Source organism: Candidatus Methylomirabilota bacterium (assembly GCA_035764725.1).
Lineage (GTDB): Bacteria > Methylomirabilota > Methylomirabilia > Rokubacteriales > CSP1-6 > DASRWT01.
In genome coordinates this window covers 1-101,726 of sequence record DASTYT010000149.1, presented here as the reverse complement: position 1 = coordinate 101,726, position 101,726 = coordinate 1, and the positions used below count along the sequence as shown (strand labels likewise).

Here is a 101,726-nt window from a genome sequence, read left to right as displayed (position 1 = left end):
GGTCTGGAGCGTGTCGAAGCGGCCCGACTCCACCGCCCAGCGCGCGGCGCCGCCGTCGCCGCTGTAGCCGATGTAGCGCGTCCAGCCCCGGCTCCGCGCCGTCTCGAGGGCGGTGATGGCGTCCCCGCGCCTCAGCACGTCCAGCGAGCAGGAGTGGAGCTGGACCAGGTCCACCCGGTCCGTCCGCAGGCGCTTGAGGCTCCGCTCGATGCTCCGGAGCAGCGCGTCCGGCCGCCAATCCGAGCGCCACTCCGCGCGGGCGTGGCCGCACTTCGTGAAGAGGTGGAAGTCGACGCGCCGGTGCCCCACCGCCCGCCCGATCAGCTCCTCGCTGTCCTCGTAGCACTCGGCGGTGTCGATCACGTTGAGGCCGGCGTCGAGCGCGCTCCCGAGCAGGCGCTCCACCGACTTGAGGCTCGCCTTCTGGTAGCCGATCTCGGAGCCCCCGAAGCCCAGCACGCTCGTGTCCATGTCGGTGCGCCCGAGCCGCCGCCGTTCCATCGCGCGCGCCATGCTAAGATTTTGCTCCGTGAGCTCGTCGCACGTGGAGATCGGCGTTCTTCTGCCCACGCGGGACGCCGTGATGGCGGGACGCCACGAAACGGGTCCGATGCTCGCGCTGGCCGAGCGCATCGAGGCCGCGGGCTATGACTCGATCTGGGCGGGCGACTCGATCCTGGCGCGCCCGCGCTTCGAGCCGCTCACGCTCCTCGCCGCAGTGGCCGCGCGCACGCGCCGCGCGCGGCTCGGCACCGCGGTGCTGCTCCCCGCGCTCCGCCATCCGCTCGTGCTCGCGCATCTCGTGGCCACGGTGGACCGCGTCGCGGAAGGCCGGCTGCTCCTCGGCGTGGGGATCGCGCCGGACTCGCCCGCGGTGCGGAAGGAGTTCGAGGCGTGCGGCATGCCCTTCGCGCAGCGCGTGGGCCGCCTCGAGGAATCGCTCGCGATCTGTCGCGCGCTGTGGACGGACGCCGACGGCCGCGGCGTGACCTACGCCGGCCGGTACTGGCAGCTCACCGGCGCGCGCCTGCTCCCAACCCCGCATCGCCCAGGCGGACCGCCGATCTGGATGGGCGGCGAGGTGGAGGCGGCCACGCGCCGCGCCGGGCGCCTCGCCCAGGCGTGGCTGCCGAACAGCGTCACCCCCGAGGCGTGGGCAGAGGGCTGGGCGCGTGTGCAGGCGGCCGCGAAGGCCGAGCACGGGCGCGCCGATCATCTCGTCCCCGCGCTCTACACCACGCTCCACATCGGGCGCGACACGAAGAGCGCAGAGGCGGAGCTCCGGAGCTTCGTGGAATCCTACTACGCCGCGCCCTACGAGACCATCGCGCGCATCCAGGGCTTTCACGCGGGCGACGCGGCCTCGTGCCTGGAGCGGCTCCAACGCTTCGTGGCGGCGGGCGCGCGGCACATCGTGATCCGCTTCGGCGGCGGCGATCAGGCGGAACAGCTCGAGAGGGCTACCCGCGAGCTGCTGCCGCGCCTCAAGGGCTGAGCGGCGCACCGCTCACCGCCCCGCGCGGGCGGCCTGCATCGCGCTCCACACCCGCTCGCTCGTCGCCGGCATATCGAGCGCGCGCACGCCCAGGGGCGCGAGGGCATCGAGCACCGCGTTCATCACCGCGGGCAGCGCGCCGACCGTCCCCGCCTCACCCGCGCCCTTGGCCCCGAGGGGATTCAGCTTGGTCGGGACGGGGTGACTTTCGATGTGCATGTCGGGGAAGTCGTCGGCGCGCGGCATGCCGTATTCCATGAACGACGCGGTGAGAAGCTGCCCCGACTCGCGGTCGTAGACGACCTGCTCCATCAGCGCCTGCCCCACGCCCTGGGCCACGCCGCCGTGGATCTGCCCCTTCAGCGTGAGCGGATTGATCACCGTACCCACGTCGTCGACGATAGTGTAGCTCACCAGCGCCGCCGCGCCGATCTCCTCGTCGATCTCGACCTCGCACACGTGGCAGCCGTTGGGCCAGGTGTCGGCGGGCGGCGAGAAGGTCCCCGTCTCGTAGAGGCCGGGTTCGATGCCGGGCGGCAGCGACGACGGCGTGAACGCGGCGCGCGCCACGTCCTTCAGGGCGAGCGCCTTGTCCGTCCCCTTCACCGCGAAGCGCCCATCCGCAAACGTGATGTCGGTCTCCGCGGCCTCCAGCAGCTTGGCCGCGATGCGCCGCCCCTTGGCGATCACCTTGTCGGCGGCCATGGTGAGCGCGGTGCCCCCGATCACCGTGGAGCGCGAGCCCATGCTGCCCATGCCGAAGGCCACGCGGTCGGTGTCGCCGTCGATGTAGCGCACGTCTTCCGGCGCGATACCCAGGCGCTCGTGGAGGATCTGCTTGAACGTGGTCTCGTGGCCCTGCCCCTGATTCTTGGTCCCCATGAAGATGGTGGCGGTGCCGCTGGGGCTGAAGCGCACCTCGGCGAACTCTGGCTGGGGGGATGCCGCGCGCTCGATGGCATTGACGACCGCGAGCCCGCGGAGCTTCCCCCGGCGCCGCGCCTCGGCGCGCCGCGCCTCGAAGCCGGCCACGTCGGCCGCCGCCAGCGCCTCTTCCATGCTCTTGTCGAACTCGCCGCAGTCGTAGGTCATGCCCAGCGCTGTCTTGTACGGCATGGCGGAGGCGGGAATGATGTTCCTCCGCCGCAGCTCCACGCGGTCCACGCCCAGCTCGCGCGCCGCCTCATCGATCAGCCGCTCGATGACGTAGGTCGCCTCGGGGCGTCCCGCACCGCGATAGGGCGCGGTGGAGTTGGTGTTCGAGAACACGCACGACACGTGCACGTGGGCAGCGGGGAAGGTGTAGACGCCCACCAGCGTGGCCACGTTGCTGAACGTGGCGAGGAGGTTCCGGTCGGAGGACACGTAGGCGCCCACGTTGGCGAGCGTGCGCACACGCAGGCCGAGAAAGCGGCCCTCGGCGTCGAGTCCGAGCTCGGCCTCGGTGACGTTATCGCGCGCGTGCTCGTCGGCCAGGATGGCCTCACTGCGCTCGCACGCCCACTTCACCGGCCGGCCGAGCTTGCGCGCGGCCCACAGCACGAGACGGTGCTCGGGATACTGCCAGCCCTTGGTGCCGAAGCCGCCGCCCACGTCCCCGGCGACGACGCGGATACTGTGCTCGGGGACCCTGAGGATGTTGCTGGCCAGCGCGGTACGCACGCGGTGGGGGTACTGCACGTCGGCGTAGAGCGTGTAGCGCTCCTCGCCCGGGTCCCAGACGCCCAGTGCGCCGCGCGGCTCCATGTATTGGGCGTGCACCCGCGTGATGTCGAAGCGGCGGCGGACGATACGGACTGCGCCTGCCATCGCGGCGTCCGCCGCGGCCTTGTTGCCGGCCTCGTACACGCTCGAGATGTTGTCCGGGCACTCGTCCCACACCGGCGGCGCCCCGGGCTTCACCGCATCGGCGGTCCCCGTCACCGCGGGCAAGGGCTCGTAGTTCACGTCTACCAGCTCGGCGGCGTCCTTCGCCTGAGCGAGGGTCTCGGCGATGACGAGGGCAACCGGATCGCCGATGTAGCGCACGCGCTCCGGGGAGAGCCCGAGATGCGGCGAGGTGAACATGGGCGAGCCGTCGGGGCGCTTGCGCTTGAGCGTCATGCGCATGGTGCCCAGCTTGTCCTTGGCGAGATCGGCGCCGGTGAGGACGGCGACGATGCCGGGCGCGGCGAGGGCCGCGCGGGCGTCGATGCCGCGGATCCGCGCGTGCGGGTGCGGTGAGCGCAGCACCACCATGTGGGCCTGGCCGGGGAGGTTGACGTCGCCCTGATAGCGGCCGCGGCCGGTCAGGAGGCGCGCGTCCTCGAAGCGCTTGACGGACTGGCCGATCCCGAATTCGCCCATGGGGGCGGAGAAGGCGCGCGGCTACCGGGCCACGGGCTGCGCGCTGACCGGGAGCGCGGCCTCCACCTGGGGCTTGTGCCCCCAGAGGGTCCCGCGATCGTGGCGCTGCACGACCCACGTGCTGTCGTCCACGAGCCGGCCGCCCCAGCCGTACTCCACCTCGAACCCCGACGGCGTCATCACGTAGAACGACACCATCTGGTCGTTCGAGTGCCGGCCCAGCGTGGTGGCGAGGGTCGCGCCCGATCGCGCCGCGATGTCCATGGCGGCGCCGACGTCGTCCAGCGAGTTGGTCTCGAGCATGAAGTGCCACATGCGCTTGTCCCGGCTGCGCGGCAGGTCCTTGGCGGCCGGCTGGAAGGCAATGGAGTGGTGTCGCGGGTTGCAGTGCAGGAACACCATGGTGCCGATGTAGTCCGAGATGCGGAAGCCGAGCGTCTCGGTGAGCAGGCGCACGCTGTCGTCCCGCGTGGTCGAGCGCAGGACGATGTGGCCGAAGCCGAGCGCGCCGGTCTTGAACCCGGACATCGAGCGCCCCGGCCGGAACGGGGGATCCCACCGCGTGTGCAATCCCACGCAGAGCTCGAAGGGCACCTCGCCCGTCTCGAACTTCACGAAGTCGAGCACGCGGCGCTGGGTGATCTCGGCGGCGGTGCCCTGGGCGAGAAGCACGCCGGCGGCGCGAAGAGCTTCCTTGCTCTGCTCGTACTCGGCGTGGGTGGCCGCCTGGAGACCCACGTAGAGGACGTCGTCCTCACCCGAGGGATGGAGGACCACACGGTGATGGCACTCGTCCATGCGGAGATAGACGCCCCCGTCGGAGGCGCCCTCGACCACCTGCATGCCGAGCACGTCCGAGGCGAAGCTCCGCCAGCGCGCCAGATCGCTCACCCCGATGCCCAGATACGCGAGCTGTGACACCGCCATGTCGTGTCCCCTTTCGCCCCGTCGCGGGGCGTGCCTGATGAATGCTAGCATGTCGGCAGGAGGATCACCCATGGCCTATACCCTCGAGCAGTTCGCGTCGACGTGTCGCGCCATTCTCGAAGCCGATCCAGGGCCGGAGGGGCGCAAGAAGGTGTGCGCCGTCGTCCAGGACGTGCTCAAGGACAAGGCCTTCGTCGCCAAGCACCTCGGCGACGACGTGCCCGAGCGGAAGGTCCTCTACGAAGACCCCACGCTGGGTTTCTGCATCCTCGCCCACGTGAACCGCGGCGCGAAGGAGTCGAACCCTCACGATCACGGCACGACCTGGGCGATCTACGGTCAGGCCGAGGGCTCGACGGTGATGAGCGACTGGGACGTGCTGAGCCGGCCCACCCCCGACAAGCCGGGCAAGGTGCGGCTCAAGGGAAGCTACCCGCTCGAGCCCGGCATGGCCCACGTCTACAACGAGGGGGACGTCCACTCGCCGCGCCGCGACGGGCCGACGCGCCTCATCCGCATCGAGGGCCAGAACACGGACCGGATCAAGCGCTACCCCTACGAGAAGGCGTGAGCCGGCGCGCATGATCAAGAGCGTCACCCTCCTCACGCGCAAGCCGGGGCTCACCCACGAACAGTTCATGCGCCACTGGGTGGAGATTCACGCGCCGCTCGCGCTGAGGGTGCCGGGCATCCGGCGCTACGTGCAGACCCATCTGCTCGAGGAGCGGACGCGGCCCGACATCCCCTCGTCGGACTTCGAGATCGACGGCGTCGCGGAGCTCTGGTACGACGACCACGACTCGATGCGGAGGGCGCTGGCCTCGCCCGAGGGCAAGGCGCTCTACGCGGACGGGGCGCTCTTCATCGGCCAGGTGAAGACCTACACCACCCAGGAGCTGGTCGTCATCGGCTGAGCGCGCCGAAGCGGTCTAACCTACTTTCTCGGCTCATACCGCATCGCCACCGCCCCCGAGCCGAACTCCAGCCGGCTCACGAGCTTCAAGTCGATCCGCTTCGATAGCCCCGCGAACAACGTCGGCCCATGGCCCACTAGCCTGGGATGCACCACGAATTCGTACTCATCGATCAATCCCAGCTCCGCTAACGCCAGGGGGAGCTTCACGCCTCCCACGAACAGTCCCTTACCCGACTCCCGCTTGAGCTGCTGAACGGCCTTCCCCAGATCCCCGCGTACGAGCTCCGCGTTCCAATCGACCCGATCCAGCGTGCTCGACACGACGTACTTCTTTGCCGCGTCGATCGTCCGGGCGAAGGGTTCCATCCAACCAGGCCTCGCTCCCGTCCGCGCCGGCGGCCGGAACGCTGCTTCCATCATTTCGTAAGTCACCCGGCCAAAGAGGAGGGCATCGGCTCGGTCGAGGTTCTCGACCGCGTGACGATGCAAATCTTCGTCCACGATCCCCACACGATGATCGCAGCACCCGTCCAATGTGACGTTGATGGAATACCGGAGTGGTCGCATTTCGTGGTCAACCAGCGCGGCTTAGAGCCACGGTTCAAGATCGAGAATCGCTACATCCATCGATTTGGCCGCCCGCGTCGGGTCAAAATATTCTCGGAGGTATGCGATCTTATCGCCAGCAGCACGCAGGAACACGACGTACTCTTGGCGGTAGATACGGCCGGTGGGCTTGATCAAAGCTTCGGCTTTGACTTGTGCCACCGCGGCTTGCGGGTCTGTAAACTCATAGACCTTTGGATCGATGAAGCGAAAGTTTCCGCCCGCCCCCAGGAACCATCTAACGTGGTGAAGCACCTCGTCGCGGCCCGAGAGCTTTGCCGGATGGCCGAGGGCGGGCGCGTAAGCTAGTTCCCACAAAATGTCGTCGGCGATCAGCCTTTGCCACTGCTGGTGATCGTCGACCAGTGTCTGAATGTGTCGTTGCAAGAGCTCAGTTGCGATACTCATCCGAATCCTCCTGAGCGAGATGCCCGTTGCGGCGAGCGGCCAATGCCGCGGCTGAGCGGCCGGCCGCCTGCGCCGTACGCGACGACGTATTGTCTGTTCGTCGGGCCCGATCTAGCCCCTCTTTAGACCGAATCCTCGGTCTCGCCTGGTCGCAGACTGTAGCGACTCCTGGTCGCGTGAAAGGACTGATAGCACGCGAAGGTGGCAGCACCTAGAGCTCCAGAGTGAGATGGAGCACGACCAATAAGATTGGGTCGACAGGGTCTTACTTCAGATGCACTAGCTCGGCGGCAAGCTTGGGAAGCCGGTACTCAATAGCGATACTCCGACCTTCCACATACCCTTGCTCGCTGAGCCCTTGCCGGAAGGCGTTGAGATAGATCCGATTCTGAGCTTCAGAGCCCGCCGATAGAAACCGCTATTCCCGACGCTGTATCCGCCTCCATCAAGCATCGTGGCGACGACACCGTCGGGCTGTCCGATGTCATGCCTGCCCTCTGCCGATCAACATTTCCACACTTAGAACCAGCTTACCGGCCACTTCGAACCGTGAAAGTCGCCGCTTGACCTCTTCGCGCACCGCACGGCGATCCGCTTCGGGAAGGGTCAAATACATTTGTGGTATGGAGCCCACCCCGCTCTCTATCGGCTCCCAATATGCGTCAAAGCCCTCCACCGCGTCGTGTCGCTCCACGCGCTCTACACCGATATCGCGGAAGCCGGCGCTGGCGAACAAGGCGTGTAGCCGGCTCTGATCGGCGAGAGCGAACGACAAGTTGAGCACGGGTCGCTGCGCGGGAAGCCGCCGCCCTAGTTCCTCAGCAAGGATTCCCCACATCGGAGCCTTATCAGGCGTCGAGATAACGCATACTCCGACGTTGGCGCCGGGGCGGAGGACACGTCGGAACTCGGTCAACCCGCGCGCGGGATCGGGGAAGAATTGTAGGCCAAGCTGGCACACGACGGCGTCGAAGCTGGCGTCGTCGAACGGCAATGCCTGACCATCAGCGGCGACTGGCCAGAATGCTGGATCGTTCAATCGCTCTCGCGCGCCTGTCAGCATCGCCGGGGCGATGTCCACACCGACTACCCTGCCCGATGAGCCAATGGCTTGCAGCGCGACAACGGCTGCCTCTCCAGTTCCGGTGGAGACGTCCAGGATCCGATCACCCGGTACCACCTGGGCGGCAGCGATCACCATCGGTACGAACATGCGCGACCAGCGGCCGACCCAACGCTCGTAAGCCAGACTGTCTACTGGTTTTCCGGCAGACGCATGGAACCCCGGGCCAAGGCTGGTGCTCATGCAAAGCTCCTTTGGGGAAGACTGCTCGGAGCGGGCGCTGCGGGGGCTCGCGGCTGATCACGTCGGGTGCCAGTCCAGCCGCTCGACGCTCTGGAGAATCTGCCGAAAGAGCGCCCCGGTCAAGTAGCTTTCGGCCAGCTGCAGGGTGAAGTACCGGGCGTGCCGTAGTCGCTTCATTGGTGCGTACTCGGGGTCGTTGTAGCAGGCGCGCGCATGCGCCATCGACGGAAACTCGATCATGGTGATGCCAGTGATGTCTGGAGCGGCGCCCTCAAGCACCTCCCACGGATTGGTCGTGCGCGCGACGTAACGTCCGCCGTGCTTCGCGACCAGCCTGTCAACGACCTCTCGATAGGCTGGGCGCCATGAAGCATCCCGGATGCGGTAAAGCCCGAACGCAAACGCTGGCATTAGACCCTCCTCATCCGGAACAACCTCATGGTGAAGCGGCTTTGTTCGGCGACCCAAGCATCAACCGGACAGGGTCTTTACCCCTTGTCAATCACGATATCCCAAACCACGAGACGCGAATCGGACTCAACATCCGACGTTGGGGGTAGTACTTTTGCGATCAGGCCTTCCTTGTTGCCACGGATGTTTTGTAGCAGGAGATCCTTGTCGTTCAAGGGTTCGCCCGGAAAATACATCTGTGTGATCAGGCGATTGATCTTCCCGGTCACTTCGAAATGAAGGTGAGGGGGCCTCATCCAAGTAGGATTGGCCGGATACGCGCCGGGCTTGATCGTCTTGAACCGAAACCGGCCCTCGGCATCAGTGTCCTGAATCGCGAATCCCTCGAAGTTGGGATCCAACCGCGCCGGGTTGGTATCGCTCGGATGGACGTACCGCCCGTGCGTATTGGCCTGCCAGAGCTCGACCCGCGCCCCGTTCACCGGCTGTCCCTGGGCGTTCAGGACGCGGCCCATGACGTAGATCACCTGGCCTTCCGCTCGTCCGGGCTTACCGGGCAACATCGTGAGATCCCCACTCTTTTCGACCGTTCTGAGAACGGGGTAAAAGGGACCGAGAATCTCACCTGGAGTCCGTTTGAGCGCTTGGGCGAACGTGCAGGGTGACGTACCGAACAGAGTGAGGCCTCCTGCCGCAACCGCCATTCCTAAGAGCTGGCGTCTCGAAAGTCCTTGAAGGTCATTCATGCTGGTGCCTCCTCAATCTTTGTTGCGTCCCAGTGATCCTAATCGATGCGTGATCACCTCCCTTGATTGCGTGGTGGTTCGCCGCCGAACGCCGGTATCAGCCGCGGCCATAGGCCGACGGCTGCATACCGAAGTTATCCCGCTGCAGAGTTCCCTCAGCCACGGCGTCGAGCGGTCCGCAGTCGTGAGAATGACGCATTCCCGTCCGCGCAGCCTGAACCTATGTGTCGGCCCGCCTCCTATATCGGTTCAGGCCTTGCGCCTTCAGAGCGCCTCCACCTCCACGAGGGTGTCACAGAAGGTGGGTCCATTGCCGAGATCACCCAAGCGATCGCTGGTGAGGCTGTTCACACTCGCTCCGCCGCGCATCCACGGTCCGAAGGGCGCCGCCACCGTCCCGGGTCTCAGCTTGTCGGTCAGATGCGCGCGGTAGGAGACGCTGCCGCGGTCATTCCATACCCGAACGGTTTGGCCCTCGGCGATTCCGCGCGCCCGCGCGTCATCCACATGCAGTTCGAGTTGCGGCTCCGGCTCCGCGCGGATGAGCACCGGGAGAGCTCCGTATGACGAATTGATGGAGTAGTGGCGCTTGAGGGTAAGGAGCCGCAGGGGATAGCGCCCCGCCACGGTAGGGTTCGTTTCGGGACTCTCAGCCGGTGGCACGTAGAGGGGCACGGGACCGAGCCCAGCGCGCGCGAGGCTATCGGAGGCGAACTCAAACCTTCCGCTCGGCGTGGGGAACTGCCCCTCAGCGAAGATGGCTGCGCCCCGCACGGGTCCGACTCGGACGAACCCCTCGGCCGCGAGGCGCTCGAGCGACGCGCCCTCCTGCTCGGCCCGAGAACCTTGCAGCGCGAGGGCGATCAGCTCACGGTCCGCCAGGCGAAAGATCTCGTTGTTGAGCTTGAGCCGAGCGGCCAGGAGCCGGCCGACTTCAGCGGTGCTGCGCGCTTCGCCGACGGGCTCGATCGCACGCTCGTTCAGCGCCACATAGTTGAACCCCCATGACCCGACCAGGTCTTCTTGCTCGAGCATGGTGGTGGCCGGCAAGACAATGTCGGCGTGACGGGCGGTATCCGTCATGAATTGCTCGTGGACCACCGTGAAGAGGTCTTTGCGGCGAAGCCCCTCGAGGACCTTCTGCTGGTCCGGCGCAATTACCGCCGGGTTGGCGTTCCACACGAACAGTGCGCGAATCGGGGGGCGCAGGTCGGGGTCGGTGAGATGGCGCCCGAGCTGGATCATGTTGAGGGTGCGCGGCGGCGGCGGACCAAAATCTGGGCGCATGAGCTTGCCGATGTCAGGCGAGCGGACCGAGCGGGCGTCTGCGATACCGCCGGCCGGGTATCTCCATTGGCCGGTGGCTACAGCGAGGCAGTGGATGGCCCGCAGGGCCATCCCGGCACCCGCTGCCCGCTGCATGCCGACCCCGTGGCGGATCGCTGCCGGATGCATGGTCGCGTACTCGCGTGCAAGGGCCACGATGGAGCCGGGATCCAACCCGGTCGCACGCGCGGCTATGTCGGGTGTCCACGGCGCGATCAGGCGCTCGAGCGACTCCACGCCGGTCGTAAAGCGCTCGATGTAGTCGCGATCTTCCAATCCCTCGCGGAAGATCACGTGAAGCATTCCGAGAGCGAGGGCGCCATCGGTACCTGGATGGATCGGCAGATGCAGGTCGGCGCGCTCGGCCGTCCGGCTCCGGTAGGGATCGATCACGACGAGGCGCGCGCCCTGTCGGCGGGAGCGCTGGACGATGTCCCACGTGTGAATGCTCGTGCTCACGAGGTCGATCCCCCAGGCAAGGATCAGTCGCGCGTCTTCAATGTTCTCGGGATCTGTCCACGTGGCCCCGACTAGCGCCGTCAGACCCTGGTTCTGGCCGCCGCAGATCGTGCGCTCGAGCCGTGTGGCCCCTAGCCAGTGGAAAAACGCGTGCATGGTCCCGAACGCCGTCAGACTCCCCATGCTCCCGAGATAGGAGTAAGGAAGGAGTGCCGCGGCGCCGTCGATCGCGATGATCTCCCGCCAACGACTCACGATGACGTCGAGCGCGTCGTCCCAGGACATGGGCTCGAAGGTCCCGCTGCCCTTGGGGCCCGTGCGGCGCAGTGGCGTCAGCAGGCGGTCAGGATGATAGACGCGCTCCAGATACCGGTCCACCTTGACGCAGAGGTGACGGCCGGTCACGGGGTGCGCGGCGTTCGGCGACACGTCCACCGCTCGCCCATCGCGCACGGTGACGAGCATCGCGCAAGCGTCCGGGCAGTCGTGCGTACAGGTGACTCGGGCGATTCGGTCCTCTGTAGCCATGATGGACTCCTCTCTCTGTCCGGATAACTAGAAGTATCTTGGGCTTTGTAGCACTGGGGACCCGGCGCGAACGGACTGGATAGCAATATGCGGACCCGTCTAGCCCCGCGACGCTAGCAGGTGGGACGGTCAGCCGTGGAAGCTCCGCCGGCCCTCGTCGCGATTCCAGAGCCGGATGAGATGGCGCTTCTGATCCGGCGCCGCGCCGTCCATGAACGGCGTGCGCGCGTGGGCGAAGCGGCGGTTGTCGAGATACTGGAGCTGGCCGCGCGCGATCGTCAGCTCCACCCACCGAGCGGGCGCCTCCACCAGCTCCCGCATCGCGTCCAGCGCCTCGCACCCGTCCGGATCCAGCGTCTCCTGGGCCAGCCCCGCGCCGGTCTCGATGAGCGCGCGGTTGTAGCGGCAGAGTGGCCTGTCTCCGCTTCCGGCGAAGACGGGCTGCCACGTCACCTTCGCGTCCTCCGGCGCGTGCTCGGCCTGCCGGTCGAACGGGAACGGATGATAGAGCCGCTTGAGCAGATCGGGCGAGCGCCGGCCCAGCGTGTCGTGCGCGTCGGTCAGGCTCACGAAGCGGCTCACCCCGCCCTCCGGCGCCTGATTCAGGCAGAGCAGACCCACGTACTCGGGCGGCAGCGCGAGCCACGGCGCGTCGGTGTGGAACTGCAGCTCGAGGTTCGTGACCGAGCGGCGCACCCCGTACTCCAGGCGCTTGCCGGTGTCGCGGACGTCGTACAGCATGGCCCCCTCCCACTTCTGGGCGACCAGCCGGCCCAGCAGGGAGCCGAGCACCCAGCCGATGGCGCGATTCTCGTCCTCGGCGTAGCGCTCGACCTGCACCCGGTCGACCACGGCAAGCCCGAGCGGCCCCCGCAGCCGCTCGCCGACCTCGGCCATCACCGCGCGGCAGGCGATGAATCCCTCCGTCGGCGGGGTGAGCAGCACGGTCGGGAGCGGATCGCGCCGAAGGCCCGCGACGAATCCCTCCAGCTCCGCGGCCGCCCGTTCGGGAAAGGGAACCACCCAGTCCGGCGACGGCATGACGTCCTCCTACGCGCAGGCGACCGTGTAGGCGTCCGCGGTGCCCTCGGGCAACGGATATTCCTCCCAGCGTTGCCCGCCGTCCTGCGTGCCGAACACCTGCCCGCAGCGCGACACGCAGTACACCTGGTCGGGATCCTTGGCGTGCAGCGCCACGCTCATCATGGTGGCCTTGGCCTTGACCCCGCGATCGATGCGCCGCCACGAGCCGCCCAGATCGTCGCTGCGATAGAGCGAGCCATCCTCGCTCCGCGCGGCGGGGCTCAGCGCCGTGAACAGCGTGCGGGGACTGTGCGCCGACACGCAGATGTCCCGGGAATAGGTGAGCGGCGAGAAGCGGCCAATCTCCATGTCCTCCCAGTTGACGCCGCGGTCGGTGCTGCGGAACACGCCCATGCGCACGGCGAGGAAGACCGTGCCGGGGGCGGCGCTCGAGACGCAGAGGGCGTGCGTGTCCATCATGCCCTCGATCTCGGTGTCGCTCACGATGCGGCTCTTGAGATGCGGCTGGTCGGCGAGCTTGATGAGCGGCTGGCTCATGTCCTCCCAGGTCTCGCCCCCGTCGCGGGAGCGCAGCACGCCGTCGACCTCGAGCCCGGCGTAGAGATCGCGCGGCTGGCTGGGATCGGCGGCCATGCGGGTGACGCGGCAGTCGAAGCTCATCTTCACGTGGCCCGGAGTGCGCAGGCCGAGCTTGCGCCAGGTGTCGCCGCCGTTCTCGCTCTTGTAGATCGCGGCGGGCGAGGTGCCCGCGTACATCACGCGGGCGTCGCGCGGGTCGAAGAGGAAGGACCAGACCTCCTTGCCCCCGTCGGGGAATGGGATGGCCGTCCAGTGATCCCCGCCGTCGGTGCTGCGGTACGGCCCCTCCTGTGTGCCCGCGTACACCACCTTGGGATCGCCGGGGTGCACGGCGATGGCGTGGATCTCGCTCTCCGCGGGAAGCCCGCCGCCCAGCTTCTCCCACCGCGCGTCACCGAGGGCCCGGCGGAAGAGCCCGCCGTGCGCCGTCGCCGACCCGCCGAATCCCCGCGCCGCGCCCGCATAGATCTTCGTGACCATGTCGGCCTCCCTTGTCTCTCGTCAGGTGACCCGCTGTGATGTCCCCGACTCTACGCCTTGTCGACCACCCCGCGCACCTGCTCCGGCGGCACCGCGATCTTCACGCCCGCGCGCTCCTCCTGCAGCAGCATGGCCACGCGCGAGTCGCGCCCGCCCCAGCCGCGATTGAGCGCCTCCGTCAGCTCCTCCAGCGCCAGATTCGCCACTCTCATGGGCACGCCGAACTCGCGACCCACCGCGGTGGCCAGCGAGACGTCCTTGTGCGCGAGCTTGAGCGCGAAGGCCGGCGGGTCGAACGTGCCGGGCAGGAACTGGTCGATCAACCCGTCGAACGTGCGGCGCCGGCCCTGCGCGCCCTGCCGCACCGCCTGGAACAGCGTGAGCGGGTCCACGCCCGCCTTCACGCCCATCGTGAACACCTCGGCGAGGGCGGTCTGGATAGCGTAGCCCGCGCAGTTGTGGACGAGCTTGGCCACCGAGCCCGCGCCGATCGGCCCCACGTAGTACGCCTGATCGCCGATGGCGTCGAGCACGAGCTTCCACTTGTCGAACTGGGCGCGCTCGCCGCCGATCCAGAGGGCGAGCTTGCGCGTCTTGGCGCCTCGCGGGCCGCCGCTCACCGGCGCGTCGAGGAGATGGAAGCCCTTCTCGGCGAACGCGGCGTGGAGCCGCCGCACGAGGTTGGGCGAGTTGGTGCTGAGATCGAAGTACGCGGCGCCGCGCTGCATGCCGCTGATGAGCCCATCCGGGCCGAGCGCGACCGCCTCGACCTCCGGCGGACCGGGCAGCGAGGTGAAGATGACCTCCGCGTCCTTCGCGACTTCCCGCGGCGTGGCCGCCCAGACGGCGCCGGCGGCCAGATGCGGACCCGCGGCTTCCTTCCGCACATCGTTCACGATGAGGGCGTGGCCTGCCGCCTGCAGATTGGACGCCATGAAGGCGCCCATGGTGCCGACCCCGATGAATCCGACTTTCATGCCGGCGTCTCCTCGTTGACCCTGCGTGATCACTCCCCGGACCTCGTGACGGGTGGCGTAGAATCCTCGCACGAGAAAGGAGCCTTGACCATGCCCCCTGCCCCCTATCGGATCCACGCGGTGCGCTACGCCCACCGGAAGTGCACGACGTCGGAGGCCTTCTACGGCGACCACCACAACGGCCCCATGACCATGGACTACTTCGTGTGGGCGCTGACCAATGGCTCGGAGACGGTGGTGGTGGACCTGGGCTTCACCGAGGCGGTGGGCACCGCGCGCGGGCGGCAGTTCCTGCGTCCCATCGACCGCGGCCTCGCCGAGGTGGGCGTGGATTGTCGCCAGGTCCAGCACGTGATCCTCAGCCACTTCCACTACGACCACGTGGGGAACTACGCCCTCTTCCCGAACGCGACGTTCTACGTGCAGGACGCGGAGATGGCGTTCTACACGGGGCGCAACGCCGCCCAGGGCGCGTTTCGCCGCTCGGTCGAGGTGGAGGACATCTGCGCGCTGATCCGTCTGAACTACGATCGCCGCCTCGTCTTCGTGGACGGCGGCATGGAGGTCGTGCCGGGCGTGCGGGTGCAGAAGGTGGGCGGGCACACCGCGGGCATGCAGATCGTCACGGTGGCCCACGCCAAGGGGCAGGCAGTCGTGGCCTCGGATGCCTCGCACTACTACCGGAACTTCGAGGAGCGCATCCCCTTCAACACGCTGCACGACCTGCCGGGCATGTACCGCGCCTTCGACACGATTCGCGAGCTAGCGTCCAACCCCGAGCTCGTGATCCCCGGCCACGACCCCCTCGTGCTCGAGCGGCTCAAGAAGGTGGGCAACGGCATTGTCGAGCTGTGATGCCCCACGTGGTCAGGCGGATATGACCGGCGACAGGGCCCACAGCGCCGCCGCGCCCGTGGTCAATCGGGCAATGAACTGGCGGCCGCTCACTCGCGCGACGGCCTCGAGACGGCTGTGCACGCCGAGCTTGCCGAGTATGCTCTGTACGTGATTGCGAATCGTCGCCCGGCTTACCTGCAGGCGGTCCGCCATCTCGCGGGTGCCCATTCCCCGGGCAAGGAGCCCGATCACCTGTAGCTCTCGTGGGGTCAGACTCGAGTCCGGCGGCTCGCCCGGGACCTTTGCCGGCTCGGGCTCAACCGGCTCCCGTAGTTCCCGCGTCGCGGTGACATTGCGGAACAGATGGGCCACAAAGGTTCGGCCAGCGCAGCGCGCGGTGAGCGTGCTCACGTTGAGCCAGACGGGACGCCGAGCCTTCGTGAGCGCCCGCATGTCGAAGCTCTCGGCGGCCCGACCTCCGTGCGCCATGAGCATCACCCGGCAGTCCGGCTCGCAGATCCGGCCGCCGCCGGCGTCCCGCCCCGCGAGGACCTCGCAGCACGGACGCCCGATGACCTCGCCAGCCCGATAGCCCAAGATTCGCTCGGCGGCCCGATTCCAGGCGAGGATACGTCCCTCCCGGCCGACGACGATGGCCCCGTCGGCGGCACCGGCGAGCGCACCCGTCAGATCCAACCCCAGCTGCTCCATCGCCCGCCCTCCGCAACAGGCATCCTGCCACACAATGGTCTTATGGGAGGCACAATAGAAAGGTGGGCCCCGCTTCGTCTATGCGACCTTGGGCCTACGGAGACGCCCGGACGCGACCCTAGAACCGGTAGCCGAGGGTGAACGTGACGATGTGCGCGGTGTAGTCCTTGAAGTCGTTCCCCTGCCAGATGGAGGTCACGCCGGGGAGGAAGGGGTTCAGCTGGTTGGTCTGCCAGTTGTCCTTGTGGAACATCTCGAACGCATAGCCGACGGTGGCCGTCCAGTGCTTCAGGAAGTGATAGCGCGCGGCCACGTCGAGGCGGAACATGCTGTCGTCGGTGGCCGGAAAGTGCTGGGCCGTCGCCGTGTTTCGCTGGGCGAGCGAGCCGCTCGTGACCGCACCCGGGTTGCGGTTCGCCGCGTCGCTCAGGGCGTACTCGAACCGGGCCCCGAACAAGAGGTCGAGCGTTCGGGGGATGAGCGCCGCGCGCAGCCCGACATAGAACGTCTCGATGGTGTCGGTGGTGGTCGTGATCCAGTCGAAGTCGGGGAAGTCGAGGGCGAACCCGCCGCTGACCGGCCGGCTGCGCGAGCGCTGCCGCTGCAAGATCGACTCGTGATTGTAGCCGGCGGTCAGCGAGATCCGGTCCGACGGCGTCCAGGTCAGATCGACGCCGGCCGTCCACGCGGTGGCGTCCTGTAGCCCGAGCGTCGAGTTGTAGTAGTTGTCGTTCCGGAAGCTGGTGCTGAATGATGTGGTGAAGTTCTCGATCGGCATGAGCTCGATCATGAGGTCCACACGCTGCCGGTCACGGTCCGACTCGTCCAGCTTGCGGAGGAGGGGCGACTGGGCGGTCGAGATCGCGTCGGCGGTCACATCCTCCACGGTGGTCCGTTCGAGCTGCGCGGCGGGGTCGTATCTCCCGATGCGACGGAACGAGGGCCGGTAGGTCAGGCGCGCGAGCAGCCACTCCAACGGCGTGACGTCCAGGACCGCGCGGGCGAAGTACTCGTCGCTGTTGTCGACCTCGCGGTTCTTGGAGCGATTGATGTACTCCCACCCGCCGCCGAGGCCCACGGCCGCCATCGTGCCGAAGCGCCAGCGGGCCTCGCCGTCCACGTTCTGCCGGGTCTGCTCGAAGCGGGCGGCCCGCTGCGCCTCCGCGGTGATGCTCCGATCGTTGACCACGTTGGCCGCGAAGATGTGCTCGTCGGTCATGTCGTTGAAATCGAAGAGCCGGTACCGGAGCGTCAGGCTCAGCGGCGGCAGCGGCCGGCTCGTCGCGTTGAAGTTCACGGTCGTGATCCCGACCGTCCCGTCGAGACTCTTGGCGGGCAGCCCGAGGAGGGGCGAGGAGGTCAGCGCCGGATTGATCGTCTGGGGCTGGAACGCCTGATCCTGCAGGCGCAAGCTGTAGGACACGTTGCCGCTCAGGTGCGTCCGCCACCAGGGCAGGCTGACGCCGCCGCCGAGCGCGAACGTGTGCGCGGTGTTGTTGGGCGTCAGCGCGGTCTGGCCGCGCTCGGGGGCGCCAGTGGCGTCACCACCGCACCCCGGCGAGGCCGCGGTCACCGCCGCCGTCAACCCGAAGCAGGGGTTGTCCGCCCTCACCACGTCCAGGTCGTTGCGGAAGGCGGAAAAGCCGTATGAGAACTGCAGCTGCCACGTCTCCCGCGCGATCACCGCCTTGACGCGGAAATCGTGGGTGGTCTGCTGGATGGGCTCGAGGATCTCGTAGAAGTTGTTGCCGGGGGACCCGAACGCCATGCCGAACGGCCGCTCGCCGTCCTTGCGGATTTTCGTGTACTCGGCGGTGAGGTCGAGCCAGGGCGTCGGCGTCAGCTTGAAGAAGAACCGCGCGTCTTTCCGGAGGAGCGAGATGTCGTCCGGCTCCCCCGCCGAGTTGTGCGCGTTGAGCGGCGTGCGTGGGGTGGGCAGCACGAAGAACCCGGGCGGGTTCTCGCCGGCCATGAAGCGCGCATTGGTCGAGAAGGTGTGCGGGATCTGGTTCCACTCGAACCCGCCTTCCCACAAACCCAGGCGTCCGACCCCGAGCAAGTACTCCTGGTCCTTCAGGCCCCACGCGCGCCCTCCGAGCTCGATGAAGTGCTTCTCGTCGTCGGTACGGAGCCGGAGCCTCAGCGACTCGAGGAAGAGGCCCTCCTGGATGTCCCGATACTCCTGGAACTTGGCCTGCTCGTTCTTCGACGGCTCATCCGGGAGGAAGCGGACGCCCGCCTCCAATCCCCCCTCAAGCACCCAGCCGCCGAGCGGGGTCTGCGCCCAGGCCGGGGCCGCCACCAGCGGCGCCACCAGCACCACGAGGATCAGACCGGTCCGTCCGATCGCTCTCATCATGCGCTCCTAACGGGTAAAGGCGTGGCCCGATGGGTGGTTGGAGCCGTGGATCTGGACGTGACAGTCCGAGCAGGCTCGCCCCATCACGAACTTGAGGGAACCGGTATCACGGCCGTACGGCGAGGTCGGATGTCGGCTCTCGATGTGGCATTGCTGACAGAGCCGCGGCCGGGAAAGCTTGAGCATCTTTTCGTGGTTGGAGCCGTGCGGGTCGTGGCAGTTCGCGCAGCTCTCGACGACAGGCGCGTGCCCCCACAGGAACGGCCCGCGCTTCTCGGCGTGGCAGTTGAAGCACGTGTCGTTCAGTGAGGGCTCCTTGAGGAGCGCGGGGGTGATCGACCCGTGGGGGTTGTGGCAGGAGGTGCACCCCATCTTGCCCTCGAGCATCGGATGGCGAGAGAATTTCGCGGCGGCCGCCCGCTTGTCGATGTGGCAGGTGCCGCAGGTCTCGATGTCGGTCGGGCGCGCAAGCTGGTGGCGGGGCGAGATGTCCTCCATGATTTTGTGGCAATTCGTGCACGCCACGTCGCGGGCCTCGTGGGCGCTGCCCCGCCAGAACATGTGACTGCCCTTGTTGTGGCAGGTCAGGCACATCTGGTTGCGCTTGTCGACGGGCGTCTTGTCGTTCTTGGCGAAGCTGATCATGCCGCCCACGCCCTTGCCGCCCCCCTTGGCCACGTGCTCGCCACCGGGGCCGTGGCAGCTCTCGCAGGCCAGGCCCTCCTGCGAGTTGCGAGGCTGCCTGAGGAAGAGGCGGCCCATCTTGGTGCGCGAGAACTTCTCGAACTGCTCCCCGTGGCAGGCCCTGCAGGTCTCGGCACCCACGTACCCCTCGGGCAGCGCAGCCGGGGCGGGTGGCGCTCCCGCGGGTGGCGTCGTCCCGGTTTGCGTCGTCGCGGGTGGCGCTTCCGCCGGCGTCTTCTGGGCGGGCGCGGAAGCAGGCAACAGCAGGGCGCCCGTGATCACGCCGACCGCGATCAGGATCGCGCCGGCGGCGCCGAGGACGCTCACGCGTCGCGCAGCGATCCTATCCATCGGCCGTCCGCCTGCACTGTCTCCATCTGCTCACGCAGTGGATGAGGGGCCTCTCTTCCCAGCCGCGGATGAAGAGCAAACGCCTAGCGGAACGGAAATTAGCATCTGGCTGGTGCCGACCGCATGATGCATTTGCACTACCGGCGAAGAATTGCCGGACCTAGTGGAAGACGAGGCCGCCGTCGACCACCAAGACCTGGCCGGTCACGCTGTCGGCACGGCAAAACGTCTCCACCTGCGCGGCGATGTCCTTGACGTCCGCGCCGCGGCCCAGCACGACGGACTTGCGCACGCTCTCCGCCACCGCGGGCGGGATGCGCTGGGCCATGCGCGTGCCCTCGATCAAGCCGGGCGACACGCAGTTCACCGTGATGGCAGGGGCCAGCGCCACTGCGAGACAGCGCGTGAGGTGCACGAGCGCGGCCTTGCTGGTCGCGTAGCCGATGGAGCTACCCATCGGCCGGTGTCCGGCGATGCTCGCGATGTTCACGATGCGCCCGGCGCCCTGCTTCTTCATGTGTGGCGCCGCCGCCTTGGCGAGGAGAAAGGGGCCGCGCAGGTTCGTGTGCTGCAGCTGGTCCCACACCTCCGCCGTGAGCTTGTCGAGCTCGGGAAACGGGATGCCGATGTTCCAGCCGGCGTTGTTCACGAGGATGTCGAGGCGGCCCAGCCCGGTGGCCGCGGTGTTCACTGCGGGCTCGCACGCGGCGGCGTCCGCCTGATCCAACTGCATCATGGTCGCCTTGCGCCCGAGGCCCTTCACCACGTCGGCGACCCTGTCCGCGCCATCCTTGTTGCTCAGATAGCCCACCGCCACGTCGCAGCCTGCGCGCGCCAGCCGCTCGCAGATGGCCGCGCCCAGATCGCCCGAGCCGCCGGTGACGAAGGCCGCGCGCCCCTGAAGGTCCATCAGCTCTCCACGATGAAGCGCCACGAGTCACCGTGACGCCGGATATGGCCGGCGGTGGGGTGGTGGAAGTGCGTGCCGAGGACTCGCACCCTCCCGTCCGCATAGCGCTCGCAGAAGGCCCGCCGCGTCTTCCGCGCCTCTTCCATGTCGGAGTCGAAGTGGCTGCCCCATCCCGGCTCGGCCACCTGCACGGGGCAGTGCATCAGATCACCAGTGATAACCGCTTGCTCGTCGCCCGAGTGCAGCCGCACGCTCACGTGGCCCGGGGTGTGTCCTGGTGTGGGCTCGAGCCAGAGCTCGTCGGACACGCGGTGATCCATCTCGACGAGGGTCGCCAGCCCGGCGTCCAGCACCGGCTGCACGCTGTCGGCGAGGATACGCCGCGTGTCCTCGTCCTTCTCGCTCGCCCAGTGCTCGAACTCGCGCCGCGCGAAGAGGTGGCGGGCGCGCGGGAACGTCGGGACCCAGCGGCCGTTGTCCAGGCGCGTGTTCCAGCCCACGTGGTCCACGTGCAGATGCGTGCAGATCACGAGGTCCACCGACTCCGGCGGCACGCCCGCCGCGGTCCTTGTCGTTCCCCACGCAGGTATCGATCAGCGCGGTCAGGCCCGGCGCGCGCACCACGAAGGCGTGGATGCTCTGGAGGAACCGGCCTTTCTCATCCAGGAAGTGGGGCGCCAGCCATTCGCGATGGCGCTCGACCGCTTCGGGGGTGGCGTCGGGGAGGAGCCATGTGGGACGCGTGGGCCCCGCGCGCTCGATCACGGCGGAGACGCGGAGACGGCCGAGGGTGAGGTCGCGCACGGCGGGGACGATTATCGCCCCGCGGGCGCGCCGCGCAAGCCCCGTCCTTGACACCCCCGCCGCCCCCGGCCTAGTGTCCGTGCGTGGCCGCCATTGATTCTGCGCTCCGCGCCACGCCGGCCCTGCCCCAGCGCGCGGCCTGGAGCCGTCCGCTGCGGCGGCTCAGCCGCAGCGCGGTCGTCGTGGTCGGCGCGATCGGCGCTGCCCTCATCGTGGGCATGGCGCTCTTCGCCAACGTGATCGCCCCCTCGCCGCCCGACGTGCAGAACTTCGACCTGATCGAGGCCCGGCCGAGCGCGCAGGCCTGGTTCGGGACGGACCGCTTCGGGCGAGACGTGCTCAGCCGGGTCATCTACGGCTCGCGCATCTCGCTCTACGTCGCGGCGACGTCCATCTCGGTCGCCATGCTGGCGGGCGGCGTGCTCGGCCTCGCCGCGGGCTATCTCGGCGGCGCGTGGGACAACGTGATCAACCGCGTGCTCGACGTGTTCTTCAGCGTGCCCGGGCTGCTCCTCTCCGTGGGCATCGCGGCCATGCGCGGGCCCGGCGTCAACAGCGCGGTCATCGCCATCGCCATCGTCTACATCCCGATCTTCGCGCGCGTGATGCGGGCGCCCGTGCTCGCCGAGCGCGAGAAGGAATACGTGGAGGCGGTGCGTGCGCTCGGCGCCTCGCGCTGGGTGGTGGCGCTCAAGCACGTCCTGCCCAACGTCATCTCGCCCTTCGTCGTACAGGGCACCGTCGCCTTCTCCCAGGCCATCCTGATCGAAGCCTCGCTCAGCTATCTCGGGCTCTCCGCCCAGCCACCCACGCCGTCGTGGGGGAACATGCTCAACGAGGGGCGCACGTATCTCGAGACCGCGCCCTGGATCTCCGTCTTCCCCGGCCTCGCGATCATGGCCGCCGTCCTCGCCTTCAACCTCTTGGGCGACGGCCTGCGCGACGTCCTCGACCCCAACGAGCAGTGACAGGAGACCATCCCATGTGCACTCCGGACTCCGCGTCCCGCGACCCCCGCCGCCTCAGCCGCCGCCAGCTCCTGCAGGCGGGCGGCCTCACCCTCGGGGCCCTCGCCGTCGGCCGCCACGCCTACGGCCAGACCCCGAAGGAGGGTGGCACCTTCATCTCCGCCCGCACCACCGAGGCCACCGGGCTCGATCCCCAGCTCGTGCCCGCCTTCTCGCGCAGCGCGCGCTCGCCGCTCACCTACAACCAGCTCGTGCGCCTCGAGCCCGACATGACGCCGGTGCCCGAGCTCGCTGAGTCCTGGGAGACGAGCAAGGACGGCCTCACCTGGACCTTCAAGCTCCGCCAGGGGGTGAAATTCCACGACGGGCAGGAGCTCACCTCGGCCGACGTGAAGTTCACCTTCGACCGCCTGTTCGAGAAGTCACCGGGCAAGTCCGACTTCATCGCGGTCGACAAGGTCGAGCCGGCGGGCAAGCACGTGGTGAAGTTCGTCACCAAGGAGCCGTTCGCGGGGCTGCTCGCCGCGCTGGGCGGCTTCTGGGGCTTCATCCTCAGCGAGGCGGGGATCAAGAAACACGGCGACCTCAACAAGGCGGCGCTCGGCACCGGCCCCTACGTCCTCGACGACTGGAAGGTCGAGCAGCAGATGGTGCTGAAGAAGAACCCGAGCTACTTCAAGAAGGGCCTGCCCCACGTGGACCAGGTGGTGCTGCGGGTGATCCCCGACGAGGCCAACATCGTGGCCGCCCTCCGCACCGGCCAGATCCACCATGCCTTCATCGAGGACAACAAGAACTACAACCTGCTCAAGGACGAGAAGGCGCTCACTGGCTACCGCTCCTCGCGCCTCGGCTACGACTTCCTCAACATCAATGCCTCGCGCGGGCCGCTGAAGGACGTTCGCGTGCGCCAGGCCATCTCCTGGGCGGTGGACCGCGCCCAGGTCATGCGCGTCGCGACCTCCGGCTTCGGCCGCCTCACCGCTCCCGCCACCGCCCCCATGAAGCAGTGGCAGCTCCCTGAAGAGCAGTGGATGCGCTACTACAAGCCGGACGTGGAGAAGGCCAAGAAGCTCATGGCCGACGCCGGGCAGGCCGCGGGCTTCACCGTGAAGCTCGGCGTGATCCCCACCTTCCCCACCATGGTGTCGGGCGCGCCCGTCATCGCCGCCCAGCTCAAGCGCATCGGCATCAACGCCGAGATCGAGAACGTGGAGTACGCGGTGTGGATCAAGCGCTGGCAGGCAAAGGACTTCGACCTGACCATGAACACCACGCCCGGTTACGCCGATCCCGACACCGCGTTCTTCCGGGCCCTGCACTCCACCAAGGGCCAGAACTGGAACTCCTGGAGCGTGCCCGACCTCGACGCGATGCTCGAGGAGGGCCGGCGCACCCTGGACCAGAAAAAGCGCAAGGAGATCTACGACCGGGCGCAGATCATGATCCTGGAGAACGTGCCGCACCTCTGGCTCTTCTCCGCCGACACCATCGACTTCACCCAGTCGAGCGTGAAGGGCTTCCGCCAGCATCCCACCACGCTGCTCTACGGCTTCGAGGGGGTCTGGTTCGACAAGGCCTGAGCCCGCGTGACCCGTTACCTCGTCGTCCGCCTGTACTCGATGGCCCTGTCCCTGGCGGGGCTGACGGCGCTGATCTTTCTCATGCTGCGGCTCATCCCTGGCACCGTGGTGGAGCAGATGATCGGCGCGGACGCCGCATACAGCCCCGACATGGTGGCGCAGCTCAAGGCCTTCTTCGGCCTCGACCAGCCATGGTACGTCCAGTACAGCCGCTGGATCGGTCAGCTCCTGCAGGGTGACCTCGGTACCTCGTGGCGCACGGGCAAGTCGGTATGGTCGCTCATCCTCGAGCGGCTGCCGGTGACGCTCGAACTCACGGTGTTCGCGGTCGCCTTCGCGCTCCTGCTCGGCATCGCCGCGGGCGTGGTCTCGGCGGTGCGCCGCGACGCCGCCTTGGACCACGTGACGCGGGTGGGCACGCTGCTTGGCCTGTCCGTGCCCGTGTTCTGGCAGGGCACCATGCTCATCCTCTTCTTCTCGCTCTACCTGCGCTGGATGCCCCCGGTGATGTGGGTGGACTTCTGGACCGACTGGAGGCGGAACCTCACCATCATGCTGCTGCCCGCGCTGTGCCTGGGCACGGCCAGTGCCGCCAACATCGCCCGCACCACCCGCGCCTGCATGCTCGACGTGCTGCGCTCGGAATACATCCGCACCGCCGCCGCCAAGGGCCTCGCGAGCCGCATGGTGATCCTCAAGCACGCCCTTCGGAACGCCCTGATCCCCATCGTGACGGTGGCGGGGCTTCAACTCGGCATCCTCCTCGGCGGCACCGTGGTCGTCGAGGAGGTGTTCACCCTGCCGGGCGTGGGCCGGCTCGTGCTCTGGTCCATCTATCAGCGCGACTATCCGCTCACCCAGAGCACCATCCTCTTCATCGCAGTCCTCTTCATGACCCTCAACCTCCTGGTCGACCTCCTCTACGGATACCTGGACCCGCGGGTCCGCTATAGCCGCTGACCTCGGCGGCCGGAGACTCCCTCATGCGTGCATCGGTGCTGTTCGAGCAGGGCAAGCCGCTGGCCGTCGAGGAGCTGGAGCTCGAGCCGCCGAAGACGGGCGAGGTGGCCGTGCGCATGGCGGCGAGCGGGGTGTGCCACTCCTGCCTGCACGCCGCCGACGGCTCCTGGAAGGGCGTGCCCGTGCCCATGGTGCTGGGCGACGAGGGCGCCGGAGTGGTCACCGCGGTGGGCGCGGGCGTGAGCGACCTCGCGGTGGGCGATCATGTGATCCTCTCATGGGCGCCCACGTGCGGCCGCTGCCACTACTGCGTGATCGGCCGGCCGAACCTCTGCGAGAAGCGCATGCCCGGCCGCGGCGTCTTGCCGGACGGCACCAGCCGCATGTCGTTGCGTGGCCGCACCGTGTACCAGTACGGCCACGTCGCGACCTACGCGTCCAGCACCGTCGTGCATGAATCCTGCGCCATCCGCATCGATCCCGCCATGCCGCTGGACCGCGCCGCTCTGATCGGCTGCTCGGTGATGACGGGCGTGGGCTCCGTCCTCAACACCGCCCGGGTGCCAGCCGGCGCCTCGATGGCGGTGTGGGGGGTGGGCGGCGTCGGGCTCAACGTCGTGCAGGGCGGTGCCCTGGTCGCCGCGCATCCGATCATCGCCGTGGACACGGTGGCGGCGAAGCTCGACCACGCCGCCGCCATGGGTGCCTCGCATGCCATCGACGCCTCGAAGGAGGACCCCGTGGCGGCCATTCGGCGACTTACCGGCCGCGGGGCCGACTACACATTCGTGGCCGTCGGAGCCACGCGGCCCGTCACTCAGGCGCTCGAGGCCCTCGCGCCGGGCGGCGTCTGCGTGCTCATCGGCGTGCCCGAGACCGGCGCCATCGTCCAGCTGGACGTGCGCCCGGTGGTGACAGCGGAGCGCGAGATCCGCGGCTCTTCTTACGGGAGCGCCCGCACCCGCGAGGACCTGCCGATGCTGGCGCGCCTCTACCTCGCGGGCCGGCTCCGCATCGACCAGCTCATCAATCGCCGCTACGGCCTCGAGGAGGCCAACGAGGCCTTCCGTGCCCTCGCCGCGGGCGAGCTGGCGCGCGGCCTCATCGTGTTCTGAGATCGTGCGCGAGCTGGTCTTCGCCCTCGAGTTTCGTGGCCGCGCGGGCCCCGTTCCTGGCCTACCATCTCAGCGCCGCGCGCGGACCACCGCGCCGAGCCAGAGCCTCCGGGCGATTCTCACGGCCGGCGGGGTCGAGGCGAGCATGGAGCCATTGCCGGGCGACACTGCGGAGCTCGACTCGCGGGTCGAGCGCCTTCCCGACGGCTCCTTTGTCGAGGACGGCAGGATCTCCTACGGCCGCGCCGGCTCGGTAACTTTCGGTACGATCGGGCGCGGCATCGTAGGCCCCAGCCCCATCGCCGGCTGGACCTATGGCGCGGCAATCTGGAATGTAACTGGGGGCGATGGTTACTTCATAGCCGCGCGTGGAATCATCACCTCTTCGTTCGAAGTAAGTCCTGATGGTGATGTAATCGACCACCATGTCGCCCGAATTTACATCCAGGATTTACACTAGCCTACTAAACTTTCCCTATTCATTGCGTCTCGCTATTTCTCACGAACCTCCTTACAACCTATAGGCTATAGTTATGTACTGTTACGTGTGTGACACGCAGGTGTCACCTAGACGAATTTCGCGGAGTGGGGTGTGTCCGAAGCGTCACGGAAGCCATGAGTATCCTTGATATCCTCGGTAAGAATTACTGGCCCGGTGATTGCTACTACCCCTGCGATGCCCGACACGTGGATTTCCCTGCACGAGGCGGTGAGCGCGTTCAAGCGGAGGTTCATCCTTGACGTCCTCGCTCACTTCGACGGCAACCGCAGCCGCACCGCGGCGGCCCTTGGCATCGAACGCACCTCCTTGCTCCGGCTCCTACGCGATCTCAGTATCGCCCCTGTGCCGCGTCCTCAGCGGGGCCGACCGGCCGCATCAACGGGCGATCACGAATTCATGAAGGTTTGCCCCAGATGTCACGTGGACCTGCTCAGAAGCAGAGTTCTGGAGTCCTTCACAACCCAAGACCACGGGAGGGCTTCGTGACGACAACCGGCGGGTCGCTATGAACGAGCGGGACCAGGTTCCGTTCCTCGCTGCGGAGGACATGCCGGCAGCGCCGCCGGTGGTCAAGGTGCTGTCGCCGCAGTATCTCCGGCACTACGTGGCCTGCCCGGTGGCCGTCGAGGGCGCCACCTTCACGGTGGCGGCGGCCGATCCCACAAACCCGCTGCTCCTCGACGACCTCCGCCAATTCCTGGGGCCTGACGTCCGGCTCTGCCGTGCGCCGGCGGACGCCATCCTCGAGGCGATCGGCCGCGCCTACGAGAGCGGCACTCCCCTGCAGAAGATCGTGGACGGCATTGATCAGAACGAAGCGGGCGCCGAGCCCGCCGCTGAGACGGACGACGTCACCGTTCTGCGCGACATGGCCTTCGAGGCGCCGGTGGTCCGCCTCGTCAACCTCCTGATCGACGAAGCGGTGGCTGCCGATGCCTCCGACATCCACGTAGAGCCGTTCGAGGAAAACCTGCGGGTGCGTTATCGGATCGACGGGCTCCTCTACGACCAGGAGGCCCCGCCGCGCCGGCTCCAGGCGGCGGTGACGTCGCGCATCAAGATCATGGCGGAAATGAACATCGCCGAGCGCCGGCTGCCGCAGGACGGCCGCATCCGGCTGAGCGCGCGGGGCCGGCGCGTGGACATCCGCGTCTCCACCGTACCCACCATCCACGGCGAGTCCATCGTGATGCGGCTGCTCGACCGCTCGTCCATGTTCCTTCCCTTCGACCGGCTGGGCATCGCCGAGGGGCCTGCCGCTGCGTTCGAGTCGCTCGTGCGCCGGCCCCACGGCATGGTGCTGGTCACCGGCCCCACCGGCGCTGGCAAGACCACCACGCTCTACGCGGCGCTCGACAAGATTAACGCTCCCGAGCAGAAGATCATCACGATCGAGGATCCCGTCGAGTATCAGCTCAAGGGCGTCAATCAGATCCCGGTCCGCCCGGCGATCGGGCTGACCTTTGCGAGCGGGCTCCGTCACATCGTCCGGCAAGATCCCGACGTAATCCTGGTGGGCGAGATTCGCGACCGCGAGACGGCGGAGATCGCCATTCAGGCCGCCCTCACCGGCCATCTCGTGCTGTCCACGCTCCACACCAATGACGCCGCGGGGGCGGTGACACGGCTCCAGGACATGGGGTGCGAGCCGTATCTCGTATGCTCGGCGCTTATCGGCGTGCTGGCCCAGCGACTGGTCCGGCGCATCTGCGAGGCCTGCCGCGTCCACGACCGGCCGGATCCCGCTGATCTCCTCGCCCTCGGTGTGGGTGTCATCTCCGAAACGCCGCTCTGGCGCGGGCAGGGCTGCGACGCCTGCCGCGGCACCGGCTATCGCGGACGCATCGGCATCTACGAGCTGCTCCGGCTCACCGAGGACGCGCGCGAGCTGGTGCTCTCCAAGGCGCCCGCGGGCGCCCTTCGCCGCCACGCGGTGGGGCGCGGCATGGTCACGCTCCGCGAGGACGGGTGGGCGAAGGCGTGCGCGGGCCTCACCACCGTCGACGAGATCATGCGCATCACCCAGGAGGACGCCGCAACATGACCACCTTCGCGTACCGCGCGGCCGACCGCAACGGACGCACCCTCGACGGGGTCATGGAGGCGCCGGACGCGCGCACCGTGGTGGAGAAGCTGCGCGAGGACGCCTGCTTCCCGATCCGCGTCGCGCCGCGGGAAGAGCGGGAACGCTTCACTCTCAGCCTCGACGCCCTCGCACCGCGCAGCGTGCGCGGCCGCGACCTCGTCGCCTTCACCCAGGAGCTGGCCACCCTCGTCGAGGCGGGTCTGCCCCTGGACCGTGCGCTCGCGATACTCGGCGAGCTGACGCCCTCGGCGCGGCTGCGCGCGGTGACCGGCGCCCTGCTCGCGGCGGTGCGCGGCGGGACCTCGCTGGGCGACGCGCTGGCCCAGCATTCGCCACGTCCCTTCTCACGGCTCTACGTGAACATGGTGCGGGCGGGCGAGAAGGGGGGCGTGCTCGATGCCACGCTCAAGCGCCTCGCCGAATACCTCGAGGAGTCGCAGGCGCTTCGCGACACCGTCGCCTCCGCGCTGATCTACCCCGCGCTGCTCGCCACCGTGGGCGCGGGCGCGGTCGTCTTCCTACTCGCGTTCGTGATCCCGCGCTTCGCCGACATCTTCAAGGACCTCGGCGGGGCTATCCCACTGCCCACGCAGATTCTCCTCCAGGTGAGCGGCGGCTTGCAGCGCTTCTGGTGGGTTCTCGCGATACTCGCCCTGGGTGCCGCCGTCGGCGCGCGCCTGGCCCTCACACTGCCCGGTGCGCGGCTCGCGGTGGACGAACTCGTCCTGCGCCTGCCGCTGGTGGGCGAGGTCGTGCGCAAGGGCGAGACCGCCCGCTTCGCGCGCATTCTCGGCACGCTGCTCCGCAGCGGGGTCCCGCTCATCGGCGCCCTCACCGTCGTGAAGGAAATGCTCGCCAGCCAGCCGCTCGCACGCGCCGCCGACAGCCTCGCCGACGGCGTCCGCCGCGGCGCCGGGCTCCATCAGCCGATGGCCGCCGCGAAGATCTTCCCGGCCCTCGCCGTTCACATGGTGCGGGTGGGCGAGGAGACGGGCCGCCTGGAGGAGATGCTGCTCAAGGTGGGCGCGGTCCTCGAGGCCGATACGCGGCGGCGGCTCACCCGCCTCGTCGCGCTCGCCGAGCCCGTGATCATCCTGGTGATGGGCCTCCTCGTGGGCTTCATCGTGCTCGCGATGCTGCTGGCCATCTTCTCGATCAGCGAGCTGCCGCTGTGAGCCGCCGCGACCTCCGTGCCGCCCTGGGGAACTGCCGCGGCTTCACCTTGGTGGAGCTGCTGGTCGTCATCATCATCCTCGGCCTGCTCGCCGGCTTGGTGGGCCCGCGACTCTTCGGACGCGTGGGCCAGTCCCGTCAGGCCACCGCGCGCGCCCAGATCGAGCTTCTGGGCGCGGCCCTCGATCAGTACCGCCTGGACGTCGGCTCCTATCCGGCCTCTGGAGTGGGGCTGACCGCGCTCGTTCAGAACCCCAATGTCCTCAACTGGAACGGACCGTATCTCAAGAAGAGCGCGGTCCCGTCCGATCCGTGGGGCCGCCCCTACCAGTACAAGTGCTGCCCCGGTGATCACGGCGAGTACGACATCTGGAGCGCGGGCGCCGATGGCGCGCCAGGCGGCGACGGCGAGAACGCCGACGTCGGGTCGTGGTGAGCATGCGGACCTCTCGGGGCTTCACGCTGATCGAGCTGGCGGTCACCATGCTGGTGCTGGCGCTGGCCGCGGCGGTCGTGGCGCCCTCGATGGGACGAAGCCTCGAGTCGCTGCGCCTGCGCACGGAGGTGGCCGGCGTCACGTCGTTCCTTCGCGCGGCGCGCGAGCAGGCGATCACGCGGGGGGACACCGTCGAGGTCATGGTGGACGCGGAGGGTCGCGCCCTCGTACTACGCCCCGGCGACGGACGTCCGCGCGTCGCCAAGCCGGGCGCGGTTCGGCGGCTCACCGCGATGCGCATCGAGGCCGATCCGCCGAGCGCGCCCGCCCTCGCCTTCCTCGCCTATGGTGCGTCGACCGGAGGCCGCTTCCGGCTGGAGGCTCCCGGGCCCGTGGTCTACACGGTGACGGTAGAGCCCTTCACCGGCCGCGTGACGGCGCGGCGGAGCGAGTCGTGAGCGGCCAGCGCGGCTTCACACTCCTGGAGGTACTGATCGCCCTCGTGATCCTGGGTCTGGGCGCTGTCGCACTGATCCAGCTGAGCGCGCAGGGCCTGCGGCTCTTGAAGCAGTCCGACATGCATCAAGACGCGGTGCTCCTCGCCGACCGCCTCGTTCGCGAGATGGTCCCCCTGGCCGAAGGCGTCCAGACCGGCACGGACGGCGGTTTCTCCTGGGAGCGCCGCGTGGCCACGGTCGGCATGCCCGATGCGCTTCGTCCCACCGCCGGGCCCAGGCCCCGGCTCCTGTCGCTCACGGTGACGGTGCGCTGGAGCCGGAGCGCGGCCGTGACCCTCGCCACGTTGCGGACGGCTCCCGACTCATGAGCGCGCCCAGAACCCGGGGCTTCACGTTGATCGAGGTGCTCATCGCCCTCGCGATCGCCGCCGCCGCGCTCGGCATCACGTTCGGCGCGGTACGCGTGGGACTGGCGGCGTGGCGTCAGGGTGAGGCGCGGGCCGAGGGCCTGCAGCACGCGCGGAGCCTCGTCGCCATGCTCGAGCAGGTAGTCGGCGGCGCGCATCCCTATCGCACCGGCGCCGGGAATTCAATGCGTATCGTCTTCGAGGGTGAGCCCGAGCGTCTCGGCTTCGTCACCACCGCGCCGGCGGTGCCGCCGCCGGCGCCCATCGCCTTCGTGGCAGTGCGCCTCGCCCTTGAGGACTCGGGGCTCACGCTTCGGCAGGGCGTGCTCCCCGCCCACGACCCGCTCGAGGGGACGAAGCCGGCGCTCAGCGATTCCGCGGTCACCGCGCTCCGCTTCCGCTACCTCCGCGCGAAGGACGCCTCATGGAAGGAGCGCTGGAGCGGCGTTGACGAGCAGGGCCTGCCCGCGGCGGTGGAGGTCACGCTCACCACCGCGCGGGGCTCCGGGCCGCCCGTGGTCATCCCGATCCGGACGGTGACCCCGTGACGCGACCGGCGACCGATCAGCGAGGTTTCGCGCTGATGGCGGTGCTGCTCGGGCTCACGCTCCTGACCGTGGTCGTGCTCGAGTTCGCGTTCGCGATGCGGCTCGAGGCCTCCGCCGGGCGTGCGTTCAAGCAAAACCGTTTCGCCGCGCACCTGGCGGAAGCTGCCGTGCAGCAGGCGCTGCTCGAGATCGCGAGCGGCGCCACGGTGGTGGCGGCGGACGCCAAAGGCCGGCTCACCTTCTACCGGACCACTCCGGGATCAACGCTGGCCGAGCCCCTGCCCGCGCTGGATCGCGAGGGCGTGCCCCTGGGGGCGGGCACGCTAAGCTATCGCATCTCCGATGAGGAGGCGCGGCTCAACCTGAACCTCACCACGCCCGACCGACTGCGCAAGCTCCTCGAGAGCCTCGGTGTGGACCGGCAGGCGCGTGACGTGGTGGTCGACTCGCTCGAGGACTGGAAGGACGCCGACGAGCTGCACCGCGCGAACGGCGCGGAGAGCGACGATTACTACCTCCGCCTCCCCGTGCCCTATCGCGCGCGAAACGGGCAGCTGCAAGACGTCGCCGAGCTGCGCCAGATCCGGGGGATCACGCCGGCGCTGTACGACGGTACCGCGGAAAAGCCGGGCCTGGCCGGCCTCACCACCGTCCACGGCCGCAGCACGATCAACATCAACACCGCGTCGGCCCCGGTGCTGGCGGCGCTCGGCTTGCCCGACGCCGCGATTGCCGACATCGTGCAGTCGCGCGCCCGCGCGCCCTACACCGTGGTGCCGCCCCGCTTCGCCGGAATCGGGCTTGGGGCAGGCAGCAGCACGTTCCGCATCGAGGCCGAGGGCCGGGCAGAGGGCCGCCCGATCCGCATCGTCGCGGTGGTGCAGCGCCGCTCGCCGCAGCCTTCCAGAGGCCCCGCGGATACCCTCAACGCGCTCGGGCTGGCCGTGCTGGCCTGGCGCACCGGAGAGACACGATGAAGCGGTCGCGCGTGGGCCTGGTGATCGAGGACGAGCACGTCGCCGTCGCGGCCATCCGCAAGGGCGGACAGCCGGCGTATTTTCGCCTCAGAGCCGACGAGGCCCTGCCCGCGCGGCTCACCGCGCAGCTCCGCGCGCGCCGCCTGGAGACCCGCGCGATCCGGATCGGCCTCGACCGAAGCCGGGTGATGGTGAAGGCCATCGACGTGCCGCACACCGCGGAGGAAAACCGCCGGTCGCTCGTGGCCTTCGAGCTGGAGCGCCATCTGCCGTTCGCCGCCGAGGACACACGCTTCGACTGGACGCCTCTGCCCGGCGGCACGGACGGGCTCGGTCGCGTGCTGGTGGCGGCGACCGAGGGGCCCACGGTGGACGGCGCCCTCCGGCTCGCCGAGTCCACCCACACGCGGCCGCGCTCGGTGACGGTGGCCTGCCATGCGCTGCCGATCCTCCTCGACCGCGGCCGACTGCCGAGCCGCGCCGTGTGGATTCACGGCCGCGGCGCGCGGACCATCCTCCTCTTCCTGGAGCGCCGGCAGGTGCGGATGAGCCGAAGCGTGCCCCGGGGCACCGGATCGGAGCTGGCTGCGGAGATCGAACGGAGCCTGCCGCTCGCGGGCTGGACGCAGTGCGAGACGGTCTGGGTCTCGGGCGACGAGACGCCGGACTTCCGCTCGAGCTTCCGGCGCGGTTGCCTCCGGGTGGCGATCGCGGCGCCGCCGCTCGGCAAGACCGCGGCGCACCTCATCAAGCGGCTGCCCCTCGAGGAGCGCGGCAGCGCGCTGCTCGCCCTCGCGGTCGCGGTGGGCCAGCGGCGCCCGCCGCTGGATCTGGTGCCGGGCGCCCTGCGCGCGCGCGTACTCTCCTGGGCGCAGACCTTCACCGCGGGTATGGCGGTGGCGGCGGGTGGGCTCGGGCTCGCGCTGCTGCTCGCGACTAGCTACAAGCAGAGCACGCAACTCGCGCGGCTCAATGCCGAGATCCGCCGCCTCGACCCCGAGGTGAAGGCGGTGGAGCAGCTCGGCGCCGACGTCCAGCTCCGCCGTCAGCTGCTGTCCGTCCTCCAGTCCGTCCAGTCCGGCGGGCTTCAACCGCTGCCTGTACTCAAGGACCTCACCGAGCTGGTGCCGATGGACGCCTGGGTCCAGTCGGTGTCGATGGGTCGCGAGGGGCTCGAGGTCACCGGTCTGGCGACGACCGCGAGCACGCTGATCTCTCTGCTGGAGGGCTCGCCCTGGCTCGAGCGCGTGGAGTTCACTTCCCCGGTGACGCGCGCTCAGGCGAAGGAGCAGTTCCGCCTGCATGCGGACTGGGAGAATCCCGTCCGCGCATCCGCCGACGCCGAGCCTTCCCGGCCGGCCAGGAAGGGGCACTAGGATGCTTGCCCTTCGGAAGCGGGAGCGCACCGTGATCGCGGCGGGCCTCGTCCTCGTTCTGGCCGTGGGCGGCTACGTGCTGCTGCTCGAGCCCGCGCTCACTCGCCAGCGCGAGAGGGCCGACATTATCCTGGCCCGCGAGGCCACGCTCGAGGGCCGGCGCGCCCTTGTCGCGCGGCGAGATCGGCTGTCGGGGGAGCTCGAGACGCTCGAGCGCCAGGTCGACGAGGCCTCGGTCGGGCTCCTTCCCGGGCCCACTGCGCCGCTTGCTGCGTCCGCGCTTCAAAAGATCATGAAGGACCTCGCCACCGGCTCGGCAGTCGACGTGCGCAGTGAGCGTGTCCTGGCGCCTCAGGAGCTCTCGGGCGTGCTCGAGATCCCCTTGGAATTGACCGTGGCGGGGAACATTCGCCAGATCGTCACGCTGCTGGCGCGGCTGGAGCGCGCGACCAGCACCGTCGCCGTGAAGGACGTGAAGATCCGCGTGGCGGCGTCCGGGCAGCCGCGCGAGCTGCTCGCCACCCTCCTAGTCGCAGGCTATCTACGGCTCGGAACCTCCCCGCCTCCCTCACCGGGGCGAGCGCCCTCTGGAGATCAGACATGATCGCCACCGCCGCGCGTTGGGTACCCGGAGTGATTCTCGCCCTGCTCGCCGTCGCCGCCGGCGGCGGGCTGGTACGCGAGCTCACGCGAACGCGGCCCCTGCCGCCGCCGCCGGCACTCGCCGAGCCGGCGCCGATCCCGGTCATGGTCGTCGGCCGCCGCCCGCTCGGCCCGGTGGAGACCGCACAGTACACGATCATCGCGATGCGCAATCTCTTCTCGGCGTCGCGCAGTGAGTCGACCGAGACCACGACGTTCGCCGCCACAGAGACTCGCCCATTCCTGCATGGCGTGGTGCTGGACGGACCGCAGAGTCGCGCCTATATTGAGGATCGAGCGACCCGGCGCGTGTCCGGCTATGCGCTCGGCGACCCCATTGGAGGAGGAAGGCTCGTGCGCATTCTCGAAGATCGAGTCGTGATCGGTCGGCCCGAAGGCCTCGTGGAGATCATGCTGAAGGATCCCGCCAAGCCCCGACCCGGGCCCCCGGCGGCTCCGACCACCCCCGGTGTCCCCCCAGCACCCGCGGCTGAGCTGCCGCCGCGCACGCCGCCCCAAGGGCCGCAATGAGAACGCTCGCGCGCGTCCTTCTGCTGGTCCTCCTCATGACGGCGTCCGCCACCGCCGCCGACCCGCCGCGCACGGTCGTGCTGAACTTCGACAACGCCGACATCGAGGTGGTGATCCAGGCCGCGGCCGAGATCGTCGGCTTCAACTATGTGTTCGGGCCGAACGTGCGGGGCCGCAAGGTGACACTCCAGACCGTCGGCAAGATTCCCCGAGAAGACCTGATGGCCTTCCTCCTGACGGTCCTGGACGTCAATGGTCTCGCTGCGGTGAAGACTGACAACGTTTATCGCATCATCACGCGCGATGGTGCGCCCCAGAACGCCGTGCGTACGGTGGTGGGGCGCGATCCCGCGCCGGGTGGGGTAGGCGGTGAGATCGTGACCCAGGTCGTGCCGCTGAGCTACCTCAACGCCGCGGACGCGGTGACGATCTTGCGTCCCTTCGTGGCCGCGGAGGGCTCGGTGAGCGCCCATCGCGAGACCAATATCTTGATCCTCACCGACACCGCCTCCAACATCCGCCGCCTGCTCGACATCGTGAAGGTCATGGACGTGCCGGTGGCCCTCGAAGAGCCGCAGATCATCCCGCTCCAGCACGCCGACGCGCAGGATCTGGCCCAGCTGCTCAACCAGATGTTCGTCAGCGGCCGCGCCCGCGGCGGCGGCGGCGCCGTCGTCGCGCCCGGTGTCCCCTTGGCGCCGGCCGCGCCGGGCGCGGCGCCCCGACCACCCAGCGTCGGGGGCGAGGTGGGCGGCGGGTCTGTGGGTGGCGGGTCCGAGCGCCCGCCCCTCATCATTGCCGAGCGCCGCTCGAACTCCCTCGTCGTCCACGCGCGCAAGCAGGATCTGGAGGCGATACGCCGCCTCGTCGAGCGACTCGATGTGAACATGCGCGGCGGACAGCAGGTGTTCGTTCACTTCGCCGAGAACACGAAGGCGCGAGATCTGGCGACTACGCTGGACGCCATCTACGGCCGAGGCGACCGCGGCGTGGCCATTACCGGCACCCAGACGCCACGCGGGGGCAGCGGGATCGCGCGAGACATCGCGGGCGGCCCCATTCCCCCGCTGTCGCCGCCCTCGATCCCGTCCGTCTCCCCCGGCGCGGTGCCGGTGAGCCTCCCCCCGGACGCTCTGATGGCCCGGCCCGAGATCCGCTTCATCGCGGATGAGGTGACTAATGCCGTGATCGTGACGACCTATCCGCGGCTTTGGCAGGAGATCCAGGAGACGATCAAGCAGCTCGACAAGATGCCGCGCCAGGTGCTAATCCAGGTGCTCGCCGTCGAAGTCACCCTCACTGACGACACCAAGCTCGGCATGGATTGGGCGGTGCGCAGCGGGAAGTTCACCGCCACGTCCTCGCCCTCTGGGCTCCTGCCCGGCATCCCGCCGCAGAGCCTCATCCCTCTCGGCGGGCCCGTCCCCGCGGGCCTGAGCATGTTCGCCTTCGCTACCGACCGCTTCCTCGCTGCGCTCAACGCGCTCGCCGCTCACAATCTCGTGAACGTGCTGTCGAATCCCGCGGTCATGACCACTGAAAATAAGAAAGCGGTCATCAATGTCTCGCAGTCGGTGCCGATCGTAACGTCGCAGCAAGTACCGGTGGCCACCGGCGGCATTACGGGCAATGCGATAACCCAGACCGTGGAATACCGCGATGCCGGCGTCGTCCTCACCGTCACCCCGCGCATCGGCGAGCAGGGCACGGTGGCGCTGGACGTCAAGCAGGAGGTCAACGAGGTCGGCCAGCCGGAGCCTCCGCCCATCAACTCCCCGCGGTTCACGAAGCGAGAGGCAGAAACCTCGGTGGTGCTGCTGAACAACCAAACCCTCGTGCTCGGCGGCCTCATCCAGAACCGGCGCACGACGACGCAGAACGGTGTGCCGTTCCTCCACCGCATCCCGGTTCTCGGCTTCCTCTTCGGCTTCAAGGAGGAGAAGATCGAGAAGACGGAGCTGGTGCTGGTGATCACGCCGCGGGTCGTGGGCACCGCGATCGAGGCCGCGCGCATCACCGAGGAGATGCGGCGCGCCACGCCCGATCTGGAAGAGACTGCCCGCCGGGCGCCGCGGACCGCGCCGCCCCTGCTCGATGTGGTGCCGGTGCCGCCCGCACGGCCGCCCGGGCTCGACTAGACGCTCTCGCGGAAGACGGCGCGCCAGCCGCGGTCGCCGATCTCGATGCGCTCGACGCGCACGAGGGCGAGGGCCCGCCACGCCGTGTTGAGCAAGGTGGCGAGCGCCGCGTTCTTGCCCGGGTCCGTCGTCTCTGCGTCGGGCTCGAATAGCGTGGTCTCGACCAGCCCGCCGCCTCCGTTGGCGGCGGCCGCGGCGGCCGCCGGCGCCGTCTTTTTCTTCTTGGGCTTGCCCATCACCTAGCCCTCCACCCCGGCCAGGTACACCTTGGCGCGGGTCAAGAGCGTGCCGTGCTGTTGCATCTGGTCGTCGAGCGCCTTCAGCGCCGCCTCGTTCGCCGCGAGCTGCTCCCGGAGATAGGCATCGGCGTCCGGCCCGCGCGCGGCGAAGCCCGCGACCGGCGCCGCCGGGTCGGCCTGCGTCCGCTTGATGGCATTGATCGACGCGAAGAGCCGGCCGCGGTAAGTGGTGACGCGCTCGAAGCCCGTGCCTATCTCCGCCGGACGGCCGGCCGCCGCGATGACCTCGAGCGGCCCGCCGGGGTTCCGCTGGCCGAGCAGATTGCAGGGATAGGCGGCCGGCACCAGCGGCGCCAGCGCGTCCAGCTCGGTGACGAGGCCGCGGGCCCCGGTGTCGCCGCGCGCGGAGAGCGTCTTGAGGGTCTGATAGTCAGACGCCATGGCGGCGGTGGAGGACAGGCGCACGCCGAGATCGCCGCGCAGCGCCGGGCTCACGCCCCGCTCGAGCACGGCGTGGGTGGGAATGGGCGGGCCGAGCACGCCGCCCGGCCCGATGGCCATGTCGAAGCCGAGATAGCCGATGACGAGTGGACGGGCGAAGTCCTCGGCGAGGGAGATGCTGCTGGACGAGGCCGACACCACCTTCACCGTGCCCCCGGGGACCAGATTGCTCCCGCCCGCGCGCTCCAGCGCCGCCGCGATCATCGCGTTCAGCTTCTCGATATTGCTCGTGTAGGCCTCGAGCGTGTTCTTGGCGGGATCCGTCCCGGCGTTCGGGACGACCAGGTCCACCGGCTTGGACGCCCCGCCGGAGGCGGTGAGCCCCGAGCTCTTCGACCCCTGGAGGGATACGTTGATGCGGCCGGTGATGTAGACCCGCGAGACCACACGCACGTAGTTGGTCTTCCCTGGCTCGCCGCCGAAGAACTGGAGGAACGGGCGGTTCGCCTCGGCCCATCGCCGCACGTCCTCGTAGAGCGAGATGGTGTCGACGCCGTAGGTGCGCGCCTCCGCGATCGTGATCGTGCCCTGGGTCGCATCGCCCCCGAGGAGCGAGAGCCCCACGGGAATCCCCTGCACCGGCAGCGCCACGTTGAAGCCGCCGCCGCGCCGCGCCGAGAAGGAGTAGGTGGGGAAGGAGGCGTTCGGGGCCAGCGTCCACGACGCGGGCTTGCCGGGCTCCAGCCAGAACTTCGGCAGCGGATGCTGGGCGTCGCCCGCCTCGAACGACTGGCGATAGAACGTCTCGTAGCCCTTCGGGTCCAGCCGATAGATGAGATTGTCGAACGGCATGAAGCCGCGCTCGCGGTAAGTCTTGGCCTGGTCCTCCACCGTGGTCTGGACGAGGAAGATGTCGCCCGGCTGGAGATCCTCGGTGAGCGGGTAGACGGGCAGGACCTGGCTGGCCCGGATCACCATGGACCAGTCGCGCGCCACGCGCTGCAGCTCGCGGTCGCTCACCGCGCGCGCGCACCCCATCGCCGACAGCGCCAGCAGGATCCAGACGATCAACCGCATGCGTCCCTCCTCCCGCGCGTCGGGCGCGCGCTCAGGCTCCGCGCACTGCTCGCTCTCGCACCGCCTTCAGCATGTCCGCGTCGAACGCCTCGCGGATCGGCAGCCCTTCCTTCTCCTGGAACATGCGCAGGGCCGAGCGCGTGAAGCGCCCCACCACGCCGTCCACCGGGCCGGGGTTGTAGCCGAGATACACGAGATAGGCCTGGATGCCCCGCACGGCGAGATCGGGCAGCGCGCCCGTCACGTACTTCTGATGCGCCGCGCGCAGCCGCTCGTCGTAGGAGTTCTGCGCGTAGGCGGGGCCGTTGTACGCGGCGGCGAAGGCCGGCCAGTTGTGGGCGCGCAGGTGGGCGGCGGCGCCGATGGCTCCGATGAAGCACGCCATGCCGGCGAGCTGAGCGTTCTCCGAGGCCACGAACGCGCTGACCAGCGGCTCCACGTCCACGAATCCGGCGGCCTTGAAGTTGTCCCCCATGACCTGGCCGAGCCCCCAGGACGCGCTGCGGAGCGCCGCCGCGCGGTCGAGCTTGATCGCACGGGCGAGGCGGTCGTACTCGCGGGCGCCGCCCACGTAGCCGCCCCACTGGGAATTGCTGACGTCTGAATATTTTGCGTCAAAGCGCCGTTTGGTGAGGCGGCTGAAGTAGTGGCGCTCGAAGAGGATGAGGGGGCGGCGGTCGGCGAGATAGCCGCAGCCTCGGGTCTCCACGGTGAGTACCGCCCACAGCTCGGCGGCGCGCACCCCGAGCATGTCGCAGGCCGCGGCGACGCCGTCGGCGTCCAGCACCTCGCCCTCGCCTCGGAAGGCGACCGGCATCGCGCTAGCGCGCGGCGCGCGCCTCGGCGGCGTCGAGCCAGCGCGCGTCCTGCGGGGTGGGCCGTCGGGCCAGGCGCTTGCGGAGGAGCCGCGCGGCGTCCTCGGCGCGACCGAGACGCAGGTACGCGACCACCATCGTCTCCTCGATGATCTCCCACTGGGCATGGCTGCCGCCCATGCGGTGGATTTCGGCCTCGATGGGCTCGAAGTGACGAAGCGCGCCGGCATGATCACCCGCCGCGAAAGCGGCGATGCCCTGGGCGAGCGGATAGCCCACCTGCGCCACGGGGTGGCCTTTCCCGGCGAGCGCGCGCAGGCTGTCGAGCAGCGCCGTCATGGCCTGCGTGTCCCCGCTCGCCGCATAGGCGAGCGCGGCGTGCACGTCGCCGAACACGAAGCCGGGCCGCGCCACCTTCGCGGCCAGCGCGGCGAGCGGCGTCCAGCGCGCGCGGCCCTCGTCGTGACCGTAGAGCCGGAGCCGCCAGAGGGCGGCGGGCCCATCCATCACCGCGAGCCGGGGATTGGACGCGGGCTGGATGTCGCGGTCGAAGATCTCGAGCACGCGGTCGATGCGGCCGCGGTGCAGCTCGAAGAGCCCGAGGTGCCAGGCGAGGTGGCAGTGATAGGGAGCATCGCGGTCGTAGCCCTCGAGCCATTGCTCGAGGAACGCCACCCCGCCGTCATGATCGAGCGTCTCGAAGAAGACGTGGGCGATGTTGTGGCTGGCATTGGCGTTGGCCGGGTACTGGGCGAGCGAGCGCTCGGACAGCGCCTGGGACTCCGCGAAGCGCCCCGTCTCGTGATAGACGAAGGCCAGCTCCGACTGGAACCACCAGTCATCGCCGAAGGCGGACGCGAGGGCTTCGAGATAGCCGGTGCGATACGCCTCGCGATCGGCGCGCCCGCTGAAGCCGATGCTGCTGCTGGCCTGCTTCACGAGCAGGGCGTCGCGCGGAAAGTCCCGCGTGTGCGCCTCGATCAGCGCGAGGCCGCGCGCCGTCTCCCCGCCCACGATCGCGCCGAGGGCCTCCACGTGCTGCTGCTCACGGCGGCTGGCGCCCCCGACGCGCTCGCGCGCGCGAGCGACGGCGGCCCGCGCCGCCGCGCCGTCGGCCATGAAGAAATGGTGGAGGGCCTGCCCCGCGTGGGCCATCGCGAAGCCCTCGTCGGCGGCGAGCGCGGCCGCGAACGCGGTGTCGGCGCCGCGGCCGTAGGCGAGGAGGCGATCCATGCCGAGCTGGAGCTGCTCGGCGGCGACGGGCGAGGACGTGGTCAGCGGCAGGCCGTAGCGATCGGTGCGGGTCATGCGATCAGTCTTGAACGGAAGTCGGGCAAAGATCAACAGATCTCGCACGGAATAGGCGCACGCGAGGAGAGCTTGCCCGCCACCAGCCCGTCCTCGAGCATGCGCTTCCAGATCTTTTGCGCCACCTCGTCCACCGCGATGACCCGGCTGCTGTTGGCGAGCTCGGTCACCACCGCCCCTTCCCCCGCCGACTCCCAGACGAGCTCGCCCGTGCGCGTGTCCCAGAGCTGAAGCCAGAGCCGCAGCACGAGCACCCGGGTCCTCACGATCTTGACCCCGAACATCTCGAAGCGGTCCAGAAGGGAATGATCGAAGGCCGAAATGCCTGGCAGCAGCGCATAGCGGCAGTCCAGCGCCGTCCCGAGGCGCCCCAGCCGCTCGCGCTCCAGGATGCCGCTGCGGCCGAACCCGCCCAGGAGATCCGCGTAGTCGGCGGCGAGGCCACGGGTGTTGACCACGTTGACCACGTCGGGCGTGGCGAGGGCGCTCAGCGGGAGCGAGATCTCCGGCAGCGTCCGCACGAGGGCGTGGGACACCGAGGCGCTGAACCCCTGGAGCGCGCCCGGCGCGACGACGGGCAGCACGGCGACGGGCTGGCGCCCCACCTCGGCGAGCTCCAGCCCGCGCGCGCGGGGCATGGAGGTCGTGTGGGTGTCCCACACGTAGAGCGGCGAGCCGCACGCGGTCAGGAGCGCGGTCGACGCAGCGAGCAGCGCCATACGGATCCGGGCGGCCATGGCTCCCTCCTGTCTACTCCGCACGGGCCCAGGGGTCGCGTGGGACCTTGGTCCTAGGCGCTGAGGTAGGATAGGCCCCCAGGGAGGAGCCCCCATGATCACCAAGTTCTCCAATGTGTATGCCGGCCACGTGGACCTGGGCGACATCGGCCAGGACGCCACGCCCGCCAACGAGCGCCGCTACTCGAACGCGCACCTCGCCTCGGTGTTCGAGAAGACCGAGGCCATCGCGCGGGTCATGGACGATCACGGGTTCCACACCCTGTGGCTCGCCGAGCATCACTTTCAGCACGAGGGCTACGAGGTCATCCCGAACATCCTGATGGCGGCCGTGCATCTCGCCCACCTCACCTCCCGCCTCCGCATCGGCTGTGGGTTCAACATCACCCCCATGTGGCATCCCCTGCGGCTCGCCGAGGACTTTGCCACCGCCGACATCCTCACCAAGGGGCGCACGGTGTTCGGCGTGGGCCGTGGCTACCACACGCGAGAGGTCGAGACGTTCGGCGCGCCCATGCTCGATCAGGAGGCCAATCGCGCGCTCTTCGAGGAGCAGGTCGAGATCATCATGAAGGCCTTCAACTCGGAGTCCTTCTCGCACCAGGGCACGCACTACACGCTGCCGCCGGCGGTGCCGTATCGCGGCTACGAGCTCAAAGAGCTGACGCTGGTGCCGCGGCCCCTCCATCTGCCGGTGGAGACATGGCAGCCGGTGGTGAGCGCGAGCGCGCGCGGCCTCGACTTCATGCACAAGCACGGGATCAAAGGCCTGATCGGCGGCGGCGCCGCCACCATGGCGGAGAAGTCCATCTACGCGTTCCGGGAGTCCGCCCAGCGCGCGGGCAAGGACTGGAAGCTCGGCGAGGGACTGAGCCTCGGCATCTTCTACTACCTCGCCGACTCGCGCGAGCGCGGTATCCGCGAGATCACCCCCTTCTACGAGGAGCACGTGAAGATGTTCGGCCCCCTCGGCTTCGTGCCCGGCATCACGCCGACCCAGCTCGCCGCCTCGACCGAGCGGGCCGGCTGGCGCGCGGCGGGCGTGCCGACCGTCGAGGACTACATGAAGGTCGGCGCGTGGTTCGCCGGCCCGCCCGAGGAGCTGGTGGCCTACCTGCGCGAGCTCGAGTCGCGCTTCCCCGGCCTCGAGTACGTGCACCTCTCCAACAGCATGGGCACGCCCAAGGCGGTGATGGTCGAGCAGCTCGCCTGGCTCGGCAAGGAGGTCATGCCGCATTTCACCGGGCGGTGACGACCGCCGAGCGCCGAGGGCCGCCTAGTCGGTGATCGAGCGGTAGATCTCGACTTCCGCCGGGCCCTCGGTGAGCCCCTCCTTCTCCCGCCGCTCGCGATAGGCGGCGAGGTGCGGGGCCTTCCGGTGCACGTCGAAGGCGGCGTCGTCCTTGTACTGCTCGTAGAAGATGAAGAGGTCAGGGTCCTTGGTCGAGCGGTGCGGGCGGTAGACCAGGCAGCCCGGCTCGGCCTTCTTCACCGCGGCGACTTGCTCCTTCAAGAGCGCGGCGAGCGCGTCGCCCTTGCCCTTGGCCGCCCGGATCTTCGCCACGACGGTGAGCACGTCCGGCATGTCACGTCTCCTTTCGTTCAGGCGCCCACACGGCGCGGCACCCAGCGCACCACCCGCGTCCCGCTGTCCACGCGCAGGCTGACCAGCGCCGCGGCGAGCAGGAACAGGCAGGCGACGGTGTACATGACGCCATAGCCGCCGGTCGATTCGAAGAGGGCGCCGGCGATCGAGGAGCCCAGCGCGGCGCCGGTCTGATGGCAGAGGAAGATCACGCCGAGGATCGAGCCCACCGAGTAACGCCCGTAGATACTCGCGGTGAGCATGGACGTCATCGACATGGACCCGGCGATGGTGGCGCCGCCCACCGCGGCGACGGCGAGGATGGCCCAGGGATTGTCGCGGATCAAGTAGAGGCCCGCGAAGATGAGCGCGCGCCCCGCGTAGATGCTGCCCAGCACCGGCCGCGCGCCATAGCGGTCGGCGACCGCGCCGAGCCCCATCGTGAACACGATGCTGGACACGCCGAGCACGCCGATGATCCACGAGGCGAAGATCGGCGTGTAGCCGTGGTCGGTGAGCATCGGGACGCCGTGCGACGAGATGAGGCTCATGGAGAAGCCGCAGGTGAAGAACGACCCCGCGAGCTGCCAGAACGCCACCGTGCGGAGCGCCGCGCTCGCGGGCGTGCGCACGGGCGCGACCCTCGTCGCCTCCGGGGCGAGCGCGTCCCCATCGGCGCCGAGACCCATGGACTCCGGCGTGTCGCGCACGACGAGGAGGCAGAGCGGCAGCATGCCGAGAAGCACCGCGCCGCCCATGATGCCGTAGGTGGCGCGCCACCCGTAGGTCTCGATGAGCCAGGCCACCACCGGCACGAGCAGGCTCATGCCCGTCATCGAGGCGCTGCCGAGCAGCGACACCGCCATCCCGCGCCGCCGGTTGAACCAGCGCGATACCACCGCGTTGGCGACGACGGGTCCGGTGGCGGCGAGCCCGATGGACGCGACGACACCGTAGATCAGCGCGAGCTGCCAGAGGTTCTGGCAGAACCCGACCAGCGCGAGCGAGATCGCGAGCAGCAGGGCGCCCGCGGAGGTCACCATGCGCGGCCCGAGGCGATCGGCGAGGCTCCCCACCCACGGCATGAACGCACCGTAGAGGAAGAGCCCCAGCGCGATCACGAGGGAGAACGCCGCGCGGTCCACGCCGAGGTCGGCCACCATCGGCTTGAGGAACGGGCCCACCGCGTGACGGATGCCGGCGGACATGAAGACCATCACCGCGAACGACACCGTGATCCACCAGCCGTAGAAGACGCGAGGCGAGGAGGCCATGGAGCTTCCCCGACTATAGCAGAGGCGTGCGCGCCGAGGCGGTCGCCAGCGCCGGCCGCCGCACGAGCGTGACGGCGAGCGGACCGAACGTGAGGACCGCCCCCACCGCATTCAGGATCGCGAACCCCCAGAGCCCGAGGATCATCCCGCCCACCGCGGAGCCGAGAGCGCCCATGAGCCCCATGAACAGATCGGCGAGGCCCTGGATGGATGCGCGCTCCGCGGGCGCGAGCGCGTCGGTCAGCAGCGCGCTCCCCGCGACGAAGGCAAGATTCCAGCCGATTCCGTTCACGAAGAGGCCGAGGATCACCAGCGGGCCATTGGTCCCCGGCGCCAGACCGGCCAGCATCACGGCCGCGATCAGGACGAGCGCGCCGAGCCCGATCATGGGCAGGCGCCCGAAGCGATCGCTGAGCCAGCCGGAGAGCGGCGAGGACACGTACATCCCGGCGAGGTGCAGGGCCACCGCGATGCCGATGACACCGACCCGGTGCCCCTGGTCGTGGAGATACACCGGCGAGGTGGACGTGGTGGCGATCATCACGAACTGGCTCACCATCAGCGTGGTGAGCGCGATCTGCACCCGGAGGTCGCCCAGCAGCTCGCCGAACGTCCGCGCACGATCGACGGGCCGCGACGCCGCCTCGCGTGCGGCGCTCGGCTGCCCCTCGAGCTCGCGCGCGATGGCCAGGGGATCCGGCCGCAGCAGCGCGGCGTTCAATAGGGCGGCGACGCTGTAGCCCGCCACGCTCACGAGGAAGGCGCTCGCCGTGGACGCGATGCCGAGCGCGGCGCCCACGCGCAGCGCCGGGTCCATCAGCATCGGCCCGATCATGGAGCCGGCCGCCGAGCCCCAGACGATGATGCCCATGGCCTTGCCGCGCCCGGCCGGCGCGGTTATGTCGGCCGCCGCATAGCGCGCGAGGAGATTCGACGTGTTGCCGATGCCGAAGAAGGCCATGCCGACGAGCATCACCGCGAAGCTGCCCATCATCACGCCCAGCATGCCGATGACCGCGCCCGCCACCGCGAGGCCGTAGCCCAGCGTCAACCCCGGGCGGCGCCCGGCGCGGCCCATGAAGCGCGCGAGCGGCCAGCTTGCGAGCGCGGTGCCCAGCGCGCCCACCGAGACGGGGAGGCCCGACCAGGTGTTGGTGCCGGTGAGGCTGGCGGCGAGGATGCTGCCGACGGCGAGGCTCATCGAGTGGCCCGTGCTGCCGCAGACCTGGGCCACGAAGAGCGTGGTCATCAGTCTGGCGCGGCTCGGGATGCGGGCCGACGACGCTGTCGGTGGGGTCATGAGGGCGATTGCGTCGATGATAGCAGACCCGCGGTCCCCGGCGTGTGGGCGCCGGGGCCGGCGTCGAGGAGAGAACGGCAGGACGGACTATTCGCCGGCGAAGAGCGCCTTCTTGATGATCGCGTGCACGCCCCAGTTACCGTCCACGACCTGGGTGATGCCGAAATCCGCGCCGACCGACAGGAGCGAGTTCGCCTCGTCCTCCGACAGGCCGCGGGTGTTCATGAGGAAATGGCGCGCCTTCCTGAAGGCGTCCTGCATGGCGAGGTCCACCGAGGATTTCGAGTAGATGTCCGACTGCGCCTTCGCCCCGAGATCGGTGAGGTACTTGGGATAGCTGAAGCCGTGCAGCACCCACTCGTCCTGGGTCTCGAGCAGCGGGTACTCGAGGCCGGCCAGCGCGGTGCCCGCCAGCGTGTCCTTCTTCCGGAGGATGAGCTGGAAGGTGCCGGTGAGCGAGCACTCGATGGCGGTGCCGCAGAGCTCGGAGTCGCCCTGGGAAGCGTGCGGGTCACCGGCCGAGAGCAGCGCACCCGGCACCGCGACCGGGTAGTACATGGTCGCCCCCTTGCCGATGCGCCAGTCGTCGATGTTGCCCCCCACGTAGTTGGGCGGGATCGAGTCCACGTAGTCGGCCTCGCTCGGCGCCAGCCCGAGCACGCCGAAGTGGGGGCGGATCGGGACGCGGATGTTCTTCAGGATGCCGTGCCGCTCTTGCACGGTCTTGTGGTCCACGGGCACGCCGGGATAGTCGATGATCTTGTGAACCACGCCGAAGGGGTCCGTCTGCGGCGTCCACTGGAAATTGTACACGCCCTTCGCCCAGTTGCGCTCGCCAGTGGCGTCGACCTCGTAGATGGTGATCACCTCGCGGGGCTTGGGGTCGGTCTCGAGCAGCTTGTAGTGGAATCCCCACCACGCGGCGGCGTTGCTGCCGAACGCCTTGCCCTTGTACAGAGGATTGGCGCACGGCCGCGGCTTCACGTCGACGATACGCACCTCGAGGATGTCGCCCGGCATGGCGCCGCGGACCGCCACCGGACCCGTGCAGATGTGGACGCCGAGGCCTTCGCCGGCCCCGCGGCCGAACAGCGTGGGATTCATGGGCCCGGCGCCGCGCCGGTCCACGTTCTTCCCGTTACGGTCCCAGTGGTAGATGCTCTCCACGCCGGGGTCGCCCTTCACCATCCGGTCCGCGTCGTCATTGGCGTGATGCGTGATGGTCTCGAGCGTGACGTAGTCGCCCGAGCTCACCTCGACCTGGGGCTTGAGGAGCTTGCTGAAGTAGCCCCAGTGCACCGTCTTGTCGGTGGCCGGGACATAGTAGTGATTGGTCGTGCCGGGCACGCGGCCGGGCTGAGCCTGGGCGCTCGTCACCGACGAGAGCTGGGCGCCGACGGCGGAGGCGGCCAGGCCACCCACCGCCACCACGCCCTTCAGGAAGTCCCGACGTCCATTCCCTGCTTCGTCAGTGATTCGCTCGTCCGTCGACATGGCAGACTCCTCCGCGAAAGAAGGTTGGGGGTGGTGTCGCTGGCCGGTCGGAGTATCCCTCCCGCTACGCTCGCCTTCGAGGCACCGCCACGACGCGGCCCCACCATAGTGGGGCCGCATCCCCAGGTCAAGCCCGGATGTGGCGTGTGTAGGGTCTCGTCAAGATTGACCCCCGGGTTCGGGTGTCGAGTGTACGCAGACACGAGACGCCTAGGCTGCCCGCACGGGTGGTCGAAGCGCGGCAAGTTTTTCGGCCGGTGTGCGGCCCTCAAGGGCCAGCGAGAAGCGTTGATAGTTGTACCTGGTCTCCCAGCCCTGAAGGGCGGCACTGGCCGCCTCGAAGCTCGCGAACGGTTGTCGGCCCCAGAACTCCTCCTGATCGATCCGATGGCTCCGCTCGACTTTGCCGTTCTGTTGCGGCCGGCGGGGCCGAATGTACCGGTGGCGGATCCCGGCGGCTTCGACCCCCAGGACGAAGGCGAAGGAGAACTCTTGCCCATGATCACACTGCAGCCGTTTGATGGGGAACGGGAAGGCCTGCCGAAGCTCGGCGAGGAAGGCGAGACTCGAGCGGTGATGCAAACGTCGGTAGAGCCGCAGGACGCGGAAGCGCGTACAGTCGTCCAGGGCCGTGTACTGAAACGCCCAGCGGCCCGCGATCTGCACGTATTTCACGTCGACCTGAATCGACTCGCCCGGTTCCGCTTTCTCGAAGAGCTTCATCTGGCGGGGTTCCCGCTTGCGGGTCCGCCGCAGGCGGGGCAGCCCCATGTCCCGAAACACTCGCTGAATGGTGCCCATTGCGAGCCGGACCCCGTGCACGCGCTGCAGCCAGAGCCGCGCGCGCGCCGCCCCGTAGCCGAGCTCCTGGCGCGCTTGGCGGATCAGCTCGACGGCCGCGGGCGGCACCCGTCGCGCCCGGTGCCGGGGATAGGCCGGCACCAGCCCCTCGACGCCGCCGCGCCGCCAGCGCTTCCGCCACCGCCGAATCGTCCGAGCACTCAAGCCGTAGTGGCGCCCCGCGGCGGCGGGCCCGTGCTGCCACGCATACTCTAGAACGAGCAGGCGATACCGAACCCGCGTCCGATACTGCGGCCGCACCTTCACATCGCTAAGCTTGATCATGGTCCCCCCTCCGGTCGGACGGCCTGGAAACGCCTGGCTGCCCATCAAAGCAAAGGAGGTCAATCTTGAGTAGATACTTCAGCCCGGATGTGGCGTGCGGCGGGAGGAACCCTAGCTCGTCACCCACCCGTACCAGCGATGACTGGGCTGCCGCCCGTCGTCGAGGTACGCCATCTTGATGCGGGAGAGGTAGTCCGTCGGGATCTCGTTCCTCTTGGCGTTCACGTCGACGCCAAAGAGGCGCGCGGCGTTGAGGCCGAAGATCTGCTCCTTGACCGCGCGGGTGAGCGGCGCGTAGCCATGCTGGTCGATGAGGGTCTGCGGAATCTCGAAGCGGCGGAAGGCCTCGATCTGCCATTGGGGAGTCCCGTACCAGATGGAGTCGGTGCCCCAGAGCACGTGATCCGCGCCGAAGGCGTCGATGGCCTGGCCGAGGAGGTGGGCGCACGCGGTGGGGTTGTACGTGACGAGCTGGCCGAAGGTCGAGCCCAGCTCCATGTACGTGTTCTTGAGCGCGGGCTGCTTCTTCCGCATCTGGCAGAACTCCGTGGTCCAGGGAATGTCCGGCCCCTGGCCGACGCCCGCCACCGACTGCAGGCCGGCGTGATACGCGATGAAGTCCAGATCGGGGAAGTCGCGCGCGGCCTTGATCATGTCGCGCGGATGGTTGTAGTCGGCGACCGGACCCAGCGGCAGGCCCTTGTGGATGCAGATGCGCTTGACCCCGAGCTTCCGCGACCGCTCCAGCATCGGATAGGCGATCTTCTCGTCGTCCACGAACCAGCCGTGGCTGAACCCTTGGGGCGCGGCGCCCGTGTAGCCCTTCCACGCGTCCACCTTTAGCGTCTGCGCCTGCTGGTCCATGAAGTCGAGATCGGCCTGGCCGAGCTGGGGCGTGATGAGCCCGTGCGCGAGCATGCGGCGCGACTGCGTCACGCGGTTGATCTCGTCGCGGATGTGCGTCATTTCCTTGGGGGGCACCACCGCTTCCTGCGGATAGGGGCCCGGCGGCGTGGAGATGAGGCCGATGGCGGTCTCGCTGTCGAGGAACACCTCCTTCACCATGTTGGACCAGGACAGATCGGCGAAGGTGCCGGTGTCGCCGGCAAGCTTGGGGTTGAGGCGCTTCGAGTTGCGGCGGAGGCCCAGCAGCGCCCCCTTGGGGACGCCTCCCCGCCGGCCCGCGTCGCCAGCGGGATCGTAGGCCGAACCCACGTAGTGGAGCTGTAGGTCGAAGATGAAGTAGGGCGCCCCCGCGCGCTCCTGGAAGGCCGCGGCCTCCGCCGCCTCCACCGGCAGCACGTCGAAGAAGCGCCCGTACACCGCGTTCATGGCGAGCAGCGCGGTGGCCATGCCGCCGCCGGTGCGCAGGAAGTCGCGGCGGGAGAGGCCGAGCCGCGGCGCCATCCGCCCCGCGTCGGCGAGGATGCGATGCTCGACCTGCGCCTGCTCCGGTGTCTGCGGCAGGGGCGGGAATTCTTCGTTGGAGACGAGACGCGTGGGCAATGGGGTCTCGGTCGCGAGGCCCTGCCGCATGCCGGGACGGAGACGGAAGGCGAAGGGGTTGGCGGCATCGAGTGGGTGGCGCGTGGGCATGGGCAGCTCCTCCTCTCGCTCGGCCCAGTATAATGCTGCCCCGTGGCCATGGACCCTCTCGCCTCGCTGCTCGAAGGGCTCACGCTGACCCGCCTCGACGAGGATCGCTTCGAGGGTCGGGCTATCGAGCGCACGCGGCCGCGCATGTTCGGCGGGGACCTCCTCGCCCAGGCCCTTGTCGCCGGGGGAATGACCGCGACGGATCGGCGCTGCCACAGTCTCCACGTGAGCTTCCTGGCGCCGGGCGATCCGATGGCCCCCATCGAGTACCGCGTGCGCCGGCTGCGCGACGGCCGGCGTTTCGCCCAGCGGCAGCTCTCCGCGTGGCAGGGGGATCGCGAGATCCTGGTGGCGACGGCGTCCTTCACGGCGGAGCCGCCCCCGAGCCACGTGCATCAGCACGAGGCCATGCCGGAAGTGCCCGGGCCGGAGGGCCTGGCCTCCGAGCTCGATCAGCGCAAGGCCGAGGTCGATAGGCTGCGGCCGGAAGATCGTCCGTGGCTCCTCACCGAGCGCGCGGTCGAGGTTCGGCAGGTGAATCCCGTGCCCATCGTCGATCCGCCGAAGGTCCCGCCCGTGGCCCATACCTGGATACGCGCGGTGGGCCGCCTGCCGGAGGATCCCCTGCTCCACGAGGCAACGTTCGCGTATGCATGCGACATGACGCTGCTCGATATCACCTGCTATCCCCTTGGCCTCGCATGGCTCGACCCGCAGGTCGAGCAGGCGAGCCTCGACCATGGGATGTGGTTTCACCGATTTTTTCGGATGGACCATTGGTTACTTTACGTGCAGCAGTCGCCGGTGGCAGCGGAGGGCCGCGCGCTCGCGCGCGGGAGTCTCTTCACGCGCGACGGCACGCTCGTGGCCTCGGTGGTCCAGGAGGGCGTCTCGCGCCTACGCGGAGGCACGGCATGAGCTTCGGCGGCGCCGCGACGGTGTTCGAGGCGTTCATGGCCACCGCGACGACGTCGCCCGACAACGCCTTCCTCTGCGCGCCGCCCGCGCCGGGCCGCGCCTACCATCCGGACGGCGTGGAGTACACCTACGCGCAGACGCGCGCGGAGGTGCTGGGGCTCCGCGACGCGTACGCCGCCGCCGGCTACGGTCATGGACATCGCGTGGCGCTGCTGCTCGAGAACCGGCCCGAGATGTTCTTCCACTATCTCGCGCTGAACGCTCTCGGCGCGGGCATCGTGCCGGTGAACCCCGACTACCGTCACGACGAGCTGGCCTATCAGATGGACCACTCCGAGGCGGATCTGGCGGTCTCGGTCTCGGAGCGGGTGGTCACGCTGGAGGCGGTGGCCCGGGAGCGCGCCAAGCCGCTGCCGGTGGTGAGCACCGCGGCCTGGCCGGCCGCGCTGCCGAAGGCCGGCGCGGCGACGCGCACCGGCGCGCCCACCCTCGAGACGGAGTGCGCGCTGCTCTACACCTCGGGGACGACGGGCCGGCCCAAGGGCTGTGTGCTGTCGAACTTCTACATGCTCAACGGGGGCGCCTGGTATCGCGACCTCGGTGGGCGGCTCGCGGTCGAGCACGGGCGCGAGCGCATCCTGAATCCTCTGCCGCTCTTTCACATGAACTGTCTCGGTATCACCGGAACTTGCGTAGTCCTCACCGCGAGCTGCCTGATCCTCCCCGAGCGCTTCAGCCCGCGTCGCTGGTGGCCTGATGTGGTGACGACGCGCGCGACGGCCATCCACTATCTGGGCGTGATGCCGCCGCTGCTGCTCAACCAGGCACCCTCCCCCGAGGAGCGGGCGCATCGCGTGCGCTTCGGACTGGGCGCCGGCGTCGAGCCTCAGCTCCACGAGGCTTTCGAGAAGCGCTTCGGCTTCCCATTGGTGGAAGTGTGGGGCATGACGGAGACAGGCCGCATCTACGCGGACCGCGAGGAGCCACGGCAGATCCACACCCGCGCGTTCGGCCGCCCGCACGGCGGCTTCGAGGCGCGCGTGGTCGACGACGCGGATCGCGAGCTGCCACGTGGCGCCGACGGCGAGCTCCTCGTGCGCTGGGGCGGCGCTGAGGGCCCGCGCCACGGATTCTTCTCGGGCTATCTCAAGGACCCGAGAGCGACCGACGAGGCCTGGCGAGGTGGCTGGTTCCACACCGGCGATACAGTCCGACAAGAGCCCGATGGCATGCTGATCTTCGTGGACCGCAAGAAGAACATCATCCGCCGCTCGGGCGAGAACGTCGCCGCCGCCGAGGTGGAAGCCGTGCTGCAGGCCCACGAGGCGGTCGCGCAGGTGGCGGTGCTGGCGGTGCCGGACGAGGTGCGCGAGGAAGAAGTCATGGCCTGCGTGGTGGCCATGCCGGGCGTGAAGGCGGACGCGGCGCTCGGGGGGGCGCTGATGGACTGGAGCCTCGCGCGCCTCGCCTACTTCAAGGCGCCGGGCTGGATCCTGTTCGTGGAGCGCCTCCCGACCACGGGGACGCAGAAGGTACAGAAGACGCAGATCTTTCCCAAGGACGAGGACCCGCGCCGCCGGCCCGGAGTGCTCGACCTGCGGGAGCGCAAGAAGCGTAGCTGACGAGAGAAAGGGAGCGAGCCATGAGACTCCAAGGGAAGGTCGCGCTGATCACGGGCGCGGCGAGCGGCATGGGCAAGAGCGAGGCGGAGATCTTCGCCGGGGAAGGCGCCAAGGTCGTCGTCGCCGACGTGCTGGACGCGGAGGGCAAGGCGGTGGCCGACGGCATCGGCGCCAACGCGCGCTACGTGCATCTCGACGTGACGAGCGAGCCCGCGTGGGAGCAGGTCATCGCCACCACCGTCGCGCAATTCGGCAAGCTCGACATCCTCGTGAACAATGCCGGCATCAGCGGCACATTCGACCCCGACATCATGAGCACGTCCGCCTGGGACAAGCTGATGGATGTGAACGCCAAGGGCGTGTTCCTCGGCATGAAGTCGGCGCTGCCGGTGATGGTCAAGGCGGGCGCGGGGTCCATCGTGAACATCTCGTCGGTCTCAGGCTTCGTGGCCCAGCTCGGGCTTCACATGGGCTACAACGCCTCCAAGGGCGCAGTGCGGCTCATGACCAAGTCCGCAGCGGTGCAGTACGCGCGAAAGGGCATTCGCGTGAACTCCGTCCATCCGGGCGTGCTGCCGGCCATGCGCACCTCGAAGGCGCTCGCCGACCCCAACTACCGCGAGAAGATGCTCGCCGCCGTCCCCATGGGCCGCATGGGACGCGTCGAGGAGGTCGCCTACGCGGTGCTCTTCCTCGCCTCCGACGAGGCTTCGTACATCACCGGCACCGAGTTGGTCGTCGACGGCGGCTGGCTCGCGATGTAGGGGCCTGAGGCACTGGGGCGCCAGCGCCCCAGCGCCGGCGGCCGCCCCCGCCCCAGCGCAGCGCCGAGCCGATTCAAGCTCTTGATTTCACTACACTTCAGAGCTGGCACGAATGATGCCGAAAGATTCCGTTAGCGAGCAGAGAGGAGGGAGCCATGTACAAGCACATCCTGCTTCCGACCGACGGTTCTGCGCTCTCCACCAGGGCGATCGAAGGGGCGATGGGTCTCGCCAAAGCCCTGGGGGCGAAGGTCACCGGAGTGACGGTCTCGGCGGGCTTCCACACCTTCGCTCTCGACCCCCTGATGGTCAGCGACACGGCCGAGCAATACAAGAAGGACTGCGAGGAGCGCGCCGAGAGGTTCCTCGGCGTCGTCACCGCCGCCGCGAACGCAGCCCGGGTCCCGTGCGACGTAGAGCACGTGATCGCCGACCATCCGTACGAAGGGATCATCGCCACCGCGATGAGCAAAGGATGCGACCTGATCTACATGGCGTCGCACGGACGGAAGGGCGTCTCGGCCGTGGTTCTCGGCAGCGAGACTCACAAGGTGCTGACGCACGCCAAGCTCCCCGTTCTCGTGACCCGCTGAACACGATTACGAGGAGGTGACGGCCGGGGTACCCGCCCGGGGGGTACCCCGTTTGACACCCCGGAAGCGGCGCGGCTACGCTGGAGCTCGTGCCGTCCCGCCGTTCCGCTCGATCGATCGTCGCGACGCTCTGGATCACGGGCGGCTGGATCGCGGCGGCTCTGCTCGTGCACTGGATCGTGCGGCGCGTGCCGACCCACGCCGCCCGCGAGCTGGGCGCGGCCGCGACGGGCGCGGCCATCGGCCTCGGCAGCGCGTGGTTCGAGTTGCGCGTGATCCCCCGCGTGGTGCGCTCGCTCACCGTGGGCGGGCTTCTTCTTCTCCGCACGTTCTTCTATGTCATCCTCTGCGCCCTCGCCATACACGCCGTCACCATGCCCGTGCTGGGCCTCTCCGAGCACGGCGGGCTCCTCGGCTACTACACGTCGCCGGAGTATCGATCGTTCGTGTTCGGCAGCCGCTTCGTCCTGGCACTGGTGATCCTCACGCTGACCAGCTTCGTCATCAACTTCGTGCGCCAGCTGAACCGCATGCTCGGCCCGGGCACGCTGACGAGCCTCCTCCTCGGTCGCTACCATCGCCCGGTCGCCGAAGAGCGGATCTTCATGTTCCTCGACCTGAACAACTCCACCGCCATCGCCGCCGCGCTGGGCCCACTACGGTTCAACGACTTCAAGAACGATTTCTTCCACGATCTGGCCGACCCCGTCCTGGAGACCCGGGGCCAGATCTATCAGTACGTCGGCGACGAGGCGGTGATCACGTGGACGGTGGACAAGGGGCTCCGCCAGGGCAACTGCCTCCGCTGCGTCTTTCTCGTGAACGAGCGCGTCCACGAGCAGAAGGACCGCTACCTGGCCCGCTACGGAATGGTGCCCGAGTTCAAGGCGGGGCTTCACGGTGGCCCCGTGGTCACTGCGGAGATCGGCGACATCAAGAAGGACATCGTCCACAGCGGCGACACCGTCAACACCGCGGCCAGAATCGAGGCGCAGTGCCGACCGCTGGAGCGCCGCGTGCTCGTGTCGGAGGCGTTGCTCAAGCAGTGCCAGGTGCCTGCCGAGCTCGAGCTCGAGGACATGGGCGCGCGAGAGCTGCGGGGCAAGGACGAGGCGCTTCGGCACTACAGCGTGCGGGCCCGCGGCTAGGCCCAGAGGATCCGCGCGTGGCCCCCCAGCCGATCACCCCCGGCAGCAGGGCGAGCACATCCTCCGCCGAGACCACCAGCTCCTCGTGCCGCGTCCCACAGCGAGCGGAACCCACCGTGAACGTGCGGATGCCCGGCCGCTGGCGGACGGCGGTGGCCGTCACTGGGGTCGAGCGATGCCGCCGCTGATCAGGCATCCCAGCGGCACGTCGCTGACGAGGCGCGACCGCATCGCCTCGTCGACCTGCGCTGATCCGGAGCCAACCGCGATGCCGCACACGGTCAGGCCTCGCGCTCGAGGATGGCGGGCGCGGGAGGCGGGTAACCCGCCGTGCCCTGTAGGCTCGCGAGAGCCACGTAGCCGAGTCCCGCCCAGACCGCCTGGCGGAGCCGCCGCACCACGGTGAAGGCCAGGCCGACGGGGGCCCCCAGGCCGAGCGCGACGAAGGCCGCCACGTGTCCCGCTTCCTGCACGCCCGCCCGGGCGGGAATCATGAAGGCGGCGAAGGCGATGGTCGCCTCGACCGACTCCACCACCAGCGCGGTGGCGAGCGAGACGGGCAGATTCAACGCGCGCATGATGAGCCACCCCTCCAGCATCCCGACGCTCCACCCGGCGAGGTGCCAGAACACGGAGAGGGCGAGGCGCCCGGGCACGCGACGATAGAAGGCGGCGAGCTCCCGATCGATGCGGGGGAGCACGCCCGCGGGACCCCCGGTGCGCGTCACGCCGACACGCTCGAGGACGCGTCCAATCGCGCCCGCCGCGCCGAGCGCCTGCACGGTCACGAAACCCGCCACGGCGAGGCAGATGACGCTGACCATCCACCGCATGCCGCGCAGGAGCTCCGAGCCGGCGGGCAGCGTCTGCACGGCGGCGAGCAACCCCATCAGCACGAACAGGGCTTGTCCGATCGTGAGCGTGGTCTTGGCGACGACCACGGACGGCACGCTTTCGGAGAGTGGGGCATAGGCCCGAATCAGCCAGGCCTTGACGGGCTCGCCCCCGAGGGAGGCGAGGGGCGTGGTGACATTGACCGCTTCGCCGGCCAGGCGCGCCCGGACGAGGATGCCGAACGGGACGCGGTCACGCCGGAACGCGTAGCGCCAACCGAGCCCGTCGCACGTCACCATCAGGCACGCCGGGAAGAGGATCAGCAGCGGAAGCGTCCACGACAGCTTCGCGATGGCCGACAGGACCGGGGCCAGGCCGATCCGCTGAAAGAGCGCGAAGACCAGGAGCATGCCGAGCATGAACAGGACGAAGCGTATGAGTCGTCCCATGGGAAGGAGGCCTCCCGTTCGAGAGGATACCCCCGGCACCGCGATGTCAAGTCGGCCCCGGCCGTTTGACACCTTTGCCCCCACAGGCTCATCATCCAGGCAGCCGCCAGAGACACCCGCAAAGGAGCCCCTCATGACTACGGCCACCGTGCCCGCCACCGGCCTTCAGCTCCGCACTCTCGTGAAGAAGGACGGCACGCTCGAGCTCTCGCTCACGAGCGTGCCCACGCCCGAGCCGAAGCCGGAGGAAGTCATCGTCCGGATGGAAGCCTCGCCCATCAATCCCTCCGACCAGGGCCTCCTCTTCGCGGGCGCGGACATGAGCGCCGCGAAAGCGTCCGGCACATCACAGAGTCCCGTGGTGACGGCGACCGTTCCGGCGGCGGCGCTCAAGGGGCTCGCCGGGCGCTTCGATCAGCCGCTCCCGGTGGGCAACGAGGGCGCCGGCGTCGTCGTGAAGGCGGGCGCGTCACCCGCGGCGCAGGCGCTGCTGGGCAAGACCGTCGCGATTCTCGGCGGCTCGATGTACACGCAATACCGCTGTATCAAAGCGGTGCAGTGCCTGGTGCTGCCGCCGGGCACGACGCCGGCGGAAGGGGCGTCCTGCTTCGTCAATCCCCTCACCGCACTCGGCATGGTGGAGACCATGCGCGCGGAAGGCCACAAGGCGCTCGTGCACACCGCGGCGGCCTCCAATCTCGGGCAGATGCTCCAGAAGATCTGCCTCAAGGACAAGGTGCCGCTGGTGAACATCGTCCGGAAGCCGGAGTCGGCGGATGTGCTGAAGAAGATAGGGGCCACCTACGTCTGCGTGTCGAGCGCGCCCACCTTCATGGACGACCTCACCGAGGCGCTCGTGGCGACCGGGGCCACCATCGGCTTCGACGCGACGGGTGGCGGGCCCTTGGCCGGCCAGATCCTCACCGCCATGGAGATCGCCGCCAATCGCACCGCCAAGGAGTACAGCCGCTACGGCTCCACCGTGCACAAGCAGGTCTACATCTACGGCGGACTCGACCGGACACCCACCACGTTCACGCGCGCGTTCGGCATGGCGTGGGGGATTGGCGGCTGGCTTCTCACGCCCTTCCTCCAGAAGATCGGCTTCGAGGCGGCCCAGAAGCTCCGCGAGCGGGTGGCCGCGGAGGTCAAGACCACGTTCGCGAGCCACTACACGAAGGAGGTGTCGCTCGCGGGCGCGCTCGATCTGAAGGAGATCGCCGTCTACGGCCAGATGGGGACGGGCGCGAAGTACCTGATCAACCCCAACAAGGGGTTGTGAGGCGGCCCGCCGGCGCTACGACGCTGCGACGCCCAGCAGCTCGCCGATGAGGAACGTCACGGCGGAAGCCATCGCGACGATCAGGAGCTGGCGGAGCGCCGAGGCGGCCACGCGCCCGTTGGAGAGATAGCCGAGCGTGCCGCCCAGCCGCTGCGCGTGAGCGGGCCGCGGATCACCGCACGCTCACGCGCTGGGCCATGGCCTGGTGCTCTTCCTCGAGGAGGCGCTCGAGTAGCTCGACTTGGGCGCGCATCGAGACGTACTCCCCCGCGGCCATCGCCCGTCGTTGATGCCCAGCACCGCGGCCGGGCCGCCCCACTTTGCGCCTGGACCGCCCGCTGGCGGCGTTCGGTAGCCGCCGGCTCGGCGTCGAGGGACTCGCTGATGGGGCCCGATTATACCGCGAGTCTGCGTTTGACAGGCGGCCGCGGGCGCGGCATCATGCGCCGGCACCCGCGAGGAGGATCCGGCCATCGACCTCGACGCGCTCCTCAAGCCTCGCTCCGTCGCCGTGCTCGGCGCCTCCGAGCGGCCGTCGGTCGGCCGCATCATCGTCGAGAACCTCCAGCGCATCGGGTTCCCCGGCGACATCTACCCGATCAATCCACGCTATGAGACGCTGCTCGGGCTCCGCTGCTATCCCGCCATCGAAGCGTTGCCGGTGGGCGTCGACGTGCTCGCGTTCTGCGTCAACCACGAGCGCGTCATCGACGGGCTGCGCGCGGGGGCAGCCCGGGGCATTCGCGCCGGCGTGGCGTTCGACGCGGGATTTGCCGAGAGCGATGACGCCGGCAAGCGGCGCCAGGAGGAGCTGGTCGCGATCTGCCGCGAGGCGGGCATTGCCTTCTGCGGGCCCAACTGCATGGGCGTGATCAGCCCGCACGAGCGGAGCCTGGTCTACCTGAACCCTCTGCGCGACCCGGCGGGGCTTCCCGGCAATGTCGGACTGATTTCCCAGAGCGGCTCCATCGCCATCGGGCTCCTGGCTGATTGTCGCCGCTTCGGGTTCAGCCGCGTCATTTCCACGGGCAACGAGGCCATCATCGTGGCCGCCGACGCCCTGGAGTACATGATCGACGATCCGGCCACACACGTCATCGCCATGTTCCTCGAGAGCGTGCGTCAGCCGGAGCGCGTCGTGGCGGCCCTCGATCGCGCCGTCGCGCTCGGCAAGCCGGTGGTGGTCCTGAAGGTGGGCCGGAGCGAGCGCGCCCGGCGCGCCATCACCAGTCACACCGGCGGTCTCGCCGGCGAGTCGCGCGTGTTCGAGGCGGTGCTCCGCGCGCACCGGGCCATCGAGGTCTACGACATGGACGAGCTGACGGAGGTGCTCGCCGCGTGCCAGGGCGCCCGGCGGCCCGCCGGGCGGCGCATCGCCGTGGTGACCAACTCCGGCGGCCACACCGAGCTGATCCTCGACGTGGCCGCGAGCGTGGGGCTCGAGCTGCCGGCGCTCTCGCCCGCCACTCGGGCGGAGGCCGCGCGCGTGATCGGCTCGGTCGCGGGCGACGGCAATCCTCTCGATTCCTGGGGCAACGGCGATTTCCAGGCCAATGTGCCGCATGCCCTGAAGACGCTGGGAGCGGATCCCGACGTCGACGCGGTGGTGTGGTGCACCGACAGCATCGATGACTCGCCCCTGGGCACGGCGGAGCGCTTCATGACCTACGCCCGCCTCCTGGTGGAGGGCGCCAAGGGAGCGAGCAAGCCCTTCTATCTGATGGGCACGCGGGCCGGCATCTTCCGGCGGGATCAACGCGAGCTCCTGAGCCGCGAGGGCATCGCCATGGTCGGCGGCACGCGGCAGGGGCTGCGCGCCATCGATCGGCTGGCCCGCTGGGCGGCGCCGCCTCCCCCGCCGCGTCCCGCGCCGGCGCGGACGTTGCCGACACTGGCGGCCGTGACGCCGCCGGGCACGGCTCGACGGACGATACACGAGCACGACGCCAAGCGCCTGCTCGCCGAGGCCGGGCTGCCGGTGGTGCGCGAGACCCTATGTGCCACGGTCGACGAGGCGGTGAAGGCCGCCGAAGCCATCGGCTATCCGGTCGTCCTCAAGCTCGTGGCCGACGAGGTCCCGCACCGCTCGGAGCTGGGACTGGTGGCCGTCGGCCTGCGGGACACACGCGAGCTGGCCGAGGCCTGGCAACACATGGCGGCCGTTCGCGCGGGGAAGCTCGGCGACATCTCGATTGCGGGCTTCCTCGTCCAGCAGATGGTGCGGGGCGGCGTGGAAGTGCTCGCCGGCGTCACGCACGACGCGGACTTCGGCCCGCTGCTGGCGTTCGGCCTGGGCGGGGTCACGGCGGAGGCCTTCGGCAGCGTGGCGCTCCGCACGCTGCCCCTCCGCGTGGGCGAGGCGGCCGCCATGATCGCGGAGGTGCCCGCGGCGGCGAAGCTGCTGGGTGGCTTCCGCGGCGCGCCGCCGGCGGATGTGGAGCGCCTGGCCGCCTGCCTCGACGCCCTCGCCGATTTCGCCTGGAACGACCGGAGCGCCATCGCCGAGATCGATCTCAACCCCATCAAGGTGCTGCCTCGGGGCCAGGGCTGCGTCGTCGTCGACGCGCTCATCGTCCCGCGGGCGGCGCGCTGAGGACCCCCATGGCCGCGGACCAGCTCGTGCTCTATACCGTGGACGGCAAGGTCGGCGTCGTCACGATCAATCGCCCCGACAAGCTCAACGCGATCAGCCTGGAGCTCAAGCACCTGCTCATCGAGCGGCTCCTCGCCGCCGACGCCGACCCCGCCACCAGCGTGGTGGTGCTGCGTGCGGAGGGGCGCGCGTTCAGCGCCGGCTACGACATCTCCCCCAACCCCGCGCGTGCGGCCCGGCGCGGCAACGCGCTCGCCTGGCACGAGTCGCTCACCGATGACATCCGACTCGAGATGACGCCGTGGGACATGCGCAAGCCGGTGATCGCCTCCGTGCAAGGGCACTGCCTCGGCGGCGGCTGTGAGCTCATGATGCTCTGCGATCTTGCCATCGCCGCGGACGACGCGACCTTCGGCGAGCCCGAGATCCGCTTCTCCAACGTGGGGCCCGGCCTGGTGATGCCGTTCGTGATCGGCCTGCGCCGCGCGCGCGAGATGCTCTACTCGGGCGATCCCATCGACGCGAAGAAGGCCCTCGAGTACGGGATGGTGAACCGCGTCGTCCCCCGCGCCCAGCTCGAGGCGGCGACGCTCAAGTGGGCGCGCCGCCTCGCCCTCATCTCGCCGGAGGCGCTGATGGGGACCAAGCTCGCGACGCGGCGCGGGGCGGAGGCGGCGGGCTTTCGCAATGCGATGCTCGCCGGCCTCGACGTGCTCGCGCCCCTCTACGCCGCGCGCACCGAGGTCGGGATGAAGTTCGACGAGATCCGCGAGAAGGAAGGGCTGGGCGCGGCCCTCAAGTGGCGCGCCGCCCAGTTCGCGGAGTAGCCCTGCCGCGCGGGGCCTCGGGGCTGGCGCGCTTCCACGAGGCCCAGGCCGCGTCGTGGGCCGGCTTCGACGCCGCGCTACGCGAGCTGCGCGACGGGCGGAAGACCGGCCACTGGATCTGGTGGGTGTTCCCGCAGCTCCGGGGCCTCGGGCAATCGCACAACAGCACGTACTACGGGATCGCCGGGCTCGACGAAGCCGCCGACTACCTTCGCGATTCCGTGCTCGGCGAGCGCCTGGTGGAGGCGGCCGGGGTGGTGCGGTCCCACCTGGCCGGCCCACGGCCGCTCGACCTCGAGACCCTGATGGGCGGGATGATCGACGCCCAGAAGCTCGTGTCGTGCATGACCCTGTTCCGCCACGTGGCCCACCGGCTGGGCGGCGAGGGCCCGCCCCCGCGCGTTGCGATCATGGCCGGCCACGCGGAGACGATCCTGGCCGCCGCGGCGGCGCAGGGCTATCCGCCCTGCCGATTTACCGAGGAGTCGATCCGCCGCTCACGGGCCTCGTGACCGCCGGTGCGGCCGGCCCGCTCAGCGGATCGGCAGCGCTCGGCACCATGTCGGGTGCCGAGACGGGACGCCGCCACGCGGCCCGCTCGCGGAAGCGCTCGAGGTAGAGGTAGATCACCGGCGTGATGTAGAGCGTGAGGAGCTGGGAAAGGATCAGGCCGCCGACCACCGCGAGGCCCAGCGACCGCCGCGAGTCGGCGCCGGCGCCGAGCCCCACCGCGATGGGGAGCGTGCCCATGAGGGCGGCCATCGTCGTCATCATGATGGGACGGAAGCGCAGCAGGCAGCCCTGGTAGATCGCCTCCGCGGCCGGCCGGCCGCTCCGCTGGGCGTCGATGGCGAAGTCGATCATCATGATCGCGTTCTTCTTCACGATGCCGACGAGCATGATGATGCCGACGAAGCCGTAGAGGTTCAGCTCCTGGTGGAAGATCAGCAGGGTCAGAAGCGCGCCCACGCCCGCCGACGGCAGGCCGGACAGGATCGTGAGCGGGTGGATGAAGCTCTCGTAGAGGATGCCGAGGATCAGGTAGATCACGATGACGGCGGCGAGCAGCAGGAGCCCGAGCCCCTGCAGCGAGCGCTGGAAGGCCTGCACGGTGCCCTGGAAGCTCGTGCTCAGCGTCGCGGGCACGCGGATCTCACGTTCGACTTTCTGGATTTGCTGTACCGCGTCGCCCAGCGCCACGCCGGGCTGGAGGTTGAACGAGATCGTCACCGCGGGCAGCTGCCCCAGGTGGTTGACGGTGAGCGGGCCCACCGTGCGCGTCAGCTTGGCCACCGTGCCGAGCGGCACCAGCTTGCCCGCGCTCGAGCGGATGTAGAGCGTCCCCAGCGCCGCGGGATCGCGCTGGTACTGCGGCATCAGCTCCATCATCACCCAGTACTGGTTGGTGGGCGTGTAGATCGTCGAGACCTGGGGCGCGCCGAAGGCATTGTTGAGCGCGGCCTCGATCTGGAGCGCGGTGACGCCGAGGGCGGAGGCCTTCTCGCGGTCGATCTCCACCAGCACCTGCGGACTCGAGATCTGGAGGTCGGAGTTGACGTCGAGGAAGCCGGGCAGCCCCTTCAGGCGCTCGAAGAGGATAGGCGACCACTCGTAGAGCCGGCCCAGGTCCGCGTCCTGCAGCGTGTACTGGTACTGGCCTTTGGTGAGGTTGCCGCCGATGCGGATGGTCGGCAGCACCTGGGGATACACGTTCATGCCGGGAATGCCCGAGAGCTTCTTGCGGAGATCCTGCACGATCTCCTCGGCGGGGGGCCGCTGGGACGCGGGCTTGAGCCGCATGAAGATGCGCCCGGTGTTCATGACCACGCTCGAGCCGCTGGCGCCGATGCCGGAGAAGAACGAGTCCACGTAGGGCTGCTGGCGGACGATCTCCGCCGCCTTGACCTGATGCTCCATCATCCCCTCGAACGAGATGTCCTGGGACGCCTCGGTGAACGCGAAGACCTGGCCGGTGTCCTCGTTGGGGATGAAGCCCTTGGGCACGATCACGAAGAGGTAGCCGGTGAGCACCACGGTAGCCACGAAGACCATCAGGGTGAAGCGGGGATGATGCAGCACGGGGGTGAGCGTGCGCTGGTAGAGCCCGAGCATGGCCGAGAACACGCGCTCGGAGGCCGCGTAGACGCGCCCGTGCGACTCGCCCGGCGGGCGCAGGAAGCGGCTGCACGCCATGGGCGTGAGGGTCAGCGACACGATGCCGGACACGATCACCGCCGCCCCGATCACCACCGCGAATTCGTGGAGGAGACGGCCCACGATGCCGCCCATGAACAACACGGGAAGGAACACCGCCGCGAGCGAGGCGGTCATGGAGACGATGGTGAAGCCGATCTCGCGCGCGCCCACGAGGGCCGCCTCCATCCGCGGCATCCCCTCCTCCATGTGGCGCACGATGTTCTCGAGCATGACGATGGCGTCGTCCACGATGAAGCCGACGGCGAGGGTCAGCGCCATCAGGGAGAGGTTGTCGATGGTGTAGCCGAGCACGTACATCACCATGAACGTGCCCACGATCGACATCGGGAGCGCCAGGCTGGGGATGATCGTGGCCGAGAGGTTTCTCAAGAAGAGGAAGATCACGAGCACGACCAGCGCGATGGCCAGCATCAGCGTGAACTGCACGTCGTGCACGGAGGAGCGGATCGAGACCGATCGGTCGTAGAGGGTGTTGAGGCTCACCGCGGCAGGCAGCTGCGCCCGCACCGCCGGCAGCACGCGATTGATCGAGTCCACTACCTCGATGGTGTTGGTGCCGGGCTGCTTCTGGACGGCCAGCACCACCGCGCGCTCGTCGTTGTACCAGGAGGCCACCTTGTCCGTCTGCACCCCGTCGATCACCCGGCCGAGCTGCTCGAGACGCACCGGCGAGCCGTTGCGATACGCCACGATCATCGGCCGGTAGGCGGGAGCGCTGGTAAGCTGGCCGGTGGCCTGGACGCTGAAGGCCTGGTTCGGGCCCCAGAGCGTGCCCGTCGGCATGTTGACGTTGCTGTCGGCGAGGGCCTTCTGCACCTCGTCGATGCCGATGCCGAGCGTGGCCATCTTGCTGGGATCGAGCTGCACGCGCACCGCGTACTTCTGCGAGCCGAAGATCCCCACCTGCGCGACGCCGTTGATGGTGGAGATGCGCTGGGCCAAATTGGTCTGCGCATACTCGTCCACCACATAGAGAGGCAAGGTCGGTGAGCTGACCGCGAGGTAGAGGATGGGCTGGTCCGCCGGGTTCACCTTCTTGTAGGAGGGCGGCGTCGGCATGCCCGGCGGCATCTGGTTCTGGGAGGCCGCGATAGCCGCCTGGACATCCTGCGCCGCCGCGTCGATGTTGCGGTCCAGCGTGAACTGCATGGTGATCTGGGTCGTGCCCAGCGCGCTTGTCGAGGTCATCGAGTCGATGCCCGCGATGGTCGAGAACTGCTTCTCGAGCGGCGTCGCCACCGCGGAGGCCATGGTGTCGGGGCTGGCGCCGGGCAGGCTCGCGGTGACCTGGATGGTCGGGAAGTCGATGTTGGGCAGGTCGCTGACCGGCAGGAGCCGGTACGCCATGATGCCGAAGACGAGGATCCCCGCCATGAGCAGGGTCGTCATGACGGGGCGCCGGATGAAGAGATCGGTGCTCATCCGCCTGCCTTGGCGGGCGCGGGCGCGGCGGGCGCGCCCGGCGGCGGCGCCTTCACGTCCACCCGCGCGCCGGGCACGAGCCGGAGCTGGCCGTCCGTGACCACGCGCTCACCCGGCCGGAGCCCGCTGGTGATCACCAGGTCGCGGCCGTCCGCCGCGCCCGGCACCACCGGCCGCGCCTCCACCGTCTGATCGGCCTTCACCACGAACACGTACTGGCCCTTCTGCCCGCTCTGCACCGCCTGCGACGGGACCACGATCGCGTTGGGCTGGCGCGTGAGGACCAAGGAGACGTTCACGAACTGGCCCGGCCAGAGCGCGTTGTCGTCGTTGGGGAACGTGGCCTTGACCTGGATGGTCCCCGTCGAGGCGTCGACGGTGTTGTTGATGAAGGTGACCTTGCCCCGCGCGACGGTGCCGGGCGCGCCCGGAGGCCGTGCCTCGACCCGGAGCTCGCCGGCGGCCCGGTAATAGCGCTGGATCTCGTCGAGCTGCGCCTCGGGCACCGCGAAGGCGACGTAGATCGGGTGGATCTGGTTGATCACGACCATCGGATTGCCGACGTCGTTGGCCTTGACCACGTTCCCCTGGTGCAGGAGCAGGCTGCCGGTGCGGCCCCCGATGGGCGCGCGGATCTCCGTGTAGGAGAGCTGCACGCGCACGTTCTCCACCGCGGCCTCGTCCGCCCGCACCAGCGCCTTCGCGGTCTCGATCGCCGCCTTGTCCGCGTCGATGGTGGCGCTGAGGCTCCGAACCTTGGTAGCGATCTGGTCGTATTGCTCGCGCGCCACGAAGTCGCCCTCGAGGAGCTTCTTGTACCGCCGCTCGTCGACCTTGGCGTTCTCGAGCTCGGAGGAGTCCTTGGCCAGGACGGCCTGGGTCTGCAACACCGCCGCCTGATGCTGGGCCAGCGTCGCCTGCGCCTGGAGCAGCGACGCCTGAAGCTGGCGCGGATCGATGGTGAAGAGCGGCGCGCCTGCCGCTACCTCCTGCCCCTCGCTGAAGTTCACCTTCAGCACTTCGCCGTTGAGCATCGACAGCACCGAGACGGTCGAGAGCGCCTGCACGTTGCCGATGGCGTTCACCTGCACGGGCACGTCGCGGGCGACGACGTCGGCCACCGTCACCGCCACGCCGGGCGGCGGGCTCTTCGCGGTGGCGGGATCCGCCGCCTTGTCGCAGGCGGCGAGCCCGATGCCGGCGGCGAGGACGCCGGCGATCAGCAGCACCACGGCGAAGCGGCGCGGGCGCATCAGGCGCGCGCTCCCGCCGGCTCGCGCCGGCGCGGCGCCAGGGCCTCGGAGAAGCGGCGCAGGAACTCGGCGCGCTGCTTGCGGAAGGCGGGATCTGCGGGATTCTTGCCGCTCACCATGCGGGTCACCTGCGGAAAGGCGAGGGGGTATGTGAGCACGCCTAGGATGGTGAGGAGGAGATGGCCGGCGTCCAGATCGCCCGGCACCAGCCCGCGGCGCTGGCGCTCGCGCAGATCGGCGAGCGCCCGCCCCAGCGAGGCGCGGCGCTCGTCCTCGCGAATCACGCGCCCATCACCGAGGGCGAGCGCCTCCCACTGGATCAGCCGGATCCAGTCGCTGTCCTCGCACGCCATCTCGAACCAGTAGGCGAGGCTCTCCCCCAGGCCCGCCGGCGCCTCGGTGATCCACCCCGCCCGCTCGCGCAGCTTGCGGTCGAAGATCTCGCGGAAGAGATCCTCCTTGTTCCCGAAGTAGTGGTAGAGCATCCGCTTGTTGGTCCGGGCGCGCCGCGCGATGCGGGCCACGCGCGCGCCGGCGAAGCCCTCGGCCGAGAACTCGGCGAGGGCCGCGGCGAGGATACGGGTGCGGGTGCCTTCGGGATCGCGAGGGTGCGCGACGGGCGAGCGCTTGAGGCGGGTGACGGTCGACATCGGTAGGGACACATAGTAACCATCCGGATACTTTCGGTCAAGCGGTGTACCTGCAGCGCGGCGCTCTCCGTGTAGAATCTACCGGGTCATTTGCACCCGGATGTAGTGGTGGCCGTAGCGCATCCCATTGAAATAGCAGTGTTCCAGCCTGGCATATACCGTGCTCCGGCTACGCAGGTTCCCGCACCCGTGGGTCCTCAAGGTCCTGACCGAGGAGGGAGTCCGCATGGCGATCGCCCCAACGGTGTCCGACTCCGAGCTCGACAGCGCAGCGCTCCTCAATGCCCTGCACGCCCTCCGACGGGGTGACTTCTCCGCGCGGCTCCCGTCGAGCTGGCCGGGGATGGCCGGCCGGATCGCCGATGCCTTCAATGACATCGTGGCGGTCGCCGAGGACCTGGCATCGGAGCTCGAGCGGCTCAATCGCGCGGTCGGCAAGGAAGGCAAGATCACACAGCGCGCTGCGCTCAGGGGCTTGTCCGGAGAATGGCTCGCGTGCGGCGCCGCGGTCAACTCCCTGATCGACGATCTCGTGGCTCCCACCCACGCCATGGCGCGCGTGATCGGCGCCGTCGCCAAGGGCGATCTTTCGCAGACCGTGCTCCTCGAGCGGGATGGCCGGCGGATGGAAGGCGAGTTCCGGCGCACCGCGACGACCGTCAACAGCATGGTTTCGCAGCTCGGATCGTTCGCGTCGGAGGTCACCCGCATCGTCCGCGAGGTCGGCACCGAAGGCAAGCTGGGCGGCCAGGCCAATGTTCGGCGCGTGGCGGGGACGTGGAAAGACCTGACCGACAGCGTCAACTCGATGGCCGGCAATCTCACCGGCCAGGTCCGCAACATCGCCGAGGTCACGACGGCGGTCGCCAACGGTGACCTGTCCAAGAAGATCACCGTTGACGTGAAGGGCGAGTTCTTCGAGCTGAAGAACACCATCAACACCATGGTGGATCAGCTCCGCTCCTTCGGCTCCGAGGTGACACGGGTGGCGCGCGAGGTGGGCACCGAGGGGCGGCTGGGCGGCCAAGCCCGGGTGGAAGGCGTCTCGGGCACGTGGAAGGACCTCACCGACTCCGTCAACTTCATGGCCTCGAACCTCACCGACCAGGTCCGCAACATCGCGGACGTGACCAAGGCGGTGGCGGCCGGCGACCTCTCCAAGAAGGTCACCGTCGAGGTCAAGGGCGAGATCCTCGAGCTGAAGAATACAGTGAACACGATGGTGGATCAGCTCCGGTCCTTCGCCGCCGAGGTGACGCGGGTCGCCCGCGAGGTGGGCACCGACGGCAAGCTGGGCGGCCAGGCCGACGTGCGCGACGTAGCGGGCACGTGGAAGGACCTCACCGACTCGGTCAACTTCATGGCATCGAACCTCACCAGCCAGGTCCGCAACATCGCCGAGGTCACCACCGCGGTGGCGCGGGGCGATCTCTCGAAGCACATCACGGTGGCGGTGAAGGGCGAGATCCTCGAGCTGAAGAATACGTTCAACACCATGGTGGATCAGCTCAGCTCGTTCGCCGCCGAGGTCACGCGCGTGGCGCGCGAAGTCGGGACAGAGGGACGTCTCGGCGGCCAGGCCGACGTCAAAGGTGTCGCCGGCACCTGGAAGGATCTCACCGACTCGGTCAACTTCATGGCGTCGAACCTCACCAGCCAGGTCCGCAACATCGCCGACGTCACGAAAGCGGTGGCGGCCGGCGACCTCTCCAAGAAGATCACCGTCGAGGTCAAGGGCGAGATCCTTGAGTTGAAGAACACCGTGAACACCATGGTGGACCAGCTCAGCTCGTTCGCCGCCGAGGTCACGCGCGTCGCCCGCGAGGTGGGCACCGAGGGCAAGCTGGGCGGCCAGGCTCAGGTGCAGGACGTGTCGGGCACGTGGCGCGGGCTCACCGAGAACGTGAACTTCATGGCCGCCAATCTGACGAGTCAGGTGCGCGGCATCGCCAGGGTCGTCACCGGGGTGGCCAACGGCGACCTCCGTCAGAAGCTCACCCTCGAGGCCAAGGGCGAGATCGCGGAGCTGGCCAACACCATCAACAGCATGATCGATACGTTGGCCACGTTCGCGGACCAGGTCACGAGCGTGGCCCGCGAAGTCGGGGTGGAGGGCAAGCTCGGCGGCCAGGCGCGCGTGCCGGGCGCGTCAGGCACCTGGCGGGCCCTCACCGACAACGTGAATCAGCTCGCCGCCAACCTCACCACGCAGGTACGGGCTATCGCCGAGGTCGCGACCGCGGTGACCAAGGGCGATCTCACCCGGTCGATCAAGGTCGAGGCCCAGGGTGAAGTGGCGGCGCTGAAGGACAACATCAACGAGATGATCGGCAACCTCAAGGACACCACCCTCAAGAACAGCGAGCAGGACTGGCTCAAGACGAACCTGGCCAAGTTCAGCCGCATGCTCCAGGGGCAGAAGGATCTGCTCACGGTGGCGCGGCTCATCCTCTCCGAGCTGGCGCCGGTGGTGAAGGCGCAGCACGGGGTGTTCTACATCCTTCGCGCCCCCAAGCATCCGGCGCCTGCGAAGCTCGCCCGCCTCGCCAGCTACGCCCGCGGCGACGTGGGTGAGACCACCCACGAGCTCCGCCTCGGCGAAGGCCTCGTCGGCCAGTGCGCCATCGAGCGGCAGAAGATCGTCCTCGACACCGTGCCCCCGGACTATATCCGGATCTCCTCGGGGCTCGGCCACGCCACCCCCGCGAATATCATCGTCCTGCCGATCCTGTTCGAAGGGCAGATCAAGGCGGTGCTCGAGCTAGCCTCCTTCGAGCGCTTCACCGCGAGCGACCAGGCCTTGCTGGACCAGCTCACCGAGAGCATCGGCATCGTGATCAACACCATCGAGGCGAACATGCGCACGGAGGACCTGCTCCGCCAGTCGCAGTCGCTCGCCGCCGAGCTCCAGAGCCGGCAGGAAGAGCTCCAGAACACGAACCAGGAGCTCCAGGACAAGGCGCGTCTCCTCGCCGACCAGAACGTCCAGGTCGAGCAGAAGAACCAGGAGGTCGAGCAGGCGCGGAAAGCCCTCGAGGAGAAGGCCGAGCAGCTCGCCCTCACGTCCAAGTACAAGTCCGAGTTCCTCGCCAACATGTCCCATGAGCTGCGGACGCCGCTCAACAGCCTCCTCATCCTGTCCGATCAGCTCTCCAGGAATCCCGACGGCAACCTCACCGACAGGCAGACGGAGTTCGCGAAGACCATCCACTCATCGGGCACTGATCTGCTCATGCTCATCAACGACATTCTCGATCTGTCGAAGATCGAGTCCGGCACCGTCGTTCTCGACGTGAGTGACCTGCAGCTGACGGATCTGCACCGCTACGTGGAGCGGCAGTTCCGCCACGTCGCCGAATCCAAGGGGCTCGACTTCGCGGTGCGGCTGAGCCCGACCCTGCCCCGAACCATGGTGACGGACGCCAAGCGGCTCCAGCAGGTCATCAAGAACCTCCTCTCGAACGCCTTCAAGTTCACCCGGCGTGGCAGCGTGTCGCTCGAGATCACCACCGCCGATCCCGAGACGGTGCGCGACAGCGCGAGCCTCGGCAAGGCGGGCACCGTGCTGGCGTTCGCGGTGTCGGACACCGGCATTGGCATCCCGTTCGACAAGCAGCAGATCATCTTCGAGGCCTTCCAGCAGGCCGACGGCAGCACGAGCCGCAAGTTCGGCGGCACCGGCCTGGGCCTGGCCATCAGCCGCGAGATCGCCCGGTTGCTCGGCGGCGAGCTCCATCTCGTGAGCGCGGTCGGCCACGGCAGCACGTTCACGCTCTATCTCCCGCAGGCCTATCTCCAGCCCGTGCCCATCCCCGGAGTGAGCGCGGACGTCCGGCCGGTCGCGGCGACGGTCGCCCTCGTCGACGGGACGACCGAGGAGGACGATCCCGCCGAGACGCCGTCCGGGGAGATCGCGGACGACCGAGACCACCTCACGGCCGGGGATCGGTCCCTGCTCATCGTCGAGAACGACGTGGCCTTCGCCCGCCTGCTCGTCGACGTGGCGCGCGAGACCGGCTTCAAGGTCCTCGTCACCGCCTTTGCCTCCACCGCGCTCGCGCTGGTCCACAAGCACCATCCGTCCGCCATCACCCTCGACATCTCGCTGCCTGACATGGAGGGCTGGCGCGTGCTCGAACGGCTCAAGAGCGACCTGGTGACCCGCCACGTCCCCGTGACCGTCATCACGACCGGCGAGGACATGCGTCGGGGTCGCCTGCTGGGCGCATTCGAAACAGTCGGCAAGCCCATCGAGACGCGCGATGGTCTGCGCGAGACCCTCGACCGGCTGATGAGGTGCGTCGATCGGCTCCAGAAGGAGCTGGTACTGGTACACCCCGACGCGGGCGAGCGCGCCGAGCTGACTCAGATTCTTGCCTCGGACGGTGTGAGCGTCCGCGCGGTTTCGGCCCTCTCGGCTCTGAGCGGGGGCCTCGAGGACATCGGGATCGACGGCGTCGTGCTCGGCGTGGGAGCGGAGGCGGACGCGGTGGAGGTCCTGGGTACCGGCGCCGGCGCGCACCTGCGCTCGGTCCCGGTGCTCGCGTACGGGCCGCCCGACTGGAGCGCCGGCGTCGAGAGCCTGCTCACGTCCCGCGGCGTCGAGGCGGCGGTCGTCCCGGTGAGCTCGCTGGAGCGCCTCGTCGACCAGTGTCTGCTGCGCCTGCACCGGCCGGTCCGGATGATGTCCGACTCGCAGCGGGAGATCGTGGAGCGTCTGCACCACGGCTCCCACGTCCTCCGGGGACGGCGTGTCCTCATCGTCGACGACGACATCCGGAACATCTTTGCCCTGACCAGCGTCCTGGAACGGCACGAGATGCGCATCGTCTCCGCCGAGACGGGGCGTGGCGCGATCGAGCTGCTCGACCGGCACGGCGACGTCGAGATCGTGCTGATGGACCTCATGATGCCCGAGATGGACGGCTTCGAGACGATGCGGGCCATCCGCGGGGATGCGCGCTTCCGCACCTTGCCCATCATCGCAGTGACCGCGAAGGCGATGAAGGGCGACCGCGAGAAGTGCATCGAGGCGGGCGCGTCCGACTATCTCGCCAAGCCGGTGGACGTGGAGGAGCTCATGAGCAAGCTGCGGGACTGGCTGGCGCAGTAGTCGATGAGCGTCGCCGCCTCGAAGCCCGCCCCGGTCGGCATTCTGGTCGTCGACGACGTGCCCTCCAAGCTGATCGCGATGGAGGCGCTCCTGTCCGACCTGCACGAGCACGTGGTCTGCGTGCAGTCCGGGGCCGACGCGCTGCGCCAGCTCCTCAAACGCGAATTCGCGGTCATCCTGCTCGACGTCAACATGCCCGACATGGACGGCTTCGAGACGGCCGAGCTGATACGGCAGCACCCCCGGCTGCGCCGGGTCCCCATCATCTTCATGACCGCGGCCACCGACGACACCCATGAGCTGCGCGGCTACTCTCTGGGCGCAGTGGACTATGTCCTCACCCCCGTCGTGCCGGACGTCCTGCGCACCAAGGTGCGGGTGTTCGTCGAGCTGTTCCGGATGACCGAGGAGCTCAAGCAGCAGACGGAAGAGCGCGTGGCCCTGGCCCGCGAACAGGCCGGGCGCACGGCCGCCGAGGACGCGGCGCGGCGCTCCGCATTCCTCGCCGAGTCGGGCAAGACCATGACGCGCTCGCTCCACCTCGAGGCGACGGCCAAGACCGTGCTCGAGCTCCTCGTCCCCGATCTCGCCGACGCGGCCATGCTGCGGCTTCGGCGCAACGGGAGCGAGACGGTCTACGCGCGGCACCATCTCGCAGGCGAGGCGTGGGGAGACATCCCCCCCGATGTCACGCACGCCATGGACGCGGTGGCGCGCACGCTCGGCCATCAGCTCCTCGTGGCGCCCGGCACGGGCGGCCCCGTGATGCGGGGCATCGTGAGTCCACTCTTCGCGCGTGGCGACCTCCTCGGCGTGCTCGCCATCTTCCGCGAGCCGGCGGGCGCCGCGTCGTACGATCGCCCCACCGTCGCCCTCATCGAGGAGTTGGCGGGGCGGGCGGCCATCGCCCTCGACAACTGCCTGCTCTACCGGGAGATCGAGGAGCGTGACATCCGAAAGGAGCAATTCGTGGCGATGCTCGCCCACGAGCTTCGGAGCCCGCTGGGCGCGATCAGCTCCGCGGTGGGCGTCATGGAGCTGGTGGGAGGCGATCCGGCGGAGCGCGCGCGGGAGATCATCAAGCGCCAGCTCTTCAACCTGTCCCAGCTCGTGGAGGATCTCGTCGACACCACGCGCATCACCACGGGAAAGATCAGCCTGAGTCGGGCGGCGATCAACCTGGCCGAGGCCGTCACCCGCTGCATCAAGACCCTGGAGATCGCCGGCCGTACGAACGGCTACGAGCTCCGCGTGGACACCGAGGAGACGTGGGTCTTCGCCGATTCCGCCCGACTCGACCAGATCGTGGCGAACCTGCTCGGCAACGCGCTCAAGTACACACCGAGCGGGGGGATCATCACGATCCGCGTCCGGACCGACGGCGATCGCGGCATGTTCGAGGTCACGGACACCGGACGCGGAATGTCTCCCGAAGCCCTGCAGCGCGCGTTCGAGCTCTTCTACCAGGAGGAGCGCTCCCAGGATCGCTCGCGCGGCGGGCTCGGCATCGGCCTCACTCTGGTGCAGCAGCTCGTGGAGCTGCACGGCGGCACGGTGGAGGCTTCCAGCGAGGGCGAGGGCCGCGGGAGCCGGTTCACCGTTCGCCTCCCGCTAAGCACGCGCGAGGCGGCGCACGCCCCCGACGTCCCCAAGGACCCCGCCGAGATCGGCCGCCGCCGGATCTTGCTGGTCGAGGACAACGCGGACGCCCGTCAGGTGCTGCACATGCTGCTCACCCTGGCCGGCCACGAGGTCGACTCCGCCCCCGATGGGACAAGCGGCCTCGAGAAGGCCGCGGCGACGCGCCCGGACATCGCGGTGATCGACCTCGGCCTACCCGGCGTAGATGGCTACGAGATGGCGCGACGCCTTCGGGCCGCCGGGCGCGACGAGCTCGGCCTCATCGCCCTGACCGGCTATGGACAGCCGGCCGACCGCCAGGCGGCGCTGGCCGCCGGGTTCGACGCGCATGTCGTCAAGCCGGTCGACCCGAGCCACCTGGCCTCCGTGATCTCGTCCGTGCAGCGGCGGAGACAGTCGCAGAACCGCTCCCCGCGGTCGTAGAGCCCACCAGGCGGTCCGATCGCCGGACGACTCCTGGTTTTCTTGCCCCGGCGCGCAGTGGTAACGTTGGGGGCAGTATCGGTGCCCCCATGCCTCAACCAGGAGATCCGCTCATGTCCCGTCTGAACTTCGGTGCCTTCCTCGCGCCCCACCATCCGATCGGCGAGCATCCGATGCTGCAGTTCCGCCGCGACCTCGACTTCGTCGAGCACCTGGACCGGCTCGGCTACGAGGAGTTCTGGTGCGGCGAGCATCACTCCAGCGGCTGGGAGATGATCGCCTCGCCCGAGATGTTCCTGGCCGCGGCGGGCGAGCGCACGAAGCGCATCAAGCTCGCGACGGGCGTCATCTCCCTGCCCTATCATCATCCCTTCAACGTGGCCCAGCGGATGGTGCAGCTCGACTACATGACGGGCGGGCGCGCGATCTTCGGCTCCGGCCCGGGCGCGCTGCCCTCGGACGCGCACTCGCTCGGCATCGACCCCATGCTGCAGCGCGACCGCCAGGACGAGGCGATCGGCGTGATCCGCCGCCTGTTCCGCGGCGAGCGCATCACGATGAAGACGGACTGGTTCGAGCTGAACGACGCGGCGCTGCAGCTCCTGCCCTTCCAGGAGGAGATGCCCTGCGCCGTCGCCTCCCAGATCAGCCCGTCGGGCATGACGCTGGCCGGCAAGCACGGCATCGGCATCATCTCGATCGGGTCCTTGTCCGAGGAAGGCTTGAACTCGCTGCCCACCCAGTGGGGCTTCGCCGAGGCGGCGGCGGCCAAGCACGGCCAGACGGTGGACCGGAAGGATTGGCGCGTGCTGCTGAGCTGGCACATCGCGGAGACGCGGGAGAAGGCGCGGGAGGAGGCGAAGGACGGTCTCTTCCGCCATCATAACGAATACATCACCGCGACCCTCCAGCGGCCCGGCGCGGTGGCCTTCAAGAGCCCGGACGAGGCGGTGGACCGGACGGCGTTCGTGCCCGGCGCCGTGTCCACCATCGGCACGCCGGACGACCTCGTGGCGCGCATCAAGTCGGTGCTCGACATGTCGGGCGGGTTCGGCACCGTCGTCGGCTTCGTGCACGACTGGGCCAATCCCGAGAACACCATGCGCAGCTGGGACATGGTCGCCCGCTACGTCGTGCCGGAGATCAACGGCTACCTGGCGAAGCTGCGCGAGTCGCGTGAGTTCCTCGCCACGAACCGCGAGTACTTCAACCGGGCGCGGGAGGCGGTGATGGCCAAGATCACCGAGAACGAGGCGGCGGCCGCCGCCCTCAAGGTGACGAAGTCACCGCTGCTTGCCGCCTCCGCGGGGAACCTGCCGGATCTGGATCAGGCGCGGGAGAAGCTCACGCCGCGATAAACGGCGCCCACTCGCTCCGGCAGGTGGCCCTACACTATCTCTTCGGTCTCGCTCTCTTCACCCTCGTTCCTCGACGCCGCGATCTCGACCCGCCATTTCCACCCCACCGAAAGCAACGGCGCCGGATCCGCGGCCTCCTCATGGCTGCTCATCGCCCGTAGGGGTCGAGCGCCGTCCCTTCCCTCGACCGCGGCATACTCGAATGTCGGGAACAGGGGCCTCAGCCCGCACTTCGCGGGATCCCCACCGTACTGACTCAGGCTGCTGAGGAAGCCGCTGCTCTCGGCGTTCCAGTCGACCGCCGGCCGCGTGTCAACGTGCCACTCCCTCGCGTCGGTCGACCGTCCCTTCGCCAGGCCGGCCACCGCGATCGGAGTCTCTGCCTGATGCTCGGTCCGCTCGCCCCCGTCCAGATGGCGCGCGCCGGCGGCGAGCGTCGCGGTCATCACGCTCTCCGCGCCCCTCTCGCCGTGCTCGAACCCGAGCACGTGCCCGAGCTCGTGCCTCATCGCCGTCAGCAGATCCATCCGCCCGGACGCGTCACTGTCCTGACGGGCGACCAACGTGCCACTACCACCGAGGTACTCGGTGTTCCCGTACGGCGTCGGATCGACGAACCAGCCATGACCCGCGGCGTTCATGTCGACCAGGATCGTGCCGTCGCCGATGGTCCACGCGACCGCATTGCCTGGGAGATCGTTGACCAGCACGAACTTGACCTTGTCCAAGACGCCCCATGCGTCGCCCGTGCCCAACGCCGTGGACCAGTCGCGAATCGCCGCCTGGGCCATCGCCGCGACCTGGCTCTCCGTCAGCGAGCTGCTTTGATCGACGAGCCCGGACGGAGCGGACTCCGCGGTCAGCGCGAATGCCCGATCGAGCAAGTTTGGAGCGTCGCTCTTCACCGTCACGCTGTCGAATGTCGTCGTCCCGGTGCGACTGAGCAACCCGAAGTTGCCGTCAGTCACCAGGGCGTTGTACGACCGGCTCAGCACCACCTGATTGTTCAGGGTGACGCTGACCGTGGTGCCCTTGAGACTCAGGCCGAGCGTGTAATCGGTGGTGCCGGGAAGGAGCGTCGCGTTGCTGTACGTGGCGTCGGTGACCCATCCAGTGGCGGTCCGGTGCCCGAGGGTGATCTGTCCGGCGGATATCGTGACGAACTTGAAGTCGGTCGCCGAATACTGGTCGAAGACGAATCCGCCCGCGCCGGCGGTCTTGAGGATCGCGGATAGATCGATCAGTGAGTAGGACGTGACGTTGATCGCGGTGAGATCGATCGCGGGCGTCGTTGCGCCGGCAAGGCCCGCGTAACGTCCGTTGGCAAGGCTCCAGGTCCCGCTGAGCGGCGCCTGGAACAGGCTGGTCGTGCCAGCGCTGAAATCGACAGTCTGGCTGAAAGTCGTCACCGGCGCGACGCGCTGCACGGTGACGTTGTCGATCAGCGCCTTGGCATTCTTCGCTCCGAGGCCCACCATGCCGTCGTTGAGCCCGTGGCTGACCCCGTAGGCATCCACCCGCGGCGCAAACGTGTGCGTGAGCGTGACCTGGTTGTTGACGATCACGGTGACGGCGGTGCCGTTCAACGACAAGAACAGGTTGTAGTCGGTGCCTGCCTTGACCGAGCCGGGGAAGACCGTCTGAGCGTCCACGATCCAGCCCTGGGCATTCCGGTGGCCGATCTCAAGCTTGTTGGTCGAGACGTTGATGCCAGCGAACTTGAAGTTCGTCGGACTCTGGTAGTCGAATATCAGATACGCGTTGGCATTCGTGCCGGCGGTCGGCTTCACGGCGTTGATCGTCGCCTGGAGCTCGAAGTACGTCGGGACGTAACGGTCGACGTAGAACACGCTCACCGCATCGCCGCCCGATACCGTGGGAGCGACCTGATAACGGCCGCCCGTCACCGTCCAGGTCCCGCTATCGGCAAAGAAGCCTTGGGCCTGGCCGTCATTGAAGTTCGCGGACCTGAGAACATCCCGTTGGCCGCCGGGAATGTTGCCCGCCTGCGGATCGGCCGGCGCGCCGGTTTGATCCTGCCACGCAAAGTCCTTCTGGATGACCAGCCCCAGCTCGCCCGCCGGCTCGCCGTTGCGCAGCTGGCCCATGCCGGTGTCCCTGAATTGAGTCTGGTCCGCTCCATCCGCCTTCGAGAGCGCATATAGGAACTCCTGCAGCTGAGGCTGCAGGGTGCGGCTCACCGAAGCTTCACCGAATGGCGCAAACGGCACCAGGAAGGTGTTGTACTCCCCGACCCAATCGATGAGCCGGTCCCCGCCGGTGTTGGCAATCAGCACATCGCGGCCCGCGCCGCCGTAGGCCCGATCCTCGTAGGTCGGATGCGTGTCCGGCTGATCATTCAGGGCGTTGTCCGTCGTCTGGTCATCATCGGCGTTGACCAAGTCGTTGCCCCACCCGCCGTACATGTCGTCTCGCCCCGTGCCACCGACGAGCCAGTCGTTGCCGAGATCGCCAAAGATGGCATCGTTGCCGTCGTCGTGCACCGGGCCGTACGTCCCGGTCGGCTGACCGGTGACCTTCGGCAGCGTCCCGCCCGGACGCGCCTCGCCTTCACTCTGGTTGAAGTTCAGCAGAAACTCATACGCCGTCCCCTGCGCGCTCGACTTCCAGAGATTGCCTTGACCGTCCAGCAAGACCTTTCTCAGCGGATCGTACTCGTCGTAGAGCGCGAACTCGCCGGCCCGGAACCGGTTGTTCAGATGCCGCCCGTCGAGGTCCAGCGGGTTGAAGGCGAGGACGTTACCCGGATTGCTCGGCAGCGCGGAGCTCGCCGCCCCGTAGCCCAGGTCGCTGATGCCGATGGGATGACCGTTGGCGTCATAGGCCGGCACGTAGGCGTGATCGAGCGCCTCGGCGCCCGACATCGCGTCATCGCCGGACCCGCCGTGCAGGAAGTCACTTCCCAGCCCGCCGAAAATGATGTCGTCGGCGAAGGGCGTGTTGTTCGCGTTGTCGGCGAACTCGTCGTCCATCGCTGCCCAGCCATGGTCGTAGCTGAACGGCACCAGCTCGATGGTCTTCTTGAGCTCACCCGTCGGGTTGACGATCGCGTACTGGATCTGACCCGGCGTGCTGATCGTTTGCTGAGTCGTGGCTGCGATTCCGTTCAGCGGCTCGGCGGTGCCATTGCGGCTGGTGTAGATGAGCCCGTCGTCACCCACCACTCCATCCTGTCCGGTACCGCCGGAGATCCAGTCGTTGCCGTACCCGCCCACGATGTCGTCGTCCTGCCCCTCGCCAAACAGCACGTCGCTCCCGGTCATCCCGAAGATGACGTCGTCGCCGGACTCGCCGTGGATCACGTCGGCGGCGCCATTGTCGGCGTTGGCCACGCCATTGACGTAGCTCCCTCCGGCATAGTCCGCTCCGCCAAGCGTGTAGTCGAGCTGCTGCATGGCCCGCGGGATGATCCGCAATCCGACCGAATAGTTGTCATACGCGAACACCCGGAACGTATCCTGGGCATCCGCCGGGTTGGTCCCGCTCGCCCCGCCTTGAACCAGCCGGAACACATTGGCGTTATCGCCCATGATGTAGTCGGCATCGCACGCGTGCCCGGTGGCGCTCGTGTCACCGGAATCATTCCGGCCAATATCGAAGCCAGCCCCGCCGAAGATCGTATCCGACCCGTCCGGACGCATCGCGGCTGTCGTCAGCCCAAACAGCGCCGAGCTCCCCCCGATCAGGTCGTCCTGTCCCAGGTTCCCGTACATGAGATCGTTGCCGCCGTTACCTTCCAGGTAGTCGTCGGCGTCGGTGGCCGCTTCCTGCACGTTGAAGTACAACGTCTCGTCCGTATCGGGATTGCTCCCGCTGTCGGCAAACAGGACGGCCCGGGTCACCGTGGCTGGATTACCGTCATCGGCCCCGAAGAGCCCGTCGCCCTGCATGAGATCGTTGCCAAGCTCGCCGAACATCGTGTCGCGACCCGGACCGCCGGCCATGACGTCATCGCCGAACCGGCCGAGCGGAGTCGTCTGCACGGCGATCGAGTGTTCGAGCAGCGTGATGTCACGACCCGCGACGTCATTGGGATCGCTCTGGGCGGTTGCCCCGACGTTGGGGGTGATGGTGTCAATGGTCGTGGTGTAGATCGCCGCGGCGGTGAGGGCCCGGAAGCGGGAGCTGAGGTCATCGCCGCGCCGCCAGATGATCGCGTTGTCGCCGGCCATGGCGTCATCGCCGCCGCCGCCATCCATCAGGTCGTTGACCGGTGGATTCAGGGTCGCCGTGATGGCGGGGTCGGTCAGCTCGTCCACCCCTCCCGCCACATTGTGCCCGCCGATCATGTCGTCGTCGCCGCTTCCCCCGAACATCCGATCGTCGCCCTGCCCGCCGATCTGGATATCGGCGCCTTCCTCGCCCCACAACCGATCGCCTTCGCCGTCGTCCAGATTGCCGGTGTCGACCGAGAAGAAGTTGCGCGAGTGGAAGGCCGCGTGCCAGTCCTGCCCGGCGAGCCGAAGGGCGCTGAATTGCGGATACAGGCGGCCGTGATCGCCGAACATCAGGTCGCTGTCCCCGCTCACGGTGACCGCTTCCTTGTCCCCGTCGTCGCCGTACAGGGTGTCGGCATCCTCGCCGCCGAGCATCACGTCCTTGCCGAGGTCCCCGTACATCAGGTCCCGGCCACCCGGATGCGCCGCCGGCAGCTCGGTGGTGATCAGGTCGAGCGTCGTCAGGGTGTTGTCGAAGACAAAGCCGGCCTCGATCGTCCCGAACGCCGCGTCCCCTCCGTACAGCCACTCGAGCCGGCCGTTGTCGCCGAGCATGATGTCGTCGCCATCGAGCGCGTTGATGGGGGTGGCGCGGTCGCCGTAGAGGGTATCGGCCTGGACCCCGCCCGCGATGATGTCGCCGCCCGCGTTGCCGGAGATGGTCTCCACCCCGCCCGTGGCGGCCACCGCATCGGTGGTCCGGATCGTCTGCACCGTGCCGCCCAGGATGGTGATGGCGTCGAGACCGGTGCCGGGGTACGACGCCAGGATGAGCAGCGTGATGTCGCCGTTGTCGCCGAGCAGGATATCGCCCAGATCCGCCGCTCCCGCGCTCGCGGCGGCATCGTCGCCGTAGATGGTGTCGCCCGACGTCCCCCCGATGGCCACGTCGGCGCCCGCGTTGCCGGAGATCGTGTCGGCCCCGCCCAGGCCCGCATTCACCTGTGACCGGATCAGATCGAGACGGGTAAGGTCGGCGTCCACATCGAAGCGCAGCGACCCGTCGTCCCCCAGCACGATGTCGTCGCCGGCATTGCCGAACAGCGGGTCACCCTGCACGCCGCCCAGGATGATGTCTTTGCCCTCGTTGCCCTTGATCGTGTCGATGCCGCCGTCGGCCTCCGCCGCATCCGTGGTCTCGATACGGGCGCGGAGGTTCTGCGTGCCCACGTGAGTGAAGAGGACGTGCCCCTGGTCGCCCACGAGGGTGTCGTCTCCGGGCGAGGCGTCCGGGACGCCGAGGAGCGAGTCGTCACCGTACATGAGGTCGCCCGCGGTCCCCCCGAAGGCGATATCGTTGCCGCCTCCGCCCGAGATGTTGTCGGAGGAGCCGATCGTGAAGTCCTTCGTCGCGATCTCGTCGAGGAAGAGGTCATTGTTGAGGGTCTTGTTGGAGTCGAGGAAGCCGTTGTCACCGAGGATGATGTCCGAGCCCTGGTCGCCGGTGAGGTCGTCGCTACCGACCCCGCCGAGCACGACGTCGTCCTCCGACCCCCCGAAGATGTCGTCATCGCCACCGGTGGCATTGGAGGTGTCGGTGGTCTGGATGAACGCGACGATTCCACCGAGATAGTCGATCTGCCCGTTGTCGCCGAGGAGAATATCAGGCGCGGCGGCGCCGTCAATGGTGTCGGCCTCATCTCCTCCCAGCGCGATGTCCGCTCCGCTCCCGCCGGTGATGCTGTCCTTGCCGCCCGTCCCGGCGGTCGTGGCGATCTGCTGCACGACGCCGCCGGCGAAGGTCAGGGTGCCGTTGTCGCCGAGGATGACGTCGAGGCCGGCCGCGCCGTCGATGGTGTCCGCGCCGTCACCGCCGAGCAGGGTGTCGTTGCCGCCGTCGCCGGAGATGAAATCGTCCCCGCTCGAATTCACTTCCACCGAGTGCAGCGCCTCGATCTTGGTGGCGGTCATCGACCCCTGGTCTCCGACCACCACGTCGTTGGCGCCCCCGCCCGCCACGTCGGCGAACAGAACATCGCCGAAGCCGCCGCCGAAGATCGTGTCGTTGCCGAGCCCACCGAGCACGGTGTCCGACCCCGCCCCACCTGTCGCCAGCGTCAGGATCAGGCTGTGATCGGCGGCGATGCTGCCGTTGTCGCCGAGGATGACGTCGTTCCCGGCGTCGCCGATGATGAAATCGGCGGCGTCGCTGCCGTCGTCCGCGGCAAGCGTGGTGGTGCTGAGCGTGCCGAGTCCGCCGATGATGTTGTCGCCGCCACTTCCTCCGAAGACGAAGTCCGCGCCGGAGCCGCCTTCGAGCGAGTCAGCGTCGTCCTGGCCACTCAGCACGTCCGCGCCCTGGCCGCCGACCATCGTGTCAAGCCCGAGTCCGCCCTCGAGGGTGTCGTTCCCCGCCTGGCCGTAGATCAGGTCATCGCCGGAGCCGCCGACCAGGGAGTCATTCCCCGCCCCCCCGATCAGCGTGATCGAGCCGATGATGCCGTGATCGCCCAGGATGACGTCGTTGCCCTCGTCCCCGAAGACCGTGTCGCCCCCGTCCGGATCCGAGGCCACCGCGGTGGAGCTGCCGCCGATGAGCTTGTCGTTGTCCAGCCCGCCCGAGATGAAATCGCTCCCCGCCCCGCCCTCGACGGTGTCTGCCCCGGCCTGGGCCAGGAGACGATCGTCGCCGGCTTCGCCGAACAGCACGTCGTTGCCCGGCGTACCACCGGCACCCAGCACCATCTGCCCGTTGCCGTCGAGCGAGGCATTGTCACCCGCCGCGACGTCATTGCCACCCTGGCCGTGGATGACATCCGCGCCGTCCCCGCCGATCAACGTGTCGTTGCCGGCTCCGCCGAGCACGCTGAACTGGCCCTGGCTGCCGAACCTGCCGTTGTCGCCGAGCAAGACATCGTCTCCGGCATCGCCGAAAAGGATGTCGTTGCCGTCCGCGGCGGTCGTGACCTGGCCGCCGCCCACCATCTGATCCTTCCCGGCACCCCCGGTCATGGTGTCGTTGCCGGTGCCGCCTTCCATGAAGTCGTCGCCGGCCTCGCCGCTGAGGAAGTCATTGTCGATGCCGCCGAACAGCTGGTCGTTGTCCTCCCCGCCGATGAGCCGGTCATTGCCGCCGAAGCCCTGGAGGTTATCCGCTCCGCGGCCTCCCGTTATGGTATCGGCGTCGTGGCTGGTCGGAGAGCCCACTGGAATGCTGTCACCTCTCAGGAGATCGTCGCCGTCATCGCCCTGGAGGTAGTCCCTGCCGTTTCCGCCGTCCAGCGTGTCCTTCCCGGGCCCGCCCAGCAGCACGTCCTCGTTGTCGTCGCCGAAGAGATTGTCGTTGCCGCCTCCGCCGTCCAGCACGTCATTGCCAGTACCGCCATGCAACTCGGCCGGCGAGAGGATGCGGTCGTCGATGATGATCTGATCGTTGCCAGCCCCGGCATTGGCGAAGATGTGCTTGACGTCCGACGCCTTGAACCGCTGTTGCGCGCCAAAGGCGCTGACCACGATCTCGTCATCGGCCGTGTCGTCTGTTCCCTTGCCGTCGAGGTTGAGGAAGTAGACCTCATTGTCCTCGGTGTTATCGACACCGGCACGCTCGCCCTTCCGCGAGCCGACGAGCAGGTTGAGGGTATCACCCTCCAGCTTCGCGATCACCGGCGGCGTATCGAAATGGCAGTCGTCGTTGAGATCGAAGAGGATCTTCTCGGCGAAGACCAGGCGGTCCTCGAAAATCGTCACGTCGCCCAGCGGCGTGCTGAAGCCGACCTTGACGAATGCTTCCAGGGAGGCGCGCACGTCGCCCGACGTGTCGAAGATGCACAGCGGATCCTTCTCGAACTCGTCGAGCACCTCGGTGAGGCGCACGATTCCATCGTGGTTCGGGTCGTGCAGGTTCAGGTCGAGGGTCGCGCTGATTCCACCGAACACGCCCGCCGTCACCACCGCGGCGGTGAACTCTGCGAATGCCCCGAACCGCCCCTTGAGGGTGAACTCCGGGATGTCGACGCCCTGGGAGTTCAAGTCCTTCATGTAGAAGCCGCCGAGGATCAGATCCTCGGCTTTGTGCGACGTCGTGAAGGCCTGGATGCCTCCAGTGTCGAAGCCGAAGAAGAGATCCGCCGTCGCCTCGATCCGGCCCTTGACGCCGATGTTCAGTGGGCCAAGGGACGGGAAGGTCAACGGATCGGCGCTGCTGGGTATGTCGGCGGTGAGCTTGGCCGGCGGCAGGTTCAGGGTCACCAGGTCCACCGTCTGGCCGAAGAGGAGACGCACCGCGATGGTCGGGTCCTCGTAGAGCGGGAACTTCAGGCCCTGCGTCCGCATGTCGTCGAGCTTGGCGAGGAGCGCCTCGGCCTGCTCGCCAAACCCCGCCTCGTCCGCCAGGCCCTGGATGACTTCCTTGGTCTTGGCATAGAGATCGAAGGCCGCGCCCAACGCATTGGGGGAGATACCCCCGAGGTCCGGCAGATTTCGCGCATCCGCGCCGCCGAGGTCGAAGTCCCCGATCGGAATCGACACCCCGCTGCCGTCGATTTTGAGATCGAGCAGCTGATTGGTGATATCGAAGATGGTCGGCACGATGGGCTTCAGGAAGGGCAACGCCTCGGCGGCCAGGTCGACGAGCGAGACCTCGTCGTGGCCGGCGAGCACGGCGAGGTCCGAAATGACCGGGATCGGATCGGCGAGGAAATCGATGATCGGCTTGACGTCGTCGAGGGCGTCGTGGACCCCCTTCACGACCGGACCGATGAGCTTATCGAAGAAGTCGCCGACGTACAGTCGCACGTTGTTGAACGCGATGCTGGGAACGCCGCCGGCGAGACCCGACTGGGGAGTGAAGGCCCAGTCGAGGGCAAAGTCCGCGGCCACCCAGGGGAAGTCCTTGTCGCCCCCGATGGTGGCCTCGAGGTCCAGATTGATGTCCGCCGTTGCGGTGAGGTCGGCATGGATCAGGTTGCCGACGTTCGCCGCCCCGGAGAGGAGCTCATCCAGTCTGAGTCGCCCCGCGGCGGGGTCACGCACGTCGATCACGAACCCGCCGAGGAACGTGGTGGGGACGGCCGCGTGGGTGGGATCGCCCTGGTCGTCCTTCACATCGAGCTGGAGAAACGCGAGCTCTCCGGTGGCATGGAAATTGGGCAAGGTCGCCTTGAAGGCCAGGGACGCTTCATTGGCCGGGGTGGGGTCGACGAAGAACCCATCCGCCCGGCTCACCCCGAACGTCAAGACGTAGTCGAAGCCCACTTCAACGTTGAAGGTGGATCCCGGAGCCACCGAGAGCCGGAGCGCGGGAATTCCGATATCGAAGTCGATCGGCGCGTTGATCAGGGACTGCGTACGGAGGAGCCGGATCTGGAACACGGTCTCGCCGGCCGTGTCCGTGATGACCTTGACGTCGTTCACGGTGACATCAGCCCCGGCGTCGTCCTGGTCCCCCAGGTGGAGAAGAAGGCCCGACTTGGCGGGGTCGAGGGCATCGAAGATCGCCTGGCGGACGGCGGCGGTGGTGTTCTTCCCCGCCAGCGCCGACGCGAGATCGTCACGAACGTCGTCGATGAACTGGGTCGCCTTCTTGAGGCTGTCGCCGACGAGGGGGAGGCGACCGGAGAGCGCCTTGTCGATGGCGTCCTGGAGGGTCTCGAGGAACTTGTCCAGGCCCGCCTGGACCACGCCGAGATTGTCGTTCACCACCACCGTTTGCTGCGCGCCGGCGATGTTCGGCGAGGTGATGGTGGTCGACCCGGCAAGATTCCCCAGGTCGTTGACGGTGAGCCTGAGCTCGTTGTTGGGCGACGCCCCGCCGAATGGCGTGGCGGGGTCGGGGAAGAACAGGGGCAGCGTCGCGTCGACCTGGCCCGTCACCGATGCCGCGGCGAGGGCCGCGGTCAGCTGGCTGAGGTCGTAGCGCCCATCGGCCCCGGCGCCGGATTCGTCGACGATGCCGCCCGTGATCTCGGCCGGATCGGTCGTGCCGCCCGCGCCGTCCTTGTCGAGAGTGGCGGTGGCGCCCTTGACGGAGAAGCCCAACGCGCCGACGGGCAGCGAGAAGTCGACGGGGCCGCCGACGATCCGCGCCGTGAGCTTGACGCCGGTGGTGTCGTAGACCACCCCCTTCGGGGTTGCGGGAATGCTCAGATCGATACCGAAGTCGACATCGAGCACGCTCGCCAGGGTGGCCGTCAACAGCGCGCCCGCCCCGCTGCCCACGAGATTCGAGAATCCCTGGAGTCCTGGCGGCAGCGTCACCCCCGCCGCCTGCAGCGCGGCGAGATCGAGGTTGAACGGAAGCTGAGCGCCGGCTGGCGTCAGCGTGCGGTGCAGGTGCACCTTGATGACCGAGCCGTCCCGGGTCACCGAGACATCGGCTGTGCTCCCGAGCCCAAGCGCGCTTTCGATCGCCTGATCGAGGGTCTGGACGGTCTTGGCCGACCCCGCGGCGATGGCGGCCACATCCGCGTCGAAGGCCGCCACCCAGTTGACGAGATCGGCAAACTTTCGGTCGATGAGCAAGAGGTCCTGAGTCAAAGCGGGCAACGTGGCCACGGTATTGGCGATGTACGTCCGGAGTGTCTGAAGGGCGACGACCACATTGCTGAAGTCCACGTGTTCGTAGTCTTTGATCGGCGCCGCGGCCGCGTTCGGGGTCACGGTGGCCGTCGCCAGGTTCCCCACATCGGGTACGCTGACTGCGATCTCCGCGCCTGGAACCGTGGGCAGGAACCCCAGCGTATCCACGTTCTTGAGGGTGAAGCTCACCGCTCCGCCGACGGCGGTGTCGGTGACTTGATTCAGGGTGCCTAGATTCGCGAACAGGTCGGCGAGGTTCACACGCGTTCCCGACAGGGGACCGGTGAGCGTCACCGTGAGGGCCACCGGATTGGCGGCCACCGAAGCGAGCGTGCTCGCGGTCGCATGAATCCCGATGAATCCATCCCGTCCAGTGGCGGAAAAGCTCGGCGCGGACAACGCCGTCTCGACCTTCACCGACGCGTTGTCGACGAAGAACCGCTCGGCCGCGCTCAGATTGCCCGGCGAGAGATCGAAGCCGAAGTCGAAGGCCAGTAGCAGCTTGGGGGTCACCGTGACATTCCCGCTGCTGGTGAGATCGCCCAGGGGACCGATCTGTGTGGGGAAGGCGAGCGTCTTCGTGTCGGCGGAATACGTCTGGCTGAATTGCACGTGATAGCTGAGCCGATTGGTGGCGGCGTCGTAGTCGGCATCCACCTGACTGGCGGTGAGGCCCAGCTTGGTGCTGAGAAGGCTGGCCAGGCTCTGGGCGCTCGCGAACGCCGGGTTCGCGGCCGCGTCGGTCAGCTGGGACACGAGCTTCGCGTCGTAAACCCCGTGGAGCCCGAGGGCTCCAATCAGCCTCTCGTCGAACATCGTCGCGTCGGCGAACGGCACCGCGACGCGGAGTCCCGCCGAACCCTGAAGGAGCCCGAGCCAGGCGCCGAAATCCTTGAGCCCGTTGAAGATGGCATCCGCCGACACGCGGTTGAGGTTCGCGAGCTCGTCGAGCCTGGGATCAGCCGGCGCCGTGAGGCTCGGGCCGACCCCGTCGAAGATGTTGCTATCGGCCAGCGCGTACGCGGGCAAGTTCGTGCCGGGACCGGGATCGGAGTCCGTGGTGAAGCTGCCGAGCGTCGCCAGGACCGGCAGGCTACCCGTCAAGGTGCCGCTTGCGGTGAGCGAGGCCAGATCCTGGAGCGGCGTACTCAGCTCCTGGATGGTCAGGCGTCCCTGGGGGTCGGCGTCCGGATTGCCAAGCGAGACGCTCACCTGGCCGTTGAGGCCGAAGGTGCCATCCTGAACATCGATATCCAGGAAGCCGACCCGGCCGTCGAAGTCGAGATTGCTCTCGTCGACCTTCGCGCTGGCGGTCAGGGCCACGTTCCGGATGAAGAAGTTCCCGGAGCCGAGCTCCACTCCAAACGTGAACGTGAGATCGAGCTTGGTCTGGAGATCCACCTTGCTGTCGAGGGTCTCCAGGCTCAGGCCGAGTGAGGCGGCATTCGGGCCGAGATTGATGAGCAGATCCTGCAGCGTGCGTCCGGCCTGTAAATGGAGGGTGAAGGCCATTTCCTCGGCGGTCGAGGTCGAGACGACGTTGTCGACCTCGGGCAGGGCGTCGAGCGCCTGAGCCAGCTCGCCGTTCGTCGGTGTCGCATCCCCGGTGAAGTAGCTCTTGACGGGCTGGACGAGCTTGGCGTCGAGCAATCCACCCATGTCGAGCGCGCTGCCCAGCGTGGGATCTGGTTCTGCTGGCGGAGTATTGTCCTGAACGGTATTCACCGGCAGCGTCTGCGCGAACGCGCCGAAGTTGTCCAGCGTGTTCGCCCAGTCCACGACGGCATCGAGGCCGGCGAGGATGGCGGTTTGGACGGGGGGCTGGATCGCGTCGAGCAGCAGCCGCGGTTCGAGAGCCTCGATGTCGAGAACGCTGCGTCGACTCGCGAGGGCGCGGCGGACTCTGGCTCGGTGTGACTCGGCGCGCTGATGGTTCCTGCGGATAAGAGCCTTCGCAATCGCCGTGAGTGGACTCATCGGACGCCCTCTCTCTTGGAAAACAGATGGAGGGCATATATAACCCGGGTCCCCTGGGGTGTCAAGACCAGAAAGTCAAGATTGGAGGGAGGTTATACGACGGCGGCGGGAGCGTGGCCGCCGGCAGGTGTGGCGGGACTACGACTTACTCATCGTGCGCTTACTCATTGTGCGCATGAAGAGATCCCAGACCTGCGGGAACGTTTGTTCCAGGCTGTAACGCGCCTCGATCTCTTCACGCCCCGCTCTACCGAGTGCCCGGTATTCGCCGGGATCGCGAAGCGCCTTGACCGCCTGCGCGGCCAGCCCCTCGACGTCGAAAAAGTCGGCGAGCAGTCCGTTCGTCTCGTGTCGAATCACCTCGCGCACCGGCGCCGTGTCGGAAGCGAGGACGATGCACTCGCATGCCAGCGCGTTCAACAGGGACCAGGAAAGGACAAACGGCACGGTCAGATAGACATGCAAATCGGCTATCGAGAACAGATCTGCCAGTTGCGCAGGGGGGACGGTTCCAAGGAACCGGAACCGGCGGAGGTCAGGCTTTTCGGCGAGCAGCACGTGTTGACGAAATGTCTTGGTCTTGATGCGCGCGGCGTCATCGCCGTAGTGAGTCCGATCAGACCCAACGACCACGAACAACACATTCGACGTCTCTGCGGCGATGCGGTTTGCGACGCGGACGAAGATGTCAAATCCGCGCATGGATTCCAGGCCCCGCGAGACATACGTCACGATGCGAGTGCCCTCGTCGATTTCCTCTCTACCAACACGGCGCGGCACGTGGCGCCGACGCCACGAGCTCGTGTCGACACCGTCGTGGATGATCTCGACCTTGGGCCGCCACTCCTCCGGCAAGAGACTCCATTGCCAGCGCGTCGGCGTATATCCAGCGGCACAAGCCTCCAGATCCAGCAGGATCATCGCGTTACGCGTGCGCGCTCGCAGGACATTCATCTCGAGGGGAGGAAAGTCGTGGCGATAGTCCAGGTCGCTTCCATGAGCATGGTAGTAGTACTCGAAGAAACTGATGATCGGACACCCGTATAGCTCACGAAGGAAGACGGTCGTACCGAAGCCACTATGGCCGACGATGAGATCGGGCTTCAGGTCTGGGGTGGCCTTGCATGCCTCGTAGACTCCCCAGGCGTGCCAGACCGCGTTCTCGAACGTACGAGAGCAGTAGTGAGTGGCCCGCGTTGCGCCGCCCTTGACGTCAAAGCGAATGCAGCGTACGCCGGCACGTGCGCCGGTCGCCGCCTTCGTCACGAAGACACACTCGACATCCTGACGACCGGACAATCTCGACAAGATCGGCCCAAACTGCGCTGGGAAATTCGGATGTACAAACAGAATTTGCATGACGGTTAGAGCCACGTTTTCTGTCGAATCCAGCCGGAAGTCAAGCAGAGCTGGCGGTGAGAGAGGGGACGCCCTGCCGGACCGGGATCAGGCGCGCGAGAAGCTCACGCCGCGCTGAGCCGCGGGGCTAGCTGGGGCGATTCGGAAAATCGTCGCGGGCGTCGGTGCTGTTGGCGGGGTTGAGATCGAGCCGCAGCGTGGCGCCCGGGCTCACCTCGATCTTGAGGCGCCAGCGCGGCTTGCCGGCGATGCGGTCGGTGAGCATGTAGGGACCCGGGGCCACGTTCACGAACCGGTAGTGGCCCTCGTTGTCGGTCCGGACGACCCGCCGCTCTTCCTTCGTCGCGCTGTCCGGCTGCCCCACGAGGTGCAGCTGCATGCGGACCTGCCCCTGACGCTGATCCGAGGTGCCCAGATAGGCCTGGCCTTCGATGGTGCCGTTCCAGCGGTCGCTCTCCGTCTGCGCGGTGAAGACGGCGGGCTTCCGGATGACGCCGGCCGTGATGAGCCAGCTTCGCGCGGCCGCGACCTCGACCGAGTCGGGTTTCCCGTTGGCGACGACCCACTGGAACTCGCGGATGGTCTCGTCCCTCTGGGACAGGTTCGAGGAGGCGACGCCGAGGCCGTAGTGGGCGGAGACGCTCTGCGGCCGCCGCTCGACGGCCAGCCGGTACAGCGCGGCCGCCTTGGCGTAGTCGCCGTGCTCGAGCGCGGCCGCCGCCAGCGTCTCGGGATCCTCCTCGGCCTTGGGAGCCGGCGGAGAAGGACGGCCGCACGCGGCGACGACCAGCGTCGCCGCGGCGGCCGCGAGCAACCAGCGCCGACGCATCACTCCGAGACTTCTTTGTAGGTGCCGCCCTTCACCGTGTAGGTCTGCGGGACCGCGCCGCCACCGGACATGGCCTTGCCGCAGTCGTAGACGATGCTGGCGTTACCGCCGGTGTTGGTGTCGATCGTGGTGAAGGACGTGTCCTGGATGTTGCGGCTCAGCATCGCCCCCACGATCTGCCCCGTCCCGGTACCGGTGTAGGTCAGGTCGTTATTCACGTAGCCGTAGCCCCACATCTGGAAGTTACCATCGATCTGAAGCCGGCCATTGATGATGAGCCAGCCGTGGAAGATGCCGTCGTCCGACGACGGCGCGTTACCGTGGATCGTGACGTTTGCCTGGTCGTTGGGATCGCTGGTCGCCGACATGGGCGCGCCGCTCACCGTATCTACGAAGATGACCCCGTTCGGCATCCGGTTGGAGGCGCTGAACTCCACCGCTCCCTGGTAGTAAGTGCCCTGCGACTTCGCATACGACTTGAGCGCGGCCATGTCTTCGTCGGTCAGGAGATACTGGTCGAAGACCGCCGTCGGCTGCAGCTGGAGGATATCGGTGGACTCGTTGCGGGTGTTGTTACCGTCCCGGCCGTACACATCGGCTGAGCCGCCCTGCACTTCGGTGGTGCCCGTCGTGAAGGTTCCCACCTTCCCACCGGCGCCGCAGCGCGAGTCAGGCGCCGCCAGGCCCGTTTCCCGCGCATCGATGAAGGTGTTGCCTCCGACCTGGAGCTCGCCGCGAACGGAGAGCGCGGCGGGCGGCCCCAGGAACTTGAACTTGATCACCGTCACCCGGATCCGCTGTTTGGCCCGTGGGCTCGTATCGTTCGGGATCGTTCCCACCGATTCGACGTTCCGCTCGTTGCTGGCCGCGCCGGGGGTCACGGTCACCCGGAAGCTTCCGAGCGTCCCGGACGTCAGCGCCACGTTGACGGCCGCACTCCCATCGTAGGGCGCGGGCACCGTGGCCGGCATCGGGTCAGCCAGGCCATTGGTATTGGTGGCATTGTTCAAAGCCCACGTCGCGCGCTCGATGCCCGACTCCGCGATGGCGCGGGCCTGGGCCACCGACTGCTGGTTGCCAGCAATCGTCGGCTCGCTCGACGACAAGATGGAGAAGGCGATCACCAGCGTGATCAGGATTGCCGTCGCGAAGAGCGCCATGGGCAGCGCGGCGCCTCGCTCATCCGTCAGCGGTCGAAACCACCCGTGGACACGCATGGGGTTAACCTCCCTCAGGAGTTCCGGAGCCTGACCGTCGACTCCAGCCTGGCGTGCTGATCGCCGGCCGAGCCAGTCGAGGCCCCGCGCTCCGATCCCGTGATGATCGAGATTCGAATCACCTTCACGTTCCCCGGGGTCGCGGTGACCGTCCCCGTATTGGTGGAGCCGTCGAAGGCGGAGTAGTAGGTGAGAGTCAGGGTCTGCACGCCGCCCACCAAGGCAGCGGCCGTACCGTTCACGCTGCGGTTCAACGTGGTGCCGACCAGCTGATAGCGAATGGTGGCGCCGGTCTGGTCCACGAAGGAGACATCGCTGGCGCCGCCTAGGGCGGTGACCGACTGCGCCGAGCGGAGCTCGCGAATCATCAGCTCGAGGGTCGTGCGCGCGTTCTGCTGCACCTCGACCCGCGAGGCGCCGATCAGGTAGCTCCGAGTACCCTGTTGCTGGATGACGAAGACGCCGGCGAGCACGATCCCCAGCACGGCGATGACGACGAGGAGCTCCGTGAGGGTGAAGCCCCGCTCGCTTCGGATCGATGTCATCGCTCGCATCGCTCGTATGGTGTTCATCGCTTGGCCAGGAACATGGTGACGATGGCGGACTTCGTGCTGCCCGCGGCCGACACCCCCACCCCGGTCATCGGCTGATAGCTCACGGTGACGGTGACCTGGCGCATGCCGGCATCGATGATGCCGCCGCAGCCCGCGCCGGCGCTGCAATCGGTGATGCGGACCTGGCGCGTGTACTGGGTGTAGGGGGCGGCGACCGGATTCTCGTCGGGGAAGGTCGTGGTGGCGCCCGCCACCGGCGCGGCGGTCGCCGAGGCCGACACGCCCACCGTATCCACCGCGGGCTGGTCCGTCCATGACGCCGCCTTCACCTGCTCCAGCCGCTGATTGGCGAGAAAGGTCGCGGTCGTGAGCTGATTCCCCTCCTGGATGCCGTAGCTGGCGACCGGGATGCCGGACAGAAGCGCCAGGAGGGCGATCATGATGATCACGACGGCGACGAGCACCTCCGCCAGGGTCATGCCGCGCTGGTCGAGGAAGTAACTCACCTTCACGCGCCTCCCGTCGTTGGTTAGCGTCTTGGCTCTGGCCATCATGGCTCCACAACTCTACAAAATTGCGTACTTCCTCCCATTTACGCCTTCAGATGGTAGCAGGAACGTTGCCAAACCCCCTTGGCTTCGTAGCTACCGAATAATGCTGACCCGCCGCCCGGTCGGGCGCCGATTGTCTGTCTCCAGCCCAACACCTCTGTCAGCGGGGTGCCCCCTGTCGTCAGCGACGTGCCCCTGCTCGTCAGCCCCAAAGCTCGTCATACGGCGAGTAACGATGGACCCGGCTGCGGCGCCTCGGGGGTCCGGAAACGGTCCCGCTACTCGATGACCTCGGTGGCCCGCTGAAGAATCGAGGGCGGCACCGTCAGCTTGATGGCCTTCGCCGCCTTGCGGTTGATGATCAGCTCGAACTCGGTAGGCCGCTCTACAGGAAGGTCGGCAGGCCGGGCGCCTTTGAGGATCTTGTCGACGTAGGCGGCAGAGCGCCGGTGCAGGTCCAGTACGCTGGCGCCGTAGGACATGAGGCCGCCCGCGTCGACGAAGGCCCGGTTCACGTATATCGCGGGCAGGCGGTTCGCGCTCGCGAAGCCGACGATGCGCGCTGGATTCGAGTACAGGATGGGGCTCGGCGCCTGGACGATCAGGGCCTGCGCATGCTGCTCCTTCACGGCCGCGAACGCGCGCTCGACGTCCTCGGCGCGGCCACCCCCACGGAGAGCAGCGTGACGCGCAGCGCACGCGCGGCGTGCACCGCGGGATTCCAGACAAAGGCCACGCGCCCGAGGCGCGGCATCAGCTCGCGCAGGAGCTCCAGGCGCTTGCCGCTCAGCTCCGGCGAGCTGCGGCTGAGGCCGGTCACGTTGCCGCCGGGCTGCCGGAGGCTGGCCACGAACCCCGTACCCACGGGATCGGTAGCGCCGGTCATCACGATGGGAATGGTCGACGTGTGCTGCCTGGCCGCGATGACCGCCAGATCCGTGCTGGCGACGATCACGTCGACCTTGAGGGCCACCAGCTCCTGGGCGAGCCGGGACAGCCCGTCGGAAGAGTCGGCGGCACCCCGTAGCTCGAACGAGTAGGTCCGGCCCTCCGCGTGCCCGAGATCCCGCAGACCCTGCTTGAAGGCCTCCACATTCGGCGCGGCGGCCGCGGGAGCTGCCGGGAACAGCGCGCCGATCCGCGGGATCGTGAGGGCTCGCTGCGACCGAGCGGCGCGCGGCGCTGCGAGCCCGCTCGCGGCCACCCCGAGGAAGGCGCGCCGCCCGATTGCCGAGGCCATCCGCCGGAGTCTAGCAGGCGTCAGCGCCCGCGGCGTTGAGGAGCGAAGTGGGGAGGAAAATGGTGGGCTGGGACGGGATTGAACCGCCGACACCAGGATTTTCAGTCCTGTGCTCTACCAACTGAGCTACCAGCCCACCACGGAACTGTGAGCGTACCAAAGGCACACCGAAGTGTCCAGGAAGGTTGAGAGTCCTGGCATAATCGATCCATGCTGACCGACCCCGCGCTCGCCCCGTTTCTCGCCCCCGCGGACTTCGTGGACAGTGCCGCGGCCAACATCGCCGCCTTCGCTCGCGAGGCGGCAGGCCCGGCCGCCGATTCCCTGAGCCGTGCGGTGCGGCTCTACTACGCGGTCCGGGACGACATCGTCTACACCCCCTACTGCGACTTTTCGGATCCGGCCACGTTCCGGGCCAGCGCGGTCCTGGAGCACCGCGCGGGCTTCTGCGTGGGCAAGGCCTCGCTGCTCACGGCGGCCGCCCGCGCCGCCGGCATCCCCGCGCGCATCGGCTTCGCCGACGTGCGTAACCATATCTGCACGCCGAAGCTGCGGGCGCTGATGGGCACCGACACCTTCGTCTACCACGGCTACACCGACCTCTACCTGGACGGCCGCTGGGTGAAGGCGACGCCCGCGTTCAACCGCGAGCTCTGCGAGAAGTTCGGAGTGAAGGCGCTGGAGTTCGACGGCCGCGAGGATTCGCTGTTCCAGCCCTTCGACGCCGCCGGTCGGCGCCACATGGAGTATCTGCGCGATCGCGGCGCGCGAGCCGACGTGCCGGTAGCCGAGATCATAGCGGCGTTCGCCGAGCACTATCCGGGGCTGGCCGCGCGGCGGACGGCAGCGCCCCCGGCGCAGTTCGGGAAGGAAGCGGAAGAGCTGCGGGGGCGGAGCTAGCTGGGGCCGGGACCGGGGAGGTCGGCGCCGGTATCCGACTCGAACACGATCTGATCGTTCTCGTCGACGGTGAAGGCCTCGTGCAGCACGAAGGGCACGTCATGCTGCACGAGAAAGCGCGTCAGCTTGGCCACGGCCACCGGATGCGCGTCCAGATGGAAGGACAGGGCGATGTCGCCGATCTCGTCCACGGCGAAGATGGCCCAGTCCCCGACGATCAGGGCCTCCATCTCCTCCTCGAACGTGACCCCGCCCTCGAACTCCGGCGAGCCTTCGGCCAGCTCGCGGAGCTCGGTGAGTTTGGCCCGGCGCTTCGCTTCGTCCATTCCCGCACTCTCACCCGACCCTCTCCCCCCCGAGGGGAGAGGGCTACATGCCTTTGAAGGCGCCGTCGGCCGCCATGTCCTTGAAGGCGGCCTCGTAGCCCTGCACGGTGCGGTCGATGTCCTCGTCCGAGTGCACGGCGGAGATCCAGCCGTGATAGCCTGCGCAGTCCAAGCCGTGATTCAGGAGCGCGCAGCGCAGGAGCTGATACAGATCGCCGCGGCGCGGGCGGTCGAAGCCGGCGAGGCCGGGCTTGCCCTCGAACGACACGTGGAAGATCGACACGTCACCGAACGTCGTGCCCGGCACGCCCTGCCGCTTCATGAGGTCGGAGAGCTGGACGCGTAGCTCCTCGCCCACCTTGTTGGCGCGGGCGTGGAGGCTCGCGTCGGACACCAGCTCGAGGGTGGCGATGGCGGCGGCAGCGCAGACCGGATTCGAGTTGAACGTGCCGTTCTGGGCCACGCGCTGGCTGCGGTCCCACACCGGGTCGCCGCGGCGGGCCATCATGCTCATGAGCGGCTTCTTCCCCACGACCGCGCCGCCGGGGAGGCCGCCCGCGACGATCTTGGCGAGCGTGGTCATGTCCGGCGTGACGCCGAAGTAGGCCTGCGCGCCGCCCGGCGAGTAGCGGAAGCCCGAGATCACCTCGTCGAAGATCAGCACGACGCCCAGGCGCTCGGTCAGACTCCGCAGCTCCTGAAGATAGCCGGGAATGGTCGGGATCGTGCTGGAGCCACCACCCGCGGGCTCGAGGATCACCGCGGCCACGTCGCCGCGCTGGAGCACGGTCTCCACCGCCTTGATGTCGTTGGGCGGGCACAAGAGGATCTGATCCAGCGTCGCGGCGGGCACGCCCGCCGACCACGGCACGTCGTAGGGCGGATCGACGGCGAGGGCCACGCCGTCGTGCCAGCCGTGGAAGTGCCCCTGGAACTTCAGGATCTTCGGGCGATTCGTGTAGGCCCGGGCGATGCGCATCGCGAGGTGGGTGGCCTCGGTGCCCGACATCGTGAAGCGCACCATCTCCGCCGAGGGGATGAGCTTCGACACCAGCTCGGCCCAGCGCACCTCGAGCTCGTGCGAGGCCCCGAGATGCGTCCCGCGGCCCGCCTGCTTCTGGATCGCCGCGACGACGGCGGGGTGGCAGTGGCCGAGGATCAGCGCGCCGTGCCCCATCCAGTAGTCGATATACTCGTTCCCGTCCACGTCCCACTTGCGCGAGCCGAGGGCGCGGTCGACGTAGACGGGGAACGGGTTCAGGTACCGGCCGTCGTGGGTGATGCCGCCGGAAATGACGTTGCGCGCGCGCTCGTAGAGCGCGCCGGACTTGGGATGCATCGCCCGGTACGTGTCCATCACCTTGGATTGCTTCGCCGCCTGAGTCATCGTGCCCTGCCTCCCGTCCTCGATGTGCCCTTCGATGATGGCGCGAGGCTCGTCGCCGCCACGCGCAGCAGCTCAAGCATGCCTGTATGAGCGCCGGAGGGCAAGCGGTCCACCGTGGGTTCCGCGCGCCGCGTGACGCCGTCCACCGCGCCCGCCTCCACGCAGGCGTTGAGCATGCGCAGCTCCTCGTCGCTCGAGTGGAGCAGATCGCGGCCGGCGAGCCGTGAGAGCTCGGCCACGATGCCGTAGGCCCCCCAGTTGGACGTGCCCGCCACCACCAAGTGGTCGACCATCACGATCGAGGCGAAGCGCCGCGCCTTCGGTCCGAGCCGCGCGACGCGCGCCCGCACCCGGCCCATGCCGATCTCGTTGCCGCCGTCGCCCACGCCAACGGTGACAGGCCGGCGGATGTCGGCGCGCCCTCGCTCCAGGAACAAGGCGTCGAGCGGCCCGTTCCAGGCGCGCACCGACTCCGCGCGCATGCTGAGGTAATCGCCGTCGCGCGTGCGGCCAGGGCGCTCGATGGCGACGAGATGGCTGGGCGCATGCTCGGCGAGCAGTCGCCGCGCGACCGGGGCGGCGCTCGCCGCCGTCGCGTGAAACGTGAGGATGTCGCCACTCTCGCCCAGGACCTTCAGCGCCGCCTCGAGTGGCGGCACCGTCACCGCGTCGGTCACGTACACGACCTCGACGCCGAGGGCGCGAAGGGCGCGGCCCAGGGAGGCGGCGCCCGGCGGCCCATCGGTTTCGGGCAGGCCCGGCCCCAGCGCGAAGCCCGTGGTCAGGAGGACGCGCCGGGCGCGATGCAGGGCCCGGGCGGCGGCGCCCGCGCCGCCCGCCACGAAGAAGCGCGCGATTCCGCGGCCGCCGGGGTCCAGCGCGAGCAGGTGATCGATCATCGGCGGACGGGCGGGTTGCCGGGCGACGGGCTCGGCGGCGCCGGCTTGGCCGGAGCGGGAGCCGGTGCGGCAGGACGGAGCGGCGCCGGCGCGCCGGACGAGGCGGGCGCCGAGTCCGGCTGCTTCACGGTGAAGTACATGCTGGTCGCCATCACGCCGTCCTTGTCGAACGTCACGAGGAGACCTGAGGCGTAGAAGAAGATGTCGCGGTCGTTCTCGGTCGTCGCGCGGTCCGGCTCACCCCATCCCGACACCACCATGTCCTTGGTGAAGATGAAGCGGCGCGGATCGAGGCGCAGGACGCGCACGGTGTTGGGGCTGTACCCTGAGGGCAGGAGGATCCCGAACTCGACCACCATCCTCTGGAAGCCGCCCGGGGCACGCTCGCCCTCGTAGGTCCACTCGACCGTGTCGTAGTTGTCGACCTTCTGCTTCACTTCCTTCGAGGGCGCTCCGTAGCGTGCGCGGATCACGTCCGCGCCGGTCACCCCTGGCTCGATGCCGTTCCACTCGGCCGCCGCCGTGGTCCCCGGAAGCGCGAGCGTCGCCGCCACCCACATCGGCGCGAGCGCGTAGGCGACGAGACGCCACATCCTCAAAAGCCGAGGGCCGCGCCGTCGCCGCGGGCGTCCGCGCCACCCCGCAGCGTGCCGTCGGTGAGCGTGATCCCGTGCGCGTGGCCCATCTGGGTGAACCAGTCGGAGACCACCTTGACCTTGTGCCCGCGCCGGCGCATCTCGTCGACGACATCGGCTGGGATGCGACCCTCGAGGCGCAGGAGGTCGGGTGCGTCCGACGGAAGCAGCCGTCCGAACATGAAGCGCGGACGCTCGATCGCCTCCTGGATCTCCATGCCGTAGTCGATCGCGTTGGTGAGCGCCTGGATGTGGAACATCGCCTGCCCGTCCCCGCCCATGCTCGAGAAGCCGATCACCGGCCGACTGTCGCGCATGACGATGGAGGCCAGCAGCGTATGGAAGGGGCGCTTACCGGGGTCGAACACGTTCGGGTGGGCGGGATCGATGTTGAAGTAGGCGCCGCGATTCTGCAGCACCACGCCGGTGCCCGGCGGTACGACGCCGGCGCCGAAGCTCCGGTAGAGGCTCTGGATCACACTGACCACGTTGCCCTGCCCGTCGGCCACCACGAAGCCGGTGGTGTCCCCCTCGGCGTCTCCCCACGTGTGCGCCTGCGCCTTGCCGGAATCGAAGATCTCGCGCCGACGTCCCGCGTAGTCCTTCGAGAGGAGTCGGGCGGTGGGAAGGCTCGTGTGCTCGGGATCGGCGACCCAGCGGTCGCGGTCGGCGTAGGCGATCTTCACCACCTCCGCCAGAAGGTGGAGGTGCTCGATCGAATGCACGGGAAGCGCGGCGAGATCGAAGCCTTCGAGGATGTTGAGCCCGAGCAAGGCGGCCACGCCCTGGGTGGGCGGCGGCGTCTCGTAGACCGTGTAGCCCCGGTACGTGGTCGCGATCGGCTCGCCCCACTCGCCCTCGTGGGCGGCGAGATCGTCGGCGGTGAGGAAGCCGTCCTGGGCCAAGCGCTGCGCGATGGCCTTCGCCACCCGTCCGCGATAGAAGAGGTCGCCGTCCTCGCCCAGCTCCGTGAGCGTACGGGCGAGGTCGGGCTGGCGGAAGAGATCGCCCGCCTTCGGAAAGATGCCGCCGGGGACGAACACGCGCCACCACTCGGGGTCGTCGAACAGCTCGGAGCGATCGCGGATGTTCTGGGCCACGATGTCCGTGAGGGGAAAGCCCTCCGCCGCGTAGTGCACCGCGGGCTCGAGCAGGCGGCGCAGCGGCGTGGTGCCGAAGCGCTCGAGCAGCATGCGCCAGGCCCGGGTGGCGCCGGGTACCGAGACCGAGCCCGGCCCGACCAACGGGACGGCCTTGAGACCCCGTCGCCCCAGCTCGGCGACGCTGGCCCGCGAGCCCGAGCGGCCGGCGCCGAGTAGACAGTGGATCCGTCCCGTCGCCGCCTCGTGATAGAGGCAGAAGAGGTCGCCGCCCACGCCGCAGTAGTTCGGCTGGGTGACCGCGAGGACTGCGTTGGTGGCGATGGCGGCGTCGATGACGTTGCCGCCCGCCTTCAGCACCTCCACGCCGGCGAGGCTGGCCAGGGGGTGGCAAGCGGCCACCATGCCCCGGCGAGCCAGCGGCGCCTGGCGATGCGCGTATCCGATCTGAACCGGCATATCAGCTCCCGGCGAAGAGTTTCGAGATCTCGTCCTGCGGAAACACGGGCAGCGCGCGCGCGCGCCCGCGCTCCATGAGCGTCATGCCCTCGCGCCGCTCGGTCACGTGACCGATCGCCGCGCACGCGACGCCGCCTGCCCGGCAGCGCGCAATCACCCGGTCGGCATCCCCCGGCGCCACCGCCATCAGCAGCGCGCCCGAGGCGATGGTGCCCAGCGGATCCAGGCCGAACGCTGAGCAGAGCCGCTCGCCCTCTGGAAAGAGCGGCACGCGCTCGCGCTCCACGCGCACCCCCGCGTCCGCCGCCTCCGCCATCTCCCAGCACGCGGTGGCGAGGCCGCCCTCGGTGGGGTCATGCATCGCGTGCACGCGCGCCGCCTCGGCGGCGAGCCGCGCGTCCGGCACCACGCTGATCCCGGGCTGGCGCAGCAGCCCCCGCGCCCGCTCGATCACGTCGGCGGCGACGCCGCGGCGCGCCGCCTCCTCGCCGCGCTCGCGCGCGATGATCGCCGCGCCCTCGAGCGGCACGCCCTTCGTGAGGAGGAGCGCGTCGCCCGGCCGCGCCCCCCCGGTCGTGACGAGCGCGTCCTTCGCGACCTCACCCAGCATGGTCCCGATCACGATCGGCCGCGAAAGGCCGGCGGTCACCTCGGTGTGCCCGCCCACCAGCGCCACGCCCAGCGCCTCGCACGCCTCCGCAATCTCCCCGAACAGCGCTTCCACCTGCGCCGGCTCCGTGTCGCCCTCGGGCAACAGTAGCGTCGCGAGAAACCATGACGGCCGCGCCCCGCGCACCGCCACGTCGTTGGCGTTGACGTGCAGCGCGTACCAGCCCGCCGCATCCGTCGCGAACGTGATGGGATCGGTGGTGGCCACGAGGTACCGGTCACCCATGTCGAGGACGGCGGCATCCTCGCCCACGCGCGGGCCCACGATCACCCGGGCGCCCGCCTCCGGAGGTCCGCTCGCGCGCACGTACTTCGCGAAGAGGCGCTGCAGCGTGTCGCCGGAGAGCTTGCCGACCGGAAGCGGCGACATGACCGAAACAGTATAACTGCTCAGGACAGGAGCGGCAGCAGGTCGAGGAGGCGCGCGATGCGCCCGTCCGCGCCCGTGAAATCGTGGCTCAGCGTCGCCTCGCACGGTACCACGATGCAGCGCATGCCGGCGGCCTTGGCCGCGAGCAAGCCATTGCGCGAGTCCTCGACCACCAGGCAGTGCGCGGGCGGCAGCGCCAGCCGCCGCGCCGTCTCGAGGAACACGTCGGGGGCGGGCTTGCCCCGTCTCACCTCGCCCCCCGACACGCGCAGCTCGAAATAGGGCGCGAGCCCGAGCGCCTCCACGGTGGCCTCGATCACCGGCACCTCGGCGGAGGAGGCGAGGGCCAGACGATAGCCCGCCCCGCGCGCGCCCGCCAGCACGTCGAGCACGCCGGGCATGGGCACGCCGCGCTCTCGCACGATGCGGATCTTGGCCTCGCGAAACTGCCGCGCCAGCTCCTCCGCCTCGGGCCGCATGCCGTGCCGCGCGCGGAGGATACGGAAGCTCTCGGTGCTGGTGCGGCCCACGAACTCGTCGTTCTGCACGAGGTCGTAGGGCGCGCCGTGGCGCGCCATCACCAGTCCCATCGCCTCGTAGCCGATCGGCTCGGAGTCGATGAGCACGCCGTCCATGTCGAAGATGATGGCGGCCGGGCGGCCGTGAGCGGTCGCGAGCACGGTCACTCGAGGTGGAGCAGCTTGAGGAGGTCGGCGGTGAGGTCGTAGAGCTGGCCGCAGCCCGCCTCACCGCCCAGACCGGTCTGGATGCGCTTGCGCAGCGCCTGATCCATGCGCTCGCCCACGAGCGTGGCGAAGCGGCCCTGCGGCTCGTCGCAGAGCCCGCGATACGGGAGCCGCGACGTGACCGAGTCGGCGGCGACGATGACACCGCGGGCCAGATCCACCTCCAGGTGGAGATCGAAGCCGTGAATGTCGTCGTGCATGGCATGAAACAGATCGAGGCGCTCGCCGGTGCGCACGAGCCGGGCGAGCTTGCGCCGCTGAAAGACCCCGTGCGCGCCTTCGGGCGGGCTGTAGAGGTCGGGCCGCGCCGCGGCCCGGACCGGGCGCGACTCCAGCGCGGTGCGGCCCGCCGCGCTGTAGGTGAAGCAGGAGCTGGGCAGATCGACCCACCCTTCGCTGTCCAGCGCCCAGAACCCGCGGGCGTCACCGAGGCGCACCATGTCGACCCGCGCGCGGGGCAGGCGCGCCACCTGACGCGCGAGGCGCGCCACCTCGATGGCGGCGTCGACGAAGAGACCGGCGCCGGGCCGGCCCGCGGCGAGCTCG

Annotated in this window: 82 protein-coding genes and 1 tRNA gene; 34 read left to right on the top strand and 49 right to left on the bottom strand. The window is 68.7% G+C overall.

Going from position 1 to position 101,726, the window contains the following annotated elements; all coding sequences use genetic code 11:
- Nucleotides 1–501, bottom strand: a 501-nt coding sequence (locus VFX14_24680; GenBank protein HEU5192891.1) for an aldo/keto reductase, incomplete at its 3' end; no start/stop codon positions are given.
- Between the two features lie 28 nt (nucleotides 502–529).
- On the opposite strand from VFX14_24680, the gene VFX14_24675 reads away from it, so the two are divergent.
- The gene (locus tag VFX14_24675; GenBank protein ID HEU5192890.1) at nucleotides 530–1,495 is read left to right on the top strand and encodes an LLM class flavin-dependent oxidoreductase; all 966 of its coding nucleotides are present in this window, start codon (nucleotides 530–532) and stop codon (nucleotides 1,493–1,495) included.
- Nucleotides 1,496–1,507: 12 nt separating this feature from the next.
- Here the strand turns inward: VFX14_24675 and VFX14_24670 are convergent, their stop codons facing one another.
- Nucleotides 1,508–3,841: a xanthine dehydrogenase family protein molybdopterin-binding subunit gene (locus VFX14_24670; GenBank protein ID HEU5192889.1), complete on the bottom strand. Its 2,334-nt coding sequence runs from the start codon at nucleotides 3,839–3,841 to the stop codon at nucleotides 1,508–1,510.
- A gap of 21 nt (nucleotides 3,842–3,862) precedes the next feature.
- A complete protein-coding gene (locus VFX14_24665) occupies nucleotides 3,863–4,768 on the bottom strand; it encodes a VOC family protein (protein ID HEU5192888.1) in 906 nt (301 codons plus the stop codon).
- 70 nt (nucleotides 4,769–4,838) lie between these two features.
- On the opposite strand from VFX14_24665, the gene VFX14_24660 reads away from it, so the two are divergent.
- Both VFX14_24660 and VFX14_24655 read left to right on the top strand, forming a co-directional pair.
- Complete coding sequence (locus VFX14_24660) at nucleotides 4,839–5,339, top strand: hypothetical protein (GenBank protein ID HEU5192887.1); 501 nt, start codon at nucleotides 4,839–4,841, stop codon at nucleotides 5,337–5,339.
- Nucleotides 5,340–5,349: 10 nt separating this feature from the next.
- Entirely contained in the window at nucleotides 5,350–5,682 is a 333-nt protein-coding gene (locus tag VFX14_24655) for an EthD domain-containing protein (protein HEU5192886.1), read from the top strand.
- A gap of 20 nt (nucleotides 5,683–5,702) precedes the next feature.
- Here VFX14_24655 and VFX14_24650 read toward each other — a convergent pair whose 3' ends face one another.
- The 9 genes from VFX14_24650 to VFX14_24610 all read right to left on the bottom strand — a co-directional run bounded on the left by VFX14_24650 (nucleotide 5,703) and on the right by VFX14_24610 (nucleotide 14,554).
- Nucleotides 5,703–6,251 carry a dihydrofolate reductase family protein gene (locus tag VFX14_24650; GenBank protein ID HEU5192885.1) on the bottom strand — a complete coding sequence of 183 codons (549 nt, stop codon included), beginning with the start codon at nucleotides 6,249–6,251 and terminating at the stop codon, nucleotides 5,703–5,705.
- Nucleotides 6,252–6,272: 21 nt separating this feature from the next.
- Complete coding sequence (locus VFX14_24645; GenBank protein ID HEU5192884.1) at nucleotides 6,273–6,698, bottom strand: nuclear transport factor 2 family protein; 426 nt, start codon at nucleotides 6,696–6,698, stop codon at nucleotides 6,273–6,275.
- A 484-nt stretch (nucleotides 6,699–7,182) separates the two neighbouring features.
- A complete protein-coding gene (locus VFX14_24640; protein HEU5192883.1) occupies nucleotides 7,183–8,004 on the bottom strand; it encodes a class I SAM-dependent methyltransferase in 822 nt (273 codons plus the stop codon).
- 57 nt (nucleotides 8,005–8,061) lie between these two features.
- Nucleotides 8,062–8,415, bottom strand: a complete 354-nt coding sequence (locus VFX14_24635) for a DUF1330 domain-containing protein (GenBank protein HEU5192882.1) — start codon at nucleotides 8,413–8,415, stop codon at nucleotides 8,062–8,064.
- A 77-nt stretch (nucleotides 8,416–8,492) separates the two neighbouring features.
- Nucleotides 8,493–9,161, bottom strand: coding sequence for a protocatechuate 3,4-dioxygenase (locus VFX14_24630; protein HEU5192881.1), 669 nt, complete (start codon nucleotides 9,159–9,161; stop codon nucleotides 8,493–8,495).
- 264 nt (nucleotides 9,162–9,425) lie between these two features.
- Complete coding sequence (locus VFX14_24625) at nucleotides 9,426–11,474, bottom strand: molybdopterin-dependent oxidoreductase (protein ID HEU5192880.1); 2,049 nt, start codon at nucleotides 11,472–11,474, stop codon at nucleotides 9,426–9,428.
- Between the two features lie 129 nt (nucleotides 11,475–11,603).
- Nucleotides 11,604–12,515 (bottom strand): TauD/TfdA family dioxygenase, encoded by a 912-nt coding sequence (locus VFX14_24620; protein HEU5192879.1) that lies wholly within the window; start codon nucleotides 12,513–12,515, stop codon nucleotides 11,604–11,606.
- Between the two features lie 9 nt (nucleotides 12,516–12,524).
- On the bottom strand, nucleotides 12,525–13,577 hold the full coding sequence (locus VFX14_24615) for a hypothetical protein (GenBank protein HEU5192878.1): 1,053 nt from the start codon (nucleotides 13,575–13,577) through the stop codon (nucleotides 12,525–12,527).
- A gap of 50 nt (nucleotides 13,578–13,627) precedes the next feature.
- On the bottom strand, nucleotides 13,628–14,554 hold the full coding sequence (locus VFX14_24610; GenBank protein HEU5192877.1) for an NAD(P)-dependent oxidoreductase: 927 nt from the start codon (nucleotides 14,552–14,554) through the stop codon (nucleotides 13,628–13,630).
- 90 nt (nucleotides 14,555–14,644) lie between these two features.
- On the opposite strand from VFX14_24610, the gene VFX14_24605 reads away from it, so the two are divergent.
- Nucleotides 14,645–15,409, top strand: a complete 765-nt coding sequence (locus tag VFX14_24605) for an N-acyl homoserine lactonase family protein (protein HEU5192876.1) — start codon at nucleotides 14,645–14,647, stop codon at nucleotides 15,407–15,409.
- A 12-nt stretch (nucleotides 15,410–15,421) separates the two neighbouring features.
- Here VFX14_24605 and VFX14_24600 read toward each other — a convergent pair whose 3' ends face one another.
- The 5 genes from VFX14_24600 to VFX14_24580 all read right to left on the bottom strand — a co-directional run bounded on the left by VFX14_24600 (nucleotide 15,422) and on the right by VFX14_24580 (nucleotide 20,960).
- The gene (locus tag VFX14_24600) at nucleotides 15,422–16,102 is read right to left on the bottom strand and encodes a PAS and helix-turn-helix domain-containing protein (GenBank protein HEU5192875.1); all 681 of its coding nucleotides are present in this window, start codon (nucleotides 16,100–16,102) and stop codon (nucleotides 15,422–15,424) included.
- A 118-nt stretch (nucleotides 16,103–16,220) separates the two neighbouring features.
- The gene (locus VFX14_24595; GenBank protein ID HEU5192874.1) at nucleotides 16,221–18,458 is read right to left on the bottom strand and encodes an MtrB/PioB family decaheme-associated outer membrane protein; all 2,238 of its coding nucleotides are present in this window, start codon (nucleotides 18,456–18,458) and stop codon (nucleotides 16,221–16,223) included.
- A 9-nt stretch (nucleotides 18,459–18,467) separates the two neighbouring features.
- Complete coding sequence (locus VFX14_24590; protein ID HEU5192873.1) at nucleotides 18,468–19,472, bottom strand: DmsE family decaheme c-type cytochrome; 1,005 nt, start codon at nucleotides 19,470–19,472, stop codon at nucleotides 18,468–18,470.
- A 184-nt stretch (nucleotides 19,473–19,656) separates the two neighbouring features.
- Nucleotides 19,657–20,406 (bottom strand): SDR family NAD(P)-dependent oxidoreductase, encoded by a 750-nt coding sequence (locus VFX14_24585; GenBank protein ID HEU5192872.1) that lies wholly within the window; start codon nucleotides 20,404–20,406, stop codon nucleotides 19,657–19,659.
- Nucleotides 20,406–20,960, bottom strand: coding sequence for an MBL fold metallo-hydrolase (locus VFX14_24580; GenBank protein ID HEU5192871.1), 555 nt, complete (start codon nucleotides 20,958–20,960; stop codon nucleotides 20,406–20,408). The genes VFX14_24585 and VFX14_24580 overlap by 1 nt, the downstream gene beginning before the upstream one ends.
- 333 nt (nucleotides 20,961–21,293) lie before the next feature.
- Here VFX14_24580 and VFX14_24575 point away from each other — a divergent pair, with 333 nt between their 5' ends.
- The 16 genes from VFX14_24575 (at nucleotide 21,294) to gspD (ending at nucleotide 37,110) form a co-directional block, all read left to right on the top strand.
- Nucleotides 21,294–22,178 carry an ABC transporter permease gene (locus tag VFX14_24575; GenBank protein ID HEU5192870.1) on the top strand — a complete coding sequence of 295 codons (885 nt, stop codon included), beginning with the start codon at nucleotides 21,294–21,296 and terminating at the stop codon, nucleotides 22,176–22,178.
- A gap of 14 nt (nucleotides 22,179–22,192) precedes the next feature.
- On the top strand, nucleotides 22,193–23,761 hold the full coding sequence (locus VFX14_24570; protein ID HEU5192869.1) for an ABC transporter substrate-binding protein: 1,569 nt from the start codon (nucleotides 22,193–22,195) through the stop codon (nucleotides 23,759–23,761).
- Nucleotides 23,762–23,767: 6 nt separating this feature from the next.
- Nucleotides 23,768–24,721, top strand: coding sequence for an ABC transporter permease (locus VFX14_24565; protein HEU5192868.1), 954 nt, complete (start codon nucleotides 23,768–23,770; stop codon nucleotides 24,719–24,721).
- A 23-nt stretch (nucleotides 24,722–24,744) separates the two neighbouring features.
- Complete coding sequence (locus VFX14_24560; GenBank protein ID HEU5192867.1) at nucleotides 24,745–25,836, top strand: zinc-binding dehydrogenase; 1,092 nt, start codon at nucleotides 24,745–24,747, stop codon at nucleotides 25,834–25,836.
- Nucleotides 25,837–25,840: 4 nt separating this feature from the next.
- Nucleotides 25,841–26,296, top strand: a complete 456-nt coding sequence (locus VFX14_24555) for a hypothetical protein (protein ID HEU5192866.1) — start codon at nucleotides 25,841–25,843, stop codon at nucleotides 26,294–26,296.
- A gap of 547 nt (nucleotides 26,297–26,843) precedes the next feature.
- Nucleotides 26,844–28,382 carry a type II secretion system ATPase GspE gene (gspE, locus tag VFX14_24550; GenBank protein ID HEU5192865.1) on the top strand — a complete coding sequence of 513 codons (1,539 nt, stop codon included), beginning with the start codon at nucleotides 26,844–26,846 and terminating at the stop codon, nucleotides 28,380–28,382.
- Nucleotides 28,379–29,599, top strand: coding sequence for a type II secretion system F family protein (locus tag VFX14_24545; protein ID HEU5192864.1), 1,221 nt, complete (start codon nucleotides 28,379–28,381; stop codon nucleotides 29,597–29,599). The genes gspE and VFX14_24545 overlap by 4 nt, the downstream gene beginning before the upstream one ends.
- The gene (gene gspG, locus VFX14_24540) at nucleotides 29,596–30,033 is read left to right on the top strand and encodes a type II secretion system major pseudopilin GspG (protein HEU5192863.1); all 438 of its coding nucleotides are present in this window, start codon (nucleotides 29,596–29,598) and stop codon (nucleotides 30,031–30,033) included. The genes VFX14_24545 and gspG overlap by 4 nt, the downstream gene beginning before the upstream one ends.
- A gap of 2 nt (nucleotides 30,034–30,035) precedes the next feature.
- Nucleotides 30,036–30,491, top strand: a complete 456-nt coding sequence (locus VFX14_24535) for a GspH/FimT family pseudopilin (GenBank protein ID HEU5192862.1) — start codon at nucleotides 30,036–30,038, stop codon at nucleotides 30,489–30,491.
- Nucleotides 30,488–30,859 (top strand): prepilin-type N-terminal cleavage/methylation domain-containing protein, encoded by a 372-nt coding sequence (locus VFX14_24530; GenBank protein ID HEU5192861.1) that lies wholly within the window; start codon nucleotides 30,488–30,490, stop codon nucleotides 30,857–30,859. The genes VFX14_24535 and VFX14_24530 overlap by 4 nt, the downstream gene beginning before the upstream one ends.
- Entirely contained in the window at nucleotides 30,856–31,446 is a 591-nt protein-coding gene (locus tag VFX14_24525) for a type II secretion system protein GspJ (GenBank protein ID HEU5192860.1), read from the top strand. Before VFX14_24530 ends, VFX14_24525 begins: the two co-directional genes overlap by 4 nt.
- Entirely contained in the window at nucleotides 31,443–32,423 is a 981-nt protein-coding gene (locus tag VFX14_24520; protein HEU5192859.1) for a general secretion pathway protein GspK, read from the top strand. Before VFX14_24525 ends, VFX14_24520 begins: the two co-directional genes overlap by 4 nt.
- Nucleotides 32,420–33,799, top strand: a complete 1,380-nt coding sequence (locus VFX14_24515; protein HEU5192858.1) for a PilN domain-containing protein — start codon at nucleotides 32,420–32,422, stop codon at nucleotides 33,797–33,799. The genes VFX14_24520 and VFX14_24515 overlap by 4 nt, the downstream gene beginning before the upstream one ends.
- Nucleotide 33,800: 1 nt before the next feature.
- On the top strand, nucleotides 33,801–34,403 hold the full coding sequence (gene gspM, locus VFX14_24510; GenBank protein HEU5192857.1) for a type II secretion system protein GspM: 603 nt from the start codon (nucleotides 33,801–33,803) through the stop codon (nucleotides 34,401–34,403).
- The gene (locus VFX14_24505) at nucleotides 34,400–34,972 is read left to right on the top strand and encodes a hypothetical protein (protein HEU5192856.1); all 573 of its coding nucleotides are present in this window, start codon (nucleotides 34,400–34,402) and stop codon (nucleotides 34,970–34,972) included. Before gspM ends, VFX14_24505 begins: the two co-directional genes overlap by 4 nt.
- The gene (gspD, locus tag VFX14_24500; protein ID HEU5192855.1) at nucleotides 34,969–37,110 is read left to right on the top strand and encodes a type II secretion system secretin GspD; all 2,142 of its coding nucleotides are present in this window, start codon (nucleotides 34,969–34,971) and stop codon (nucleotides 37,108–37,110) included. Before VFX14_24505 ends, gspD begins: the two co-directional genes overlap by 4 nt.
- Here gspD and VFX14_24495 read toward each other — a convergent pair.
- The 5 genes from VFX14_24495 to VFX14_24475 are packed head-to-tail and all read right to left on the bottom strand — an operon-like array spanning nucleotide 37,107 to nucleotide 41,727.
- On the bottom strand, nucleotides 37,107–37,346 hold the full coding sequence (locus tag VFX14_24495) for a hypothetical protein (protein ID HEU5192854.1): 240 nt from the start codon (nucleotides 37,344–37,346) through the stop codon (nucleotides 37,107–37,109). The two genes, gspD and VFX14_24495, sit on opposite strands and share 4 nt — an antisense overlap.
- Before the next feature lie 3 nt (nucleotides 37,347–37,349).
- The gene (locus VFX14_24490; protein ID HEU5192853.1) at nucleotides 37,350–38,867 is read right to left on the bottom strand and encodes a hypothetical protein; all 1,518 of its coding nucleotides are present in this window, start codon (nucleotides 38,865–38,867) and stop codon (nucleotides 37,350–37,352) included.
- A 31-nt stretch (nucleotides 38,868–38,898) separates the two neighbouring features.
- Nucleotides 38,899–39,684, bottom strand: a complete 786-nt coding sequence (locus VFX14_24485; protein HEU5192852.1) for an N-acetylmuramidase domain-containing protein — start codon at nucleotides 39,682–39,684, stop codon at nucleotides 38,899–38,901.
- A 4-nt stretch (nucleotides 39,685–39,688) separates the two neighbouring features.
- Nucleotides 39,689–40,990 carry a tetratricopeptide repeat protein gene (locus tag VFX14_24480; protein HEU5192851.1) on the bottom strand — a complete coding sequence of 434 codons (1,302 nt, stop codon included), beginning with the start codon at nucleotides 40,988–40,990 and terminating at the stop codon, nucleotides 39,689–39,691.
- A 32-nt stretch (nucleotides 40,991–41,022) separates the two neighbouring features.
- Nucleotides 41,023–41,727, bottom strand: a complete 705-nt coding sequence (locus VFX14_24475) for a hypothetical protein (GenBank protein HEU5192850.1) — start codon at nucleotides 41,725–41,727, stop codon at nucleotides 41,023–41,025.
- Between the two features lie 94 nt (nucleotides 41,728–41,821).
- On the opposite strand from VFX14_24475, the gene VFX14_24470 reads away from it, so the two are divergent.
- On the top strand, nucleotides 41,822–42,979 hold the full coding sequence (locus VFX14_24470; GenBank protein ID HEU5192849.1) for an LLM class flavin-dependent oxidoreductase: 1,158 nt from the start codon (nucleotides 41,822–41,824) through the stop codon (nucleotides 42,977–42,979).
- Nucleotides 42,980–43,003: 24 nt separating this feature from the next.
- Here VFX14_24470 and VFX14_24465 read toward each other — a convergent pair whose 3' ends face one another.
- From VFX14_24465 to VFX14_24440, 6 genes are all read right to left on the bottom strand, one after another.
- The gene (locus tag VFX14_24465) at nucleotides 43,004–43,312 is read right to left on the bottom strand and encodes a putative quinol monooxygenase (protein ID HEU5192848.1); all 309 of its coding nucleotides are present in this window, start codon (nucleotides 43,310–43,312) and stop codon (nucleotides 43,004–43,006) included.
- A gap of 17 nt (nucleotides 43,313–43,329) precedes the next feature.
- The gene (locus VFX14_24460; protein ID HEU5192847.1) at nucleotides 43,330–44,586 is read right to left on the bottom strand and encodes an MFS transporter; all 1,257 of its coding nucleotides are present in this window, start codon (nucleotides 44,584–44,586) and stop codon (nucleotides 43,330–43,332) included.
- Between the two features lie 13 nt (nucleotides 44,587–44,599).
- The gene (locus VFX14_24455) at nucleotides 44,600–45,835 is read right to left on the bottom strand and encodes an MFS transporter (protein ID HEU5192846.1); all 1,236 of its coding nucleotides are present in this window, start codon (nucleotides 45,833–45,835) and stop codon (nucleotides 44,600–44,602) included.
- 138 nt (nucleotides 45,836–45,973) lie between these two features.
- A complete protein-coding gene (locus tag VFX14_24450; protein ID HEU5192845.1) occupies nucleotides 45,974–47,380 on the bottom strand; it encodes an acetamidase/formamidase family protein in 1,407 nt (468 codons plus the stop codon).
- A 210-nt stretch (nucleotides 47,381–47,590) separates the two neighbouring features.
- Nucleotides 47,591–48,505, bottom strand: a complete 915-nt coding sequence (locus VFX14_24445; GenBank protein ID HEU5192844.1) for an integrase core domain-containing protein — start codon at nucleotides 48,503–48,505, stop codon at nucleotides 47,591–47,593.
- Between the two features lie 111 nt (nucleotides 48,506–48,616).
- Nucleotides 48,617–50,101 carry an amidohydrolase family protein gene (locus VFX14_24440; protein ID HEU5192843.1) on the bottom strand — a complete coding sequence of 495 codons (1,485 nt, stop codon included), beginning with the start codon at nucleotides 50,099–50,101 and terminating at the stop codon, nucleotides 48,617–48,619.
- 48 nt (nucleotides 50,102–50,149) lie between these two features.
- On the opposite strand from VFX14_24440, the gene VFX14_24435 reads away from it, so the two are divergent.
- The 5 genes from VFX14_24435 to VFX14_24415 all read left to right on the top strand — a co-directional run bounded on the left by VFX14_24435 (nucleotide 50,150) and on the right by VFX14_24415 (nucleotide 55,146).
- Nucleotides 50,150–51,019 (top strand): acyl-CoA thioesterase domain-containing protein, encoded by an 870-nt coding sequence (locus VFX14_24435; GenBank protein HEU5192842.1) that lies wholly within the window; start codon nucleotides 50,150–50,152, stop codon nucleotides 51,017–51,019.
- Nucleotides 51,016–52,641, top strand: coding sequence for an AMP-binding protein (locus tag VFX14_24430; protein HEU5192841.1), 1,626 nt, complete (start codon nucleotides 51,016–51,018; stop codon nucleotides 52,639–52,641). Before VFX14_24435 ends, VFX14_24430 begins: the two co-directional genes overlap by 4 nt.
- A 20-nt stretch (nucleotides 52,642–52,661) precedes the next feature.
- A complete protein-coding gene (locus VFX14_24425) occupies nucleotides 52,662–53,405 on the top strand; it encodes a glucose 1-dehydrogenase (GenBank protein ID HEU5192840.1) in 744 nt (247 codons plus the stop codon).
- 155 nt (nucleotides 53,406–53,560) lie between these two features.
- Entirely contained in the window at nucleotides 53,561–53,998 is a 438-nt protein-coding gene (locus VFX14_24420; protein ID HEU5192839.1) for a universal stress protein, read from the top strand.
- An 89-nt stretch (nucleotides 53,999–54,087) separates the two neighbouring features.
- The gene (locus VFX14_24415; GenBank protein HEU5192838.1) at nucleotides 54,088–55,146 is read left to right on the top strand and encodes an adenylate/guanylate cyclase domain-containing protein; all 1,059 of its coding nucleotides are present in this window, start codon (nucleotides 54,088–54,090) and stop codon (nucleotides 55,144–55,146) included.
- Between the two features lie 281 nt (nucleotides 55,147–55,427).
- On the opposite strand, the gene VFX14_24410 is transcribed toward VFX14_24415, so the two are convergent.
- A complete protein-coding gene (locus VFX14_24410) occupies nucleotides 55,428–56,429 on the bottom strand; it encodes a flippase-like domain-containing protein (protein ID HEU5192837.1) in 1,002 nt (333 codons plus the stop codon).
- A gap of 133 nt (nucleotides 56,430–56,562) precedes the next feature.
- Between VFX14_24410 and VFX14_24405 the strand changes: the two genes are divergently transcribed.
- The 4 genes from VFX14_24405 (at nucleotide 56,563) to VFX14_24390 (ending at nucleotide 61,643) form a co-directional block, all read left to right on the top strand.
- Nucleotides 56,563–57,711 carry a zinc-binding dehydrogenase gene (locus VFX14_24405; protein HEU5192836.1) on the top strand — a complete coding sequence of 383 codons (1,149 nt, stop codon included), beginning with the start codon at nucleotides 56,563–56,565 and terminating at the stop codon, nucleotides 57,709–57,711.
- 511 nt (nucleotides 57,712–58,222) lie between these two features.
- Nucleotides 58,223–60,304 carry an acetate--CoA ligase family protein gene (locus tag VFX14_24400; GenBank protein HEU5192835.1) on the top strand — a complete coding sequence of 694 codons (2,082 nt, stop codon included), beginning with the start codon at nucleotides 58,223–58,225 and terminating at the stop codon, nucleotides 60,302–60,304.
- Between the two features lie 8 nt (nucleotides 60,305–60,312).
- Nucleotides 60,313–61,131: an enoyl-CoA hydratase/isomerase family protein gene (locus tag VFX14_24395; protein HEU5192834.1), complete on the top strand. Its 819-nt coding sequence runs from the start codon at nucleotides 60,313–60,315 to the stop codon at nucleotides 61,129–61,131.
- On the top strand, nucleotides 61,104–61,643 hold the full coding sequence (locus tag VFX14_24390) for a DUF1810 family protein (GenBank protein ID HEU5192833.1): 540 nt from the start codon (nucleotides 61,104–61,106) through the stop codon (nucleotides 61,641–61,643). Before VFX14_24395 ends, VFX14_24390 begins: the two co-directional genes overlap by 28 nt.
- Here VFX14_24390 and VFX14_24385 read toward each other — a convergent pair.
- From VFX14_24385 to VFX14_24375, 3 genes are read right to left on the bottom strand one after another with little or no spacing between them, the layout of a single operon-like run.
- Complete coding sequence (locus VFX14_24385) at nucleotides 61,606–64,770, bottom strand: efflux RND transporter permease subunit (protein ID HEU5192832.1); 3,165 nt, start codon at nucleotides 64,768–64,770, stop codon at nucleotides 61,606–61,608. The genes VFX14_24390 and VFX14_24385 overlap by 38 nt on opposite strands.
- On the bottom strand, nucleotides 64,767–66,023 hold the full coding sequence (locus VFX14_24380) for an efflux RND transporter periplasmic adaptor subunit (protein HEU5192831.1): 1,257 nt from the start codon (nucleotides 66,021–66,023) through the stop codon (nucleotides 64,767–64,769). The genes VFX14_24385 and VFX14_24380 overlap by 4 nt, the downstream gene beginning before the upstream one ends.
- A complete protein-coding gene (locus VFX14_24375) occupies nucleotides 66,023–66,673 on the bottom strand; it encodes a TetR family transcriptional regulator (protein ID HEU5192830.1) in 651 nt (216 codons plus the stop codon). The genes VFX14_24380 and VFX14_24375 overlap by 1 nt, the downstream gene beginning before the upstream one ends.
- Before the next feature lie 226 nt (nucleotides 66,674–66,899).
- On the opposite strand from VFX14_24375, the gene VFX14_24370 reads away from it, so the two are divergent.
- From VFX14_24370 to VFX14_24360, 3 genes are all read left to right on the top strand, one after another.
- Nucleotides 66,900–71,786 carry a HAMP domain-containing protein gene (locus tag VFX14_24370; protein ID HEU5192829.1) on the top strand — a complete coding sequence of 1,629 codons (4,887 nt, stop codon included), beginning with the start codon at nucleotides 66,900–66,902 and terminating at the stop codon, nucleotides 71,784–71,786.
- Nucleotides 71,787–71,789: 3 nt separating this feature from the next.
- Nucleotides 71,790–73,850, top strand: a complete 2,061-nt coding sequence (locus VFX14_24365) for a response regulator (protein HEU5192828.1) — start codon at nucleotides 71,790–71,792, stop codon at nucleotides 73,848–73,850.
- Between the two features lie 113 nt (nucleotides 73,851–73,963).
- A complete protein-coding gene (locus tag VFX14_24360; protein HEU5192827.1) occupies nucleotides 73,964–75,208 on the top strand; it encodes an LLM class flavin-dependent oxidoreductase in 1,245 nt (414 codons plus the stop codon).
- 29 nt (nucleotides 75,209–75,237) lie between these two features.
- Here VFX14_24360 and VFX14_24355 read toward each other — a convergent pair whose 3' ends face one another.
- From VFX14_24355 to VFX14_24315, 9 genes are all read right to left on the bottom strand, one after another.
- Entirely contained in the window at nucleotides 75,238–87,939 is a 12,702-nt protein-coding gene (locus tag VFX14_24355) for a hypothetical protein (GenBank protein ID HEU5192826.1), read from the bottom strand.
- 138 nt (nucleotides 87,940–88,077) lie between these two features.
- Nucleotides 88,078–89,298 carry a glycosyltransferase gene (locus VFX14_24350; protein HEU5192825.1) on the bottom strand — a complete coding sequence of 407 codons (1,221 nt, stop codon included), beginning with the start codon at nucleotides 89,296–89,298 and terminating at the stop codon, nucleotides 88,078–88,080.
- Nucleotides 89,299–89,425: 127 nt separating this feature from the next.
- On the bottom strand, nucleotides 89,426–90,127 hold the full coding sequence (locus VFX14_24345) for a hypothetical protein (protein ID HEU5192824.1): 702 nt from the start codon (nucleotides 90,125–90,127) through the stop codon (nucleotides 89,426–89,428).
- A complete protein-coding gene (locus VFX14_24340) occupies nucleotides 90,127–91,287 on the bottom strand; it encodes a hypothetical protein (GenBank protein HEU5192823.1) in 1,161 nt (386 codons plus the stop codon). The genes VFX14_24345 and VFX14_24340 overlap by 1 nt, the downstream gene beginning before the upstream one ends.
- Before the next feature lie 71 nt (nucleotides 91,288–91,358).
- Nucleotides 91,359–91,889, bottom strand: a complete 531-nt coding sequence (locus tag VFX14_24335) for a type II secretion system protein (protein ID HEU5192822.1) — start codon at nucleotides 91,887–91,889, stop codon at nucleotides 91,359–91,361.
- 23 nt (nucleotides 91,890–91,912) lie between these two features.
- Nucleotides 91,913–92,410: a type II secretion system protein gene (locus tag VFX14_24330; GenBank protein ID HEU5192821.1), complete on the bottom strand. Its 498-nt coding sequence runs from the start codon at nucleotides 92,408–92,410 to the stop codon at nucleotides 91,913–91,915.
- A 317-nt stretch (nucleotides 92,411–92,727) separates the two neighbouring features.
- The gene (locus VFX14_24325) at nucleotides 92,728–93,078 is read right to left on the bottom strand and encodes an ABC transporter substrate binding protein (GenBank protein ID HEU5192820.1); all 351 of its coding nucleotides are present in this window, start codon (nucleotides 93,076–93,078) and stop codon (nucleotides 92,728–92,730) included.
- Nucleotides 93,075–93,689, bottom strand: a complete 615-nt coding sequence (locus VFX14_24320; protein HEU5192819.1) for an ABC transporter substrate-binding protein — start codon at nucleotides 93,687–93,689, stop codon at nucleotides 93,075–93,077. Before VFX14_24320 ends, VFX14_24325 begins: the two co-directional genes overlap by 4 nt.
- A 60-nt stretch (nucleotides 93,690–93,749) precedes the next feature.
- Nucleotides 93,750–93,825, bottom strand: a tRNA-Phe gene (locus VFX14_24315).
- A gap of 74 nt (nucleotides 93,826–93,899) precedes the next feature.
- Between VFX14_24315 and VFX14_24310 the strand changes: the two genes are divergently transcribed.
- The gene (locus tag VFX14_24310) at nucleotides 93,900–94,589 is read left to right on the top strand and encodes a transglutaminase family protein (protein ID HEU5192818.1); all 690 of its coding nucleotides are present in this window, start codon (nucleotides 93,900–93,902) and stop codon (nucleotides 94,587–94,589) included.
- Here VFX14_24310 and VFX14_24305 read toward each other — a convergent pair.
- From VFX14_24305 to VFX14_24270, 8 genes are all read right to left on the bottom strand, one after another.
- Nucleotides 94,586–94,915, bottom strand: coding sequence for a hypothetical protein (locus tag VFX14_24305; GenBank protein ID HEU5192817.1), 330 nt, complete (start codon nucleotides 94,913–94,915; stop codon nucleotides 94,586–94,588). The two genes, VFX14_24310 and VFX14_24305, sit on opposite strands and share 4 nt — an antisense overlap.
- Before the next feature lie 43 nt (nucleotides 94,916–94,958).
- Nucleotides 94,959–96,302: an aspartate aminotransferase family protein gene (locus tag VFX14_24300; GenBank protein HEU5192816.1), complete on the bottom strand. Its 1,344-nt coding sequence runs from the start codon at nucleotides 96,300–96,302 to the stop codon at nucleotides 94,959–94,961.
- A complete protein-coding gene (locus VFX14_24295; protein ID HEU5192815.1) occupies nucleotides 96,299–97,201 on the bottom strand; it encodes a DUF4392 domain-containing protein in 903 nt (300 codons plus the stop codon). The genes VFX14_24300 and VFX14_24295 overlap by 4 nt, the downstream gene beginning before the upstream one ends.
- Complete coding sequence (locus VFX14_24290) at nucleotides 97,198–97,794, bottom strand: hypothetical protein (protein ID HEU5192814.1); 597 nt, start codon at nucleotides 97,792–97,794, stop codon at nucleotides 97,198–97,200. The genes VFX14_24295 and VFX14_24290 overlap by 4 nt, the downstream gene beginning before the upstream one ends.
- A gap of 2 nt (nucleotides 97,795–97,796) precedes the next feature.
- A complete protein-coding gene (gene ggt / locus VFX14_24285; GenBank protein HEU5192813.1) occupies nucleotides 97,797–99,395 on the bottom strand; it encodes a gamma-glutamyltransferase in 1,599 nt (532 codons plus the stop codon).
- A 1-nt stretch (nucleotide 99,396) separates the two neighbouring features.
- Nucleotides 99,397–100,434: an AIR synthase family protein gene (locus VFX14_24280; GenBank protein HEU5192812.1), complete on the bottom strand. Its 1,038-nt coding sequence runs from the start codon at nucleotides 100,432–100,434 to the stop codon at nucleotides 99,397–99,399.
- A 20-nt stretch (nucleotides 100,435–100,454) separates the two neighbouring features.
- Entirely contained in the window at nucleotides 100,455–101,114 is a 660-nt protein-coding gene (locus tag VFX14_24275) for an HAD-IA family hydrolase (GenBank protein ID HEU5192811.1), read from the bottom strand.
- 2 nt (nucleotides 101,115–101,116) lie between these two features.
- Nucleotides 101,117–101,726: DUF2889 domain-containing protein (locus tag VFX14_24270; protein ID HEU5192810.1), on the bottom strand; the 610-nt coding region annotated here is incomplete at its 5' end.

Coding starts and splice junctions, on each gene's coding strand:
- VFX14_24670 (HEU5192889.1), bottom strand. CDS start 3,841: ATGGGCGAATTCGGGATCGGCCAGTCCGTCAAGCGCTTCGAGGACGCG.
- VFX14_24665 (HEU5192888.1), bottom strand. CDS start 4,768: ATGGCGGTGTCACAGCTCGCGTATCTGGGCATCGGGGTGAGCGATCTG.
- VFX14_24660 (HEU5192887.1), top strand. CDS start 4,839: ATGGCCTATACCCTCGAGCAGTTCGCGTCGACGTGTCGCGCCATTCTC.
- VFX14_24655 (HEU5192886.1), top strand. CDS start 5,350: ATGATCAAGAGCGTCACCCTCCTCACGCGCAAGCCGGGGCTCACCCAC.
- VFX14_24650 (HEU5192885.1), bottom strand. CDS start 6,251: ATGCGACCACTCCGGTATTCCATCAACGTCACATTGGACGGGTGCTGC.
- VFX14_24645 (HEU5192884.1), bottom strand. CDS start 6,698: ATGAGTATCGCAACTGAGCTCTTGCAACGACACATTCAGACACTGGTC.
- VFX14_24640 (HEU5192883.1), bottom strand. CDS start 8,004: ATGAGCACCAGCCTTGGCCCGGGGTTCCATGCGTCTGCCGGAAAACCA.
- VFX14_24635 (HEU5192882.1), bottom strand. CDS start 8,415: ATGCCAGCGTTTGCGTTCGGGCTTTACCGCATCCGGGATGCTTCATGG.
- VFX14_24630 (HEU5192881.1), bottom strand. CDS start 9,161: ATGAATGACCTTCAAGGACTTTCGAGACGCCAGCTCTTAGGAATGGCG.
- VFX14_24625 (HEU5192880.1), bottom strand. CDS start 11,474: ATGGCTACAGAGGACCGAATCGCCCGAGTCACCTGTACGCACGACTGC.
- VFX14_24620 (HEU5192879.1), bottom strand. CDS start 12,515: ATGCCGTCGCCGGACTGGGTGGTTCCCTTTCCCGAACGGGCGGCCGCG.
- VFX14_24615 (HEU5192878.1), bottom strand. CDS start 13,577: ATGGTCACGAAGATCTATGCGGGCGCGGCGCGGGGATTCGGCGGGTCG.
- VFX14_24610 (HEU5192877.1), bottom strand. CDS start 14,554: ATGAAAGTCGGATTCATCGGGGTCGGCACCATGGGCGCCTTCATGGCG.
- VFX14_24605 (HEU5192876.1), top strand. CDS start 14,645: ATGCCCCCTGCCCCCTATCGGATCCACGCGGTGCGCTACGCCCACCGG.
- VFX14_24600 (HEU5192875.1), bottom strand. CDS start 16,102: ATGGAGCAGCTGGGGTTGGATCTGACGGGTGCGCTCGCCGGTGCCGCC.
- VFX14_24595 (HEU5192874.1), bottom strand. CDS start 18,458: ATGAGAGCGATCGGACGGACCGGTCTGATCCTCGTGGTGCTGGTGGCG.
- VFX14_24585 (HEU5192872.1), bottom strand. CDS start 20,406: ATGGACCTTCAGGGGCGCGCGGCCTTCGTCACCGGCGGCTCGGGCGAT.
- VFX14_24570 (HEU5192869.1), top strand. CDS start 22,193: ATGTGCACTCCGGACTCCGCGTCCCGCGACCCCCGCCGCCTCAGCCGC.
- VFX14_24560 (HEU5192867.1), top strand. CDS start 24,745: ATGCGTGCATCGGTGCTGTTCGAGCAGGGCAAGCCGCTGGCCGTCGAG.
- gspE (HEU5192865.1), top strand. CDS start 26,844: ATGAACGAGCGGGACCAGGTTCCGTTCCTCGCTGCGGAGGACATGCCG.
- VFX14_24545 (HEU5192864.1), top strand. CDS start 28,379: ATGACCACCTTCGCGTACCGCGCGGCCGACCGCAACGGACGCACCCTC.
- VFX14_24535 (HEU5192862.1), top strand. CDS start 30,036: ATGCGGACCTCTCGGGGCTTCACGCTGATCGAGCTGGCGGTCACCATG.
- VFX14_24525 (HEU5192860.1), top strand. CDS start 30,856: ATGAGCGCGCCCAGAACCCGGGGCTTCACGTTGATCGAGGTGCTCATC.
- VFX14_24515 (HEU5192858.1), top strand. CDS start 32,420: ATGAAGCGGTCGCGCGTGGGCCTGGTGATCGAGGACGAGCACGTCGCC.
- gspM (HEU5192857.1), top strand. CDS start 33,801: ATGCTTGCCCTTCGGAAGCGGGAGCGCACCGTGATCGCGGCGGGCCTC.
- VFX14_24505 (HEU5192856.1), top strand. CDS start 34,400: ATGATCGCCACCGCCGCGCGTTGGGTACCCGGAGTGATTCTCGCCCTG.
- gspD (HEU5192855.1), top strand. CDS start 34,969: ATGAGAACGCTCGCGCGCGTCCTTCTGCTGGTCCTCCTCATGACGGCG.
- VFX14_24495 (HEU5192854.1), bottom strand. CDS start 37,346: ATGGGCAAGCCCAAGAAGAAAAAGACGGCGCCGGCGGCCGCCGCGGCC.
- VFX14_24490 (HEU5192853.1), bottom strand. CDS start 38,867: ATGCGGTTGATCGTCTGGATCCTGCTGGCGCTGTCGGCGATGGGGTGC.
- VFX14_24485 (HEU5192852.1), bottom strand. CDS start 39,684: ATGCCGGTCGCCTTCCGAGGCGAGGGCGAGGTGCTGGACGCCGACGGC.
- VFX14_24480 (HEU5192851.1), bottom strand. CDS start 40,990: ATGACCCGCACCGATCGCTACGGCCTGCCGCTGACCACGTCCTCGCCC.
- VFX14_24475 (HEU5192850.1), bottom strand. CDS start 41,727: ATGGCCGCCCGGATCCGTATGGCGCTGCTCGCTGCGTCGACCGCGCTC.
- VFX14_24470 (HEU5192849.1), top strand. CDS start 41,822: ATGATCACCAAGTTCTCCAATGTGTATGCCGGCCACGTGGACCTGGGC.
- VFX14_24465 (HEU5192848.1), bottom strand. CDS start 43,312: ATGCCGGACGTGCTCACCGTCGTGGCGAAGATCCGGGCGGCCAAGGGC.
- VFX14_24460 (HEU5192847.1), bottom strand. CDS start 44,586: ATGGCCTCCTCGCCTCGCGTCTTCTACGGCTGGTGGATCACGGTGTCG.
- VFX14_24455 (HEU5192846.1), bottom strand. CDS start 45,835: ATGACCACGCTCTTCGTGGCCCAGGTCTGCGGCAGCACGGGCCACTCG.
- VFX14_24450 (HEU5192845.1), bottom strand. CDS start 47,380: ATGTCGACGGACGAGCGAATCACTGACGAAGCAGGGAATGGACGTCGG.
- VFX14_24445 (HEU5192844.1), bottom strand. CDS start 48,505: ATGATCAAGCTTAGCGATGTGAAGGTGCGGCCGCAGTATCGGACGCGG.
- VFX14_24440 (HEU5192843.1), bottom strand. CDS start 50,101: ATGCCCACGCGCCACCCACTCGATGCCGCCAACCCCTTCGCCTTCCGT.
- VFX14_24435 (HEU5192842.1), top strand. CDS start 50,150: ATGGACCCTCTCGCCTCGCTGCTCGAAGGGCTCACGCTGACCCGCCTC.
- VFX14_24430 (HEU5192841.1), top strand. CDS start 51,016: ATGAGCTTCGGCGGCGCCGCGACGGTGTTCGAGGCGTTCATGGCCACC.
- VFX14_24425 (HEU5192840.1), top strand. CDS start 52,662: ATGAGACTCCAAGGGAAGGTCGCGCTGATCACGGGCGCGGCGAGCGGC.
- VFX14_24420 (HEU5192839.1), top strand. CDS start 53,561: ATGTACAAGCACATCCTGCTTCCGACCGACGGTTCTGCGCTCTCCACC.
- VFX14_24410 (HEU5192837.1), bottom strand. CDS start 56,429: ATGGGACGACTCATACGCTTCGTCCTGTTCATGCTCGGCATGCTCCTG.
- VFX14_24405 (HEU5192836.1), top strand. CDS start 56,563: ATGACTACGGCCACCGTGCCCGCCACCGGCCTTCAGCTCCGCACTCTC.
- VFX14_24395 (HEU5192834.1), top strand. CDS start 60,313: ATGGCCGCGGACCAGCTCGTGCTCTATACCGTGGACGGCAAGGTCGGC.
- VFX14_24385 (HEU5192832.1), bottom strand. CDS start 64,770: ATGAGCACCGATCTCTTCATCCGGCGCCCCGTCATGACGACCCTGCTC.
- VFX14_24380 (HEU5192831.1), bottom strand. CDS start 66,023: ATGCGCCCGCGCCGCTTCGCCGTGGTGCTGCTGATCGCCGGCGTCCTC.
- VFX14_24375 (HEU5192830.1), bottom strand. CDS start 66,673: ATGTCGACCGTCACCCGCCTCAAGCGCTCGCCCGTCGCGCACCCTCGC.
- VFX14_24370 (HEU5192829.1), top strand. CDS start 66,900: ATGGCGATCGCCCCAACGGTGTCCGACTCCGAGCTCGACAGCGCAGCG.
- VFX14_24365 (HEU5192828.1), top strand. CDS start 71,790: ATGAGCGTCGCCGCCTCGAAGCCCGCCCCGGTCGGCATTCTGGTCGTC.
- VFX14_24360 (HEU5192827.1), top strand. CDS start 73,964: ATGTCCCGTCTGAACTTCGGTGCCTTCCTCGCGCCCCACCATCCGATC.
- VFX14_24355 (HEU5192826.1), bottom strand. CDS start 87,939: ATGAGTCCACTCACGGCGATTGCGAAGGCTCTTATCCGCAGGAACCAT.
- VFX14_24350 (HEU5192825.1), bottom strand. CDS start 89,298: ATGCAAATTCTGTTTGTACATCCGAATTTCCCAGCGCAGTTTGGGCCG.
- VFX14_24345 (HEU5192824.1), bottom strand. CDS start 90,127: ATGCGTCGGCGCTGGTTGCTCGCGGCCGCCGCGGCGACGCTGGTCGTC.
- VFX14_24340 (HEU5192823.1), bottom strand. CDS start 91,287: ATGGCGCTCTTCGCGACGGCAATCCTGATCACGCTGGTGATCGCCTTC.
- VFX14_24335 (HEU5192822.1), bottom strand. CDS start 91,889: ATGACATCGATCCGAAGCGAGCGGGGCTTCACCCTCACGGAGCTCCTC.
- VFX14_24320 (HEU5192819.1), bottom strand. CDS start 93,689: ATGGCCTCGGCAATCGGGCGGCGCGCCTTCCTCGGGGTGGCCGCGAGC.
- VFX14_24310 (HEU5192818.1), top strand. CDS start 93,900: ATGCTGACCGACCCCGCGCTCGCCCCGTTTCTCGCCCCCGCGGACTTC.
- VFX14_24305 (HEU5192817.1), bottom strand. CDS start 94,915: ATGGACGAAGCGAAGCGCCGGGCCAAACTCACCGAGCTCCGCGAGCTG.
- VFX14_24300 (HEU5192816.1), bottom strand. CDS start 96,302: ATGACTCAGGCGGCGAAGCAATCCAAGGTGATGGACACGTACCGGGCG.
- VFX14_24295 (HEU5192815.1), bottom strand. CDS start 97,201: ATGATCGATCACCTGCTCGCGCTGGACCCCGGCGGCCGCGGAATCGCG.
- VFX14_24290 (HEU5192814.1), bottom strand. CDS start 97,794: ATGTGGCGTCTCGTCGCCTACGCGCTCGCGCCGATGTGGGTGGCGGCG.
- ggt (HEU5192813.1), bottom strand. CDS start 99,395: ATGCCGGTTCAGATCGGATACGCGCATCGCCAGGCGCCGCTGGCTCGC.
- VFX14_24280 (HEU5192812.1), bottom strand. CDS start 100,434: ATGTCGCCGCTTCCGGTCGGCAAGCTCTCCGGCGACACGCTGCAGCGC.